Source organism: Pelomonas sp. Root1237 (assembly GCF_001425055.1).
Classification (GTDB): domain Bacteria; phylum Pseudomonadota; class Gammaproteobacteria; order Burkholderiales; family Burkholderiaceae_C; genus Pelomonas.
The window spans coordinates 1-115,343 of sequence record NZ_LMDK01000005.1 but is presented as its reverse complement, the minus strand read 5'-3'; the positions used below and the strand labels follow the sequence as shown (position 1 = coordinate 115,343).

Below are 115,343 nucleotides of genomic sequence, written 5' to 3'. Positions count from 1 at the left end.
AAATGCAATCGCGGCTTGATGTCGCGGACAACACTGGTGCGAAGTCCGTTCAGTGCATCAAGGTGCTGGGCGGCTCCAAGCGCCGCTATGCGCACATTGGCGACATCATCAAGGTCAGCATCAAAGAAGCTGCTCCGCGTGGTCGCGTGAAGAAGGGCGAGGTCTACAGCGCCGTGGTGGTTCGTACTGCCAAGGGCGTGCGCCGCCAGGACGGCTCGCTCGTCAAGTTCGACGGCAATGCCGCCGTGCTGCTCAATGCCAAGCTGGAGCCGATCGGCACCCGCATCTTCGGCCCGGTGACGCGTGAACTGCGTACCGAGCGCTTCATGAAGATCGTGTCGCTGGCGCCCGAGGTGCTTTGAGCCCCCACTGTCTGAGGTAAGCCATGAACAAGATTCGTACCGGCGACCAGGTCATTGTGCTGACCGGCCGCGACAAGGGTAAGCGCGGCACTGTGTCCGCCCGCACTGACGACGCCCATGTGGTCGTTGACGGCATCAATGTCGTCAAGAAGCACGTCAAGCCCAACCCCATGAAGGGCACCACCGGTGGCGTCGTCGACAAGACCATGCCTATCCATCAATCCAACGTGGCGATCTTCAACGCCGCTTCCGGCAAGGCCGATCGGGTGGGCGTCAAGCTCGTCGACGGCAAGCGGGTGCGCGTGTTCAAGTCGACCGGCGAAGAGATCAAGGCTTAAGAGGTCCCTCATGGCTCGTCTTCAAACGCATTACCGCGAAAAAATCGTGCCCGGCCTGGTCGAGAAGTTCGGCTACAAGTCGGTCATGGAGGTGCCTCGCATCACCAAGATCACGCTCAACATGGGCGTGAGCGAGGCTGTCGCCGACAAGAAGGTCATGGACCACGCCGTGGGCGACCTGACCAAGATCGCCGGCCAGAAGCCCGTCGTCACGAAGTCGAAGAAGGCAATCGCCGGCTTCAAGATCCGTGACGCGGTGCCCATCGGCGCGATGGTCACCCTGCGCGGCGTCCAGATGTATGAATTCCTGGACCGCTTCGTGACGATCGCCCTGCCGCGCGTTCGCGACTTCCGGGGTATCTCCGGTCGTTCGTTCGATGGCCGTGGCAACTACAACATCGGCGTCAAAGAACAGATCATCTTCCCCGAAATCGAATACGACAAGGTGGATGCTCTGCGTGGTCTGAACATCAGCATCACGACGACTGCCAAGACGGACGACGAAGCCAAGGCTCTCCTGGCTGCGTTCAAGTTCCCGTTCAAGAACTGAGGTGATCTGTGGCTAAAACTTCCATCAAGCAACGTGAACTGAAGCGCGAAGCACTCGTCGCCAAGTTCGCGAAGAAGTACGCAGAACTGAAGGCCATCATCGACGACAGCAAGAAGTCGGATGAAGAGCGCTACGCCGCTCGCCTCGAACTGCAGAAGCTGCCCCGTAACGCCTACCCGACTCGCCTGCGCAACCGCTGCGAGCTGACCGGTCGTCCGCGTGGCACCTTCCGCAAGTTCGGCCTGGCCCGTAACAAGATTCGTGAACTGGCCTTCAAGGGCGACATCCCCGGTGTCGTCAAGGCCAGCTGGTAATCGGCCGATAGGAGTATTCGCAAATGAGCATGAGTGATCCCATCGCCGATATGCTGACCCGCATCCGCAACGCGCAGATCGTCGAAAAGACGAGCGTTGCCATGCCGTCGTCCAAGCTGAAGGTGGCGATTGCCAAAGTCCTGAAGGACGAAGGCTATATCGATGACTTCGCCGTTCGCGGCGAAGCAGCCCGCCCCGAGCTGGAAATCGCGCTGAAGTACTACGCTGGCCGTCCGGTCATCGAGCGTATCGAGCGCGTCAGCCGCCCCGGCCTGCGCATCTACAAGGGCCGCCACGACATTCCTCAGGTCATGAATGGCCTGGGTGTGGCGATCGTCACCACCCCGCAAGGTGTGATGACGGACCGCAAGGCGCGCGCTGCCGGTATCGGCGGTGAAGTGCTCTGCTACGTCGCCTAAGCGAAGGAGAGACGAACAATGTCCCGCGTAGGAAAAATGCCGGTCGCCATTCCGCAAGGCGTGGATGTGACCGTGTCTGCTGACTCGATCAGCATCAAGGGCTCGCTCGGTACGCTGGTGCGTACCGCTAACAAGCTCGTCACCGTCAAGAACGAAGCCGGCAAGCTGAGCTTCGTTCCCGCCAACGATTCGGCTGAAGCCGATGCGATGAGCGGCACGATGCGTGCGCTGGTGGCCAATATGGTCAGTGGCGTCAGCAAAGGCTTCGAGCGCAAGCTGAACCTGGTCGGCGTGGGTTTCCGCGCCCAGGCCCAGGGCCAGAAGCTCAACCTTCAGATCGGCTTCTCGCACCCCGTGGTGAAGGACATGCCGGCTGGCATCAAGGTCGAGTGCCCGACCCAGACGGAAATCGTCATCAAGGGCGCTGACCGTCAGGTCGTCGGCCAGATCGCCGCCGAGGTGCGCGCCTTCCGTCCGCCTGAGCCCTACAAGGGCAAGGGCATCCGTTATTCGGATGAGAAGGTCTCCCTCAAAGAGACCAAGAAGAAGTAAGGAGCAGCGCCATGATGACCAAGAAAGAACAACGCCTGCGTCGTTCGCGCCAGACCCGCGCTCGCATTGCGATCCAGCGCGTGGCCCGTCTGACGGTGTTCCGCTCCAACCTGCATATCTACGCCCAAGTCGTCTCGGAAGACGGCGCCAAGGTGTTGGCTGCAGCCTCCACTGCCGAGAAGTCGGTCCGCGAACAGCTGAGCAGCAACGGCGGCAACGTCGCCGCTGCCACGCTGGTGGGCAAGCTGATCGCCGAGAAGGCCAAGGCCGCTGGCGTCGAGAAGGTTGCCTTCGACCGCTCCGGTTTTGCCTACCACGGCCGTGTCAAGGCCCTGGCCGAAGCAGCCCGCGAAGCCGGCCTGCAGTTCTGACGCATCAAGGAATAAGAAATGGCAAAGTTTCAACCCCGCGGCGCTCAGGCTGAAGGCAACGACGACGGCCTGAAGGAAAAGATGATCGCGGTCAACCGCGTGACCAAGGTTGTGAAGGGTGGCCGTACGCTGTCCTTCGCCGCTCTGACCGTGGTCGGTGATGGCGATGGCCGCATCGGCATGGGCAAGGGCAAGGCCAAGGAAGTGCCGGTCGCCGTGCAGAAGGCCATGGAGTCGGCTCGCCGCAACATGGTCAAGGTCAGCCTGAAGAACGGCACCATCCACCACAACGTGGTGGGCGAGCACGGTGCTGCACACGTCATCATGGCCCCGGCTCCTGCCGGTACCGGCGTCATCGCCGGCGGCCCGATGCGCGCCGTCTTCGAAGTGATGGGCGTGACCGACATCGTGACCAAGAGCCACGGTTCGACCAACCCTTACAACATGGTCCGCGCCACGCTGGACGCTCTGAAGCGTTCAACCACGCCGGCCTCTGTCGCAGCCAAGCGCGGCAAGACTGTTGAAGAAATCTTCAACTGATCGCCCAAGCGGAGCACAAGATGTCTGACAAGAAAACCGTGACGGTCAAGCTGGTGCGTAGCCCCATCGGCTGCCGCGCCTCGCACCGTGCCACCGTGGTCGGCCTGGGTCTGCGTCGGCTGAACAGCCAGAGCACCCTGGAAGACACGCCCGCAGTGCGCGGCATGATCAACAAGATCGCTTATCTGGTGCAAGTGCTCTAAGCGCGGCACACAAGAGGACAAGACGATGGAACTCAACACGATCAAGCCCGCTGAGGGCTCCAAGCATGCCAAGCGCCGTGTCGGCCGCGGCATCGGCTCGGGCCTGGGCAAGACCGCAGGTCGTGGCCACAAGGGCCAGAAGTCCCGCGCTGGTGGCTACCACAAGGTCGGCTTCGAAGGCGGCCAGATGCCGCTGCAACGTCGCCTGCCCAAGCGTGGCTTCAAGTCGCTGACGCTGAAGTACAGCGTCGAGATCAACCTGTCGGACCTGCAAGGTCTGGCCGGCGAAGAGATCGACGTGTCGACGCTGAAGGCGGTCGGCCTGGTGCCCCAACTGGCTAAGTCAGTCAAGGTCATCCTGTCCGGCGCCATCGAGCGCAAGGTCACGCTGAAGGGCGTGAACGCCACGAAGGGCGCCAAGGCGGCCATCGAGGCGGCCGGCGGCTCGGTCGCTTAATTCACAGCGCACAAGGAACTGATCCAGCGTGGCTACCAACGCGAATCAGCTGGCCAAGAGCGGCAAGTTCGGCGACCTGCGTCGTCGGCTTGTGTTCCTGCTGCTGGCTCTGGTCGTCTACCGCATCGGGGCGCATATCCCCGTGCCCGGTATCGACCCGAACCAGCTGGCCCAATTCTTCAAGGGCCAGGCCGGTGGCATCCTGAGCCTGTTCAACATGTTCTCGGGCGGCGCGCTGTCGCGCTTCACCGTGTTCGCGTTGGGCATTACGCCTTACATCTCGGCGTCCATCGTTTTACAGCTGATGACCTACGTCGTGCCGACGCTGGAACAGCTGAAGAAGGAAGGCGAAGCCGGGCGTCGCAAGATCACCCAGTACACGCGTTATGCGACGCTGGGTCTGGCTCTGTTCCAGAGCCTGTCGATCGCATTGGCGCTGGAAGGCTCTGCTGGCCTGGTGCTGAACCCTGGTTTCGGCTTCCGCCTGACCGCAGTGTCCAGCCTGGTGGCCGGCACGATGTTCCTGATGTGGCTGGGTGAGCAGATCACCGAGCGCGGTCTGGGCAATGGCATCTCGATCCTGATCTTCGGCGGTATCGCCGCGGGTCTGCCGGGTGCGATCGGTGGCCTGTTCGAGCTGGTGCGTACCGGTGCGATGGGTTACGGCTCGGCGCTGATCGTGATCTCGCTGGTCGTGCTGGTGACCTTCGCCGTGGTCTTCGTCGAACGTGGCCAACGCAAGATCCTCGTGAACTATGCGAAGCGCCAGGTCGGCAACAAGGTCTACGGCGGCCAGTCGTCGCACCTGCCGCTGAAGCTGAACATGTCCGGCGTGATCCCGCCGATCTTCGCCTCGTCGATCATCCTGCTGCCGACAACGGTGGTGAGCTGGTTCGCGACGGGTGATGGTCTGCGCTGGTTGAAGGACCTGGCCGGCATGGTCAGCCCGGGTCAGCCGATCTATGTGCTGCTGTATTCGGCTGCCATCGTGTTCTTCTGCTTCTTCTACACGGCGCTGGTGTTCAACAGTCGTGAGACCGCAGACAACCTGAAGAAGAGTGGCGCGTTCATTCCGGGCATTCGTCCGGGTGAGCAGACCGCCAAGCACATCGACAAGATCCTTTCGCGGCTCACGCTGGCTGGTGCGATCTACATCACGCTGGTCTGCCTGCTGCCCGAATTCCTGACGCTGAAGTACAACGTTCCGTTCTACTTCGGTGGCACTTCCCTGTTGATCATCGTCGTCGTGACGATGGACTTCTGGGCCCAGGTGCAGAGCTACATCATGAGTCAGCAGTACGAGTCACTGCTGAAGAAGGCCAGCTTCAAGCCCTGAGGGCGCGGAGCTGATCGTTAACCAAGATTGATTCCAACAACAATCCTGAACGTACGGCATGGCGAAAGACGACGTCATTCAAATGCAGGGCGAGATTCTTGAGAACCTCCCCAACGCCACGTTCAGAGTCAAGTTGGAGAACGGGCATGTCGTTCTCGGTCACATCTCCGGCAAGATGCGGATGCACTACATCCGCATCCTGCCTGGCGACAAAGTGACCGTAGAGCTGACACCCTACGATTTGAGTCGTGCTCGCATCGTGTTCCGGGCGAAGTGAGCTGTTTGAACCCCCGGACGCGTGTGAGCGCAAAGAAGTTAGGCCAAGGAGCAGACCATGAAAGTTTCGGCATCCGTTAAGCAGATGTGCCGCAATTGCAAGATCATCCGCCGCAAGGGCGTGGTGCGTGTGATCTGCACCGACCCGCGCCACAAGCAGCGCCAGGGCTGAGCCCCAGCTCGCACGACAGGACTAGAGGACAACCATGGCACGTATTGCTGGTATCAACATTCCGCCGCAAAAGCACACTGAGATCGGTCTGACCTCGATCTACGGCATTGGCCGTACGACCGCTCAGCAGATCTGCACGAACTGCGGCATTCCGTTCGACAAGAAGGTCAAGGACCTGAACGACGGCGATCTCGAAAAGATCCGTGACGAGGTCAACAAGTTGACCATCGAAGGTGACCTGCGCCGTGAGCAGTCCATCAACATCAAGCGTCTGATGGACCTCGGTTGCTACCGCGGCTTCCGTCACCGCCGTGGCCTGCCGATGCGTGGTCAACGCACCCGTACGAATGCCCGTACCCGCAAGGGTCCGCGCAAGTCGGCTGCGACCGGCAAGAAGTAAGCTGCCCGAACTGAAAGAAGCTCATCATGGCAAAAGCACCCAACAATTCGGCTGCCCAGCGGGTTCGCAAGAAGGTCCGCAAGAACGTTGCAGACGGCATCGCGCACGTCCACGCCTCGTTCAACAACACCATCATCACCATCACTGACCGTCAAGGCGGCGCCCTGTCGTGGGCTTCGTCGGGTGGCCAAGGCTTCAAGGGCTCGCGCAAGTCGACCCCCTTTGCAGCCCAGGTGGCAGCTGAAGTGGCTGGCCGCGCTGCACAAGAGCAGGGCATCAAGAACCTCGACGTCAAGATCAAGGGCCCCGGCCCGGGTCGTGAGTCGTCGGTTCGCGCCCTGGCAGCGCTGGGCATTCGCATCAACTCGATCTCTGACGTGACGCCCGTGCCGCACAACGGCTGCCGTCCGCAGAAGCGTCGCCGTATCTGATCCCATTCACCTCCAGGTGACAGGGACATTGCAGATTCGGATGGCGGTGCGATAATCGCGCGTTTTCCCGGAGCCGGCGGGCACTTTGTGCCGCGCCGGCTTCAGTCTTGAGTCGATCTCATTTTCGAGACGGCTCATAAGCCCACCGTCCAAGCCCATAAAAACACCGGCTGGACTCGCGTCAACAACCTCGGATTTGAGGCTTGGCGTCAGATTGAACAAGGACACGCAAAGTGGCACGTTACCTCGGCCCCAAGGGCAAACTTTCCCGCCGCGAAGGCACCGACCTCTACCTGAAGAGCGCCCGCCGCGCCATCAGCGACAAGGTCAAGTTCGACTCCAAGCCCGGCCAGCACGGCCGCACCTCCGGCCAACGCACGTCCGACTTCGGCCTGCAGCTGCGCGAGAAGCAGAAGGTCAAGCGCATGTACGGCGTGCTGGAGCGCCAGTTCCGCCGCTACTTCGCCGAAGCCGAGCGCCGCAAGGGCTCGACCGGCGTGAACCTGCTGCAGCTGCTGGAATCGCGTCTGGACAACGTCGTCTACCGCATGGGCTTCGGCTCCACCCGCGCAGAAGCCCGCCAGCTGGTTTCGCACAAGGGCGTCACGGTGAACGGCGAGGTCGTCAACATCGCTTCCTACCTGGTCAAGGCCGGTGACACCGTCGCCGTGCGCGACAAGGCCAAGAAGCAATTGCGCGTCACCGAGTCGTTCAAGCTCGCTGATTCCATCGGCCTGCCGGCCTGGGTCAGCGTCGACGGCACCAAGCTCGAAGGCGTGTTCAAGAAGGCTCCGGACCGCGATGAGTTCGGCGCCGAGATCAACGAATCGCTGATCGTCGAGTTGTACTCGCGTTAATGATTTCCCCCGCCGACCACGCCTGCTTTGGGCGCGGTCGGCGTTTCCTCGTCCGGGCTTTTGCCCTTCGTAGGCTCTGCCCGGCTGGTCCTCAGCCTTATCGGTGTAACGAACCGAGGGTATTGAAAGAAAGACCTCATGCAAACCAACTTGCTCAAACCCAAGTCCATCAACGTGGAGCCCCTGGGCGGTCATCGCGCCAAGGTCACCCTGGAGCCGTTCGAACGCGGCTACGGTCACACCCTGGGCAACGCCCTGCGCCGTGTGCTGCTCTCGTCGATGGTGGGGTATGCGCCGACGGAAGTGACGATTGCCGGCGTGCTCCACGAGTACTCGGCCATCGACGGCGTGCAAGAGGACGTGGTTCACATCATGCTGAACCTCAAGGGCGTCGTCTTCCGCCTGCACAACCGTGAAGAAGTGACCCTGGTCCTGCGCAAGGAAGGCGAAGGCCCCGTCACCGCGGCCGACATCCAGACCCCGCACGACGTCGAGATCATCAATCCCGAGCACGTCATTGCCCACCTGTCGCAGGGCGGCAAGCTCGACATGCAGATCAAGGTCGAGAAGGGCCGTGGCTATGTGCCCGGCACGATGCGCCGCTTCGGCGACGAGCCGACCAAGAGCATCGGCCGCATCGTCCTGGACGCCTCGTTCTCGCCCGTCAAGCGCGTCAGCTACGCCGTCGAAAACGCCCGCGTCGAGCAGCGTACCGACCTGGACAAGCTGGTCATGGAAATCGAAACCAACGGCGCCATCTCGCCCGAGGAAGCGATCCGTGCTTCGGCCAAGATCCTGGTTGAGCAACTGGCCGTCTTCGCCCAGCTGCAAGGCACCGACCTGGTCGACGCCTTCGACCAGCCGGCCCAGCGCTCCAGCAGCTTCGACCCGATCCTGCTGCGCCCGGTCGACGAACTCGAGCTCACCGTGCGTTCGGCCAACTGCCTGAAGGCCGAAAACATCTACTACATCGGCGATCTGATCCAGCGCACCGAGACCGAGCTGCTGAAGACCCCGAATCTGGGTCGCAAGTCGCTCAACGAAATCAAGGAAGTGCTGGCTTCGCGCGGCCTCACCCTCGGCGCCCGCCTGGAAAACTGGCCCCCGCAAGGCCTGGACAAGCGGTAATCCGCTTCGCTCGAACAGAAAAGACGGCCTGAAGGCCGTCATCGGATGACAAACGCACTTTGGTGCGTTTGATCGTGCAACCAGCAGTACCTGATCCGGCTGCTGGCATTAACAAAGTGAAAAAGGAATAGCACCATGCGTCACCGTAACGGCCTCCGTAAACTCAACCGCACCAGCGCCCACCGCGCTGCGATGCTGCGCAATATGTGCGTGTCTCTGCTCGAGCACGAAGCCATCAAGACCACGGTCCCCAAGGCCAAGGAACTGCGCCGCGTCGTTGAGCCCCTCATCACGCTCGCCAAGGAACCCACGCTGGCCAACCGCCGCCTGGCTTTCGACCGCCTGCGCGACCGCGACATCGTCAGCAAGCTGTTCAACGTACTGGGCCCGCGCTTCGCGGCTCGTCCGGGCGGCTACACCCGCATCCTGAAGATGGGCTTCCGCGTCGGCGACAACGCGCCCATGGCTTTCGTTGAGCTGGTGGATCGCGCCGAAGGCGAGACCGCTGGCGAAGCCGTCGAATAAGTTCAGCCCGCGCTGATCCATGAAGCCCGCCTCGTGCGGGCTTTTTCATGGGCGCTCGCGGCGTCGGCCCCCTCCTACGCGCAAGGCAAACCCAGCCTGACGACACCGCGGCCCCGGCGCGCGCACAGTGGAACGCCGCTTCCACTTCGCACGAACCCGCCATGAGCCTCCATCCCACCATCTCCTCGGCCAAGGTCGAGGGCACCGCGGTCTACGACCTCGCCGGCGACAAGCTCGGCGCCATCGACGACCTCGTCATCGACAAGCGCACCGGCCATGTGCGTTATGCCGCACTGGAATTCGGCGGCTTTCTCGGCCTGGGTACCGACCGCTACCCGTTGCCCTGGGACATGCTGAAGTACGACACCAGCAAGGATGGCTATGTCGTCAACCTGGATCGCGACCTGCTGACCGATGCGCCGCGGTACGCCAAGGACGCAGTGCCGGCCTACACCGAGGACTACGGCCGCAGCGTCTATACCCACTACGGCTTCAACTGGCAGTGAGGCGCACCATGAGCAAGTCCCATCTTGGCCACAGCCACAGCCACAACGCCCAGTCCGGCCCCGTGACGCACACCGCCAGCGAATTCGCCACAACCAAGGCCACCCAAGGGCAGACGCTGACCAAGCAGGCCAAGGCGCCGGCGCGCCAGAAAGACGGCACGGCGCGTGAAGCACCCCAGGGCCCGCCTCAGCACAAGATCTGACCAGCCGCGTTAACGGCGCAAAGGCAGCCAGTGCAGATCGCCGTCGCCAAGCACCGCCACTTGCGCGCTGTGCCGGGCAAGGTCCGCGCGCCGCAGCGTCAGCGCACCGGTGAGGCCGCCGAAGGCCGGCAGCACCAGGGCGTGCGGGTAGCGCACGAAGCAAGGCCGGCGCAGTCGGTCCCCCGCACGGCTGGCGATGACGACGGCGGGGTGCCAATGCCCTGCAAGCGTGAAGCCCGCTGCGCCGGGTGGCGGTGGCTCATGCGCGGCTGTCAAAGGGCCTAACGCCCATGCCGTGCTGACAACCTCCATCGGCAAGCCGGGCGGATGAATGCGCCGGTCGTGGTTGCCGAGTACCAGCACGGTCGGTACGCGTCGCGCAAAGCCGTCGACCGATTCGAGCAGGGCCGGCGTCAGCCCCTCGGCGCTGTGCCAGAAATCACCCAGCACGACGAGTCGAGTCGCGCGGTGCGTCGCTACCAGCGCTTCCAGCCGCGCCAGTGTGCGCGCGCTGCTGCCAGCCGGCACCGCCTGCCCCTGCGCACGAAAGGCAGCGCCCTTGCCCAGGTGCAGGTCGGCAGCGAACAGCGTGCGCGCGGTGGGCCACCAGACCGCGCCATCCGGTAGCAGCCACAAGGTCTCGCCGGCAGCTTCGATGCTGAGGCTCACCGCCGCCCCCGCCGCGCACCACTGCGTTTAGCGGTCTTGTCGCTCTCCTGCGCGAAGGCCAGCGGCGCGCCCACGTCCAGCGGCGCCGCGCCTCCGCCCGCCGCCGCCTCCAGCTCCGCCAGCATGCGTGTCAGCCGCTGCGCCAGCGACTCGGTCGTCACCCGTTCGCGCAGCATCTCCACCAGCAGCGGAAAGGCCAGCGGCGAGGTCTGCTTTGGCCGCTGCAAGTCCAGCGGCATTGCAGCCAGCCGGTCCAGCGTGCGCGCCAGCGAGTCCTCGTCCAGCTCGGCCGACAGCAGCTCCTCCTCGGCCTGGCGCAGCAGGCGGTTGCCCGGGTCGTGCTGGCGAAAGACATCGAAGTACAGCGAGCTCGATGCCTGTAGCTGGCGTTGGCTGCGCACCTCGCCGGGATGGCTCTGGAAGATCAGCCCCGAGATGCGCGCGATCTGCCGGAAGCGCCGCCGCGCCAGCTCGCTGGCGTTGATGCTGGCCAGCACCTCCTGGCGCAGCGTGTGGCGATCGACGGCCGCAAGCAGCTGCGGCAGGCGCGTGGCCCAGTCGACGTCGGTGGCGCTGAGCAGCTCCATGCCGTATTCGTTGATGGCGACGGTGAAGGTGGCCGGCGTGTCGCGCCCCACGCGCCAGGCCAGCAGCCAGGCCAGGCCCAGGTGCACCGTGCGGCCGGCAAAGGGGTAGAGGAAGAGGTGGTGGCCGTCCGACGAGGTCTGCACCTCGGCCAGCAGCCGCTGCGGCCCGGGCAGGGCCGACCACTCGGCCTGCAGCTTCAGCAGCGGTGCGACGAAGCGCATCTCCTTGTCCAGATAGCGACCCTGCGCCGCTTCATCGAAGCGCTCCAGCATCGCATCGGCCAGCGTGTCGGAGATCGGGAACTGCCCGCCGTTCCAGCGCGGCAGCAGCGCGCGGCCCGGCTTGCCGATGCGCACATAGGCGGTCAGCCCCTCGACGCGCACCAGCTCCAGCGCCCGGCCACCCAGCAGGAAGACATCGCCGGGCTTGAGCCGCGCGATGAAGCTCTCCTCCACCGTCGCGATGCGCCCCCCGCCCAGGAACTGCACGCTCATCATGGCATCCGACACGATGGTGCCGATGTTGCTGCGGTGGCGCCGCGCCAGCCGCACGTCCGGCACACGCCACACGCCCTCGTCGTCGGGCACGACACGCTGGAAGTCCGGGTAGGCGCGCAGGCTCTCGCCGCCATGGCGCACAAAGGCCAGGGCCCATTGCCAGGCCTCGTCGCTCAAGCCGCGATAGCTCGGCGCTGTACGCACCTCGGCCAGCAACTGCTCGGGCCGGAAGCCTCCGCCCAGTGCCACCGTCACGAGATGCTGCACAAGCACATCCAGCGGCGCCACCGGCGCGTGGCGCGGCTCGATGCGGCCGGCCTCCACGGCGGCGCGCAGGGCCGAGGCCTCGACGATCTCCAGGCTGTGCGTCGGCACCATGGTCACGCGCGAGCGGCGCCCCGGCGCATGGCCGCTGCGACCGGCGCGCTGCAGCAGGCGGGCCACGCCCTTGGCCGAGCCGATCTGCAGCACCTGGTCCACCGGCAGGAAGTCCACGCCCAGGTCCAGGCTGGCCGTGCAGACGACGGCCTTGAGCTGGCCGGCCTTCATCGCCGCCTCTACCCAACGCCGCAGCTCGGCATCGATGGAGCCGTGATGCAGCGCGATCGCGCCGGCCCAGTCGGGCCGTGAGTCCAGCAGCGCCTGGAACCAGCGCTCGCTCTGAGAGCGCGTGTTGGTGAACACCAAGGTGCTGGCCGCCTTGTCGATCAGCTCGGCGACGGCCGGCAGCATGGTCAGACCCATGTGGCCGCCCCAGGCGAAGCGCTCGATGCGAGCGGGCAGCAGCGTCGCGATGTCGATCTTCTTGTCCTGGGCGCCGCGCACCAGCACCGCCTCCGGCGCCAGCACGTCACGCGCCTCGTCGAGATTGGCCAGCGTGGCCGACAGGCCCCAGGTCATCAGCGCCGGGTTCCAGTGCCGCAGCCGCGCCAGCGCCAGCTGCAGTTGCACGCCGCGTTTGGTGCCCAGCAATTCATGCCATTCATCGACGACGACCAAGCGCACCCGCTTCAGGATGTCCGGGGCGTCAGCGCGGGAGAGCATCAGGCTCAGGGATTCGGGCGTCGTGACGAGGCCGGTGGGCCAGCGGCGCTGTTGCGAGGCGCGCTCGCTGGTGGATGTGTCGCCGGTGCGTGCGGCCAGCGTCCAGTCCGGCGCGAGCGCAGACGCCGCGTCCTGCAGGGCTAGCAGCGTGTCGTGGCTGAGCGCGCGCATCGGGGTCACCCAGAGCACGGTCAGCGAAGCTTCCTTGGCACCGAACGCCTGCAGCGCGCCGAGCCAGACGGCGAGAGTCTTGCCGGAGCCGGTGGTGGCATGCAGTAGGCCGGAGTGGCCGGCTTTCATTTCCTTCCAGACGTTCTTTTGGAAGGGGAAGGGCTTCCAGCCCTTGCTTTCAAGCCATGCTGTGGTCGGGTTAGGCATCAGATGTTTTTGCCTCGTCGCAAAAGCAACCAACATCACGCCACCGCATCCATCAAGGCCCTCAACGACGCCAACGTATCCGCCTCCCACAACGGCTTGTCCTCCCGAATCCTCAGCATCCGCGGAAACCTTACCGCGATCCCGCTCTTGTGCCGCGTACTCGCCTGAATGCCCTCGAAGCCCAGCTCGAACACCATCGTCGGCCGCACGCGCCGCACCGGCCCGAACTTCTCCACCGTAGTCTTGCGGATCTCGCGGTCCACGCCCTTGATCTCCTCGTCGGTCAGCCCCGAGTAGGCCTTCGCAAACGGCACCAGCATCAGCTCGCCGCCTGTCGAATCGAGCGCGGCCTCGGCCTCCGCCGCATCCCGCGGCGCGCGATTCCAGACGGCAAAGCTGTAGTCGGTATAGAGGTTGGCACGGCGGCCATGGCCGGCCTGGGCGTAGATCAACACGGCATCCACGCTCAGCGGTGCGACCTTCCACTTCCACCAAGCGCCGACGGTGCGGCCGATGCCATAGGCTGACTCACGGTGCTTCAGCATCAGGCCTTCGACACGACGCTCGCGCGAGCCTTCGCGGGCGGCGGCTAGGTCAGACCATTCGTCCGCTTCCACCAGCGGCGATGTCGCGATGCCCAACTGCTCCAGCCGCGCGCGACGGATGTGCATGGGCTCCTGCCGCCGATCAACCCCGTCGCTCTCCAGCAGGTCATAAGCCAGCAGCCGCACCGGCGCCTCGGCCAGGATGGCCTTGGACAGCTTGGTGCGGCCGATGCGCTTTTGCAGCAGCGCGAAGGGCGCCGGCTCCGCCTCGCCGTGCCGCCAAGCCAGCAGTTCGCCGTCGACGACGGTGCCGTCCGGCCAGGTGCTCGCTTCCAGCACCACCTCCGGAAAGCGTTCCGTCACCAGCTCCTCGCCGCGCGACCAGATCCACGCCTGGCCGTTGCGCTTGACCACCTGGGCGCGGATGCCGTCGTACTTCCATTCCGCCAGCCAGTCGCCGCGCTCGCCCAGCGCAGCGGGCTCGCCGGGCAGCGCATGCGCCAGGAAGAAGGGGTAGGGCTGGCCGCCACGAGAGCCGCTTGTGTCCTCGGCCAGCAGCGCCTGGAAGCGCGCGGCCGTCGGCGGCGTGTCGATCTGGGTGTAGCCCATCATGTGCTGCGCGATGCCGGCCGCGTCGGCCCCAGACCACTCGGCCAGCGCCCGCTGCACCAGCAGCTTGCTGACACCGACGCGAAAGCCCCCGCCCACCAGCTTGACGAACATGAAGCGCTCGTCCGCCGACAGGCCCTGCCACGCGCTCAACACGGCCTCGCGTCGCGCCGCTGCGTCGAGCGCACGCAGCGGCAGGATGCGCTGCTCCATCCAGTCGGCCAGCGGCTCGTCGAGCTTGTCCTGCGGGTCGGGAAGCACGTAAGCGATGGCCTCCGCCAGGTCGCCGGTGACGGCATAGCCGGCCTCGAACAGCCACTCCGGCAAACCCGCCGCCTCGCAGGCCAGTGCTCGCAGCTCGCTCGTGGGCACCGCTCGGCGCGGCGTGCCGCCGGCCAGCAGATAGACGGCCCAGGCCGCATCACGCGCGGGCGCGTCGGCCAGGTAGCGTTTCAATGCCGCCACCTTGGCCAGTGTGGACGTGCTGGCGTCGATGGCGAGGTAGAGGGCGACAAAGCGCTTCATTGCGCCGCCTCCACGCCATGCGTCTCGTCGCCGTACTCGGTCGCAAAGGCCTCGGCCTGCAGGCCCAGTTCGCTCAGGTAGCGCACCAGCGCGCCTTCGTCGCCATGCGTGACGATGACGCGCTGGGCGCCGGTCGATTGAATGGCCGACAGCAGCCCCGGCCAGTCCGCGTGGTCGCTGAAGACGAAGCCGCGGTCCACGCTGCGGCGCCGGCGGGCGCCGCGCAACCGCATCCAGCCGCTGGCAAAGGCGTCGCTGTGCGGCCCCAGCGCTTTGGCCCAGCGACTGTCCTGCACGGCCGGCGGTGCGATGACGAGCGCGCCGCGCAGCGCCTTGAAGTTCGTTTCCGGCGTCACGGTCTCCACCTCCGGCAGGGCCACGCCCGCCGCGCGATAGGCCTCGTTCAGCCGCGCAACCGCTGCATGCACCAGCACCGGCCCAGGTGCGTCCGCGGTTGCCAGCCCCGCCACCAGCCGCTGCGCCTTGCCCAGGCTGTAGCCCATCAGCAGCGCCTGCTTGCCCTGGGCCGCGCAATCGGCCCACCAGGTGCGCATCTCGGCCAGCACCTCGGTCTGCGGTGCCCAGCGGTAGATGGGCAGGGCAAAGGTGGCTTCGGTGATGAAGACATCGCAGCGCACCGGCTCGAAGGGCGCGCAGGTGGTGTTGGCCTCCCCCTCAGCATTCACCGCGCCGCTGACGAAGTAATCGCCCGACACGACCCAGACCTCGCCGCGGTGTTCCACCCGCACCTGGGCCGAGCCCAGCACATGGCCGGCAGGGTGCAGGCTGACGGTTACCTCGCCCAGTTGCAACGGCTCGCCATAGGCCAGGCCCTGGAAGGCCATGTCGGGACCCATGCGGGAGCGCATCAGCCCTTCGGCGTCGCTGTGGGCGAGGTAGGCGCCGTGGCCCTCGCGGCAATGGTCGGCATGGGCGTGGGTGATGACGGCACGCGCCACCGGCCGCCAGGGGTCGATATGAAAGCCGCCCGCCTCGCAATACAGGCCCTCGGGGCGGCGGGTGATCAAGTCAGCCATGGACCCAGTGTGCCCAGGTCGGCGCAGCACGCTTGTCGGACGGCATCCGCTCATTTACGGGACTCGCGCGGAACTCAAACGCCAGAGTCGTGACTCACCACGGGTGCGACCGCCAGGTCATGCCCGCCGCCCCTGCTACGGACCCGACCTTGCTGCTCGATCCCCGCCACTGCCGCTCGCCCTTGCGCCTCAGCCTGCTGGCCGCGCAGTGGCTCGCCTGTGCTTCGGCCTGGGCCGCCGGCACGCCGCCGGTGGTGCCGACACCGGCCGAGCTGGCCCGCCCGCCCGAGGCTCGCAACACCGAGCTGCCGCCCGAGCGTCCGCAGCAGGTCACGCGCGAGCTCGGCAAGCCCGACGACGAGCTCAAAATCGACGTCACCGCCTACAGCCTGTCGCCCGACGCCCCAGCCGCCCTGCGCGAGGCCCTGCCGCGATTGACTGCTGCCTTCGTCGGCAAGGACCGTGGCTTCGAGGATCTCGTCAACGCTGCCAACGAGGTGACCCGCTTCCTGCAGCGCGACCTGGGGCTCTACCTGGGTTACGCCTACATCCCGGAGCAGACCTTCGATGGCCAGACGGTGCGCATCGCCGTGCTGGAGGGGCGCCTGGACCGGGTCGTGCTGAACTGGAGCGACGGCCTGCCGGTGGACCGTGAGGTCGTCGAGGCCTATCTGGCACGCCTGAAGCCCGGCGACGTGCTGACGGTGGAAGCCGTCGAGCGCACGGTCTTCCTCATCAACGACCTGCGCGGCATCGTCACGCGGGCCGAGGTCAAGGCCGGCAGCGCGCCGGGCACCGCCATCCTCGAATTCACGCCGCGCGCCGAATCGCGCTACAGCGGCAGCGTCGACGGCGACCTCAACGGCTCCAAGGTCATCGGTGCCCAGCGCCTGGGGGCCCAGGTCGTCATGGCCAGCCCGCTGGGCCGCGGCGACGGTCTGTCGGCATCAGTGCTGGCCTCCACCGGCGGCGGCCTGCTGTTCGCGCTGCTGGGCTACACCAGCCCCATCGGTGCCGACGGCTTCAAGGCCGGCGCGTCGCTGTCGGCGGTGCGCTATCAGCTCGACAAGAAGGAATTCCCCCTCGGCCTGGACGGCACCGGCACGACGCTCAACCTCTTCGCTCTCTACCCCTGGGTGCGTTCGCGCAACCTCAACCTGTTCGCGCTGGGAGCCGTCGACGCCAAGCGCTATGTCGACAAGGTCGCGGCCCTGTCGACGAAGAAGCATGTGGAAGACGCCAGCGTCGGTGTCAGCGGCGATTTTCGCGACAGCCTGCTGACCGGCAGCGTCAACACCTTCGAGCTCAACCTGGCGCAGGGCCGGCTCAACTTCCCGGCCGGTGCGCCCAGCGGTGGCGACGATGCGGCGAGCTTTCGCAAGCTCAGCTTCGCGGCCTCGCGGCTGCAGAACGTGCTGAGCAATCGGCTGTTGGCCTATTTCACGATGCGCGGCCAGTGGGCCCTGTCCAACCTCGACTCGACCGAGCAGTTCCGCGCCGGTGGCCCGAACGGCGTGCGCGCCTATGCGCCGGGCGAAGGCACGGGCGACAGCGGCGCCGTCGCCAGCCTGGAGCTGCGCTGGCTGCCGCCGGCCAGCCTGTTCGGGCGCTGGGCCAGCGAGCTGGTGCTGGCGGCCTTCTACGACGGCGCCTTCATCCGGTACCGCCATGATCCCAACCTCGTGCTGCGCGAGCCCGGCTACGTGAACCGCGCCTGGCTGGGCGGCGCGGGGCTGTCCCTGGTATGGGCGCGCGGCAACGCGTATGCCTTCCGCATGAGCCTGGCCACGCCCACGCACGGCCATGCCAGCACCGAAAGCCAGTCGAGCAAGCTGCGCCTGTATGCCCAGGGATCGTGGAGCTTCTGATGTGGCGCCTGCAACCCCTCGCCCTCGCTCTGTGCCTTGCCGCAGCCTATCCGGCTGCCCATGCGCTGCCTCAAGGCGCCCAGGTCGTGCAGGGCCAGGTCGCAATTCGCCCGGGCCTGATCCAGCAGAGCAGCGACAAGGCCATCGTCAACTGGCAGAGCTTCTCCATCGCCGCGGGCGAGGGCCTGCGTATCCAACAGCCCAGCGTCAACTCGGTGCTGCTGAACCGCGTCGTCGGTGGTGACCCGTCGCTGATCCTGGGGCAGTTGCAGGCCAATGGCCGGGTCTTCCTGATCAACCCGCGCGGCATCGTCTTCGGGCGGGGATCGCAGGTGGATGTCGGCGGTCTCGTCGCGTCCACGCTGGACCTGTCCGACACCGCCTTCATCGCCGGCAACTACCGCTTCTCGGCGGGCGCGGGCGCCAGCGCGCTGCAGGCTGATGGCAGCATCAGCGCGCCGGGCGGCACGGTGGCGCTGGTCGCCCCCCAGCTCAGCGTTGGCGGCAGCATCGCGGCGCGGCGCGTCGGCCTGGGCGCAGCGACCACCGTGCAGGTCGACGTGGAGGGCGACGGCCTTGTCCTCTTCAATCTGCGCAACAACGACAACCGCGACGTCGCGCTGAAGTTCAACGGCCGCGTGCAGGCCGACGGCAGCGCCGAGCTGCGCGCCCAGGCTCGCGGCGGCGCGGCCGGCCAGGTGCTGAACATGGACGGCATCGTGCAGGCGCGGGGCTTGAGCCAGCAGGGCGGGCACATCGTCATCGACGGCGGCACGGCCGGCATCACCACAGTCAACGGCGGCCTGGACGCCAGCGGCGAACGAGGCGGCAGCATCACCGTGCTGGGCCAGAAGCTCGCGCTGCTGGACGGCGCCCGGCTGGACGCGTCCGGGCGCCTCGGCGGCGGCAGCCTGCAGGTCGGTGGCGGCTTCGAGGGCAGGGGCACCGAGCACAACGCCGAGCAGACCTGGATAGGTGCCGGCGCTGAGCTGCGCGCCAGTGCCACCGAACGGGGCGATGGCGGCCGCATCGCCGTCTGGGCTGACGGACGCACCGACATGCTCGGCAGCATCTGGGCCCGCGGCGGGCGTCTGGGGGGCAATGGCGGCATGGTCGAGACCTCGGGCCGCCAGCAGCTCAACCTGCTCGGCCGCGTTGACGCCGGCGCACCGCTGGGGCGGTCGGGCCAGTGGCTGCTCGACCCCAACGACGTGGTCATCAAGGCCAACAGCGGCACCAACACCAACGTTGGCGCGGCGCCGAATTTCGCCAGCACGGACGATGCCGCCGTGGTCGACGTTGGCGCCCTCAACAATGCGCTGTCCGGCGGCACGTCGGTGACGGTGCAGACCCTGGCCTTGGGCACCAACGGCCAACATGGCGACATCGACGTCCAGGCCGCCATCGTGCCTACCGGCGCGGCCACGCTGAACCTGATCGCCTTGCGCAACATCAGCTTCAGCGCCGGCAGCATCGGCGCGGGGGTAGGTGCCCTCAACGTCGTCCTGCAGGCCGGTGGCGACATCACCGGCAGCACCATCAATACAGGCGGCGGCAGTCTGGCCGCGACAAGTTCGGGCGCGGGCACCGTCGCACTGGGCAGCGTCACCAGCGCAGGCCTGACCCTCAGCAGCGTTGGCGGCGACGTCGTCCTGCCGACCGGCACGGTCACGGGCAATGTCGGCGTCACCACCAGCGGCAGCGGCGCGATCACGCAGGCCGGCGCGTTGGCGGTGACTGGCACGACGGGTGTCACCACGGGGTCCGGCAACATCACGCTGACGGCGGCCAGCAACAACCTGCAGGGCGCGGTCAGCCTGACGACCACCGGCATCACCCAGGTCAGCAATGGCAGCGGCCATGCGCTGACCCTGGGCACGCTGAACACCCATGCCCTCACCGCCAGCGCCACCGCCGCCAACCTGAACCTGGGCAGCGGCACCGTCACCGGCAACCTCAGCGCGACGACGACCGGTACCGGCACCATCACCCAAGGCGGTGCGCTGACGGTGACCGGCACCACGGGCTTGAGCAACGGCAGCGGCAACATCACGCTGGCCTCGGGCAACGACCTGCGGGGGCTGGTGAGCGTCACCACCACCGGCAATGCGCAACTCGTCAATGGCAGCGGCAAGGACTTGTCCCTGGGCGCGCTGAGCGCTGGCGGCCTGACCGTCAGCACCAGCAATGCCAATCTGGACCTCGGTAGCGGCTCGGTTGGCGGCAACCTCAGTGCAGCGACGACGGGCACCGGCACGCTGACGCAGAGCGGCGCACTGACGGTGACCGGCACGTCGGCCTTGAGCAATGGCAGCGGCAACATCACGCTGACCTCGGCCAACGACCTTCAGGGCGCGGTCAGCATCACCAGCACCGGCACGACCCAACTCGGCAATGGCAATGGCAAGGCGCTGACCCTGGGCACATTGAGCACCCATGCGCTCACCGTCAGCACCAGCGGCGCCAATCTGGACCTGGGCGGCGGCACCGTCACCGGCAACCTCAGCGCGACGACGACAGGCAGCGGCACGCTCACGCAGACCGGCGCACTGACGGTGACCGGCGCCACGACCCTGAGCAACGGCAGCGGCAATATCACGCTGGCCTCGGCCAACAATCTGCAAGGTGCGGTCGACATCACGACCACCGGCACGACGCAGATCGCCAATGGCAGCGGCAATGCGCTGACCTTGGGCACGCTGAGCACGCGCACGCTGACCGTCAGCACCAGCGGCGCCGCCCTGGCCCTGGGCAGCGGCACGGTCACCGGCGCCCTCAGCGCGACGACGACGGGCACCGGCACCCTCACGCAAGGCGGCGCGCTGACGGTGACGGGCGTGACGGCCCTCAGCAATGGCAGCGGCAATATCACGCTGACCACGGCCGGAAACGACTTCCAGGGCGCGGTCAGCATCACCAGCACCGGCGCCACCCAGCTCAGCAATGCCAATGGCAACACCCTGACCCTGGGCACGCTGAACACCGGCGCGCTGACCGTCAGCGCCAACCATGCCGACCTGGTGCTGGGCAGCGGCACCGTCGGCGGCAACCTCAGCGCGACGACGACGAACAACGGCACGCTCACGCAGAGCGGCGCGCTGACGGTGACGGGCACCAGCAGCCTCAGCAATGGCAGCGGCGACATCACGCTGACCTCGGCCAACGATCTGCAGGGGGCCGTCAGCGTCACGACGACCGGCACCACGCAGATCAGCAATGGCAGCGGCAAGGCCCTGACCCTGGGGACGCTGAGCGTGCGCGACCTGACGGTCAACACCAGCGGCGCCAACCTGGGCCTGGGCAGCGGCACCATCAGCGGCAACCTCGGCGCGACGACGACCGGCACCGGCGCCATCACGCAGAGCGGTGTGTTGACGGTGACCGGCACCAGCGGCCTCAGCAGCGGCAGCGGCGGCATCACGCTGGCGGCGGCCAACGACCTGCAGGGCGCGGTCAGCCTCACCAGCACGGGCAGCAGTCAGGTCGTCAACGGCAGCGGCAAGGCCCTCGCCCTGGGCACGCTGAACACCGGCGCGCTGACGGTCAGCACCAGCAATGCCGACATCGACCTGGGCAGCGGCACGGTGGCCGGCACCCTGAGCGCCACGACGACGGGCAGCGGCACCATCACCCAGAGCGGCGCGCTGACAGTGACCGGCAGCAGCGGCCTCAGCAACGGCAGCGGCAACGTCAACCTGACGTCGGGCAACAACCTGCAAGGTGCGGTCAGCGTCACGACGACGGGCACCACGCAGCTCAGCAATGCCAGCGGCAACGCGCTGACCCTCGGCACGCTCAGCACTCGCGCCCTGACGGTCAGCACCAGCAATGCCAATCTCGGCCTGGGCAGCGGCACCGTCACCGGCAACCTCAGCGCCACCACCACCGGCACCGGCGTCATCACGCAGGGCGGTGTGCTGACGGTGACCGGCACCACGGCCTTGGGCAACGGTAGCGGCAGCATCACGCTGACCTCGGCCAACAACCTGCAGGGCGCCGTCGGCATCACCACCACCGGCACGACGCAGATCGCCAATGGCAACGGCAACGCGCTGGTGCTGGGCACGTTGAACACCCACGCCCTGACCGTCTCCACCAGCAATGCCAATCTGGGCCTGGGCAGCGGCACGGTCACCGGCAACCTCAGCGCGACGACGACGGGCGCCGGTGCCATCACGCAGGGCGGCGCGCTCACGATCAGCGGCACCACAGCCTTGAGCAACGGCAGCGGCAACATCACGCTGACGTCGGCCAACAACCTGCAAGGCGCGGTCAGCCTCACCACCAGCGGTACCACGACGCTGGGCAACGGCGGCGGCAACCCGTTGACGCTGGGCACGCTGAACACCGGCGACCTGACCGTCAGCACCACGGCCGGCGGTGCGCTGAACTTGGGGCAAGGCAGCATCAACGGCACGCTGAGTGCCAGCAGCCACGGCGGCGCCATCAGCCAGACGGGCGCGTTGTCGGTCAGCGACATCGCCACGCTGGATGCCACCACGGCCGGCAACATCAGCCTGCCCAACACCAGCAACCAGTGGCATGGCCTGAACCTGGTCGGCAACTCGCTGGACCTGCGCTCCGGCGGCGATCTTGAAATCCTCAGCCTGACCCAGCCCGCCAATCGCGCGCTGACGCTGTCTGCCGGTGCCAACCTCATCCTTGGCCCGGTCGCCAACATCAACACTGGCACCGCCGACCTGGCGCTGATCAGCGGCGGCAGTTTCACCATGGGCGGCGTGCTGGCCGGCCACAACGTCGAGCTTCAGGCCCAGACCGGCCTCAGCCTGGGCCAGAACATCACGGCCAGCGGCACGCTGAAGCTGACGACGGCCAGCGGCGACGTCAACCAGACCGGCGGCAGCCTGCTCGTCACCGGCACGACGACGGTCTCGGCCGGCGGCTCGGTCATCAGCCTGAACCAGCCGACCAACCAATTCGGCGACGTTGTCAGCCTCAGCGGCGGCACCACCGGCGTGACGGACAGTGCCGCGCTGACACTGGGCACAGTGAACACCGGCGACCTGACGGTCACATCGACTGGCAACCTCGGTCTCGGCCAGGGCAGCGTCACCGGCACGCTGAGCGCGACGAGCAACGGCGGCGCGATCACGCAGACCGGTGGCCTGACGCTGACCGGTGCGACGACGCTGAACGCCGGCGCGGCGGACATCACGCTGAACCAGGCCAGCAACGATCTGCAGGGCGCCATCACCGCCACGGGCGGCGCGGTGTCATTGCGCAGCGCCAACAACCTCAACCTCTTCGCGCTGACCCAGCAGCCCAACAAGGGCCTGGAGCTGGAGGCGGGCGGCACCCTCATCCTGCCGGCCGGCACGAGCAATATCGACACCGGCACCGAAGCCTTGACCCTGTCCAGCGGTGGCGTGTTCAGCACCTTCGGCACGCTCAAGGGCGGCGCCGTCACGCTCAAGGGCCAGTCGGCCACGCTGGCGCATGACATCACGGCCACCGCTGCCCTCGCCGTGACCAGCACCAGCGGTGTCATCAACCAGACCGGCGGCCGCATCAGCGCCGCGGGCACGAGCAGCTTCGATGCCGGCGGCCAGGCCATCACGCTGGACGCGGCGACAAACCAGTTCACTGGCCTGGTCTCGCTGACCGGCGGTACCACCCAGATCAGGAGCCAGGGCGCGCTGGGGCTGGGCGGCCTGGCGACCGGCTCGCTGCAGATCCTGGCTGGCGGCGCACTGGGCTTTGGCACGGGCAGCATCGGCGGCGCCCTCAGCGCCACCAGCAGCGGTGCCGTCACGCAGGCTGCTGGCGGCTTGAGCGTCACCGGCACCGCAACCCTCAACGCCGGCGGCGCCGACATCACGCTGGGTGACCTGGCCAACAGCTGGACCGGCGCGGTCGCGCTGACCGGCAGGAATGCCGTGCTCACCGGCAGCAGTGCTGTCACGCTGGGCCATGTCAATGCCACCTCGCTGACGCTGACGACGGGCGGCGCCGTCAGCCAGGGCGCGGGCACGACCATAGCCCTGACCGGCGCCCTGGGCGTGGACGCGGGCGCTTCGGCCATCACCCTGGCGAACACCGGCAACCAGCTGGGTGGCATGGTCACGCTGAAGGGTGGCGCCACGCAGCTGCGCACCACCAACGCGCTGACGCTTGGCACGCTGGACACCGGCGCGCTCACAGCCAACAGCGCTGGCGCCATGAACCTGGGCCACGGCACTGTTGCCGGCAATCTGGCCGCCACCAGCGGCAATGGCGCGATCACCCAGGCCGCCGGCGGCTTGAGCGTCAGTGGCACTTCCAGCATCAACGCGGGCACGGCCGACATCACGCTGGACGACGCGGCCAACGGCTGGACCGGCGCCGTGGCGCTGACCGGCCGCGACGTGCGCCTCACCGACACCAGTGCCGTCGATCTCGGCGCGGTCAGCATCCACTCCCTCGTGCTGAAAGCCGGTGGCGATGTGACCCAGAGTGCGCCGCTCAGCCTGACCGGCGCCTTGAACGTGGATGCGGGCAGCGCCGCCATCACCCTCAACAACACCAGCAACCAGCTCGGCGGCCTGGTCACGCTCAAGGGCGGCGTTACCCAGGTGAAGACCGCGGCCGGGCTGACCTTGGGGCCGTTGACCACCGGCGACCTCACGGTGGGCGCTGCCGGCCCGCTGAACCTGGGCCAGGGCAATGTCACGGGCAACCTCGTGGCCAACAGCGGCAATGGCGCCATCAGCCAGTCCGGCTCGCTGCATGTGACCGGCTCCGCCGCCTTCACCTCCGGCAGCGGCAACATCACGCTGGCCAACGCCGGCAACCAGTTCCTCGGCGCGCTGAGCCTGACCGGCAATGCGGTGACCCTCTTCAACCAGCCCAGCCTGAGCTTCGGCACGCTGAGCTTCAACAGCCTGGACGCCACCAGCAACGGCAGCATCACGCTGGGTAGCGGCACGCTCAGCGGCGCGTTGACCGCGCGCGCCCTCGGCGGCGCCATCACACAGATCGCCGGCGGCCTTACCGTCGCCGGCAACGCGACGCTGCAGGCGACGACAGGCATCACGCTGACCGATGCGGCCAATCACCTCAACGGCGTCGTCAGCCTGAGTGGCAGTGCCAGCGCGGTCACGAACGCCGGCGGCCTGCGCCTGGGCACGCTGGCCACCGCCGGCCTGACGCTGAATGCGGCCGGCACGCTGGACCTTGGCAGCGGGGTCGTTGGCGGGACCCTCACGGCAGTCAGCAGCGGCGCCATCAGCCAGTCGGGTGCCCTGTCAGTGAGCGGCGGCACCAGCCTGAATGCGGGCAGCGCCGGCATCTCGCTCGGCCAGGCCGGCAATGCCTTCGCCGGCAGCGTCGACCTGCGTGGCGGCACCACCGTCATCACGGGTGCCGGCGCGCTGAGCCTGGGCAGCCTCAATGTCGGCGGGCTGACGGCGTCGGCCTCCGGCGCGCTGCGCCTGGGGACAGGCACGGTGGGGGGCAACCTCAATGCCGGCGGTGCGGCCATCACGCAGGCCTCCGGCGGCCTGGCGGTCAGCGGGGCGTCCACGCTGAGTACCGGCAGCGGCAACATCGATCTTGCCGAGGCGGGCAATGCCTTTGCCGGCGCGGTCAGCCTGGTGGGGGGCGATGTGACCCTGGCCAACAGCGGCGCCCTGCACCTGGGCAGCTTCGCGGTGCATGACCTCAAGGCCAGCGCCGGTGGCGACCTCGACCTCGGTGGCGGCACCGTGAATGGCGAGCTCACGGCCACCACGCGTGGCAGCAGGATCAGCCAGTCCGCGGCGCTGACGGTCAACGGCGTGGCCAACTTCGTCGCCGATGGCGGCCTGGCCACTCTGGTGCTGGACCAGCCGGGCAACCAGTTGCTGGGCGGCATCGCCATGCGCGGAGTAAATGGCGGCAGCTTCGCCAGCGCCGACATCAGCAGCGCGCTGGACCTGAGCTTCAGCGGCGATGTTCAGACGCTGAAGCTCAGCAGCGGCGGCCTGCTGACCCTTGGCGGTGGCCGGAGCACGACGCTGACGGCCGCGGCCCACAGCGGCATCGTGCAAACCGGCGCGCTGCAGGTCAGCGGCCTGACGACCCTGATCGCCCAGGGCGGCACGGTCATGCCAGTCGACATGGTCCATGCTGGCAACGACCTGAACCGCGTGCAGTTGCAGACCCAGGCCGGCGGTAGTCTCGGCCGTGTGCAGCTGCGCGATGGCGACGGCAGCCGGCACGACGGCCTGCAGTTGCTGGGCGACGCGGCCAGCCTGGAGATCACCTCAGCCGGTGCGCTGGACTTGGGCGGCGGCCGCTACGGCAGTCTGATGGCTGACACGAGCGCCACCGGCGCAGCCCTCACGCAGAGCGGCGCTCTGGCGGTCAGCGGCCCGGCGACGCTGAAGGCTGGCGGCGGCGCGATCACGTTGATCCGCCCCGACAACGACTGGGGCGGCCTGGTGCAGCTCGGCGGCGGCACAGTGCAAATCATCGCCGCCGGCGCGCTGACCCTGGGCGATATCGCCACAGACAGCCTGAGCGTGAATTCGGCCGGTGCCCTCAACCTGGGCCAGGGCGTGATCGGCGGTGCCCTGCTCGCAAGCAGCGGCGGCAACGCCATCACGCAATCTGGCGCACTGCAGTTCGGTGGCGTGGCCACGCTCAACGCCGGAGGCGCGGACATCGCGCTGCCCCACGCCGGCAATCAGTTCCTCGGCGTCATCAACCTCGCCGCCCGCGACGCGACGCTGTTCAGCCTGCCCGGCCTCAGCCTCGGCACATTGGCTCTGCGCAGCCTGGACGCGAGCAGCAACGGCGGCATCATCCTGGGCACCGGCAACCTGAGCGGCGCGCTGAGCGCACGAGGCGCCACGATCACTCAGATGGCGGGCGGCCTCGCCGTGGCGGGCGGCAGCACGCTGCAGGCAGCGGGCGACATTACGCTGACAGAAGCGGCCAACCAACTGGGCGGCCTCGTGAATCTGACTGGTGGCACGACGGCCCTGAGCAATGCCGGCGACCTAAGTCTGGGCAGCGTCGCGACCGGTCCCCTGACGCTGGAGGTGGCCGGCGCGCTGAACCTCGGCGGCGGCCAGATTGACGGCGAGCTGAAGGCGGTCAGCCGCGGGCTATTGACCCAGACCGGTTCGCTCGCGGTCAGCGGCGCAGTCACGCTGGACGCTGGCGCCGCGGCCATCAGCCTCGGCCAGGCCGGCAACGCCTTTGCCGGCACAGTCATCAACCTTACCGGCGGCAACACCCTGCTCATCAACAGTCGCCCGCTCAGCCTCGGCCTGCTGGACGTGGGCGACCTGACGGTCGCCTCGAATGGTGTGTTGCGGCTTGGCAGCGGCACGGTCCGCGGCGAACTGAAAGCGAGCAGCGGCGGGGGCGCGATCGGCCAGGTCGCTGGCGGCCTCAGCATCGCCGGCGCGTCGACACTGGACGCAGGCAGCGCCGCCATCCAGCTCAACGAGGCCGCCAATGCCTTCGGTGGCCCGATCCATCTGCTGGGCGGCGATGTGAGCCTCGTGGCCAGCGGCGCGTTGCGCCTGGGCAGCTTCACAACGCGCGATCTCAAGCTGAGCGCCGGCGGCGACATCTCGCTGGGCGGCGGCCGCGTCAGTGGCGATCTGACGGCACTGATCCGGGGAACGACCCTCACCCAGACCGGTGCGCTGTTTGTCGCAGGCTCGAGCGATTTCATCGCCGACGGCAGCCTCGTGAATCTCGTGCTGAACCAGCCCGGCAACCAGTTGCTCGGTACGGTCAGCATGCGCGGAGTGAACGGCGGCAGCTTCGCCAGCGCCGACATCAGCAGCGCGCTGGACCTGACGTTCAGCGGCGATGTGAAGATGCTTACGCTCAGCAGTGGCGGCCTGCTGACGCTGGGCGGCGGCCACAGCGACAGCCTCAGCGCCGCGGCGGCCAAGGGCATTCTGCTGACCGGGCCGCTGCAGGTGAGCGGCCTGACGACGCTGATCGCTACCGGCGCGGCCGTGCCCGTCGACCTGGCCACCCATGGCGCGGGCAACGACCTCAACCGTGTGGAGCTCAAGGCCCAGGCCGGCGCCAGCCTCGGACAGGTGCAACTGCGCGATGGTGATGCGGCACGCCATGACGGTCTCAAGGTCACGGGCGATGCCGCCCAGCTCGAGGTCACGTCGGCCGGCGCGCTGGATCTCGGTGGCGGCAGCTACGGCAGCTTGGGCGTGGACACCGCGGCGACCGGCGCTGCCGTCACGCAAAGCGGCGCGCTGACGGTCGCGGGCCTCACGACCATCAAGGCCGGCAGCGGCAATGTCACTCTGACCCGGCCCGACAACAGCCTGGCGCACTTCGCGATCGACAGCGCCGGCATCGCCAGCCTTGTCAGCGCGGCCGACTACAGCGTCAACGCGAGCAATGTCTCGACCCGGCTCGAACTCGGCGGGCCCGGTGCCATCAGTCTGGTGGGCCCGCTGTCGGGTAGCGGCGAGCTCGTCATGAGCGGCAGCGGCAGCCTGACGACGACGACGGCGCAGAGCTACAGCGGCGGCACGCGCATCAACTCGGGCACCGTGGTGCTGTCGGGGCCCTCGGCCCAGGCCGGCAGCGGTGCGGTGCAACTCGAAGGCACAGGCCAGCTCGATCTGCGCGACGGTGCCGTCATGAGCGCGGAGCTGGTGGCCAATGGCGGGCGCGTGATCAACATCTCGGGTGCTGGCACGCTGGCCGGTGCCGTGACGCTGAAGGCGGCCGTGACGGAGTTCCTGCCTGGCACCGGCGGGCTGACGATCAGCGGCTCAATAGTCGACGGCGGTGCCGGCTTCGGCCTGCGCCTGGCCAGCAGCGGCACACTGACGCTGGCCGGCAGCAATCACTACGGGGGCATGACCGACATCGCCTCCGGCACCCTGCGCGTCACCGGTGAGCTGCCCTCGGCAAGCGCGGTGCAGATCGCCAGCGGTGCGCTGTTGGCCCTGGGCAAGGACCAAGCCATCGGTTCGCTCGCCGGCGCGGGCCGCGTCGAGCTCGGCAGCTTCACACTGGGCACGGGCCTGGATGGCACGAACACGAGCTTTTCGGGCAGCCTCACCGGCAGCGGCGGCCTGACCAAGCTGGGCAGCGGCCGCTTCGTGCTGAGCGGCAGCGGCGCCCACACCGGCGCGACGCGCGTGGCGGCGGGTGAACTGGTGCTGGCGAGCAGCACCGCGCTGAACGACGTCACGGCCGTGAGCGTGGAGGCGAACGCCACGCTGACGGTGCAGCAAAGCCTGAACTTCGGCTCGCTCGCCGGCGCCGGCACGGTGGACGTGCAGGCGGCGCTGCTCGGCGTCGGCAGCAATGGCGGCAATACGCGTTGGGATGGCGCCATCATCGGCAGCGGCGGCCTGGCCAAGCTCGGCACCGGCGTCTTCACGCTGGCCGGTCACAACACGCTGGCGGGCGATCTGCAGGCCAATGCCGGCGCGCTGCAGCTCGAAGGCGCCGGCGCTGTCAAACCCTTGGCCGCCGGCGCAGCAACAGCGCCGGTCGTGCCGACCTCGGCTGGCGTCAACGTGGCCGACGGTGCGACGCTGGAGTTGCTGACCGACGTCGACCTTGGTGCGCTGAGCGGTGCCGGCCAGGTGCAGCTCAATGCCAACACGCTGGTCCTGGGCGCCAGCGGCCGCAGCAGCCGCTTCGACGGCGTCATCGGCGGCGATGGCGGCCTGAGCAAGGCGGGCAGCGGCACGCTGACGCTGGGCGGCGCCAACCTCTACACCGGTGCCACGCGGGTCGACGGCGGCAGCCTGGTGCTGGATGCGGAGCAAACCCTGGCGGTGGCCAGCGCTCTCGTCATCGAGGCGCCGGGGCAGGTGCAGGCCAATGCGCGCCAGACGGTGGCCTCTCTGAACGGTGGCGGCAACCTGGTGCTGAACGGCGCATCCCTGGCGGCCGGCGCCGATGGCGCCGACGGCCGCTTCGACGGTGTCGTCAGCGGCAGCGGTGGCCTGGTCAAGCAGGGCGCCGGTATGCTGACGCTGACGGCCGCGCACCGCAACAGCGGCGCCACCGTCATCGAGGCCGGCACGATCCAGCTGACCGGCAATGGCGCCCTGGGTTCGGGCGAGATCCAGAACCAGGGCGAGCTGCGGCTCTCGCGCAGCGACGCGCTGACGCTGGACCAGGCCATCAGCGGCCGCGGCAGTCTCGTCATCACCCAGGGCCAGGTGACGCTGGGCAGCGCCGCCAACAGCTACGGCGGCGCCACCCAGGTGCTGGGCGGCGGCCTCATCACGACGGCGGCCGAGCGCCTGTCCGACGCCAGCGCGGTGCAGGTGGCCGCCGGCGCCCAACTGCAACTGGGGGGCGCCGAGACCATCGCCTCCCTGCAGGCCGCCGGCAGCGTGCGCCTGGCCGGCGACCTGACGACGCGGGCCGAGCAGGTCTACACCGGCAGCCTGACCCTGGGCAATGCGGCCGGGCTGACGCTCACCGGCACGCTGATCGACGCCAGCCGCAGCACCAACCAGTTCGGCAGCGCGCCGCTGGGCCTGAGCGGCGGCCAGGCCCTGGTGGCCGCCAAGGACAGCCTGCAACTGGGCGACGTGACCCTGTCGAGCGGCGGCCGCGTCGAGGCGGGCCGCCTGGCCATCAACGGCAAGCTGCAACTCACGGGCGGCAGCCTTGCGTTGGTGGCCCAGGCCGCGCCTGACGACGCCAAGGCCACGCTGCAGGGCACGGCCCAGGTGCCGGTCGCCGGCCAGCCGCTGGCGGTGGCCGAGGCGACCGTGCAGCAGGGCAGCGCGAGCGCCATCACGGTCGCCGAGGGGGCCTCCCTGTCGGTGCAGGCCGCCGGTGGCGGCTCGGTGCTGCTGGCCCAGGATGCCAACAGCTTCAAGGGCCAGCTCTCGGCGCTCAGCGGCGCGAACTACAACTCCGCCTGGGCGCCGAATGCCAAGGGCGGCCAGGCCGTGCAGTCCGAGGTGCGCGTGTCCGGCCAGCAGGTGGGGGTGGGGGGCAGCGGCATCGAGGCCGACCTGATCTACATCCGCGCCGACCAGCTCGCCACGGCCGGCGACGCCAAGCTGGTGGCCCGCATGCCGTTCGACGAGATCGTGCTCGGCAGGGCCTTGTCGGCACCGGGCATGGTGCTGGAGCTGGCGCCCGGCGCCTTCGGCACGCCCGGCAGCTTTGGCGCCGTCAACGGCCAGCCCATCCGCATCGAGGTGGGTTCCACTGCAACGGGGGGGCGCACGACGGGACCGAACGCCGGCTATCTGACCGTGCTGCCCAAGGCCGGTGCGCAAGGCTCGACAGCGGTCGTGCTGATCGGCCCCGAGGTTGGCAGCCAGCCCACCACCGGCGGCACGGCCTATCGCTTCTTCCATGATGGGGCCAGTCAGGCAACGGAGATCCCGGTGGTCTATAACGGAGTCCTGCCGCTGACGCCGGCGGCCTCTGGAGCCCTGTCTTCCATCAATGGCGACGCCGAGGACGCCCGCCGTGCCCGCTTCCAGGAGACCGTGCGCACCGAGAACGTGACGGTGCGCTTGCGTTCCGGCGTCATCGCCGAGGTCGGCCCCGGCCGGCCATCAACCCAAGGCAGCGAGGGCGCCAAGCCGCCCGAACTGTGCGACCCTGCGGCCCAGCCTGCGCTGAGCTGCAAGCCAGCGAGTCCATGAGCGTGTTGCCCGAAACCCATTCTTGCCCCCGCCTCGCGCGCCGCCGCTTCCTGTGGGGCTCGTTGCTGGGCGCGGGACTGGCCGTGCGGCCCGTCGCGCGGGCCGCCGCGGACTCTCAGCTGCCGAGCACCGAGATCCGCCTGGCGCTGCTGCTGGGCAACCGCAACTATCCGCAGCCTTTCGACCTGCCGCCGATTCCGAAGAACCTGCGCGACCTGGAGGCGGTGCTGGAGCGACGCGGTTTCAAGGTCACGTCGGCGCTGGACCTGGACCTGCCGGCAGCGCGCCGTGCGCTGGAAGTCTTCATCGCCGAAGCCGCCGCCAGCCCGGCGGATGCAACCGTGTTCTTCTACTTCAGCGGCCACGGCGTGCAAGTGGACGCGTCCAACCTGCTGCTGCCCGCCGGGCTCAATCCCTCGGCCAAGGGCGAGCTGCTGCAAAACAGCAGCATGCAGCTGCTCAGTGACGTCGTGCGCCGCCTGCCCGCGCGCCGCGAGGGCATGATCATCGCGGTCGTCGATGCCTGCCGCACCGGCCTGCGTGCCGGCGAGCTGGTGGGCCTGAACCAGGTCGAGGCGCCGCCGGGCTGCCTCATCACCTTCTCCACCGGTGCCGGCAAGCCGGCCATCGCGCCGGCCGTCGAGACGCAGAACACCTTCTACACCGGGTCGCTGGTCAAGCTGATGGGCAGCGTGTCCGACCAGACGACCTTCCCCGAGCTGATGCAACTGGTGCGCAGCGACGTGCGCGAGACCATGCTCAACCACCCGGTGGCCGCCATCCGCCAGCTCGCGCAGGACCCCTTCATCGCCGACCACACCCGCGTGCGCCTGAACGTGGAGCCCAAGCGCGCAGGTGCTGTGGCGCCGGCGGCGCCCGACATCGACGAGGACGCGGTGCTGAAGAAGCTCGAGCAGCTGGCCTGGCCCGCCGAAGTGGTGCAGGTGGCCGAGGACTTCCTGAAGGCCCGGCCCGAGAGTCCCTTCGCACCTGGCGTGCAGGTGGCACGTGACGGCGCGCGCAGTGCGCTCAAGGCACTGCAGCGCAGCGACGTGCGCTTGTACCGCTCGGCCTTTTCATTCAACCCGGACATGCCCGCCGAGCAGCGGCAGGATCTGCTGCGCTGCGGCCGCGGCGACAAGGACGCCGCCGCGCGCATGGCCTGGCGCGTTCGTGGTCAGAACACTGGCGGCTATGGCTCCTCTGCCGCGCAATCGCGCTACGAAGGCTGGATGCAGTTCGCCGTGGCCCTGGGCAACGGCATTGCCAGCTACGAGCTGGCCCTGCATTTCCGCAACACCGGCCAGCCGCTGCTGGCGTCGCAGTTCGAGGCGCGTGCCCGCGACCTGGGCTACACGCCGCCGCCCGACCTGGACAACGTGCGCAAGTAGGGCCGGCGCAGCAGCCTTACTTCACGGCGCCCTTCAGGCCGGCCGCAGAGCCGCCGACCGAGCTGATCAGGTCAGCGCCATTGATCAGCGTGTCCATGTTGGCGTACTGCTTCACGGTCTCAAGGAGGGTGCGCGGGGCCAGGACCGGGATCTTCTCAAGGTCGCCGACGACGCCGCGGGCCTTGTCGATGAAGGCCTCGAACTCCTTGTCGCGCTGCTGGGCCTGTTCGATGGCGGTCTGCGCCTTGGTTTGCTCGTCGTGCAGCTTCTTCAGCACGGCAGCCTGCTTGGTGATGCCCTTGAAGTCGCCGGCCGCCTTGACCACCTCCATCTTGTCCTGGGCTTCCCGGGCCTTCACGGCGAGCTTGTCCAGCACGGCGCGGGTGGCCTGGATCATGCCGCGGCGCTCGGTGCACATGCGGGAAGCATCGTCCAGATGCTTGGGCAGGCCGGCCGTCTTGTTGGCGATGCTGCCCAGGTGGGTCTGGATGACCTTCAGATCGGCCTCCAGATTGGCCAGGGCGCGCTTTTCCAGGTCGTACTTGCCCTTGATGTCCCGGCCAACCTTGACCAGGGCGGTCAGCCCGCCGAGGCTGGCGAAGGCGACACCCAGCGCGGCGATGGCAGGCGCCGCGGCGCCAAAGGTGACGATGGTCAGTGCAATGGCGGCGGCGGCGGCGCCGAGGATCAGCACGCCCTTGATGACGGCGCCGGCCACGTGGCGGAACTTCTTCCAGCGGATGTCGCTCTTGATCTTTTTCTTGGCCTCGACCTCGGCATCTTTCTCGATCTTCTCGGCCCAGACCAGGATCTGCTGCTCGATGGTGTTCTTGACCGCGTCCTTGAGGTAGTCGTTGTATTCCTTGATCTTGGTGTCGAGCGACTTCTTGCTGCCGGACGCCGCCTTGATCTGCTCCACGAGCTTGAGCGGGTCGGTCTCCGTGGTCATGTCGTTGTAGGCCTTCTTCATCGCGTCGATTTCCTTTTGCATGGAACTCAACGGCAGCGCAAAGCCCTCGATCTGCTTCTTGAACTTCTTGCGCATCTCGGCTTCGAAATTCTTGGCGATGTAATCGAACTTGACTCGCTCATGGGCCTCGTCGCCGCCACTCTCGAATTCGTAGGTGGCCTCCAGCTTGGGTGGCTTGAGATCGTCCGTACCCGGGATGTCCTCGGTGATGGTGATCGTCTTCTTGACCATGGTGGTGTCTCAGTCGGAATGAAATGGCAGCGGCGATGCGCATGCAAGGCGCCGCCATGTGTGACTGCGCCGGTCCGGAAGTTCCCCGGCTGCTTACCGCGGGCGGCGCTGCACTTCGATGTTGGCCGCGATGACGATGCGCGGCCGGTCGCCCTGGTAGGGCTCCACCGAGTGCCGCAGCCAGCCGGGGAAGATGGCCAGCAAGCCGGTGCGAGGTGTGACGCTGAAGGTCGTCGGGATCAGCTCCGCGCCCGGCATGGAGCGGTGCGAGCCGATCGGATTGATCCAGCTGATGCGGCCCGAGGCGTCGTCGTCGCAGTCGCCCGCGTCGACGTAGTACACGGCCGACCAGTGCGCATCCACGTGATCGTGGACCTGCACATAGTGCCCGCGTTCGAGCACCGTCGCCCAAGCCTGCAGCATGAAGCGGGCTTCGTAGTCCACGCCGCTGCCGACGCGGGCATGGACGCCGCGCACCTGTTCGATGAGCGTGCCGAAGAAGGCGTCCAGGGGCTGCACGCGCCGTGCCGGCAGATCCGCCTGGGAATGCCAGCCGCCGACGACGCTGCGTTGCACGCCTTCGCCAAGCTCGCGCTCCAGCAGGATCCATTCCGCCAGCTCGGCGTTGGCGGCCTCGTCCAGCACGCCTTCCACCAACGCCAGCGGCACGGCGAACAGCTGCAGCAGCTGGGCTGCTGGCCCCTCATCCGGTGCAGGCGTCATCGTCGATGTCCCGCTGGGCGCGGCTTCAATCCTTGTAGACCAGCATGCCCTTTTCCTGCATCCAGGAATAGGCGGCGGGGTAGGCCGACTTGCCCTTCTTGCGAACGTCGGCATTGCCGTTGTTCACGGTGGCATAGAACTCCGCAAACCATTCGCCGGGGGCGCGGTACTGGTACATCGAGACCATCTTCTTGCGCGTGGGGGCGGCGAAGCTCACCCAGCCGTCGTCGCCCAGGCCGGAATCCAGATAGACGCGGCCGTTGTGCGCCACGGGATCGGGGCCGAGGCTGAAGAAGGCGTTGGGCTGGATGCCCTGGCGGACGACCTTGAAGAAGGCCTGGCCCAGGTCAAGCGCGTCCTTCAACACCGTCATCTTCTGCCCGCGGGCCGCAACCTTCTTCATCGCCTCGGATTTGGGGCCGAAGAATTCGAAGGTGGCGGTCGCGAAGTCCTGCTTCAGACCGACGTCATTGCCTTGCAGCTTGGTTGCCTGCACGGTGTTCAGCCAGCGCAGCAGCTCGGGCTTGGCGTCGTCGGTCATGTCGAGCCTGGACTTGAGTTCCGCAGCCAGGGACGTGACGAGGTCGTCCAGCTCCGTAACGACGGCGGCCAGCGTCTTGTGGCCACGCCACTGGCCGCCGTCCATGGAGTCGGTCAACGCCTTGCCGTTCTTGGTCGCGTGGACGGCGTGGCCGAGTTCATGGCGCACCATCACATCGAAGCACTTGGTCCCCTCCAGCGGATCGCCAGCCACCGCGTTGAGGTAGTCCTGATCGAAATTGGCATCGTCCTCGCCGAAGTCGAACTGGGCGAGCTGCGTCTCCGGGATGTAGGTACCGGACGTTCCCTTGCCCGGTACCGCGTTCAGCTTCCACTTCTCGGGCAGATGCTCGGCAGGGAAGGTCGCCAGGATGTCCACGGCCTTGTCGAGGACGTGCGGTGGCACGGGTGCCGGCGCTTCCCCGTTGTCGTCGGTCTTGACGCTGTCCAGCGAGCAGGCGAAGGCCTTCTCGAACACCTTCTGGCGCAGCGCCGTGTCCGTCTTCGGCGCTGACCGCAGCGCGTTCAGCAGCTCCTTCTTCACGCCCTCGGTCGGCTTGCCCTTGACGGTCTCGAGGTAGTCCATCACCTCGCCGCGGAACTTGGGTTCGGCCAGCTTGCCCGCCAGTTCGCCCTTTTCCATGGCTTCCTGGACATTCTTGAGTGCCGGCGGCAGCACCTCCGGCACGGGAGCGTCCTTGCCCTTGGGCTCGCTGCCTTTGACGGGCGCCTGCGCCTTGGGGCCTTTCGGCGCCTCCTTTGGCGCCTCCTTCTGCAGCCGCTCGATCAGCCGCTCCAGCGGCGCCAGCGCTTGCACCAGCGGCTCGGCGTGCGAGCGGGCCAACTGGCTGTCGGTGCGCACCTTGAAGGTGATGTCCAGGGCGCGCTTGGCGCCGTCGCGAACCTTGACGAGGTCTTCCAGAGCGTCGGTGTGCTGGCAGCCCTGCACTTCCTTCAGGTGCATGTCCAGCAGCGCGACAGCATCCTTCTCCTCGGTCATCCCGTCCTTGGTCGAGCCGATGGCTTCGAGCACTTCGCGGAGATTGGTCTTTCCCATGACTGAGTTCCTGTGATCCGTTGGATGGAGGCGTTCAGGCCGTGATGGCCGTACGCAGCTGGCTCAGGGCACCCAGCAGTGGCGTGCGGATGTCTTCGGCCAGTTCGCACACATCGGCGACGACGTCGTCGTCGGCCAGCCACCGCTGCAGCTCGTTGACCTGCTGCAGCGTGGCCGGCTCGGCCGTCAGGTTCTTGATCACCGCCTGCAGCTCGATGATGGCTTTGGCCGAGCTGGCGTGCTTGGCATTGGCCACCTTGGTCGCGACCGACTTGAGCGAGTTCACGGCGGCCGCGCGGCGGGTCTTCCATTCGTCCATGGCCTGGGCGGCACTTTTGCCAGAGCTTGAGCCGCTGTTGGCCGCAGCGCCGCCGCCCTTCTTCAGCAGCGCCTCGATCGCGTCGAGCACCTTCTCCGAGTCGGCGAATTTGCCGGCCTTGGACAGCTGGGTGATGCCGGCCACCAGCTCCTTGATGCGGGCGGCGTCCGCGCCGGCCAGCCCGGCCTTGATGCCCGCCTGCAGGCCAGCGAAGCGCTTCATGAAGCTGACCTGCGCGCCGCCAGACGCCTTCTCGGTCGACGCGTCCGCGTCCTGCTCGTCCTCCTGCTCGTCGGCCCCGTCATCCTCGCCACCGGCAAGCAGGGCCTCGATCTCGTCGAGCTCGGCGTCGGCATCGCCATACTTGTCGGCCTTGGTCAGCTTGGCGATCTCGGCCATCAGCTCCTTGATGCGCGCCGCCGAGGGGCCGCGCAGGCCGGCCTTGATGTCGGCATCCAGCGAGGCCATGCGTTCCATGAATTCCTCGCGGCCCAGGTCGTCCGCGGCATCGGCCGGATCGGCCTTGAGCAGGTGTTCGGGGATGTCCTCGCCTTCGGTCTCCTCGACCTCGCCGGTCGACTTGCGCACCCGCATCTTCAGGTTGAGCTTGAGCAGCTTCTTGAGCCAGAGCTGCACCTTCTTGAGGGTGGTGCTGGCCAGGCGGTCGCTGACGAAGGTGAGCGCGTTCTTCTCCCACACCACGACGGCCTTCATGTCCTTCAGGACCTTGAAGGGCGCTTCACCGGGCATCAGGCCCTTGAGAAGCTTCTCCTGCGCGGGGCCGACCGCATAGGCCAGGGCCAGGCTGGCGCTGGTCTTGCCCAGCACGATCATGAACCGCATCGGCCGTGCATTGGGCTGGGGCTTGCGCAGCAGGGCGATGGCCGTCAGCAGCTTGCTCTTCAGCAGCTTGGTCTGCTTGGCGATGACGGCGCTGCTCGGGCCGCTGGCGGACTTCTGCGCGGCCAGCTCCTGCGTCTTGGCGTCCAGCGCCTTGCGGGCCGCCGTGACGGCCGTGTCCACGTCGGCACGGTACTCCTTGGCCGCCTTGACGATGGCCGCTGCCGCCGTGAGCGGCTCCTTGGGGAAGGCCTTGTCCTTCTTTGCTTCGCTCTCGAAGCTGGTCGCCGCGGTCTCCACCGCCTGCGCCTGGCTCAGCAGCGCCTTGATCTTGCCCTTGACGGCCGCATCGAGCTCGGCGGCGCGGGCCTTGGCGTCATCGGCGGTCTTGAGCTTGTCGGTGCCGTAGGCATCCCAGTCGAGCGCGAGATGCTGCTTGGTGAGTTCCTTGAGCGCGTCCGGCAACTTGGTGGCCGGGGCTTTCGCGGCCTTGGCCAGCGCGGATTTCTGCTTGTCCCAGTAAGCGACGCCAAGCGTCTGCGGCAGATTGACCTGAGCCATCATTCCCCCTAGTAGGCGGTTGATTGAAAAGAGTGGCCGAGGCTCCCGGCATCGGCGTCATGCTGCGTCGGGAGCACTCGATGAGTGCGTTGCGGCGCGTGTCTGGCGTGCTGACTCCGAGCGTCGGGGTCATCACTGCCCTTGCGATCAACTCAGTGACTTCAACAGCGCTTCCAGTTCCGCATCCACATCGGATTCGCTGTCTGCGGCGGCAGATTCGATCGCCGGGCTGTCGTCGTTCAGACTCGCGAGCAGCGCATCGAGGTCGTCGCTGTCCGATGCCGCTGGTTCGGGTGCGGGCGCGGCGTCATCCGAATTCAAGCCGGCGAGCAGGGCGTCCAGGTCACTGCTGTCGGGCGAGCTGTCTGATGAGGTGGCGGTATTGGCCTCGGCGTCGGCTTCTGCAGCCGCGTCGTCCGATACCTCAGGCTCGGCATTGGCGGTGCCCTTGCGCGCTGGCCGCTGGACGGGCTCGGCCAACTTGCTGCGCACGGCCAGCTCCACGCCCATGCGCGCGCCCGGCTTGGCGGCGCCGGCGGCCGGCGGCGTGAAGACACCCGCCACGGTGTCCGGGCCGGTGAGCTGCACCAGCGGTTCGCCCTTGTGCGCCATCAGCGCCTTGATGCCGTAGCGGCCCAGTTCGGTCGCCACCATCGAGGAAATGAAGCGCTCGGTGCAGGGCAGGGCCGTGCTGTCGCCGTCGGCATCGACGAAGTGGTGGAAGGGCAGGTCGTTGACGTTGGGCGCGCCGTTCTGGCCGGCCAGCACCGTCAGTGCCAGCAGCGCCGGGTGACCCCACAGCAGCCCGCCCAGGCCGTCGGCCATCGTGAATTCCTCGAAGGCGAAGGATGAGATCGGATCGCTGCGCTTGCCGTAGGGGTGGCGCATCAGGAAGCGCGGGCCGAGCAGGGCCAGGCGCTTGGACTCCGGCAGGCCGCGCAGCGCGGCGAAGGCATCGACAACCAGCTGATGGGGCGGGTTGCGCGGGTTGCTGAGGTCATCCACCGCCATCGCGGTGAAGAAGGTCGCACCGGCGGCGGCGGCGACCTTGGCCATGCGGCCCAGCAGCTCGGTGTGCGGCGGCGTGGCCTCGAACTGGTAGAGGCCGGCGACGTAGGTGTAGCCGCCGTCCTTGGCCTCGGCGGGCTTGCTCACCAGCAGGCGGTACAGGCCGCTGTCGGTCAGGTCGTCGCTGGCGCTCAGGTCGGCGGCGAACTCCTCGGCGCTGATGTCGATCAGGTGGACCTGCAGCATCGGCCCGGTCTCCAGGCGGCGAAGCAGGAAGTCGACGCCGCGCCACAGCGACTCGGTGGCCTGGAAGTCGGCCTGGTGCAGCACGGCACGCATGCCGTCGGCAATCGCGGCGTCCAACGTGTTCAACAGACCCGCCTTCTCGGGCTTGGCCGCCGGCACGACGAAGGGGCCGATGACGTTGCGCAGCAGCGTGTCGATGCCGCCGCCGCTGTCAGGGGCGCTCGCGCGGCCGGTCAGTCGCGCGAAATCGTCCAGTCGGGCGCCGGCCGACGGGCTGGCGCCGCGAGCGCGCGCGCCGCGGCCCGCGCGCGAGGCCTTCTGGGTGCTGCCGGCGAACTTGGCGACCTCGGCGGCGGCCTTGTCGAAGCTGGCGGTGTTGTTCAGGCGCTTGCGCAGGTCATTGAGCTTCTTGAACAGATCCAGCTCGCGGAACAGCGTGTCGGGGTGGAAGGAGTCCAGGTCGGCGAGCGGGATCTCGACCGGCGCGCCGTCGGTGCCCACCGGAAGGTTCAGCGTGATGTTCTGCTGGCCCAACCAGTCTTCGAGCGAATCGAATTCGACGGCGCGCGGCTTGCGGCGGGTGAGCTCATCGCCGGTGTCCAGGCGGCCGGCCGCGGCGCCCGCGCCGAAGTCGCCCAGCAGCGCGATGCGGATCGGCCGCTTGGCGGCCCAGGCAGGAGCGGGGGCCGAGAGTTGGCCGTAATTGGGGGTCCAGTCGCTCATGGCGTCCTCAGTCGGGTCTGAAAAGGGCGGCGAAGGCCGCGCCTTGGGGGAGGGCGGGCTGCACGCTCGGGCCGCCACCGGCATGCAGCCACAGGCTGCAGCCTTGCAGGCCGTCCCAGGCGGCCTGACTCAGCAGAGCGGCCAGGGCCGGCGGCAGGCCGTTGTCGGGCGGGGAGGTCGGAGACGGAACGTCGGCCAAGGCGGCGTCCAGCGTCTCGGCACTCCAGTCGTCATGAAGCGCGTTGACGGCGATCTCCTCGAGTTGGCCAGCCCAGTGCCACAGCGCGGCCACCTGAGCACCATCGCTCGGCCGCTGCAATGGCGGGCTGATGACGACGAGGGGGAAGTAGCGCCCGACGCGGTCTACCGAAGGGATCATCACGCCGACACGCAGACCTTCACCCGAGCCATCAGGCAAGGCACCAGGCAGCAGCGCGAATCGCCAGGCCGGGCTGGCGAGGTAGTCGTTCAGCCAGGTATCGGGCGCGTCCACGCGCAACTGGTGCAGGCCGGCGGCCAGCCAGCAATCCCATTGAGCGATCCATTCCGGAGTCAGCCGGCGCGACGCGAAATCGCCGAGCGCCGGCAACTTGCCATACCAACCGGCAACGCCGCTCACAACGCCCCCGGGCAGCGGAACTGCTGCAGCTCGCGCAGCCGGAACGGATTGAAGACGCTGCTGGCCGTGACCTCCAGCCGGGCGCGGTGGCCATCGAGGTTGATGACGACGACGAAGCGCTCGGGCTGTTGCGGCGAGCCCTGCACCTCGAAGCGGTCGAAGAGGCGGAACAGCGCCCAGGGGCCGTCGAAGGTGACCGGCGTGCCGCCCGGCTGGCCGCTGAGCTTGATCTGCGAACTCAGGCGCGCGCCCGGCCATTGCAGGCTGACCGCCTGGTTGCTGCCGGCGGTGAATTTGCTGACCTGACCGTCGATATCCAGCGTCAGCTCCTTCAGGCCGTCATTGAGCTCCAGCACGCGCACGTCGACGCGGAAGGCCGGCGACTTGCCGCCGCCTCGGAAGAAGACCTCGCGCACGCGGGTGGCGCGCTGGAAGTCGGCCAGGGCGGCCGGCGAGACCGGCTTCGCTCCATCACCCGTGGGCCGGAAGCTCCAGGGGTTGGTGCCGACGTCGACGAGGGGGCTGAGCTTGCGCGTGAAGAAGTCATCCATCATGCCGCCGGGGGCAAAGAACTGGCCGAAGTCTTCCGGCAGCACGTCGACCTTGGAACCTTGCGCGACGGGGTAGCGGCCGGCGATGGCGCGCGAGCAGAACTCGCTGACCGGTTGCAGTTCGCCGGTCAGGCTCTGGCGCTCCACCAGGCGGCTCTGGTTGTCGGCGGCTTCGGCCAGCGTCTCCAGCGCACCGCGCAGCGGCTCGGGCTGTTGGCCGGCAGCGGCCTTGAGCTTGCCGCCACCACCCCCCGCGGGCGGCGGCGATTTGCTCTTCAAGGCTTCCTGCACGGCGCTGAGCTGCACATAGACCTCGTTGAACATCTTCATCACATCGTCCAGCGGCGGCGGCGTGCCGGTCACCAGGCGGCGCAGCGCGGCGAAATGATCATCGACGATCTTCTCCAGCGGGCCGTCGCGCGATATGGACGTCGGCGCCTTGGCCTGGTTTCCGGCCAGGCGGGCCAGTTCGCCGCCCTTGGCGAAGACGGCGTCGTCGGCGCGCTTGTTCAGCTCCTTGTTGATGGTGTTGTCGTTGCTGACCGGGTCGATCAGCGTCGTCTCCCTGGACGCGGCGCGCAGGAAGGCGGCCAGCGGCGAATCCACCGCCGACACCAGGCGCGACACGGCAATGCCGCGGTCCAGGCCGTTGAGCTTCACGAGGCGCACGTCGGCCAGGTAGGCGTCCCAGACCTTGACGTACTCCTCCAGGTAGAGGCGGCGCACGCGCTCCACCAGCGTTTTGTCGGCCGCCTGCCGCTTGGCCGTGGCGGCGTTGGTGCCCAGCACCCAGGCCTCCTCGTCGGCGAGCTGCTTGGCCGTCTTGTCCACCGAGGTCTGGAAGGCCTTCTTGTAGCCGTCCTTGGTGAACATGCCCGGGATGCCCTGGGTCAGCGGCTGGCCGCTGGCACGCACGAAGACGTTAGGGCTCTGCGGGCCGGCCGCGGCCGCCACCGTGAAGGGCGGCAGGTCGCCGTCGATCTGGGCGCGGCGCAGGCGGCTGAAGATGCGGTACTCCAGCGGGTAGGCGCCCAGCATCTCGCGCACGCTGGATACCAGCGTCTTGTCCATGGGCTGGGCCACTTCGAAGGCGCCGCGCGACAGCAGGGCGTCGAGGTGGTTCTTCAAGAGCGCCACCTTCTCGGCGCCGAGGCTGCCTTCGAGGTTGGCGTCCCAGTCCAGGCCCACCCAGGCCTGCAGGCCCGGTGCGTCCAGATGCTCGGGCGTGTAGAGCATCAGATAGGCCTTCAGCGACTCGTAGGCGAACTCGAGGTTGTCGCGGTTGGCTGTGCGCAACCTTTCCTCCAACCGGGCCGCGACGCGCGGTGCCAGGCCGCGCTGCAGCAGGCGGTGGTAGGAGACCTGGGCACCGGCGTCGAGCTTGTCGCCCTGGAAGAGGCCGAAGCCCAGGCGAAGCGGCGGGTCATTCAGCGCGAAGCCGGGCGGCTGGGCCGCGTCGCGGATGGCGGCCAGGGCCTCGGGCAGGGCCGAGGGGTCGCTGCCGCTGGTGGGCGGCAGGGCCTTGATGGTGTCCTGCAGGGCCGGCAGCTTGGCCTCGATGTCGGTGATGTAGCGCTGGTTGCCGAAGTAGCTGAAGCCCCAGCCCACCAGCAACGTCAGCGTGACGAGGCCCAGGGTCGCCAGGCCGGCCAGTCGCAGGCGCGCACTGCGGCGCTCGACCTGGGCGTTCTGGCCCACCAGGCCTTGCTCGACGAACACCACCTTGCGCAGCAGGTGGTTCAGGAAATAGCTGCGGCCCTTGGCTGCGGCGGGTGGCGTCAGGCGGCGCTCGACGCCGAAGGTGCGGGCCAGCGCGCCGAGCACGCGGTCGATGGGCGTGCCTTCCTGAGTGCCGCTGGTGAAGTAGACGCCGCGCAGGCGCGGGGCTTCGTCGAGCGCACCGCTGCCGCCGAAGACGGTCTCCAGGTAGCCGCCCAGCAAGCCCTTGAGCCCGCCGAACTGCTGCGGGAAGGCGAACAGCGTGGCGCGCTTGAGGGTGTCGCTCTCGGCTTCCATGCGTTCGATGAGGCGCTCGCGCAGGCGCTTCTCCAGCGACGCGAACTCGCTGCCAAAGTTGGCCAGCGTCTCCTCGCCAGGGGCCATCGAGACGGGAAAGCTGAAGCCGAAGACCTGGTCTCGCTCCTCCTTGCCCATGGGGCCGAAGGTCTCGTTGAAGCCGGCCAGCAGGTCGCACTTGGTGACCATCACGTAGACCGGTGCGCGCACGCCCAGGCGCTGCTGCAGCTCCTGCATGCGGCCGCGCACGCGCGAGGCCTGCTCCTTGCGCTGGTCGGGCGGCAAGGCCAATAAGTCCTGCACGCTGATGGTCAGCAACACGCCATTGATGGGTCGGCGGGGCCGTGCCTTGCGCAGCAGGTCGAGGAATGTGTTCCAGGCCGCGGCATCGGTCTCCTTGTCGGAGTCCTGCGTCGCGTAGCGGCCGGCCGTGTCGATGAGAACGGCCTCGTCGCTGAACCACCACTCGCAGTTGCGGGTGCCACCCACGCCGCGCACGCTGGCCTGGCCTAGCTTCTCGGTCAGCGGGAAGTTCAGGCCTGCATTCAGCAGCGCCGTCGTCTTGCCCGAGCCCGGTGCGCCGACAAAGATGTACCAGGGCAGGTCATACAGCGAGCTGCCGCCGAACAGGCCCTTCTTGGCGCCCGGCGCCTTCTTCAGCAGGCCCAGCGCCTGCGTGAAGCGCTCCTGCAGCACCACCTCTTCCTTGGCTGCAGCCGAAGGCCCGGAGCCCATGCCCTTGACGAGGGCGGCGTTGATGCGGCGGCGGCGCATCTGCGTCCACACCAGGCGCAGGCCGCCCAGCAGCCAGACGATGGCCAGGGCAATCCAGCGCGAGAAGCTGGTGTCCAGCGGCCGGTGCTCGCCGAAAGCGATCAGTGGGCCGACCCACCAGACCAGGGCCGAGATGACAAGCAGGCCGAACACGCCGAGCGTGACGGGGTGGAACAGGAAGGACAGGACTTTTTTCATGATCAGCGGTCCTGCACCATCAGCGTGACTTCGACGCGGCGGTTCTTGGCTCGACCGGCGGGGGTGGCGTTGTCGGCCACGGCCTCAGCATCGGCTCGCCCTTCGGCACGCAGCCGGCCGATCTCGACGCGCTCGGCCAGCAGGTTGCGGAAGGCCTCGGCGCGGGCCTGCGACAGATGCCAGTTGGACGGGAAGCGCAGCGAGCGGATGGGCTGGTTGTCGGTATGGCCGGTGATCTGCACCTGGCCCTTCATGCGCTGCAGCGCCTCGCCGATGCGCAGCACCAGCGGCCGCAGCTCCGACGACACCTCGGCGCTGCCGGGGTTGAACAGGCCGTCGCCCTTGATGATGACGATGGAGCGGTCGGCCAGGTCATTGACCTGCACCAGGCCGGCCTTGACGTCGAGGTCCAGCAGGCCGGCCAGGCGCGGCGCTGCGGGTGGCGGCGTGGGCGCGGCGACCGCGGCGGTCTTGACGTCGAAGCCGCGCAGCGTGGCGAAGACGGCGTCCGAGTTGCCGTTGATGCTGAAGCGCAAGCCCACGTAGACGAGCAGCAGCACCAGGGCCGTGGCGGCCCAGATCACCCAGAGCGGCAGCTTCTGGCGCAGGCCGCCCTCGCCAGGCTCGGCACCCTGCCAGCGTGGCGACAGCGCCGGGTCGGGATTGAGGCCTTGGCGCAGCATCTGCGCCAGCCGGGCGCGCACGCCATCGAGCTGGGCGCGGCCGTTGTCGACGACGCGGTAGCGGCCCTCGAAACCGAAGGCCAGGCAGACGTAGAGCAGCTCCAGCAGGTTGCGGTTGGCCGGCACGTTCTCGGCCAGCTTGGCCATCAGCGCGAAGACCTTCTCACCCCCCCAGGACTCGTTGTGGAATTGCACCAAGAGGCTCTGCGCGGCCCAGGCGCCCGAGCCGCCCCAGGGTGTGCTCGCGGCGGACTCATCGAGCAGCGTGCACAGGATGTAGCGGCCGGCGATGACCTGCTCATTGGGCAGGCCTTCCGCGCGCGCCTTGGCCTCGAAGGCGCGGATGCCTTCGGCCAGGGCCTCCTTCAGCCCGGCGGGGTTGGGATGCTGGGCGCTGTGGCGCACGCGCGGCGCTGCTGACAGCAGCGGCATGGCGGCGGCCACCAGCGGGTTGAGGCTGGCGGTGGTGAGTGCCTCCAGCGCCATCGGCGCTTCTTTGCCCATCGGGCCAGCGGGCATGCCGGCAGGCGCGCCGCCCATGGGCCCGGCCGGCCGGACCGGTGGCTGGGGCGCCGTCGTCGCCGCCCGGCCCGCGCTGGGCTTGATGACGGTGCGGTCCTGCCCGAAGGCGGCGAAGGGGTCGTCGTTGTTGGGATCGCTCATGGGGCGGACCGATCAGGGATCAGGGTGAGAGGGGGTCAGGCACGGATGGCCCAGAACTCCAGCTCAAGGCCGGGGAACTCGCCGGCGATGTGCATGGCCAGGCCGCCCGAGCTTTCGAGCTGCTTCCACAGCTCGTTGCCGCGGGTCTCCAGCTCGAAGTAGTTGTGGCCCGCGTGATAGGGGATCTGGCGCGGCGCCACCGGCAGCGGGCGCAGCGTGACGCCGGGCAGCTGCAGGTTGACGAGGTCGCGGATGCGCTCGACCGGGCCGATCTTGACCTGGGTGGGGAAGCGGGCCCGCAGTGCGTCGCCGGGCAGCTGGGCCGACACGGCCAGCACGAAGGTGGCGCTGCGCTGCAGCTGCACGTCGGGGATGAGGGCGACGCGCACGCCGTAGGCGCGGTCCTGCAGCTCGATGGGGATGGCGGTCTGCTCCATCACCATCGACAGCGACTGGCGCAGGTCGTCGATGACCGGGCGGAAGGTGGCGGCGAGGTCGTCGTGCACATACTCGGCGTATTGGGCCGGGCGGCGGCTGTCGCGGAAGGTGGCGAGGTCGCCGGCCAGCGTCAGGCAGTCGCTGTAAAGCCGCTCCGGGTGCAGCAGCGAGACTGAGCGCAGGTGGTTGAACAGGGCCTGGTTGCGGTTGACGGCTTCCAGCAGCAGGAAGTCCGAGATCTCGCCGACACCGCCGCGGCCGGGAGCGGCCAGGCGGGCGGCAAGCGCTTCACCGCGCTGGTTCAGCAGGCCGCAGAGTTCGCGCACATAACCGTCCAGCACCGGGTGGGCCGGCGCATGCAGCAGCGGCGGCACGAAGCTGGGGTCCAGCACGACGCGGTTGTCGGCACGGCGCTCGACGACGCGGGCCACGCCCAACGTGGCGTAGCCCTCACCAGCATCGCGTTGCAGCATCAGGCGCAGGTTGAGCCGGCCGATCTGCAAGGCGGCGTCGCGGTCGAGCTGGGAATTGCTGTCGCCGACATTGACCTCGGCGGCCATGAAGCGCGGGCCCATGGCGCCGGCGGCCTGTTCGGCATCGGTCTCGACGACGCCCGGGCGCTGCAGGGTGACGGCCAGCACGACGATCTCATTGCGGGCGTCGGCCGGGATGTCCAGGGCCGCGGGTGCGGCATCGCCGCCCGGGGCGGAGAAGGCCGTGCCGTCGGGCAGCAGGCCCTGTGCCGAAGCCAGGCCCACCTTCCCCAGTGTCAACGAGGCCTCGTCCAGGCTCAGGGCCCCGAAGCCCCAGGCATAGGCCACGGCCTGCTGCAGGCGTTGGCGCCACTGGTGCTCCCAGTGGCGGTCGTGCTGCTGGAAGTGCTGCGGCTGGAGGAACATGCCCTCCGTCCAGATCACTCGGTCACGCCAGGTCATGGATGGGATCGCCTCAATGGAGCAGAAAAACAGACGGTAAGCAGCCACGGCGGCCTGCGATCAGGCACTGAGTGACTGTGGGGCGCGCTTGGTTCCCCGCTCCATCGGGAACCAATCGGCAGCGACGGTCACTCAGACAGCGGTTCATTCCGCCACACGAGTACCCGTCATGAAGAAGTTTCGCCCCCTCCTGATCCTTTCCTTGTGCGGTCTCACCCTGAGTGCGGCAGCCCAGACGCCGGAGATTCCCCCTCCAGCGGCGTCCGCTGCCGACGCGGTCGACCTGGGCAAGACCGTGCCCACGGCAGAGTCCATCGCCGAAGGCCTGTTCCCTGACGACAAGTGCAAGGAACTGGAGGCTTCGGGCTTCAAGTGCATGGGCTTCAAGCCGGCCATCAAGTACTCGCTGCCGGCCACGGCCTTCAAGGTGGGCTCGGCCGAACTGCCGCCTGTGCTGAAGAAACAGCTCGACGTCTTCGCCGACGTGCTCAAGACCAAGAAGAACAGCGACCGCAAGGTGCGCGTCATCGGCCACGCCGACGCCTCGGGCACGCCGCAGGCCAATCAGGCCCTGTCCATCAAGCGAGCCGAGTCGGTGCGCGACTATCTCGTCAGCAAGGGCACCGATCCGGCCTTGCTGGTCATCGAAGGCGTGGGCTCCAAGGACCTGAAGAATCCCGCCAAGCCCAACGCCGACGAGAACCGCCGGGTGGAGATCGGGCGGAAATAAGAAGCCCCTCGTCCGGTCTCGCCGCGCTGAACGCGGGCGTGCCCAACCGGTCCCCCGAGGGGACGGCGATGCTTGCGGCATTGAGCCGCAAGCACATTGCCCAGCGGGCCGGCTTGGGAGCGGCCCGGCGCTCGGCCCGAAAAGAGAAAGCCGCCCGTGGAGGGCGGCTTTCACTTTAGGATTTCCCGTTCAGGGCACCATCTCGGTCATCTGACCGGGTGACACGATGCTGACGACGCCGGCATAGGCGCACATCAGCTTGGAGGTGTTGTTCAGCACCGGCATATTGGCCAGCATGACGGTCGGGGCGCCTGGCACCCAGGGCGCGGGAAAGACCGGCACGCAGGGCATGGGCGTCAGCGTGAACACGCCCTGCGCCGCCGCCGTGGCGGCCGCGGTGGCTGCGGCGACCGTCGGGTTGGCCATGCTCTTGCACGGGCCGAAGGGCTGGATGTTCACCATGGGCTTGTTGTCCATGATGTTGGCCGCAAACTGGTTGCTGGTCTTCATCTTGTTCAGCGGCAGCACTTCCAGCGCGCTGGGCTTGGAGCCGAAGGTGCATATCAGCTGAGCACCCTTGCAGACATGTTGAGGCATGGCGCTTCTCCTTAGGCGATAGGGCCTGAGTATTGCGGGCCGAGCGACGGGCCGCTCCCTAGCCGGCCCGCGTTGGCGACTAGCTTGCGGCTCAATGCTGCAAGCGTCGCCGTCCCCGCGGGGGACCGACCGGACGCGCCCGCGTTCAGCGCGGCGAGACTGGGCGAGGGGCTAATCATTCTTGAGCCAGAGGGCCAGGCCGGTGAAGTTGTCGTGGTTGGGCTTGTCGGCCGCGGCCAGCCGCACGCGCTGGCCGAGGTCGTTCAGCCAGGCTTGCGGCTCTGCCGCAAAGGACAGCGCGATGGCGATCTCGTCGTCGGTCAGCCATTCCCACAGGCCGTCGGTGCACAGCATCAGGGCCTCGCGACCCTCCAACGGCCAGGGTTGGGGCGCGACGCTGATGTGCAGATCCTCGCCCTGGGTGCCCAGGGCCGAGTAGAGCTCGCTGCGCTTGGGATGTACCCGAGCACCGGCCTCGTCAAGCAGGCCGCCGTCGATGAGGGACTGCACCAGGCTGTGGTCGCGCGTGCGCTGGGCGAGAACGCCATCGCGGAAGGCATAGAAGCGCGAGTCGCCGCAGTGGCCCCACAGCGCGGTGCGCTCCTGCAGGTCGATGGACAGCACGACCACCGTGGAATGCATATTGCGCAGCTGCGGGTTGGCGGCGCGCTGGGCGAGCAGCTCGCGGTTGGTGTCCGCCAGCAGGGCTTCCAGCGCCTGCGGGTGGTGGGCGGGCAGGCTGGCATAGCCCTGCAGCACATGGCTGACGGCGAGCTTGGACGCGATGTCGCCGCCGCCATGGCCGCCAGCGCCATCGGCCAGCACACAGCACAGGTAGCGCTCGGAATGCCAGTGGCCGCAGGCGTCCTCGTTGTAGTCGCGGCCGCCCTGTTCCGACATCAATGCGAGCTCGATTTGCACGGGGCTCCTTCTATCGTTGTTCTTGCTCAAGCGCGTCGAGCTGCGCTTCATAGGCGCGCAGGAACTCGCGCCCGAAGACCTGGTGGAAGTCGTCCGACAGTTCACCGGCGATCTGCTGGTATTCGTTCTGGAACACCGACCAGAGCTGGGCCTTGCGCGCCGCGGGCAGCAGGCTGGACAGCACCGACTTCTGCGTCAGCCGCGATTCCAGCTGAGCGGGGTCGAAGCGCTGCAGCAGGCCTTCGAGCGCGGCGCGCATGCCGGCCAGGAAGGCGAGTTGGTGGGCGCGCAGGTCGTCGAAGGCGTCGCGCAGGGCGCGATGGGGTTCGATGAAGCCGCGCACCGACGGCCCGAGCAGGTGGCCGAGCGCCACCTCGGCCGTGGGTGAGAACTTCAGCGGGTTGTTTTCCTTGGCGACGATCATGGTCGCCTCGGCGCGTACTTCGCGCTTCAGGGCCGCACGAGCGACCAGCAGGTCCACCGTGCCGCGCGCCGACTCGTGGACGAGCTGGCCCAGCAAGCGCATGAACTCGGGCGTGAGACCACCGGCCGGCAGGTTGGGAATCCCCAGGCCTTCACGGAAGGCGGCCAACAGGGCGGCTTGATCGGCAGGCATGCCTGGAGCCATGGGTGTGGGCTGGGCGACCGGTGCTGCCATGGCCGGCGGCGGGGGCGGCGGCATCAGCGGTGCGGCGGGCGCTGCCACGGGCGCGGCGGCTTCGGGCTTCTTGCCCGCCCGGATGATGGTGCGGCCCTCGCCGGCGCTGTCGTTCCAGGACACGACGGCGCCCGACAGCGTGCCGGATGGATCCAGGGCATTCAGCGCAGCCATGGAGGCGGCCGGCGGCCGGGGCCGCTGGCCCGTCGATGTCGACGATGCCGGCGCGTTGGGCGCAATGAAGGGCCGGTTCAGCTCCGAGGTCGTGTCTGGCAGCGCCTGCCCGGCCGCGGCGGGCAGCATGCCCAGGGCCTGCATCGGGTCGGCATGGCCCGCCATATTGGGCTGGGCGACGGCCTCGCCGAGCAGGGATTGGGCCAGCGGGTTGTTGCTGGCGGGCGTGGGCGCGCCCAGGCCGAACAGCATGTCCAGCGAATCGCCGCCGGCACCGCGGCCACTGCTGGCGCCGGGCAGGTCGGGGATCAACGGTGCGGGTGCGCCGGCGCCCAGGTCCAGGCCAAGGGCACGTGCGCCGGCCGAAGGCGCCGGGGTGGCTGCCTGCCTGGGTGCGGCCACCGGCGCGAAGGGGTCCCAATCTGCCGGGATGCCGCCCATCGCCGCGGGCGGTGGCGGTGCGGTGAAAGACGGCGCCGGTGCGGGCGGAGCGGGAGGATTGGGGCCGCCGAAAAGGCCGAGCGGGTCGGCGGCCGCCACGTCACGCCGAATGCCCGGCTGGGTCAAAGCCGTGGCCGGTGCCATGCCGAAGAAGTCGGCAAAGGGGTCGGCCGCAGCGCCGCTGGGGCTGCCGGCTTCGACGACGAGGACATAGCCGCCGATCTGGATCTGGTCGCCCGGCTTGATGGCTGCCTCGCGGCCCTTGCCGAGCTGGATGCCGTTCACGCTGATGGCATTGCTGCCCTGGTCGACGATGCCGAAACCGCTGCTGGCGCGGAACAGCACGCGGGCGTGCACGCGCGAGATCGTGCGCTCGGGGTCGGGCAGCACCAGCTGGTTGGTGTCCGCGCGGCCGATGTCGCCGCCGAGTTCGTCGAACTGGGCGGACAGCGGCTGGCTCACGGGCAGCCCGTTGAAGGTGGTGACGTTGAGGCGAATCATGGTGAGCGATTCTCAGCGCGGCATGGGTCTGCGACGACCCCTGCAAAGCGGGTATGGATGCTCATCTGAGCACATAAACCTTGCCTTCGATCAGGGTCAGCCGCAGCGGCCATGCGATGTTGCCGAGCGTTGCATCGTCGTTCTGGCTGCTGAGCACCGGGGCGCCCAGGGGATTGAGGCATTCCAGCAGGCGCCCGCCGGCCACCACGCGCAGCAGCAGGTTCTCCGTCGTGGGCGGCTGCAGCGTCGCCAGAGCTCCAGCCTGCCAAAGCTGCTGCACCTGCTCGCGCAAGGCGGTGACGCCTTGGCCGGCAGGGCGCTGGTAGGCCTGGTCGACCTCCTCCAGCTTGAGGCGGCAGGCGGCGAGAAAGCTGTCGGGGTTGCCGCGTGAAAGGTCGAAAGCGAGGCGCTGCACGGCGGCGAGCACGGTCTGGCGGTCCTGCGGGCCGGGGTTGAGCACGGGGGCGTCCAGCCAGCGCCAGCGCGGGAAGCCAACCGGCAGCTCCAGGTCCTGGTGCACGACGGTGGGCGCCTCGAAGCCCTGACCCTCCTCGATGCCCCAGGCCACCTCGGCCAGCACGCGCACGGCCTCGTCGGCCAGGCTCTTGCCCTGGCGCAACAGCACGAGGCGGGCACGCGCCTGGGCGGCGCGCGCGGCCATGCGGGGTTGGGCGGGTGCGTTCGGCGCGGCCACGGCCTGCGCGATGGGCGGCGGCGCGACGACCAGCGTGATGCGGTTGCTGCCGTTCTGCAGGTATTCGTGCACCGTCACCGACTGACTGCCCGCGCCGGCCGGCAGGCTGAGCACGGGCACGCCGTTGACCTGCACCTCGACGGGCTCGCCGCTGGTCTGGACGTGGAGGCACATCAGGCGGTCCATCAGCCGGCGCTCCAGTCGATGAGCGTGATAGCGGGCAGCAGCTCGCGCTGCTGGCGCTGAGTGCCGCCGAGCGGATCCTGGCGCAGCAGGCAGACATTCACCGGCTCGATCGCCAGGCGGTAGAACCATTGCTGGCCGCGGCCGTCCGGGCGCGGGCGCAGGCCGCATTCGCCGACGACGGCGCCGCGCAGCGGCTCGGCCAGCGGGCCGGCCGACAGCAGGGCCGGCTGGCCGTTGGCAATCGCGTCGAGGCTCAGCGTGAAGGGGTGGCGCCAGGACGCCTTGGCTTGCTCCAACGCGGCGCCGTCAGCGAGGCTCATGCGCCACTCGCTGCGGCCCTGGGCGCGCAGGCTGACACGGGCTCGGCTGCCGAGCCAGTCGAGTTCGCCGCTCAGGCGCAGGTCCAGCACCAGGGCGGCAAAGTCGATGGCGCCCTGCACGCGCAGCGCGACGGCGCCGCCTTTTTCGTGTTGCCAACCCCAGGTGATGCCGGCCTGGCCGACGAGGGGCGCCAATTCGGCCTCCATGCGGCCGCTGCTGCCGGCCATGTGGCGAGACCAGGCGATGAAGAGTTTTTCGAGCCCGGCGCGGCTCAACGGCTGGAGCGTCTGCCAGGCCTTCAGCCAGGCCGGTGCGGGTTCGGTATGGCCATCGGCTTCGAGATGGCAGGCGGTACCGGCCGCGTTCAGCAGCGGGGCTTCGCCTTCGACGGGCCAGGCCTGGGCGGGCAGTGCGCCATGCCTGACTTCGACAAGGCGCTGCGTGGCGGCATGCACCTGCAGGCCGAGCTCGATGCGGCCCAGTGGCGCGCCCGCGTTGCGGATGCCGCAGCTGCTGATGCTGACGCTCTGCACATCGGGCGGCTCGCCGTGGGCGATGCCGGCGGGGCCGAGCTTGGGGTCGGGCGGCGGGCTGGGCGGCGCATGCAGCGTCAAGCTCAGGCGAGCAGTGTCGGCGCCGCGCCAGGTCAGGCGGCCGGCGCCGGTTGCATGCAGCACGTCGGGATGATGGGTGTCACAGGTGGCTTCGGTGCTGACCGCGAGCTGCAGCCGCGCGCTCGCGCCTGCGCCCACGGCGCGGCTGAGCACCGGCAGCAGGCGGGGTTCTTCCAGCGGTGTGGACAAGGTTTCTGGCTGCGGCGCCCAGGGCGCCAGGTCGACGCGCCGCCAGCTGCCGTCCTGGCCCTGGTAGGCCTGCAGCGGTTTGGGCTCGGCGACGGCGAAGGTGATGGCGGCGAGATCGCAGGCCTTGGGCCGGGGCGGCGGCGGCTGGTCGAGAAAGATGGCTCGGCCGCGCGCTGCACGGCCGAGCCCCGCTTCAACGGCGGCCAGGGCCTTGTCGTAGCCGGCGGGTGTCATCGCGTCGCCGGTTGGGGCGGCCTTGGCGGCGCGGCGCACCAGTTCCTCGCGGGAGCGATGGGTGAGCTGGTGAAGGCGCAGCGTCGGGCTCAGCGTGGCGTCGGCAGCAATGGCCGCTGCCCATTCGAAGCGCGGCTTGGCCTCGAAGCCCGCGCCCCACAGGCAGCACAGCGAGGCATAACGGGCCAGCTCAGCGACATGGCGCAAGCCGATTTGCTGTCCGTGCTCCAGCGCCACGTCGATGAAGGCTGGCCAGCGGGCCTGGAGCTGTTCGGCGACCTCGGGCCAGGCGCTGCCCAGCAGTTGCAGCAGCTCGCGCGAGTCGCGCTTGAGCTGCAGGGCCTCGACTTTTTCCAGCTGATCCGCGTTGAGTTGGAGCATCAGTTCACCCGCTCCCGGGCTTGGCTGTCCAGCACGCCGTTCAGGCGCTGCCACCAGGTCCAGCGCTTCGCGGCCGGGCAGACAAGCTGCTGCCCGGCCGCGAAGAAGGCGTCGAGCTGCGACGGCGCGAGGCCGGGCAGCAGCAGGGCCAGCAGCTCGGGGTCCCACCAGCGCCAGGGCCGGCGGCGGCCCTCGGGCGTGCGCACCTCCGCGAGGTCACGGCTGTGCTCGCGCATGGCGAGCAGCGGCCGGTTGGACGTCATCAGCACACCCCATCCCTCGAAGGCGGTGCAGGCTTCACCGAGCAACCAACGGGTGAGATCGGCCTCGGGTTGCAGCTCGACGATGTAGGCCGCCTGCGCGGCGGCCTCGGGCTTGAGGGCGCCGCGCTGCAGGCAGTCCCAGCCGACGGACTGCCCGGCCTGCAGCCGTTCCAGCAGGCCGGGGATGACACCACCGTCGACGACGGCATGCACGCGCCCGTCCGGCCGGTCCCACAGTGCTGATCGGATCTGGGCCGTGGCCAGAGCGGCAGCGTTCAAGCCGGCCCTCCGCCGCCCTCGGGACCTGCGGCGTCGTCGGGAGGTGGCGCGGCTGCGTCGGCGTTTTTCGCGTCGTCCTCGTTGTCCTCCGCCCCGCCTCCGCCGCCGGCCGCGGCCGCGGCCAAGGCAGCCGCTGCGGCGCCTCCTGCGGCGAGGGCGGCGGCAGCGCCGGCGAGGGCGGCAGCGCGGATCTTGGCCGCACGGGCCGCAGCGGCGGCGGCGGCCGCGGCGGCTTCAGCGGCGGCCTTGGCCGCTGCTGCGGCGTCCGCGCTCGCATTGGCCGCGGCGGCGGTGTTTGGCGCCTCTTGGCCGACGGTCAAGGGGTCTTCAAAAAGCTTGTCGTAGTCCGTGGCCTTGGCGGACGTCAGCAGTTCCTGGTTCATGGCGTCTTCCGGCGCCTTGGGCTCGGCCGCGGCCGCGCTCTCGGCTGCGCCGGCGGAGCCGCCGCCACCGCCACAGTTGACCTTGACGAGGGGGCCGTCGATGGTGACGCCCGCCGGGCCCAGCGTGATGACCGAGCCGCCGCAGACGATCTTGATGCCGGCCGTGGCCTCCAGCACGATCTCGGCGCTGCCCTTGGCCTTGATGTTGACGGCTTGCATCAACAGGTCGGCTGTGGCCTTCAGCGACAGCTTGGCACCGGCCTCGCCGACCAGGTTGCCGGTCGTCTTGAAGTTGCCCGCGCCGCCGCTTTGCAGGTTGATGTCGCCGCCGGCCTTGACGGCCGTCTTGCCGGTGACGTCAAGCCCGTAGTCGGCACCGACCTTGGCGTTGAAGTCTTTCTCAAGCTTGAGCTGGTAGGTGGCCGCACCCGTGGTGAAGATGTCACCGGCGACCTTGGTGTGCAAGTCCTTGCCGAGGTCGTGCATGACGTCCTTGCCGACGTTGACATACCAGTTCTCGCCGACGACCTCCTTGCGCGTGAGCTTGACCTTCTTGGTCTCGTTCATCTCGATCCAGTCGAAGGCGTCTTCCTTCACGTGGCGATGGAAGTTCTTCTGCGACTGCAGCCAGACGTATTCCTTGCCCGTCTTGTCGTCGAAACGCAGTTCGTGGCGGGCGTCGGCCGCGCCGTTCTTGGTCGAGTGGGTGCGCCAGCCGCTGATGTCGGAATTGGCGGGCAGGGGATAGATGGGCGTGTTGATGTCGTTGTGCACCGAGCCCGTGATGAGGGGTCGGTCGGGGTCGCCGCCGATGAAGCTGACGACCACCTCGTGGCCGACGCGCGGGATCATCCACAGCCCCATGCCCTTGCCCGCCCAGGGCTGGGACAGGCGCACGAAGCAGGAGCTGTTTTCGTTGTTCTCGCCCAGGCGGTCCCAGTGGAACTGCACCTTGATGCGGCCGTGCTTGTCGGTCTCCACCTCGTTGCCCGAGGCGCCGACGACGATGGCCGTCTGCGGCCCGTACATGATGGGCCGCGGCGTGCGGCGCTGCGGGCGGAAGGCATTGCCGCCCGTGCTGATGCACATGAGATTGGCGATCACGCCGTCGCGGCGGCGCGGCAGGGACCTGAGATCGTCGATGGCCTCGTGGTCGGCGAACTCGGCGTGGAAATTCATGCCGACGATCAGGTAGCTGTCGTCGTCGGCCGCATTGAGGGCGTCTTCGAGATCGAAGGTGGCGCCCACCGTGATGTCGTTGCAGTTGGTGGTGCCGGTGTAGATCTGCTGCAGCGACTGCAGCTCTTCCAGCCGCATCTTGGCGACGCGAATGGCGGCCGCTGCGGTCGGCTGCGCGTCGGGCTTGACCTGGTTTTGCACCGCACGCGCCGGGAACTCATAGACCTCGGCGTCACCGAGCTTGGCGGTCGCCGCCGTGGGCAGCGCGCTGTGCTCCTGCTGGATGGCAGACGCCGTCGCGAGGTAGTCGTAGTCGCGCACAACGGCCTTGACCGAATGCACCTCCTCGACCATCTTCCAGTCGACGAGGGTGGGCTTGGTGGCATCGAGCTTGTGGGACCATTTGACGGTCTTGTCGCCCGTCTTGGCCTTGTGCTTGCCCATCGAGTCGATCAGCACCAGGGTGTGGGTGGTGCTGGTGTGCTCGAAGAAATAGTAGATGCCGAACTCTTCCAGCAAACGGCTGACGAAGTCGAAGTCCGATTCCTGGTACTGCACGCAGTACTCGAGCGGCTTGTAGACCGCGGCGTCCTGCAGCCGCCAGGCGAAGTCGGCGCTGTAGGGCGTGAGGACGGCGGTGACGATGTCCTTCACGCTCTTGTTCTGGAACACCTTGGAGTTGCGCGTGCGCGTGGCGAACCAGGTCCAGGGCCGCATGGTGATGCGGAAGGAGTCAAAGCGGCCATGGCGTTCACCGCGCTGGACTTCGGTGATGAAACCATTGAAGTGACGCTTGGCGCCATGCTCGATGCTGACATTGGCACGCGAGCCCAGCAGGGCGTGCAGGTCGATGGACTCGCGCACGCCCAGCAGGCTGACATTGCCGACCAGGTCGACCTGCCACTCGGGCAGCGCTCCCAGTTGCTCCCGGCCCTCCATGCGCAGCACCAGCAACTTGTCACCACCGAGCTTGGTGGTGATGGACATCACACTAGACATGTGTCGGCCCCTCGTCCGATGAGTACATCGACCGGTCCCCCGAGGGGACGGCGATGCTTGCGGCATTGAGCCACAAGCACATCGCCTGGCGGGCCGGCTTGGGAGCGGCCCGGCGCTCGGCCCGGGAAGTCACTACGGCCACCATCTGCTCGTCTCAATCAAAGGCGTAGGAGAAGTCGCCATCGGCCACGCCGAGGCTGACCTTCTGCAGCGGCTGGCCCGACGCCGTGCGCGACAGGTATTCAATCGACACCTTGGGCAGCACCGTGTTGGTCAGGATGGCGTCGATGATGCGGCCGCCCGACTCCGCGTTGTTGCAGCGCTTGACGATGAGCTCCACCGCTGCGTCGCTGTACTCGAACGGGATGCGGTGGTTCTCGGCGACGCGCTTGACGATGCGGCCGAGCTGCAGACGCACGATGCGGGCCAGCATCTCATCGCTCAGCGGGTAGTAGGGAATCGTGACGATGCGGCCCAGCAGCGCCGGCGGGAAGACCTTCTGCAGCGGCTCGGTCAGCGCTGTGGCCAGCGACTCGGGGTCGGGCAGCAGCTCGGGGTCGCGGCACATGTTCATGATGAGCTCGGAACCCACGTTGCTGGTCAGCAGGATGATGGTGTTCTTGAAGTCGATCATGCGGCCTTCGCCGTCCTCCATCCAGCCCTTGTCGAAGACCTGGAAGAACAGCTCGTGCACGTCGGGGTGGGCCTTCTCGACCTCGTCCAGCAGCACGACGCTGTAGGGCCGGCGGCGCACGGCCTCGGTCAGCACGCCGCCCTCGCCGTAGCCCACATAGCCCGGAGGCGCGCCCTTGAGCGTGGAGACGGTGTGCGACTCCTGGTACTCGCTCATGTTGATGGTGATGACGTTCTGCTCGCCGCCGTACAGCGACTCGGCCAGCGCCAGGGCCGTCTCGGTCTTGCCCACGCCCGAGGTGCCGCACAGCATGAACACGCCGATGGGCTTGTTGGGGTTGTCGAGCTTGGCGCGCGAGGTCTGGATGCGCCGGGCGATCATGTCCAGGCCGTGCTGCTGGCCGATGACGCGCTGGCCCAGCGTGGCGCCCAGGCGCAGCACGGCTTCCAGCTCGTTCTTGACCATGCGGCCGACGGGGATGCCGGTCCAGTCAGCGACGACGCTGGCCACGGCCTGCGCGTCGACCGAGGGCAGGATCAGCGGGTGGTCGCCTTGCAGCTCGGCTAGCTGGGCCTGGGCGGCGTGCATCTCGACGAGCAGCGCGTCGCGGTCGGGTGCCGCAGAGGCGGCTTCATCGACCGGCTGGCCATCACCGCGCAACTTGGCGCGCAGCTCCAGTATCTTGGCGACGACATCCTTCTCCTGCTGCCAGCGCACTTCCAGCGTCGCGAGGCGCGCGCGCTCGTTGGCCAGCTTCTCTTCCACCGACACGCCGCGGTCGCCGATATGCACGCCCACCTGGGCCTCGCGACCGATGATGCCCTGCTCGATCTCCAGCGACTCGATGCGGCGTTTGCAGTCCTCGACCTCGGCCGGCATCGCGTGCTGGCTGACGGCGACGCGGGCGCAGGCGGTGTCGAGCAGGCTGACGGCCTTGTCGGGCAGTTGGCGGGCCGGGATGTAGCGGTGCGACAGCTTGACCGCCGCCTCGATGGCCTCGTCGAGCAACTGGACCTTGTGGTGCTTCTCCAGCACCGTGGCCACGCCGCGCAGCATCAGGATGGCCTTCTTCTCGTCGGGCTCCTCGACCTGCACGGTTTGGAAGCGGCGGGTCAGGGCCGGGTCCTTCTCGATGTACTTCTTGTACTCGGCCCAGGTGGTGGCGCCGACCGTGCGCAGGTTGCCGCGCGCGAGCGCCGGCTTGAGCAGGTTGGCGGCGTCGCCGGTGCCGGCGGCGCCGCCCGCGCCCACCAGCGTGTGGATCTCGTCGATGAACAGGATGATGGGCGTGGGGCTGCCCTGCACCTCGTCGATGACCTGGCGCAGGCGCTGCTCGAACTCGCCCTTCATCGACGCGCCGGCCTGCAGCAGGCCGATGTCCAGCGTCAGCAGTGTCACGCCCTGCATGGGCGGCGGCACGTCGCCGCGCGCCAGGCGCAGCGCAAAGCCTTCCACCACGGCCGTCTTGCCGACGCCGGCCTCGCCGGTCAGCAGCGGGTTGTTCTGGCGGCGGCGCATCAGGATGTCGACGATCTGGCGGATCTCGTCGTCGCGACCGGTCACCGGATCGATCTCGCCCTTGCGCGCCTTCTCGGTCAGGTCGACGGTGAACTTCTTCAGTGCCTCCTGGCGGCCCATGGCGGCGGGCGCCATCGCGCCCTCGGCTTGGCCGGGTTGCGCGCTGTTCAACGCGCTGCCGTCGGTGGCGCCCAGGCCCGCTTCGCCGGTCTTGCCGATCAGGCTTTGCAGCTTGTCGGCCAGGTCATCGGCCTTGATCTTCTCGAACTGGCGCGAGATGCCGAACAGCGCTTCACGCAGCGTGCGCGTGGAGAGCAGCGCCAGCAGCAGGTGGCCGCTGCGCACCTGGGCATCGCCGTACATCAGCGTGGCATAGACCCAGCCCTGCTGGATGGCGTGGGTGATGTGCTCGGAGAAGTCGCTGATGGCCGTCGACCCGCGCGGCAGGCGGTCCAGCGCCGTCGTCACGTCACGCGCAAGCGCGGCGGCGTCCAGACCGTAGTGGCGCACGATGGCGCTGACGTCGGACTCGTTGTTCTCCAGCAGCTGGGTGATCCAGTGCACCAGCTCGACATAAGGGTTGCCCCTGAGCTTGCAGAAGACGGTGGCGCCTTCGATGGATTTGTAGGCCAGCGGGTTGAGCTTGCCGAACAGGGCTTGGCGGCTGATGTCAGTCATTTCCAGTTCTCCTCGGTGCTAAGTGACCAAGGGCGCCGTTCGGTTCCGCTCTGAGCGCGCTACATCTGATGCTTGGGGGCAAGCGAGGGTTTCAGCGCCCCCCGGCAGATGCTCTCGACGTTCATCAGCAGCTGGTCGGCCCGCTTGCGCGGGCGCTGGCTGTTGAGCCAGGCGCTGCGCCCCAGCATGCCGACGCCGGGTTTTTTGCCCAGCGACCAGGCCGGCACCTCGGCGGGTTTGAGGCGCAGGCGCACATCCCAAGCGAACTCCTGGCCGACGTATTGCCTCACCATGGCCTGCAGGGCCGGCAGATGCGGGCCCGACGGCAGGAAGGCCTGGAATGCCTCCCAGCCCAGGGGGCCGATCTCGATGCGGAACTTGTGCTGCACATCCCAGACCTGGCGGCCCAGCACGGCACCGCGACCCAGGGCCACGCCGTCGTGCTTGACGAGACGGGTGCGCTCCTCGAGCCCCAGCGGCATCCAGTGGCCGCTGAACTGCTGCACCAGGGCCGGCACGCGAAAGCGCAGCGCGATCCAGCTCTGCAGGCCATCGGCGTCGCGCGCCGAGCGAGCCAGGCGGCCGGCGAAATAGAGCTTGGGGAAGTCGCCCAGGGCGTCGCGCTCGCGCAGCGACGGCTCGGCCAGGCCGACGAGGGCGCCCACATGGCGCACGATGGGCGCGTCGCGGCTGCGATCCATGCCCACCACCGGGTTGGCGCGCGCCCAGGCCCGGTAGAAGAGCAGGCCGAAGCGATGCAGCAGCATGTCGGCAAAGGCCGCGAAGGTGCGGTCGCCGTGGTGCATGGCCCGCTCGCGGGCGTATTCGGTCAGGTGCGTGGGCAGGGCACCATTGGGGCCGAACAGGCTCAGCACCCGCTGCACCAGGCGTGGCGGGCCGTGGTCGTTGGGTGCCAGCTTGGTGATGGCCGTCGGCGCGAAGTTCAGCGCCGGTTCGCTGGCGAAGCGGACCGGCTCGTCGCCCGGGCGCAGCGCGTCGCCCAGGCGCGGTTTGTCGGTGTGGGCGGCCTCGATGCGGCGCAGCGCCTGGAAGAGGTCGAAGCGGCCCGGGCGCGCGGCCAGCGCGTCGAAGATCGATGGCTCAGGCTTTGCGCTCACAACACTGCCCTGGCGCCCGGCAGCGGTTGCCAGCGCTTCAACTCGCCGCGGGTGCGCGAGACCAGCAGCGTCTGGACAAAGCTGTTCATCGACACGTGGCGGCTGAAGTAGTGGTGCAGCACGGCGCCCAGCAGCGTCGCGCTGCCACCTTCGAAGGAGAGTTCGTCCACCGTCAGCTGCACCTCCAACCCGCGGCCGAAGGCGATGGGGCCTGGCGCCGGATGGCGGCGCACGATGGGCAGCGTGGTGACGGAGCGCACGCCTTCGATCTGCCGCAGCAGGCCGGCGCCGGAGCTTTGGCCGAACAGGCCGAGCAGTTCGCGCAGGGCCAGCGCACCGCGTTCGGGGTCCTCGTCGACAAGGGACAGGTAGTTCAGCGATAGCAGGGACAGCAGCCGCCAGGCCAGTGCGCCTTCGCGCGCCGCGCTGCCGGGCCGCGACGGGCCGGCCACGACGGCGACATGGTCGACGGGCGCACGGGTCTCCAGCGTCAGGCCACCATGATCGCGGCCGGCGGGCATGAAGAGCGGCAGGTCGCGGTTGGTGCAGCGGATCTTGGCGGCAAGCTGGCGCAGGTCGGCCCGGTAGGGCGCGCGCTGCAGGTCGACCAGGGACAAAAAGACCTCGCTGCCGACATAGGCCGAGCGCGGCCCCTCGCGCTTGGCGCGGTCGCTGGCCAGACGCGGCTCGCGCAGCAGGCTGAAATAGCCGGAGGCGCCGGCCGGGTCGGCGTGGGGCACGTCGAACAGCGGCAGGAACTGCAGCTCGTCGGTGTCGCTGGAGAAGCCGGTGACCGAGGCGACGTCGAACACCTCGAAGTCGGCGCCGGCCAGCCGGTCGGGGATGACCTGGAAGGCGGTGGCGCTGTCGTCGACCGTGATGCGCTCGGCGCGGCGCTCGAAGAGGTTGATGGCCGGCACGCAATTCAGGCTGAAGTTGGCCGGTTCGCCGCCACCCTCCAGGCTGGCTTCGTAGCGGTCGAACAGCAGCACCAGCTCGAAGCTGTTGCCCGTGCAGGCGGCGAAGCTGGGCTTGAGGCCGGCCACGTCGATGAACAGGAAGCGCTGCGGGAAGGCGAAGTACTCCTGCATCAGCCGCGTGCCGGACAGGCCGCGCAGCGTCACCGGCAGCATGGCCTCGTCATCGGCCAGGCCGACGTGGTGCACGCGGCTGGCCGGGATGAACTGGCGCTTGGCCGCAGCCTCCTTGCCACCAGGCCCGGCCAGCACGCCCACGCAGCGGCAGGTGGCGAGCTCGTGCAGCTTCAGCGCCACGTCCTGCAGCCCGCCCATGAAGAAGCGCAGGCTGTCCAGCGGCAGCCGCGAGAAGCTCATGCCGCTGGGCAGCTCCATGCGCACACGCACGCCGCTCTTGGGTCGCTCGCGCAGCGGCAGGCCGCTGAAATTGATGTCGGTGGCGCTGAGGAAGTACTCGACCTGGCTGACCCGGATGGGCGTCAGCGTGACCGGCTGGGCGGTGCGGAACTCGCAGCGCGTTGGCCCCAGCGGCGTGCGCGCGCCCATCAGCGCGCTGCCGCGCGGCAGCGTGAAGCCGGCAATCAGGTTGGGGTCCTGAGCCGGCTCGAGCTGGGCCACCAGCATGGACGGGATCGGCGCGCCGAGGTTGGGGCAGACCATGTCCAGCAGCGCCTGGGCAAGCTGGGGGAATTCGGCGTCCTGCTTGAGCTGCACGCGGGCTGCGAGGAAGGCCGTGCCTTCGAGCAGGCGCTCGACATAGGGGTCGGCGACTTCCAGGCCTTCCATGCCCAGGCGGCCAGCGATCTTGGGGAACTCGCGCGCGAACTCGCCGCCCATCTCGCGGAGATAGCGCAGTTCCTGGTTGTAGTAGCGAAGGAGGCGGGGGTCCATCAGGGGTTCCGACGCAGCCGGGAAACACAGCCACAGAGGCACAGAGGCACGGAGGAATACGAGACTCTTCCTTCAGTTTCTCTGTGCCTCTGTGTCTCTGTGGCCATGTTCATTGTTTCAGCCGCGCATATCACGCACGGCGGCTTGACCAGTATCCACGTCTACGTCAGCGCTGAGCAGCAACTCCAGCGGCACTGGCTGGTTCCACATCTGGCCCTTGATGGTCAGGCGCAGGCTGGTGGGGCGCAGGCCGGTGCTCATGTCGTTGGCGATGCGCACCTCCACCGTGTCCGGGTCCAGTCGCGGCTCGAAGCGGATGATGGCCTGGCGCACCTGGGCCTCGATGAGGGGGAACTGGTGGATGGTCATGGTCTGCCCGGTCAGGGGCAGGATGCCGAAATTCAGCACCGAGTCGCGGGCATGCGGCAGGCTCTTCCATAGCGCCGTGCGTTCGGGGTCGTTGCGGTTGCCGATGTCCGGCTCTTCACACACCGCGTTGAACAGCCAGGAGAGGTCGCGCAGCACGGCCTCACGCAGCTGCTTGCGGCTCAGTACGCGGGCCTCGAGGGCCTCGACCTTGGAGCTGGCATCGTTGTCGGTGAGCCGGTCCAGCAGCGAGGGTTGGAGGCGGTCCTGGGCACCGAAGCTGGCCATCAGTTGCCTTCGGTCTGCGTGGCCTCGCTGGCGTCGAAGAGAATTTCTCTGACGGCCATCAGGTCGTGGTCGCCGATGTCGCTGGTCAGCACGCGCTGGCCCAGGCCGGCATAGCGGTCCTCGCCTGGCAGTGCTTGCCATTCGGTCTTGCGCGCCAGGTTGATGAGGCCATCCTCGCTCTTCTCGGAGCCCGGGTAGCGCGTGGGCACCAGGGCGACGCTGTTGCCGCCGTTGGTGAAGCTCAGCTGCGCCGGCATCCAGACGCAGTCGCGCAGGTCCTCGGGCGCGTCGAAATGAATCTTGGCCAGGTGCTGGAAGGGCACCCAGGTGTAGTGGCCGTTGAGGCAGACCTCGAGCACCGGGCCCAGGCGCGAATCGGCGTCGGCCAGCCACTCGAAGCGCTGGCCGTCGATGCTGCCCGCACTCGTTGGCGCGGCCTCGAAGGCCTTGGTGGCGAGGTCGGCCGCAAGCTGGTGGTTGCCCTCGGCCTGCTGCTTGAGAGATTCGATCAACTGGGCCACCCAGGCCTCGGGCTGGCCGAAGACAACCGGCGTGCGCTTGCCGGAAAACACCTGGGCGCGCAGCAGCTCGCAGCGGATGGCGTGGCCGACGGTCTCGCGCATCGGGATGGCCAGCTTGTCCATGTCGGCGACGACATTGAGCTGGGTGTGGGCGCGTTCCCACTGGCCGAGCACGCTGAGCAGCTGGGACATGAAGGTGCGCAGCTTGGGATCGGCCGGCTTGGCGCGCACGGCCTCGGTCAGCTTGGCGAGTGCGGCGCGCGGGTCGCCGGCGCGGAGTAGCTCTTCGGCGGCTTGTTGGGGAGAGAGATCAGAAGCCATGGCCGCAGTCCGTGCAGAAGCGGGCTTGCCGCGAGAGGGTGATGCCGCAGGCCGGGCAGCTCTTGTGCGTGCTGGCCATGTCGAAGCCGCATTCATGGCAGAAGCGCCCGCCCTGGCTGGGCGTCTGGCAGTTGGGGCAGGCCGAGCCACCCCCGCTGGCGGCGCCCTGGCTGGCCGAACCCGCATCCAGCGCGGAACGGGCGGCGCAGTCGCGGCAGCTGTTGCTGCTGCTGTTCCAGCATTCGCGGCCTACCCATTTGCGGCAGCCGGTGCATTTCTCGTACAGCGGTGCCGCGGCGGCCATGGCTTCGGCCAGGGCCTCGGCCTTGGCGCTGCCGCCACCGGCTTCGGCAAACGCGCCGGTGGCCCGGCTGGCCTTGTTCAGGTCGTAGAACATGAAGGCGAAACGGCTCAGCCAGCCCGTGATCTGGCCCTTGCGATAGGGCCTGAAGGCCGAGCGCGAGCTCTCGCCACATTTCTCGCAGAAGAACTCGAACTGGAAGCCGGCCGACACGTCGCTCATCGAGGTGCTGACGTCCCGGTAGTTGGTCAGGGCCATGGGAAGCTAGATGGGTGAGCCGATGTTCTTCATCGTGAAGGCGCGCGTCGTGTTCTGCGACGCCGTCTTGGCGACGGCCTGGCCGGTGTTGCTGTGCGAGTAGTGCGACGGCGGGTTCTTGTAGATGTAGGCGAGCGAGCCGAACTCGCAGGTCCACTTCTCCATCATCTCCGTCATGGTCTCGTTCACGACCACGTCCAGCTCGTATTCCAGCAGGCGGATCTTCTGGATGGTGAAGATCAGCGAAGTGCCGTCCAGAAACGTCGCCGAGCGCCTGTGGATGGTGAGCGTGCCCGAGGGGAAGATGTTGCCCGCCTTCATCGAGTTCAGCATCTGGGTGCTGGCGATGTCGACCCGCTTGGTGAACGTGAACTCGAAATTGCGGTTGCGTTCGAGGTCCGCGTACTGCTTCTCCCGTTCGCCTTGCAGCGTGGCCGCCTTTTCGGCTTTTTGCGGGTCGGCAGGCGCGAAGGCGTTCGGATCCCTGGCGATGCTTTCGAGCTTCTTGTTGAAGGCCGCGCCGAGGGCATCGCGCTGGTCCTGGTGGGCTTTCCAGTCTGCCTCGGAAAAATTGCCGCCACGCTGGGCTTTCGCGAAAGACTCCTGCAGCCTCTTGTCCCGCTTCTGGTAATCGTCGCTGGCCGCATGCATCGCACGCAACTCGTTGCTGCCTTGCTTGTCTGCTCTGCCGCTCGCGAGGGTGAAGGCCGCTGCCGCCTTGCTGGCGTTCTTGCGCTCGTCCTCGTTGTGCAGCTTCCAGTTGAGCGTCTCCACCAGGATCTGCCCCTGGAAGCCTTCGGACGCTGCTTCGCCCACGACCGGCACGCGGGTGGGGCGCAGCAGAACCAGGAAGATGTCGGCGCCGTTGTTGGACATCAGAGGGCCAATGGGTGGAAGAAGGGGGCCGTGGGCAGGTTGTCCTTGCCGAGGGTCTTCAGATACATCATCTTGATGTTCTTGAAGTTGAGGGTCCAGCTTTCCCTCACCTCCTTGGACAGGCCATCGTCTGACACCTCCAGGGTGCAGTCGGCAAAGTAGCCCTGGGTACAGACGACGGTGAAGCCAGGTTGATGGATGGCCCGGCCTTGCTGCTTGATGTGCAGCACCGTGATGGACGCGCTGAGCACGGGCAGGTGGTTGTCCAGGCAGAAATGCATCTGCGAGGAGCCGACGTCAAACCGCTTCTTGAAGGTCAGCGGCTGCATCTTGATGCTGACGGGCGTACCCAGCCCTGCCATCGAGGCTGCAGCGGAGGCAGCCGCTGCGGCCAGGCCGCTGGCTTTGCTCTTGGGGTCCTTGAGGGCCTGCATGCCCCAGCCGAACTCCAGCAGCTCGATCGAGCCTTCCCAACCTTCGAGCAGGCCCTCGCCCACCACCGGCCCGGCGCCGGTGATGAGTTGCATGAAGATGTTCGAACGACTCATGTGGACCCCTCGTCCGCCGAGTACGCCGGCCGGTCCCCCGAGGGGACGGCGATGCCTGCGGGCTCGACCCGCAGGCACATCGCCTGCGCGGGCCGGCTTGGGGCGGCCCGGCGTTCGGCCCGGAATGCGAACACGAACAAGACGTCCACCAAGCGCGTTATGCCGACGGCGAAGCCGTACCAGCCGGAATGTCCCAGTTGTACGTCTTGGGCGCGCCCAGCTTGCCGGTCTTGTTGTCCTGCGGCTTGTATTCGATCTTGACGGTCTTGAAGACCATTTCGACCTTCTGCGTGACGTTGCCTTCCTCGGTGCCGCTCTGGTTGACCTTGGTGATGAAGCAACCTTCCATCGTCATCGTGAAGTAGGTCTCGGGCGTGGCACTGCCCGTGGTCTTCATCATCTGCAGCTCGACCTTGGGGAAGGCCTTGCCGGTGCAGATATAGCCCAGGATCACGGTCGACGAGGTGTCGAAGTAGTGCTCCCAGTTCATCTTGCCGGGGTTGGGCTTGCCGACGGAAGCGCCGCCGCCCTTGGTCCAGCTGGTCTCGGCTTCGACTTCCCAGTCCCAGCCCTGGATCTCGATCCACTTTTCCTTGCCCTTCTGGATGGACTCGCCATCGGCCTTGTCGAAGAAGGTGAGGAATGCATTGACTGCCATGTTGATATCTCCTTAGGGGTTCAAAGCGCGGGTGTTGTGGTGGTGGTGAGAGATGACCCGTCCTGCTCCCGCGCCGGCGAGTTCTCCCAACTGTCTTAGGCGGACTTCTCGGACGGCAGCTTGGACACCAGCCGCAGCGACACGGTCAGGCCTTCGAGCTGGTAGTGCGGCTTCAGGTAGAACTTGGACTGGTAGTAGCCCGGTGCGCCTTCCACTTCCGAGACCTCGACCTGGGCGGCCGCGAGCGGGCGGCTGGCCTTGGTCTCTTCCGACGAGTTCATCGGGTCACCGTCGACGTAGTTCAGGATCCAGCTGTTGAGCCAGTCTTCCATCGCGTCGCGCGACTTGAAGGAGCCGACCTTGTCGCGCACGATGCACTTCAGGTAGTGGGCGAAGCGATTGCAGGCGAACAGATAGGGCAGGCGGGCCGCGAGTGCGGCGTTGGCGGTCGCGTCGGCGTCGTCGTACTCGGCGGGCTTTTGCAGCGACTGGCCGCTGATGAAGGCCGCGAAGTCACTGTTCTTGCGGTGCACCATCGACAGGAAGCCGTTCTTGCTCAGCTCGGCCTCGCGGCGGTCGGAGATGGCGATCTCGGTCGGGCACTTCATGTCCACGCCGCCGTCGTCGGTCGGGAAGGTGTGCGTGGGCAGGCCGGTCACCGCGCCGCCGGATTCGATGCCGCGGATGCGCGAGCACCAGCCGTACTGCTTGAACGAACTGTTGATGTTCACCGCCATCGCATAGGCGGCGTTGGACCAGGTGTACTTGCTGTGGTCGGCGCCCTCGGTGTCTTCCTCGAAGGCAAACTCGTCGACGGGGCTGGTCTTGGCGCCATAGGGCACGCGCGACAGGAAGCGCGGCATGCACAGGGCCAGGTAGCGGGCGTCGTCGGACTCGCGCAGGGACCGCCAGGCGGCGTACTCCGGCGTCGTGAAGATCTTGGTCAGATCGCGCGGGTTGGCGAGTTCCTGCCAGCTTTCCATCTGCATGACGCTCGGCGCGGCACCGGTCACCAGCGGCGCGTGGGCGGCGGCGGCGATCTTGGACAGTTCGCCGAGCAGCTCGACGTCGGGGGGCGTGTGGTCGAAGTGGTAGTCGCCCACCAGGCAGCCATAGGGCTCGCCGCCGAACTGGCCGTATTCCTCTTCGTACAGGCGCTTGAACAGCGGCGACTGGTCCCAGGCCGTGCCCTTGAAGCGCTTGAGCGTCTTGCCAAGGTCGGTCTTGGAGACATTCATCACGCGGATCTTGAGCTGCTCGTCGGTCTCGGTGTTGTTGACGAGGTAGTGCAGGCCGCGCCAGGCGGATTCCAGCTTCTGGAAGTCCTCGTGGTGCATGATCTTGTTGATCTGCTCGGTGAGCTTGCTATCGATGGCCGCGATCATGGCCTCGATGGTCTTGACGGCGTCGTCGCTGAGCAGCGTGGTGTTGCTCAGCGCCTGCTGGGCCAGCGTCTGCACGGCCTGCGCCACGGCGCCGCGCGCCTCCTCGGTCTTGGGCTTGAATTCCTTGTTCAGCAGTGCCGCGAAGTCATTGCCTTCGAAGGTCACGCCCGCCAGGGCCGATGCTGACTGTTCCGCTTGGGTCATGTTTGAAACTCCGGTCGTTTCAGTGTCTTGGGATGAACTGCGGCTTATTCCGACTTGGGCGCGTCGGTCAGCGTCTTGAGCAGCGTCGGGTCGGCCAGCACCTTGGCGATCAGGTCGCCGGCGCCGCTCTTGCCGTCCATGTAGGTGATCAGGTTGGACAGTTGCTGGCGGGCCTCGAGCAGCTTGTTCAGGCCTTCGACCTTGCGCGCCACGGCGGCGGGCGAGAAGTCGTCCATGCTCTCGAAGGTGATGTCCACCGGCAGGTTGCCCTCGCCGGTCAGCGTGTTCTCGACCTGGAAGGCGACGCGCGGCTTCATGGACTTCATGCGCGAGTCGAAGTTGTCGACATCGATCTCGAGGAACTTGCGGTCGGCCACCGGCGGCAGCGGGTCCTCGGGCTTGCCGGACAGGTCGGCCATCACGCCCATCACGAAGGGCAGCTGCACCTTCTTCTCGGCGCCGTAGAGCTCGACGTCATACTCGATCTGCACCCGCGGGGCCCGGTTGCGGGCGATGAATTTCTGGCTGCTCTTGCTCATGTCATTGCTCCTTGCGGATGGGATTCAGGGATTCAAAAGGCGGTGCGCCACGACGGACTGCAGGAGGGGCTTTGATGAAGACGACATCGCGGCGTTCCTTGCGACTACTGCAGGCTTTCAGGGTCCACGCCCAGCATACGGGCCACCTCGCCGACGGCCTCGGGGGCAAACTCTCGTACCAGCTGCAGGAAGTTGCGGTCGATGAGACGTTGCGCACGGCGCAGCAGGTCGGCCGCGGGGTTGGTGGGCTCGTTCTTCTCGAGGTAGGCGCAGACCAGGTCAATGGCACGCACGGCATCGGCGCGGCTCTCGATCGCGCCCAGGCCGCCACCACCGCCGCCGCTGCGGCCGCGGCGGGCGGGCGCGGGCGAGTCGCCACCGCCGTCCTGGCCCTGGGCGATGCCCAGGTCGTTGAGCATGCCGGCGAGGTCGTCCGCCGAAGCGTCGATGCTGACCGGGCGCGGCGAGACGGCGATGACGGCGTCCAGCATCGCGCGCAGCGCCGAGAAGTCGGGCACGTCGCCATAGTTGAGGCGCACGGACAGGCAGGCCACCAGTGAATCCAGCGCCGCAACGGCGGCGGGCGCCTGGGTGGCGAGCAGCGGATAGCCGGCCACGGCGTCTGCCAGCATGTTCTCGATCTGGCCGCGCGAGGGTGTCGATTCATCGTCGCGCGCCGCCAGGTCACCCATGGCGATCTCGATGTCGCGCACGCTGATCTGGCCGATGCCGCGGTCGTTCAGCACCAGGCTGGCACGGACGTCGCCCAGCGTGGTGTCCAGGCTGGCCAGCTCGTTGAGGACATTGACCCGCGCAAACGCGTCGCCATCCTCGGGGCGGGGATGGAGTTCGTCCCACCAGCGCGTCAGCAGCTCTTCGAACAGGCGCAGGCCCGGGGCCAGCACCGCGAAGCCTTCCAGGCGCAGCCGGGCGCGCAGCAGCAGGTTGGCCACGCGCAGGTCGCGGGTGCGGGCGTTGATGTCGTCGGCCAGGCTGCGCACGGTGCGCCAGTCGGGCGGCTCGGCGGACGCGAACTGGGTTTCGGGTTTGCCCGCAGCCGCCTGGGTCAGTGCCAGGAAGTCGTTGTCGTATTCCAGGTCGGGGCCGCAGACCTCATCCTCGGACACGGGCTGCAGCCACGGCGCCAGCGCGGGGTCGCTGCTGAGCGACGGTGCGGTGTCGGGCGACGGGTCGAAGGGATTGCTGTCCATGGTGGTCCGGGTGAGCTTGCCGATCAGGGCAGGCAGGAGTTCGGGCGGTAAGTAACTGGGGCCGCCGCTTAGTTCCCTGCGGCAGCTCTGTCTGCCGGCAAGGGGAACGGAATGGCGTGTGGCGTCACTCAGCAGGTTGGACGTCCCGCCTGAACGATGAACTCCTCCAGCGACCCGGAAGACAACGACGCGACCATCATCCGGCCCAGTGCCGCCACCGGCCCCGTCGCCGCGGCGCCTGCTCCTGACGAAGCCGTGCCCGCCGTGATGGCAAGCGGCCCGGCTACGCCCGGGGCACCACCTGCGAGCCTCGACCGGCTGGACGGCGGCAACGCCTTGCCCGTCGGCAGCCGCCAGGGCGAGTTCGAGGTCATCCGCGTGCTCGGCGAGGGCGGCTTCGGCATCGTCTACCTGGCCCGCGACCACGCGCTGGAGCGCACGGTGGCGCTCAAGGAATACATGCCCGCCGCCCTGGCCCTGCGCGGCGACAGCTCCCAGGTGCGGGTGCGCTCGGAACGCCACCGCGACACCTTCGAGGCCGGCCTGAAGAGCTTCATCAACGAGGCGAAGCTGCTGGCGCAGTTCGACCATCCGTCCCTCGTCAAGGTTTACCGTTTCTGGGAGGCCAACGGCACCGCCTTCATGGTCATGCCCTTCATCGAAGGCAAGACACTGAAGGAGACGCTGAAGGAAATGCCCGAGCCACCCGGCGAAGCCTGGCTGATGGACATGCTGGCCTCGCTGACAGAGGCCCTGCTGGTGCTGCACGGCGAGCATTGCTACCACCGCGACATCGCACCCGACAACATCATCCTGGTGGCCGGCAGCGGCCGCCCCCTGTTGCTGGACTTCGGTGCCGCGCGCCGCGTCATCGGCGACATGACGCAGGCGCTGACCGTCATCCTCAAGCCCGGCTATGCGCCCATCGAGCAGTATGCCGAGGTGCCCAGCATGAAGCAGGGGCCGTGGACCGACGTCTACGCCCTGGCCGCCGTCGTCTACTGCGCCATCACCGGCCGCACGCCGCCGCCCAGCGTCGGCCGCATCGTCAAGGACGACTACGTGCCGCTGGCCCGGCAGGGTGAACTCACGAAGGGCCGCTACAGCGAGCGCCTCGTCAAGGCCGTGGACCGCGCCTTGCAGGTGTTGCCCGACCAGCGCACCCAGTCCATGGCCGAGTTCCGTGAGGACCTGGGCCTGGCAGGCCACTACGCGCCCAAGCCGGGCCAGATGGCGACGCTGATCCAGGCGCCCGCTGCAGCGGCGCCGGCTCCAGCCGCCGTCAAGCGGGCCGCGAGCCGCGGGCCGCTGTGGCTTGGCCTGGGCTTGGCCGGCCTGGCGGCTGCCGGTGCAGCGGCCTGGTTCGCGACGCGGCCTGCAGGGCCGGCCGAACCGGTTGCCGCGGCGCCGGTGTCGGTCCCGGCAGTCGCTCCGGCTCCCGCGCCTGCGCAGGCCGAACCCGTTGCGCGAGATCTGCCCAGCCAGTTCCGGTCCCTCGTGGCGCGGCACAGCGACGGCTTCGACGTGCAGGCGCAGGCCGAGCGCGCCAGCCTGCGCATCGACCGCGACGAGCTGCGCTTCAGCGTCAGTGCCTCGCGCGAGGGCTATGTCTATGTGCTGCTTGCCGGCCCCGACGGCAGCCTCGTCCAGCTCTACCCGAATGACAAGGCCAAGAACAACCACATCGGTGCTGGCGAGACGCTGCGCCTGCCCGGTGCCAGTTGGCCGCTCAAGGCCAGCGACCCGCCGGGCCCGGAGCACTTCTTCGTCCTCGTTGCCGCCGAGCCGCGCAGCTTCGCGCCCTGGTCCACCGAGAAGGAGCCGAGCTACGGCTTCCTGACATTGCCGGCCCAGGGTCCGGCCGGTGGCACGGCGCCGGGCACGTCGAGCTGGCTGCTGGGCCAGCCGGATTGCGGCCACCCGAATTGCGCAGCTGAGTACGGCGCCGCGGTGTTCAGCGTGGAAGCCGTCAAGTAGCCGATGTTGCGGAACCCGGCCGCGCTCGCGGTTACCTATAGCATGCCGGCCGCTTCTGCTGCCGACGCCCTTCGTCGACCTCCGGACCGTGTTCTGAACCCCACCCAAGCCCAGGTCGCCCAGCTGCTGGCGACGCCTCAAGCCCCCCAGTTGGGCGCGTTCGTGAGCGCTGCGGCTGCCGGGCAACTGCTTTGGGCCAGCCCGGTGGAAGGCCGGCTCGAAGTCTGCAGTGGCGCCACGCCGGCGGGCGCGGTTTGCGCTGACATCGGCCGCCTCTTCGTCGCCGCGCTGCGCGAGCATTTCGGCGACGCGGCCAGCGCCATCGCTGAGCGCGAATGGCGCCTCAGCCAGCGATCACGCCGCCTGCTGCCGGCGCGCACCGTCAAACGGGCCGTGGCTTGCGCGGAGTCAGCCCTGGGCCTGCTGATGGCCCAGTCCTATCTTTTGCAGATCGAGTTCTCGGCCGTCATGCTGGGCTGGCGCTTTCGTCGCGTCGCCGACGGCCTGGGCCTGGATCCGGCCAGTCTCGCCATCGAGCGCCGGCGAGCTTTGGACCAGGCCCTGGCCCCCGACTTCAGCCTGCCGCCACCCGCCGATGCCGAGGCGCTCGCCGCGCGGCTGCGAACGCTGCTCAACCAGCTTTCGCATTGACTTCGTGATGTAGTTCACGGCCTCGGGGGTTAACCCATGCCCATAAATGTGGGGTGGGGCGGGTCTGCCTTGTCGCAAGCTTTGCCGCGACGGCGTCTGATCAGACAGGGCGGCCACTTCGGCCGCTTCATCCGCTCGGAGCCCGTCATGCAGCCCCAGTGTCAACCGATTCGCCACCCCGCAGCAGCCGACCCCAACGTCATCTTCTCGGAGCTGTTCGGCGAACACCGTGACCGCCTCTACCGCTTCGTGCTGCGCCATATCGGTGACAGCACCGAAGCCGAGGAACTGGCCCAGCAGGCGTTTGTCGAGGCGGCGCGCACCTACGAGCACTTCCGCGGCGAGTCGCAGTTGTCGACCTGGCTCTACGGCATTGCGATGAACCTGGTGCGCAACCACCTGTCTCGTGCGCCGTCGCGGCTCTACCGCTTTGAGGACGAGTCAGCGTTGGAGGCCACGGCCTGCCTGCACGCCAACCCGGAGCAGCAATGCCATCTGAACCAGTTGATGGCCTTGCTGCAGATCGAACTAGACGGCCTCATGCCCGAGATGCGCGAGGTATTGCTGCTCGTCGCCATGGACGACATGAGCTACGAAGACGCCGCCGCGCTGCTGTCCGTGCCCATCGGCACCGTGCGCAGCCGCGTGTCGCGCGCCCGCTCGCACCTGCGCACCCGGCTGCAGGCCCGCGGCGCCCAGCTGCCCTTCTGATTGCGGGTCATTTCATCGATCGCGGGTGACGTGCCGCTGCGGTTCGCTGGAAGCACCGCCACGAGATTTGCCTCAACGGCCGAATCTCGTATATACTGCTAGCTTCAGTCGCGGGGTGGAGCAGTCTGGTAGCTCGTTGGGCTCATAACCCAAAGGTCGTAGGTTCAAATCCTGCCCCCGCAACCAAGAAATTAAGAGTCCTGTGAAGGACTTAGCAAAGCCCGCCAAGTGCGGGCTTTGTCGTTTCTGGCTGGCTTTTGACGGGTCTTGTGGCGTCCCCAAATGGGGGATTCGGTCGAACTGACCGTTGGTCTCGTCGGCATCGCAGGTGCAGCGGGACGCCCCTCTCGGCCGCGCTGGCGGGCGCGGTTCACGTGCCGCAAAAAGTGCGGAATCGCGCAGTCACCTCGGTGGGCGCCGGCACCGCATAGCGCGTCAGCAGCGCGGCCTCTTGCCAGGGATCGAGCAGCGCATCCAGCAGCGCATTGAAGGGCTGCAGATCGCCCTCGGTCGCGGCGGCCAGAGCTTCTTCGACGAGGTGGTTGCGCGGAATGACCGCAGGGCTGGCGCGGCGCATGCGCGCGACGCGCGCCGTGCCGTCGACCGCGCCATCACGGGCGCAACGCTCGCGCCAGCGGGACAGCCACACGTCCAGCGCCGCGCGGTCGGCGAAGAGGTCGCGCAGCGGCTCGGGGCGGCCTTCGGCTGCCGAGGCCAGATGGCGCCAGGCGAGCGTGAAGTCGACCGCTTGCATGTGCAGCAACTTCAGCCAGTCGTCCACCAGCGCGGCATCGGCCTCGTCGTCCGCCGGTGTGGCTGCGAGCAAGCCCAGCTTTTGCCGCTGGCCCCCAAGCAGTTCGCCGGCTAGCACCGCGGGAAAGGCGTCGATGACGGCCGTCGCTTCGGCCACAGCGGCCTCGATGGCCGGCTCGTCGTCGGCGTCCGCCATCAGCGGCAGCAAGGTTTCCGCGAAGCGCGCCAAGTTCCAGCGGGCAATGCCGGGCTGGTTGCCATAGGCGTAGCGGCCGGCGTGGTCAATGCTGCTGAAGACGGCTTGCGGGTCATAGGCCTCCATGAAGGCGCAAGGGCCGTAGTCGATGGTCTCGCCGGACAGTGCCATGTTGTCGGTATTCATCACGCCGTGGATGAAGCCCACGTTCAGCCATTTCGCCACCAGCTTCGCCTGGCGCTCGGCGACAGCGCGCAGCAGCCCGAGGTGGCGGTCGGGCGCTCCGGCGAGCGCGGGGTCATGGCGGGCAATGGTGTAGTCGGCCAGACGGCGCAAGGTGTCCAGATCGCCACGCGACGCGAAGAACTGGAAGGTGCCGACGCGCAGATGGCTGGCGGCCACGCGGGTCAGCACCGCGCCGGGCAACGGCGTCTCGCGGTACACCGGCTCGCCGGTCGCCACCACGGCAAGGGCGCGCGTGGTGGGGATGCCCAACGCATGCATGGCCTCGCCGATCAGTACCTCGCGCAGCATCGGGCCGACGGCCGCCTTGCCGTCGCCGCCGCGCGAAAATGGTGTGCGGCCCGAGCCTTTGAAGGCGATGTCGCGGCGCCGGCCCGACGTGTCGACCACCTCGCCGAGCAGCAGCGCGCGGCCGTCGCCGAGTTGCGGTGAGAACCCGCCGAACTGATGACCCGCATAGGCTTGCGCGATGGGCTCGGCATCGTCTGGCAGCAGATTGCCGGCGAAGAGTGCTGCAGCGTCCGGGCCGCTCAACACTTCGGCCGGCAGGCCCAACTCCTCGGCCAATTCAGCATTGGCGAACAGCAGGCGCGGCTCTGGCACCACGGCTGGCTTCCAGGCCACGGCGGCGCCGGGCAGTTCGCGGGCGTAGGTATGGGTGAAACCGAAGCGATGCATCTGGATCCTGATATGTCGGACGCCAGTGTGCCGGCAAACGGTGGGCCTTTGCGGCGTAGGCTTGAGCAGGGTCGCACCACCCGGCTACCCCCGCATTCGATAAAGGCTTTGTCCTCCGGGAAATTCAGGACCGCCGCGGCCGTCCCTGGTCGCAGAGTCGGGCCGGATCTGCGCGCGTGAACTCGGCGGTCCAGTTGGTCTCCCAGGTCTTGTCGTCGTAGGAGAAAGCCTGCGCCCAGCGGGCATGGTCGCGGTCCAGGCTCTCCCAGATGAAGCGCACCTTGACCGGTTTGTCGCCGTCCTTGTCTTCGCCATAGAACTCACCGCGGCCGCCCTGAAAGCCGCCGACGACGGGGATGGGATCGAGCCGACCCGACGGGCTGCTGACCCAGTAGATGGACCACTGGCGCTTTTGCGTGTCGAAGGCCCGCAGCGTCAGGCCACGGCGGCCCAGCGTGGGCATGTGGAGTTCGTCGACGTTGGCGATGCCGTCCAGGTATTGGGTCAGGCACAGAATGGCCGGGAACTCCTCCCAATCGCGGCTGCCGGTGTTGCGCGCCTTCAGGCGGCGCTGCACCGTGGTCCAGGCGCCGCCGAGGAAGTCGAAGTCGTGCATGTCGCCCTGGCGCGCCAGCGTGTAGCCGGGCGGTTCGGCGGCGGCAGCGGGAGTGCATGCCAGCGCGGTGAGCATCGCAAAGGCGGCGAGGTTTTGAGTCGATGATGTGGGCATGTGGCGGTCTCTTGCTGGTTGGAAACCCAGTCTAGGAATCTCTCCCGTGCCGCTCAAAACGATGATTGCTGCGCTTGATGTGAAGCCGCTCTTCAAATGGCCATGAACTCGCCCGCGCTGCCGCTTGAGTCGCTGCGCGTGCTTGCGGCCTGCGTGCGACACGGCAATTTCTCGCGCGCGGCCGACGAGCTGGCGATCACGCCGACTGCGGTCAGCCAGCGCATGCGCGCGCTCGAAGTTCAGCTGGGTGTCAAGCTCTTCGGCCGCCACGGCCCCAGGCTCATCGTGACGGCGCGCGCCGCGGCGCTGGCGGCCGGTGTCGAGCAGGCGCTGGCGCTGATGCGCACGGCTGTCGACGCCTGCCGCCGCGCGCGGCCGCCGCTGCGCGTGACTTGCGCGCCCACCTTCGCTGCCTGCTGGCTGGTGCCGCGCCTGGCCAGCTACCAGGCGCTGGCCGGAGCGGACGCGATCGAGCTGGACGCCGGCCAGGGCCTGTCACCGGCCGGCAGCTTTGACGTCGCCATCCGCAGCGGCAGCGGACCCTGGCCCGGTTACCGTGCGACCCAGCTGCTGCCCGAGCAGGGCACGCCCATGCTCAGCCCGCGGCTGGCAGGGCAGAACAAGAGCTGGACGGTGGACGACCTGCTCGGCCTGCCACTGATCCCCGACCCGCGCTGGCCGGCCTGGTTCCAGGCGGCAGGCAGGCCAGGCGCCCGGCCGACCTTTGTCGCAACGCGCTTTCCGAACTATGAGCTGGAGGCGCGGGCCGCCGTACAGGGCCTGGGCGTGGCCCTGCTGTCGCCCGTGCTGTTCGGCGATCTGTGTGAGCGCGGCGAGCTGCTCGCGCCCTTTGCCACGGTGGTTCAGGGCCCCGACAGCTATTGGCTGCTGGCGCCCGCCGAGGCGCCGCCGTCGCATTTCGAGCAGTGGCTGGCGACCCAGCTCGCCGCCGCCGCGCCGCCGCCGGGCGCAAGCAAAACTATCGTTTGAAGATGCCGGACAGCAGGTTTGGTTGGGGGTCTGTTAGCCCACACTGCCGGCCATGTTCAGCCCGCCTCCCGCCGCTACCCTGCGCGGCTTTCGCAGCAAGCTCTTCGTGCCCGGTGCGCGCCCGGAGCTGTTCGACAAGGCCTTGGCCGGCGCGGCCGATGCCCTCTCCTTCGACCTGGAAGATGCCGTGCTGCCTGAAGCCAAGCAGCGTGCGCGCTCCGACGTCGCTGCGGCCCTGGCGCGCGCCGCGGCCCTGCGGCAACGGCCTCTCGTCATCGTGCGCGTCAACGCGCCGGGCACGCCCTGGTTCGAGGACGACCTGCGTGCGCTGATGCAGCCGGGCCTGGACTGGATCAACCTGCCCAAGGCCGGGTCGGCCGCCGACGTGCTGCATGCCGCCAAGCTGCTCGGCGACCTGGAGGCTGCCGCGAACCGCGCCACGCCGGTCGGCCTGCTCGTCAACATCGAAAGCGCCGCCGCGCTGACGCGTGCCGGCGACATCGGCGCCGCCCATCCCCGCGTCACCGGCCTGCAACTCGGCCTGGCCGACCTCTACGAACCCCTGGGCATCGCCCGTCACGATGGCGCCAATGTGCATGCCACGCTGCATGCGCTGCGCATGGCGGCGGCCGCTGCCGGCGTGCCGGCCTATGACGGCGCCTATCCGGACATCGCCGACCTCGACGGCTTTCGCGCCGAGGCACAGATGGCGCGGCGCCTGGGCTTTGCCGGCAAGAGCTGCGTCCATCCGCGCCAGGTCGCGCTGGCCAACGAGGTCTTCGGTGCCAGCGCCGATGAGCTGGCCTGGGCCGAGCGCGTCGTCGCCGCGGCCGGCCAGGCCGCGGCCGAGGGTCGTGGCGTCGTCGTGCTGGATGGCCGCATGATCGATGCTCCTTTTGTCCAGCGTGCGCGCCATCTGCTGCAAGCTTCCCGCGGAGTGACCCCTTGACCGACCGATTCCTGGCCTGGGGCCGGCCGTTCTTCGTGTTGCTGCTGCTCGCCCTGCTGGCCGGCGCGGCGCGCGCCGACAGCCTCGTCAATCTGCGCCGCTCGGCGCTGCCAGCCTTGCCTGCGACCGCCCAGGTGCTGGCCGCCGTCGATGGCCGCGCCGTCGCCTTCAGCGGTGATGCCGCCTGGCTGCTGGACGTGGACGCGGCACGCTGGCGGCCGCAGGCCTGGACGCAACCGGTACTGGGCGCGGCGACGGCGGCAGGCCAGTCCGTGCTGCTGCTGGGCACAGAAGGCCAGACCACCGGCGTGGCCCGGCTGACGCTGCAGCAGCAGCGCCTGGTGCCGCAAGCCTTGCCGGCGCTGCCAACTCCCCTGCGCGCAGCCCGCACGGCGCTGACGGCCGACGAGCTCTGGCTGACCGGCCTGGACGGCAAGGGTCGCCCGGTGCTGCTGCAACTGCCCCTGCAAGCCGCCGATGCGCGCTGGCAGATCCATGCCGCCCGGCCTGGCGCCAGCCCAGCGCACGCCATGTTCGCGCAGACGCGCGCCGTCTTCGTCGTGGAGGAGGGCGCCACACCCGCGGCGCCCGACAGCCTGTGGCGCTGGACGCCTGAGGCCGGCTGGGAGGCGCGCGGGGTGCTGCCCGGCCGCCTGGCTGGCCCCTGGGTGCGCGCAACCGGCCAGGCACACAGTCTGTTCGTCATCCAGCCGCTGGCTGGCGGCGCGCCGCGGCTGATGAGCTGGCAGACCATCACCCAGTCCTGGGCCGAGCTGCCGGACAGCGCCTTGAGCGGCGTGGCCCAGGCGTTGCCCTGGCAAGACGGCTGGCTGTGGCTGGACGGCACCGGCAAGGCAGCGACGCTGGAGGTCGAGTCCGGCAAGCTGCTGCTCAAGCCGCTGGACTGGGCCGTCATCGTCGTCTACCTCGCCGCCATGCTCGGCATGGGCCTGTACTTCTATCTGCGCGAGAAACGCCAGTCGACGACCGAGTTCTTCGTCGGTGGCCGCAAGATCCCGTTCTGGGCCGCGGGCGTCAGCCTCTACGCGGCCAACACGAGTTCGATCAGCTACATCGCCATCCCCGCCAAGGCCTTCGAGACCAACTGGCAGTACATGACGAACAACCTCATCGCCGTGCTCGGCCTGATGTTCGTCGCGGTGTGGATCGTGCCGCTGCTGCGCCGGCTGGACCTGATGAGCGTGTTCTCCTACCTGGAGACGCGCTTCCACCCCGCCATCCGCATGCTGGCCAGCGGCCTGTTCATGCTGACCCAGCTCGGCAGCCGCATGAGCGTCATCCTCTACCTGCCGTCGCTGGCCATCGCCACCATCACCGGCGTCCCGGTGACGTGGAGCATCCTGATGATGGGCCTGTTCACCATCTGCTACACGGCGCTGGGCGGCATGAAGGCGGTGGTGTGGACCGACGTCGTGCAGCTCGTCGTCAAGATGGGCGGCGCCCTGTTCGCCATCGCCTTCATCGTCTGGTCGCTGGACGGCGGCATGGCCGAGTTCATGCGCACGGCAGCGGCCGAGAACAAGACCCGCGTCTTCGACTTCAGCTTCGACCTCAGCAAGGCCACCGTCTGGGGCTTCCTCTTCCTGGTGCTGTTCGACGTCGTGCTGACCTTCCCCAAGGACCAGGTGCTGATGCAGCGCACGCTGTCCACCGCCAACGCCAAGGAGGCCGGCCGCTCGATCTGGGCCTTCGCGGCCATCATGATCCCCGGCGGCATCGTCTTCTACACCATCGGCACGGCGCTGTTCGTCTTCTACAAGGCCCACCCCGAGCGCATGAACCCGCTGCTCAGCATCGACGCGACCTTCCCCCTGTTCATTGCCGCTGAGCTGCCCACGGGCCTGACCGGCCTCATCATTGCCGGCATCTTTGCCGCGGCGATGGCGACGCTGTCCAGCATCATCAACAGCGTGTCGACGCTGGCCTCGGTGGACTTCTACGAGAAGCTCGTGAAGAACCCCGACCCGGCCCGCAGCGTGCGCTTCGCGGAGTGGATGACGGTGGCCGCGGGCCTGTTGGGCATCGCCTTCGCGCTGGCCCTGTCGCGCTACGACATCCACTCGCTGTTCGACGTTTCCATCGAGCTGGCCGGCCTGCTCGGTGGTGGCTTCGCGGGCGCCTACACGCTGGGCATGTTCACGCGCCGCGCCAACTCGCCCGGCGTAGCCATCGGCGTCGCGGCGGCCATCGTGCTGACGACGGTGGCCTGGTATTTCAAGCTGCTGCACCCCTACCTGTATCTCGGCATGTCCATCATGCTGTGCATCGTCGTGGGCTATCTGGCCAGCCTGTTCTTCCCGGTGCCGACGCGTTCGCTGCGCGGGCTGACGATCTACCGGCAGGACGCCGTGGAGTAACCTCCCAGCCACAGGCAGCCGCCCAGAGCTGCATCAGGACACGCACGTTGGAGACCCAGTTCCTGCACACCTTCGTGGCTGTCGTCGACCACGGCTCGATGGCCGCCGCCGCGCGCGTGCTCAACATCACGCCAGCGGCGGTGGCCCAGCAGATCCGCACGCTGGAGCGCGAGATCGGCGCGCCGCTGATCGCCCGCGCCGGCCGCTCGGTGCACGTCACCGAGCCGGGTTCGCGCATCCTCGAGCGCACGCGCGAACTGCTGCGCGGCGTGGCCGACCTGAGCACCATCGCCACCGATGAGACGCCGGCCGGCGAGTTGCGCCTGGGTGCCGGCACCAATGCGCTGACCGGCCTGGTGCCCGACATCCTGGCCCGTCTGGTCGAACTGCATCCCAGGCTGAAGGTCTTCATCCGGCCAGGCTATTCGCCCGAGCTCTACCGCGCCGTCGAGGCGGGCGACCTGGACGCCGCTGTCGTGCTGGAGGCGCCCTTCCCGCTGCCCAAGACCTGCGGCTGGGAGCTGCTGCGCGAGGAGGAGCTCGTCGTGCTCGCGCCCCGCAAATGGGCCGGCCGCGACCCGCACGAGCTGCTGGCGAGCGAGCCGCTGGTGCGCTACGACCGCACGCAATGGGGCGGCCGCGTCGCCGACCAATACCTGCAGCGCGCCGGCATCGTGCCGCAGGAGCGCTTCGAGCTGAATGCGCTCAACGCCATCGCCGTCATGGTGGACCGGGGCCTGGGTGTGTCGCTGGTGCCGGACTGGTTGCGCCCCTGGCCGGAAGGGCTGGATGTCGTCTGCCTGCCGCTGCCCCTGCCCAGCGAGCCACGCCGCATCGGCGTCGTGTGGTCGCGCGCGACGGTGCGCCACCGCCTGGTCACGGCCTTTCTGCGCGAAGCGCGTGCGGTGTCCGGCCTGGCCTGAGCCGGCCGCATCGGCACACAACAAATTCTTGGGCTTGAACATAGGTGGCGAGGGTGTGAGCTTGTCACGCACTGGCTGAGACTGCGGCCACAGCGCCCGCCACGCCACGCCCACCGGCGTCAGTGCAGAAGGCGCGCCCACAGATCGATGGAAAGCACAAAGATGACGAGACAAGCACCGGCCGGCCAGGGCCACACCACCCGTTTCCCCCGCCGCGCCATCGCGTTGGCCGCTGTTGCCGCGCTGGCTGCGGCTGGCGCCCAGGCCCAGCAGGCCGCGACCGATGCCGACACCAACGCGGACGGCAGCGAGCTCCAGCGCGTCATCGTCACCGGCACGCGCGTGCCCAAGGCCGTCGACAAGATCCCGGGTGCCGTCACGCTGATCACCAAGGAAGAGATCGCCCACACGCTGAACATGACCGACGACATGACGGCCGTGCTGTCGCGCACGGTGCCGGGCTATGCGGAGTCATCTCAGGCCATGAGCAACACCGGCGAGAACCTGCGCGGCCGCATCGCGCTGCGCCTGTTCGACGGCGTGCCCCAGGGCTCGCCGCTGCGCGAGGGCACGCGCAACGCCAGCTTCACCGACATGGGCCTGGTCGGCCGCATCGAGGTCATCAACGGCCCCTCGGCGTCCGAAGGCATCGGCGCGGCGGGCGGCATCATCAACTACCTGTCCAAGACGCCCACCAAGATGGGCAGCGAGGTCACGCTGACGGCGCGCTACTCGACGGGCTTCGAGGACGACAGCGCCGCTTGGAAGCTTGGCGCCAACTACGCCTTCAAGGCGGACGACTGGGACTTCATGGGTGCCGTTTCGCGCATCGACCGCGGCATGACCTACGACGGCCACGGCCGGCGCATCGGCTTGAACACCAGCGGCTCGGTCGCCGACTCGACGGCAAACAATGTCTACGCCAAGGCCGGCTACAACTTCGGCGCCAACCGCGAACAACGCATCCAGGCATCGTTCTCCAAGTTCAAGATCGAGGGCAAGGGCAACTACCACCTCGTCGACGGCGATCGCACGGCCGGCTCCACCAACACCTCCGAGCGGCCCGGCCTGTTCGGCACCCTCAGCGAGATCAACGACTTCTCGCAGAGCACGCTTTCCTACAAGCACAACGACCTGTGGGGCGGCTCGCTGTCGCTGGACGCCTACTACGCCGACCAGAAGATGCGCTACCCGGCCGAGAACGGTGCCGACCGCCAGGACCCGCTGATCGCGCCGCTGGGCACGCTGGTGGACCAGTCCGAGGTGCGCACACGCAAATACGGCCTGCGCAATGCCTACAGCCATGGCGATGTCTTCGGCGTCGAAGGGCTGGAGGTGCGCGGGGGCGTCGACCTGACGCACGATACCGCCAGGCAGTGGCTGGCGCTGACCGATCGCCTGTGGGTGCCGCCGATGAACTACAGCAGCGTCGCGCCGTGGTTCCAGGCCTCCTACGACATCGGGCCAGTGACGATCTCTGGCGGTTTCCGCCGCGAGGATGGCGAGCTGGAGGTGGCCGACTACAAGACCACCTATTTCCGCAACCGCGTGGACGTCAAGGGCGGCACGCTGAACTACAAGGCCAACCTGCCCAATATCGGCGCGGTCTGGAAGATCGGCAACGGCTGGTCGGCCTTCGTCTCCAGCGGCAAGGGCTTCACGCTGCCCAATGTCGGCATCCCGCTGCGCAACATCAGCTACCCCGGCCAGTCCGTCGCGGGCATCCTGGACCTGCAGGCCGTCATCGTGAAGAACAACGAGATCGGCTTCAACTGGCGTGGCGCCATGGGCTCCTTCGGCGGCTCCTACTACAAGAGCAAGTCTGACTTCGGCCAGTCGCTGTCCATCGACCCGGTCACCAACGACTTCCTGCTGTCGCGCCAGCCCGTCAACATCAGCGGCTACGAGCTGACCGGCGAGCTGCGCGCCACGCGCGACCTCAAGTTCACGGCGCTGTATTCGCACACGTCAGGCAAGACCTGGTTCACCAGCGGCGGCCCGCTGACCAAGCAGATGGGCGTGCTCGACATCAACCCCGACAAGCTCGGCGCTTCGGCCACCTGGCGCTTCCTGCCCCAGGCCGATGTGACGCTGGGCGCGACCAAGCTGAGCTCGCGTGATCTCAATGTCGGCACCAGCGCCGAGGAGCACACCAAGGGCTACACGCTGTTCGACTTCAGCGCCAACTGGGACTGGGGCCATGGCGGCAAGAGTTCGCTGGGCATCGAGAACCTGACCAACAAGTTCTACGTGCTGAGCTGGTCGCAGGTGGTGGGCTTCCGCAACTACACCTCGGGCCGCGGCCGCGTCGTGTCGTTGACGCATACGGTGACCTTCTGACCCCTGTCTCCCGACCCGAACCGACACGGCGCCTGCTGCTGGCCGCTGCCGCCGCGATCGCCTGGCCGGTGCGGGCCGAGCCGGCGCTGCCGGCCTGCACGCCGGCCTCGGCCGGCTTCTCGGTCGAGCGCCTGCGGCGCTTGAACGCTTTCCTCGAAGGCGACACGCGTGCCAGCGCACGCGGCCCCGGCCATCTCGGCGCCGTCGTGCTGCTGGCGCGCGATGGTTGCGTGCTGCATCACCAGGCCCACGGCCACCGCGACCTCGCACGCCGCGAGGCCATGCCGCTGGACGCGATCTTCCGCATCTACTCGATGACCAAGCCGATCGCGTCGGTGGCCGTGCTGATGCTGATGGAGGAGGGCGGGCTGACGCTGGACGACCTCGTCGAGCGCCACCTGCCCGAGTTCGCGGGCCAGCGCCTGCGCGAAGGCAGCAGGCCGCGCAAGCCGGTCACCCTGCGTCATCTGCTGACGCACACCTCGGGTTTTGACACCGACGGCGCGGCGGCCGACCCGCAGGCCGCGCCCGACCTGGCGACCTTCGCACGCCGCGTCGCCGCCGTGCCGCTGGCCGTCGAGCCGGGCAGCCGCTTTCGCTACGACGGCACCAACACCGACGTGCTCTGCCGCGTTGTCGAAGTCGTGTCGGGTCGGCCCTTTGCGCAATTCCTGCGTGAACGCCTGTTCGAACCCCTGGGCATGGGCGATACCGGCTTCACGGTGCCCGCCGCGCAGCGCCACCGCATCGCCGACATCACGAGCGTCGCCGACGACGGCCGCCTCGTGCTCGCCAACGCCCGCTCGGCCGACGCGCCGGGCGTGGCGCTGCGCGACTACGACAGCGGTGCCGGCGGCCTCTATTCAACGGCGAATGACTATCTGCGCTTCGCCCAGATGCTGCTCGACGAGGGCTGGTGGCGCGGCCGCCAGCTGCTGTCGCCCAAGACCGTGGCGCTGATGCGCATGAACCAGGTCGGCCACCTGGACGTCGGCAACGACCTCGGCCCGGGCGAGGGTTTTGGCCTGGGCGTGTCCATGGTGCTGGACGTCGCCCGCCGCGGCCGGCTGGGGTCCGAGGGCGCCTTCGGCTGGCCGGGTGCGGCCACCACCTATTTCACTGTCGACCCGCGCGAGCGCCTCGTCGCCATCCTGCTGATGCAGCATGTGCCGCGCGGCGTCGCCACTGACCCGCCGCGGCCGACGGCCGCCTTCCACAACCTCGTCTACCAGGCCCTCGAGCGATGAAGTCTCCCGCCATCCTGGTCGCCGGCTCGGCCAATCTTGATTTCGTCGTGCGCGCGCCGCGCATCCCGGTGCCCGGCGAGACCGTGCTGGGCCGCGGCTTCCAGACCTTCCCCGGCGGCAAGGGCGCCAACCAGGCCGTGGCCTGCGCGCGCGCCGGTGGCGTGGCGACGGACATGCTCGTCGCCCTCGGCCAGGACGCCTACGCCGCAGAGCTCGAAGCTTCGCTGCGCGCCGCTGGCGTGACGCCCCACATCGTCCGCCCCGAGGGCCTGGCCACGGGCACCGCCTTCATCTGCGTGTCCGACGACGCCGAGAACGCCATCACCGTCGCGCCCGGCGCCAATGCCGGCCTGGCCCCCGAACACCTGCCGCCGCTGAGCCACTACAGCCACCTGCTGCTGCAACTGGAGACGCCACTGGCCACCGTCACGGCCTGCGCGCGCGTCGCCCATGCCGCCGGGCTCAACGTGACGCTGAACGGCGCGCCTGCCCAACCCCTGCCGCGCGCGCTGCTGGGTGCGCTGGACCTGCTCGTCGTCAATGAGGGCGAGCTGGCCGCCATCAGCGGCATCCAGCATGACATCGACGCGGCCATTGCCTCGCTGGACGTGCCCTGCGTCGTCGTCACGCTGGGCGCACGCGGCGTGCGGGCACGCTGCGGCGCGGCCTGGTTCGAGCAGCCCGGCTTTACGGTCGAGGTTGTCGACACGACCGCGGCCGGTGACACTTTCTGCGGTGCCCTGGTGGCCGAGCTGGCGAATGGCGCCCGCTGGCCCGAGGCGCTGCGCTTGGCCTGCGCCGCTGCGGCCCTGGCCTGCACGCGGCCAGGCGCGCAGAGCAGCATCCCCGCGCGTGCCGAGGTCGAGTCCTTTCTGCAGTCCCGATAAATCCATGGCCGAGTACAAGTTCTCCCACGTCACGACACAGCGCTACCTGCCCACGCCGGGCAAGGCACCGGGCTGGCCGTTCGCCGAGATCGGCCACTGGCAGATGGACGTCAACGGCACCGCCGACGACTGGCTGCGCGACCTGCGCGACTGGCGGCGCGAGCACCTGGTGCGCATCGGCTATGACGACGCCAACTACCGCCGCCCCGAGCTGCAATGGGCGCAGCGCAATTTCGTGCACGCGCAGATGATGGTCGAGGACCGCTTCTTCTTCGACGCGGCCACCGGCGAGTACACGGTGGACCGCTACCTCGACGACCTCGAGCAGCGCTTTGGTGGCCTGGACAGCGTGCTGATCTGGTACGTCTATCCCAACATCGGCATCGACGACCGCAACCAGACCGACCTGGCCCACGACCTGCCCGGTGGTCTGGAAGGCCTGAAGCGCGCAGTGGACGCCTTCCACCGCCGCGGCGTGCGCGTCTTCCTGCCCACCAAGCCCTGGGATCACGGCACCCGCGAGCACGCCGAGAGCGACTGGGAGGCCATCGCCGGCATCGTGCAGGCCGTCGGTGCCGACGGCATCAACGGCGACACCTACAACGGCGTGCCGCGGGCCTTCTTCGACGCCTGCGAGCGGCGCGGGCGCTACGTCGTGCTGCAGCCCGAGTCGACGATCTCCTGCGAGGAGCAGCTGATCTGGAATGTGCAGAGCTGGGGCAAGAAGGTGCCGCAGGACGTCGTGCCCGTCGTCGCCAAGTTCAAGTGGCTGGAACCGCGCCACATGATCAACCTCGAGAACCGCTGGAGCCGCGACCGCAACAACGACTTCCAGTACTGCTTCTTCAACGGTGTGGGCTACAACGCCTGGGAGAACGTGTGGGGCATCTGGAATGGCTTCACCGGCCGGGATGCCGCCACGCTCAAGCGCATCGCGACGCTCTACCGCGGGCTGGCACCGCTGCTGGTCAGCCGCGACTGGCGGCCCTATGCGCCGACGCTGCAGGCCGGCGTCTTTGCCAGCGCCTTTCCCCTTGACGCGCGGCGGCTGTGGACGATCGTGAACCGCAACGAGTACGCGGTCGATGGCGAGCAGCTCGCCGTCGAGCATGCCGAGGGCACGCGCTACTTCGACATGTGGAACGGCGTGGAGGTGCAGCCGCGCGTGGACGGTGCTCAGGCGGTCTTCTCGGTGGCGCTGGAGGCGCGGGGCTTTGGCGCGCTGCTGGCCGTTGCGGCTGGTGAGTCGGTGGACGGGTCTTTGCTGGCTCGCATGGCCGAGCTGGCGCGCACGCCGCTGCAGTCGCTGGACAAGACCTGGCGGCCGCTGACGCAGCAGCTCGTCGCCATTGCACCCACACCGTGCGTCGAAAAGGCACCTGAGGGCATGGTCGAGATCCCTGCCGGTGAGTTCGACTTCGCCGTCGGCGGCGTCGAGGTCGAGGGCCAGACCTGGGCGGGCCTGGACGTGCAATACCCATGGGAAAACAGCCCGCGCCGCCAGCATCGCCGTCGCATGGACATGCCGCGCTTCTTCATGGACCGCACGCCGGTGACCAACGCGCAGTTCCATGCCTTCGTGCTGGCCGCGCGCTATCAACCGGCGGACGCGCACAACTTCCTGCGCCATTGGGTGAACGGTGAGCCGCCCGCAGGCTGGGCCAACAAGCCGGTGACCTGGGTCGGCATCGAGGATGCCCGCGCCTATGCCGCCTGGGCGGGCAAGCGCCTGCCGCATGAATGGGAGTGGCAATACGCCGCCCAAGGCGGCGACGGCCGCGCCTATCCCTGGGGCGAGGCCTGGGACGCGAGCGCCGTGCCGCCGCCTAATACCGGCCGCACACTGGCTGCACCGGCCGACGTCGACGCCCACCTGCGCGGCGCCAGCCCGTTTGGCGTGCTGGACCTGGTCGGCAATGTCTGGCAGTGGACCGATGAATACGCCGACAACCACACCCGCGCGGCCGTGCTGCGCGGCGGCAGCAGCTACCAGCCGCAGACTTCGCACTGGTACTTCCCGCAGGCCTACCGGCTCGACCAGCACGGCAAATACCTGCTGATGGCGCCGTGCAAGGACCGTTCCGGCATGCTGGGTTTCCGCTGTGTCGTCGATGCGCGCTGAGGTCCAGCTCGGCGGCGTGCTCGGCGAGGCCGTCGAAGCCAGCCGCCGCGGCCGGCTGCACCGCTTCATCGCCGGGCCCGAGAGCCCGGCCATTGCGCTGTTCCTGCGCGCCGTGGCGGACAAGAACCTGGAGGGCGACTGGTACGGCGAGCACGCCGGCAAATGGCTGGTCGCTGCCTCGCGCGCCGCGGCCCGCAGCGGCGACGCGGAGCTCGCAGAGAACGTGCGCGTCGTCGCCGACTTCCTCTGCGCCCAGCAGGAAGCCGACGGCTATCTCGGCACCTATGCCGCGTCGCGCCGCTTCATGGTCAAGCAGGCACCCAAGCCGCTGACCTGGGACGGCGCGCCGAGCCTGCGCACCTGGGACATCTGGACGCACAGCTATCTGATCCTGGGGCTGCTCGAAGCGCACCGCCATTTCGGGGAGCCGGCCTGGTTGGCAGCGGCGCGCCGCATCGGCGACCTCTGCGCGAGCACGCTGGCGGAGATCGACATCACCGACCTCGGCAATCACCACGGCATGTCGGCCACGGTGCTGATGGACCCAGCCTGCGAGCTTTACTTCGCAACCGGCGAGCGCCGCTACCTGGACCTGGCCGAGCGCATCCTGGCGCAGGCCGACCGCCACGCGCCGCTGGCCCTGCTGAGCCGCGCGCTGGCCGGCGCCGACGCGGCCGACATCGCCACCGGCAAGGCCTATCAGTTGCTGTGGAACCTCGTCGGCCTGGCCAAGCTGCACCGTGCGACCGGTCGGCCCGAGCTGCTGGCTGCCGTGCATGCGCTGTGGGCCGGTATCCGCGACAAGCACCTGAGCCTGGGTGGCGGCCCATGGGGTGGCGTGGCCCACCGCTCGCGCGAGGTCTTCAATGCGCCGGGCAGCTTTGTGCCCGAGGCCTATGTCGAGACCTGCTCGACGCTGGCCTGGCTGCAGCTCAACCGCGAGCTGCTGCAGCTTAGCGGTGATGCGCGCTATGCCGAGGAGATCGAGCGCGCGGCCTACAACGATCTCTTGGGCGCCATCGCGCCCAATGGCGAGGACTGGTGCTACTACAGCTTCCCCAACGGCCGGCGTGTGCACACGACGTATTGGCGCTGCTGCAAGAGCAGCGGCGCGATGGCGCTGGAGGAACTGCCGGCGCTGGCGATCAGCGGCGGTGACAGCGAGGTGGCCGTGCATCTCTATGGCCCGCTGACGGCGCGCGTCGGCGGCGTGGGCCTGCGCATCGAGACGGGCTACCCCTACGACGGCGATGTGGCGCTGGCCCTCGACCTTGATGCACCGAGCCGCTTCACGCTGAAGCTGCGTTGCCCATCCTGGGCCGAGGGCGCCCATGCGGAGGTCGGCGGCGAGCGGTTTTCCGGCACGCCGGGGAGCTATCTCGCCATTGACCGCATCTGGCAGCCCGGCGATACCGTCAGGCTATGCCTGCCGATGAAGGCTGAACTGCACGAGCGCCGCAACCGCAATGTGCAGGAGTCGCGCGCGCCCGACGGCAGCGCCGTTCACCAGACGGTGCTCGATCTGGGCTATGTGGCGTTGACGCGAGGCCCGCTGGTCTTCTCGACGCCGCTGATCGACGGCTTCAAGACGGCGGAGACCGTGAAGCTGCCCGAGGTGCCGCTCGAACACTGGGTCAGCGAGGTGGCCGGCGCCGAAGTGCCGACGCTGCGCATGAGCCTGGGCTACCGCGCGCCGCTGGACTTCCAGCCCTATTTCCTCGCCGGTGGCCGCGAGGACGGCGCCTGGCGGCTGACCTGGCTGTCGACTGCGCCGGTGACCACGACAACCACGACAACCAAGATTCCGTAATGCCTGAGCGAACGTCGGCGCCCTTGGTTGCGCCGGGCTTCTGGCCCAGACTGGCTGCCATCCTGACGAGCCCCCCGCCGTGAACGCCGCTGCCTTCCCTCCCTCCACCCGACCCGGCCCACCGGGGCCACTGAGCGGCGTGCGCGTGCTCGACCTGAGTGCCTACATCGCCGGGCCCTATGGCTGCACGCTGCTGGCCGACCAGGGCGCCGACGTGCTCAAGGTCGAGCCGCCGGCCGGCGACAACCTGCGCAACTACCCGTCCACGCTGGCTGCCGAGAGCCGTGCCTTCATCGGCGTGAACCGCAGCAAGCGCGGCGTCGTGCTGGACCTGAAGCAGCCCGCCGACCTCGCCGCCCTGCTGCGCCTGGTGCGCGAGGCCGACGTGCTGGTGCACAACTTCCGCCCCGGCGTTCCCAGGCGCCTGGGCATTGCGCACGAGCAGCTGGAGCTGCTGAACCCGCGCCTCATCTACTGCGCCGTGACCGGCTACGGCGAGACCGGGCCGCTGAAGGACAAGGCCGGCTACGACCAGGTGCTGCAGACGCTGACCGGCATGTGCGCGCTGCAGGGCAAGCGCGGCGGGCCACCGGAGATCCTCTACGGCTCGGTGGTCGACTACTACGCGGCGGCCCTGGTCGCTTCAGGTGTCGCGTCGGCGCTGTTCGAGCGCGAGCGCAGCGGGCGCGGCCAGTACGTCGGTGTGTCGCTGCTGCGCAGCGCGTTGACGATGCAGTCGGCTCGCCTGGTCTGGGCCGGCGATGAGCCGCTGGACATCGGCCGCGACATGCGCTCGGGCGGCGTCACCGGCATCCACCCGGCGCGTGAGGGGCATATCTACATCTCGGCCAACACAGCGCATTTCTGGGCGGCGCTGTGCCGCATCACGGGCCTGGACGATCTCGCGGCCGACGAGCGCTTCGACACCGTCAAGAAGCGCGCCGCCAACGCCGCCGGGCTGCTGACGAGGCTGCATGCGGCCCTGGCTACGCGCACGGCGCTGGAGTGGGAGGCCTTGTTCGGCGACGAGGTGCCTTGCGCGGCGGCCCGCCAGGTCGAGGACATGTTCCAGCACCCGCAGGTGCTGGCCGAGGGCATCGTCGGTGACCTGGCGCATGCGACCGTTGGCAGCTACCGCGGCGTCACGCGATCCATCGTCTTTGGCAGGACCCCCGGGCCGGAACCTTTCGCCGCGCCGACCCTCGGCCAGCACGACGACGAGCTCAAGCCTTAGGTCGCGTTCGTCAGCACCTCGATGCGATGGCCGTCGAGGTCATGGAACATCGCGCCGAAGTAGGTCTCGCTGATGTCGGGCCGGGGGCGTGGCGTGAAGATGTCGCGAGCCGCCGAGGCCAGCGCCACCTCATGTATGGCTGCAACGACGATGCGGTCCGGAGCGCCGAGAGCGATGTGGGCACCGCGCGCCGTTACCGGCTCGTCTTCGGGCACCGGGTAGAGGAAGAAGCACCAGCGCTCGGGCGTGCCGAAGGCGGCTTCGCTGCCGGTGTCGCGCAGCAGCGCCAGGCCCAGCGGCGCCAGCACGCGGCTGTAGAAGGCCACCGACTCGGCGTAGCGGCGGGTGCCCAGGGACACGTGATCGATCATCGAGAAGAACTCCTGTGGGGACGCCTGTCATCCTAGAAAGGGTGTCGCGGCGAAATCCGGCAAGATGCGCGGCTCCCTTGCCGTTTGGCCGCAATTTCAGAACATGCCCGAGCTGGACCTGGACCGCTTTGACCGCCAGTTGCTGACCCTGGTGCAGCAGGACGCCGCGCTGACCGCCGAGCAGCTGGCCGAGCATGTCAGCCTGTCGGCCTCGGCCATCCAGCGGCGGCTGAAGCGGCTGCGCGAGCAGGGCGTCATCCAGCGCCAGGTCGCCGTGCTGGACGCCGCCCAGATCGGCCGGCCGACGACCTTCATCACCGCCCTGCAGGTCGACAGCGAGCGCCCCGAGCCGATGGCGCGGTTGCGCGCCTGGCTGGATGCCGAGGCCGCCGTGCAGCAGGCCTTCTATGTGACCGGCGAGAACGACTTCGTGCTTGTCGTCACCGCCCCCGACACGACCGCCTATGAAGCGCTGATGGCGCGGCTGCTGGCCGACAACCCGCCCGTGCGCCGCTACACGACCCAGGTTGCCATGGGCGTGCTCAAGCGCGGCCTCAGCTTGCCGGTGCCCGAATGACCCGGCCCGCGGTTTTCGAGCGCTGACGTCGGCACGTCGTAAAACACGCCACGCATTGACAGGTATAGCGGCGCAGACTGCACGGACCTTGAACTCCGTGGACTCTGAACCATGCCTCTGCCTCTCGAAACCACACCGCCCGTCGCGCCGGACTGTCAGGTCGTCGAACTGCGCCAGTACACCCTGCACCCGGGCAAACGCGACACGCTGATCGAGCTCTTCGACCGCGAGTTCGTCGCCGCGCAGGAGGCCGTCGGCATCCGCGTGCTGGGCCAGTTCCGCGACCTGGACGGGCCCGACCGCTTTGTCTGGCTGCGCGGCTTCGCCGACATGGCCGCGCGCGGCGACAGCCTGCCTGCCTTCTATGGCGGGCCGGTCTGGACACAGCACCGCAACACGGCCAACGCGACCATGATCGATTCCGACAACGTGTTGCTGCTGCGCCCGGCCTGGAATGGCGCCGCGCTGCCTGAGCCGGCGCTGCCCCGCGCCGAACGCGGCGCGACGGCGCTGCCGCCCGGGCTTGTGCTGGCGACGGCCTTCCACCTGAAAGCGCCGGCCGGCCCTGAACTGCTGGGCCTTGCCCGCGGCCCGCTCAGCGATGCGCTGCGCGCCGCCGGTGCCCGACAGCTGGCCTGGTATGTCACCGAGGCCACGCCCAACAACTTCCCGCGCCTGCCGGTGCGCGAAGGCGAACACGTGCTGGTCTCTCTGGCTTTGTTCGATGACGCCAGGGCAGCCCTGTCGCGGGACTTCGCCGCATCACTTCAGCCCTGGCTGGCCAAGCCCACTCAGACCCTGCGCCTGGCGCCCACGGCCCGTTCCGCCCTTCACACCTGAACATCATGATCACGACTTCGACCCCGCAGGACTTCGACTTCTTCATCGGCCACTGGAAGGTCAGCCACCGCCGCCTCAAGGAACGCCTGCTCGGCTGCGAGGACTGGGAAAACTTCGAGGGAAGCTGCCGCATGTGGACGCTGCTTGAAGGCAGCGGCAACATCGACGACAACGTGCTGGAGCTGCCCACCGGCCCCTACCGCGCCCTGTCCATGCGCACCTTTGACCCGGCCACGAGCCAATGGGCCATCTGGTGGGTGGACGGCCGCAATCCGCATCGCCTGGATCCGCCGGTGGTGGGCGGCTTTGCCGACGGTGTCGGCGAGTTCCAGTGCGACGACGAGCTGCGTGGCCAGCCTATCCGCGTGCGCTATCGCTGGACGAACACCACCACGGGCCGGCCGCACTGGCAGCAGGCCTTCTCGGCTGATGGAGGCCAGACCTGGGAGGTCAACTGGGAGATGGACTTCGAGCGCGTGCCCGATCCCTCCTAACCTTGCTGCGCGCGGGCCGGCGGCGCCACCCAGGCCAGCAGCGTGCGCACCAGCTGGCGCGGATCGATGGGCTTGCTGACGTGGGCGTTCATGCCGGCGGCCAGGCAGTCCTGCACGTCGTGCTCCATGGCGCCGGCCGTCATCGCGATGATGGGCAGGCGGGCGTGCTGTGGCATGGCGCGGATCAGCCGCGTCGCCGTCGCGCCATCCATCTCGGGCATCTGCATGTCCATCAGCACGGCGTCGAAGGTCTCGTGCTTGAGGCGTTCCACCGCCTCCTGGCCGTTCTCGGCCACCTCGACGTCGAGCTTGACCATGGACAGGAAGGCGCAGGCCACCTGCTGGTTGACCGGGTTGTCCTCGACGAGCAGCATGCGCGCGCCGTGCAGGGGGCGCATGGTCTCGGCCAGGTCGGCCATGCTGCCGCCTGTCGGTGCCTCTGCGGCCGGCGGCTCGCCGCGCTGCAGTTGCATGAGGGCGTCGAACAGGCGCGATGGTGTGACGGGCTTGACGAGGATCTGGGTGCCAGCGCGGCCTTGCAGCTCTTCGGCGACGCGCTCGCTCGCATGCAGGCTGCCCAGCGCGATGACGGCCGGTGGCGGTGCGCCGCGCTCGGCCGCGATGCGGCGGGCCGTGTCGACGAAGTCCGCGCCGGCCGTCTTCCAGTCCAGCAGCAGCAATTCGTAGGGGTGCTGCGGGTCGGCCTGACGCAGGCGATACAGCGCCTCGTCGCCGAACGAGGCCACGCCGACCTGGAAGCGCCAGCTCTGCAGCATCTGCTGCAGGATAAGGCGCTCGGTGGGCTGGGCGTCGACGACCAGGGTGCGCATGCCGCGGATGCGGTGCAGGTCGATGCGCTCGGCGCCCGGCCTGGCCTTGCCGAAGTCGCAGGTGAAGGAAAAGGTGCTGCCCTGGTCGGGCAGGCTGCTGACCTCGAAGCTACCGTCCATCAGCTCGACGAGGCGCTTGCAGATGGCCAGGCCCAGGCCGGTGCCGCCGTAGCGGCGCGCGATGGAGGCATCGGTCTGGCCGAAGACCTGGAAGAGGCGATCCACCTGCTCGGGCGTCATGCCGATGCCGGTGTCGCGCACGCTGATGCGCAGCCGCATGCGGCCCTCGTGCTCGCCCACCAGGTCCGCCCGCACGACGATCTCGCCGCGTGGCGTGAACTTGATGGCATTGCCGACGAGGTTGTTCAGCACCTGGGTCAATCTCAGGCTGTCGCCCACCAGGCGATGCGGCAGGCGCTCGTCGAACTCGAACAGCAGGTCCAGCCCGGCCTCTTCCAGCCGCGCCGAGAACAGATGGCCGACGTTCTCGATCAGCTCCTCGGGGCCGAACTCCTCGGCCTCCAGCGTGATCTTGCCGGCCTCGATCTTGGAGTAGTCGAGGATGTCGTTGAGCAGGGTCAGCAGGGCCTTGGAGGAGGTCTGCACCTTGCCGAGGTAGTCGCGCTGGCGCGGGTCCAGCCGCGTCTCCAGCACCAGGTTGGTCAGGCCGATGATGGCGTTCATCGGCGTGCGGATCTCGTGGCTCATGCTGGCCAGGAAGAGGCTCTTGGCGGCGTTGGCGGCCTCGGCCTGGTCGCGTGCGGCAGCCAGCGCCTCGCCTTGGGCGTGGTCGGCCTCGTAGGCCTTGAACAGGCGCGCGTACAGCGCGCTGTTTTCCAGCAGCAATTCCATCAGCACGACCGAGCTGGCCAGCAGGCCGTAGATGCGGCCGGCATAGAAGCCGAGGTCGAAGCGCGCCGCGTTGAGCATGGCCGACAGTGCGATGTCGAACAGCCAGGCCAGGCTGACCACCATCAGCCACAGGTCCAGCACGGTCCGCGGCTGCTGGCGCCACAGCGCGGCCAGGGCGACGAGGCTGAAGGCCCAGACGCAGCCGACGGTGACCTGGAAGGCCAGCGAGTAGCGGCCGCCCACCAGCAGCTCGGGCAACCAGTCATGGCCCAGCGTGGTCATCGCGATGCAGCCGGCGCCGGCCAGCAGCGTGAGTGCGGGCCAGGTCAACGTCGGCACGGTGAACTGCGGCCTGCTCTTCAGCGCGACATAGCCGAGCACGAAGAGCGGAAAGCAACCATGCCACAGCATGTAGAGCCAGACGGTGGTTTGCGTCGTCGCACCGAGCAGGCCGTTGGCGCTGAACAGGCCCGGGAAGCTCAGCGCATGGGCCGTCGCCATCGCGGCGGTGAACAGATAGCCGCAGCCCAGCACCAGCAGGGCCTGGGAGCGCAGGATGCGGTGCTGGCCGAACAGCAGCACGGCCGTGATGAGGTCGGTCAGCACCAGGGCCGACTCGTAGATGGGGATGAAGGCCGGCACCGCCGCCAGCTTGAGCTTGGCAAAGGGCAGCAGGGCCGCGAACACGGCCACCGACAGCAGCGCGACGATCAGCGCATGACGGCGCTCGCGCGGGCCGGCCGGCTGGTCCAGCAGAAAGGCCGGCCGAGCGTGCGCCGGCGCGGTTTCAGTGGGAACACCGCCCTCCCGGGGCAGGCTGCTTGATTCCAAGTCGGCTCCCTGAGGCGCCCGAGGCTGCCGGGCTTGCTAACAGGATAGTCGAACTGCGTGGCGGCTCGCGCGACGGGTGACGCCCGTTTACACCTTGAGCTGAAGCGCCGCCCTCACGGGATGGCGGCGCCGGCGTCCCGTGACGGGCAGGGTCATGGGGTCACCCCGTCAACGCGTCCAGCACCTTGGCGTCCAGCACGACGTTGCGGCTGCGATCCAGCAGCGAGCCCGTGTCCCAGTAGAACGGCACCAGGCCGAAGGCGCGGGACCTCTGCGCCACGGTCTTGCAAAAGTAGGCGCGGCTGGCCTCGTGCAGCCGCAGCGCCTCGCCGGTCAGCGTGGTGCGGTGCTGGGCGCCGAACTCGCCGACGATGACGGGAATGCCCTTGTCGACGAAGCGCGTCTTCATCGAGCCGAGCAGGCTGTCCACCGCGTCCTCCTCGCCCCAGGTGGGGTTGTGGGCGGTATCGGTGGTGGAGTGGTTGCCCTGGCCCCAGTAGAAGAACTGGTTGCCCCAGGTTTCGTCCTTGGTCATGCCGGCGAAGTTCCACGGTGTGTAGTAGTGGATCTCCGCCATCAGCCGGCCGCTGGTCGTGTCCATCGGCCAGCCCGTCATCAGCTGTTTGGTGAGCTCCACATCGGTCGACGGCCCTTGCACGACCAGGTTGCGCCGGGCATTGCGGCCGCCGGTGGCGCGCACGGTGTCGATGAAGGTCTGGTGGTAGCTCATCAGCACGGCCATCTGTTCGGCCGTCTTGACGTTGGGCTCGTTGGCGCTGGCAAACAGCAGCCGCCCGTCGAAGTCGCGCAGTTGGGTCGCGATCTGCTGCCAGAAGGCCCGCTGCTTGTGGTTGTTGGCGACCTGCCTGTCGGGCGTGCAGTGCTCCTCCAGCCAGCCGCCGTCCCAGTGGATGTTGACGATGACGTGGAGGTCGGCGTCGATGCAGTACTGGACGACCTCCTTGACGCGGGCCAGCCAGGCAGGGTCGATCCTGGCGGTCGTCGCATCGGCGTACTGATCCCAGGATGTCGGCAGCCGGACGGCGTTGAAGCCGCTGGTCTTGATGAACTGCACGAAGTCGCGCGTGATCTTTGGGTTGCCCCAGTAGGTCTCGCTCTTGCCGCCCATCGCTTCCAGCGTGTTGCCGATGTTCAGGCCGGTGCGCATCTTCTGCGCGGCCTGCACGGCCGAGTCGGCCATGCCGGTGGTGTCGGCCGCCGCGGGCGCGATGTTGTAGTCGGGATAGGGCGAGCCGGCCGGGGCGGGGGCCGGCGCGGGCGCGGGTGCGGGTGACGGTGCGGGTGACGGTGCCGCGCTCACCGCTGCGCCGCCACCTCCGCCGCAGCCCGCCAGGCCGGCCGCAAGGCCCAGTACGGCCTCGCGCCGCTTCATGGCGCCATCTTGCTCAGGCTCAGCAGCACGACGTCGTGGCTGCGGAGTTTCAGCGTCACCGTGGCCGAGCCATTGGCGCCGACCTGGAGTTCGCGCTGCACTTCCGGCTTGTCGGTCGTCAGCCCCTGCAGCGTGGCGAGCTGCTTGGCGTCGAGGTTCTTCGGCGAGCCCATTTTCAGGTAGGCGGTGTGGGCGTCGTTGACCTCGAAACCGGTACGGCGCTGCGTGAGCTGGTAGCGGCCGGGTGCCAGATGGCGCAGCTCGACGGTCGCGCTGCCCGCGTCCCGGGCCGGCTGCGGCTTGCCGAAGAAGCTGCGGTTGCTGGCCGTCTGGTCGGGCTGGCGCCAGTCCCAGACGATGGCTTGCAGCTGGTCGCCGTCGGTCGCGGCCCAGGTGGAGGGGTCACTGGTCGGCACTTCCTTGCCCTGCAGTGCCGACAGGGCCGCCAGGTAGCGGTAGGCGAACCACACCGGCTTGCGGATGCCCTCGCGCGTCATCAGGCCGAAGCCGCCGTGGAAGGGCGCGTCCGGCGGGCCGGGTTCCTCGAACAGGTCGCTGTAGACCCAGTAGCTCATGTGCTGGGCGAGTCCTTGCGAAGCTTTCAGCTTGGTCAGCACATAGGGCGCGCTCATGTACGAGTCGTGCACCAGGTCGCGCGGGTTGTAGCTGGTGCTCCACTCGGTGAAGAACAGCGGCAGGCCCGGCAGGTGCGAGGCTTCGATCTCCTTGCGCACGCGCCGCACGTCACCGACGATGGCGTCGGGCGACTTTGACAGTTTCCGGTCTTCCTTGCCGAACTCGTCGAGGAAGCCTTCATCGACGCCATAGGTGTGCGTCGTGATGAAGTCCACCGGCGTGTTGGTGACCTTGGCGTGGGCCAGGAACTCGGGCACCCAGGCCGCGCCGGCCGTGGACGGGCCGCCCACGCGCAGCAGCGGGCTGACGGCCTTGATCGCCTTGGCGGTGCGGGTGTAGAGGTCGAAGTAGGCCTTCTGATCAGCCTTCTCCCAGAAGCCGTCGAGGTTGGGTTCGTTCCAGACCTCGAAGTACCAGTCGTGCACCTCAGCCGCGCCGTAGCGCTCCAGCAGGTGGCGGATGAAGGCGTCGATGAGCGCCACCCAACCGGCGGGCTCGGGGTGGGAGGTGTTGCCCTGCCAGTAGAAGATCTTGTTGTCCGAGGTCTTCAGCGCCAGCGGCGTGAAGCCCAGCTCGACGAAGGGCTTGATGCGCCGGGCCAGCATCGCGTCGTAGAGCTTGTCGATGCCGGTGAAATCGAACACCAGCTTGCCCGCGGCGTCGCGCGTCACCGTCTTGAACACGTCGTGGAAGATGGCGTGGAAGCGCAGGTAGCGGAATCCCAGTTCGTCGACCGCGGTCTTCAGCTGCGCGAGCGCATCAGGGCGGTAGGTCGTGCCGGGGTAGTCGGCGCCGACGCAGTGGTCGAAGAAGCGGTCCAGCGGCTCCTTGGCCTGGGCCACGTCGAGCACGATGCGGCGCTGTTGCGGGGCGGCAAGCGTCATGGGGGCAACCAGGGGCAGGGCGGTGGCGGCCAGCAACTGGCGGCGGCGCAGGGAGCGGAGTGAAGTCATGTCGGGAGTCCTCTGTAGACGAAGTTGCGGGCGCGCACCTCACCGGCGCCGGCGCTGAACAGCGCAGGCCGCAGGCTGACGAAGCCGCCGAACACGTTGTGATGCAGGCCGGAGACCTCCATCTGCCAGGAATGCTGTTTCCAGCTCTTGCCAGCGTCGTGCGAGGTGTGCCAAGTGATGACGTTCTCGCGGTTGACGAGGCGGATGTGCACACGGCGGGTGGCCATGTTCTCTCGCATCCACGAGTGCTCCTGGCCATAGCCATAGGTCAGCATCTGCGTGGTGCTGAAGCCGAGGCCGACGTGGCCGCGCTCCTCGTAGAACAGCGCCAGGCCACCATGGCCGTCGCCGATGATCTCCAGCTCAACACTGACCTCGTAGCTGCGGTCGCCGCAGGCACAGGTCAACGGCGAGGAGTCGGGTAGGGCCTTGCCTTTGCCGCGGATGACGAGGGCCTTATCCGCACCGCTCTCGAAGCGCAGGCGCTTGCCTTCATCGGGCCCCGGCGCATGGAAGGCCCATTGCAGGCCCAGCTTGCCGCTGGAGAAATCGTCGGACAGCGCGAAGCCCGCGGGGCCGCGTTTGCCACCGCGCGGCTTGGGCAGGGGCTTGTCCAGCGTGCCGCCCTTGGCGCGCGGCCAGCCGTCCTGGGTCCACTCGACGGGCTCCAGCAGCGCCTGGCGGCCCAGCGTGCGCATGCCGTTCTCGTAGCCGTGATAGACCATCCACCAGTCTCCCGCCGGCCCTTCAACGAGGCTGGCGTGGCCGCGCGACCACCAGGGCTCGCCGGCGCTCTTCGTGCGCACGATAGGGTTTTGCGGGCAGTCCTCCCAGGGCCCGTGGACCGAGCGCGAGCGCGCCACGGTGACCATGTGGCTGGTCGGCGGCCCCGCCGTGCCGCCGACGGCGGAGATCAGATAGAACCACTCGCCACGCCTGAGCAGCTTGGGCCCCTCGGGCGCGAACATCTCGACGACCCAGTCCTTGGGGTATTGCCAAGGTGTCCAGGCGTTGTTCTCCAACGCGCCGTCGGTGGCGAGGCCATCGTCCTTGAGCCGCACGCGGCGGCCGCCGTTGACGAAGAGGTATCGCCGTCCGTCCTCACCCACGACATGGCCGGGGTCGATGCAGCCGGGGATCTTCAGATCGATGGGCGCGCTCCATGGCCCGCGGATGTCGTCGGCGTGGATGACATAGACGCCCGTGCCGGCGTCTTGCAGCACCGGGATGTAGATGAAGTAGCGGCCCGCGTGTTTGATCAGGTCCATCGCCCAGACGGTGCCGATGGGCTGATGCAGGGCCGCGGTGACGGGCGTCCAGTTCACCAGGTCCTGCGAGTGCCAGATGACGGCGCCCGGATAGGACTGGAAGGACGAGAACGTCATGTAGTAATCGGCACCGTCCTTCAGGATCGTCGGGTCGGCGTGGTCGCCTGGCACGATGGGATTCAGATAGGTCCCATTGCCCAGGTCGGCCTTGCGCTGACCTTCGATGCCAAAGGCGAAACTACGAGATCCGGGCGTGGCATCCGTCGTCGACGCGCGGGCAAGCGTGCTTGCGCCGGCCGCAGTGCCGGCCAGGATGGCGGGAAACGCACGGCGAGTCCACATCGATGTCTCCAGGAATGTTGTTCGAATCAGGCGCTTGCGGTGGGCGCGGCAACGCGGTCGTTCACTTCGAGCACATTGCGCTGATGGCATTCGGGGCCGTGGCGGTGATCAGCCCCAGCCGATAGGGCAGTTCGATGTATTCGTACTTCTTGCCCTTTTCCATGTCCAGGCCCTGGAAGAGGAACTGCAGCGGCTTGCAGGGGTCGATGGTCAGCGTCTGGTCGGCCCCATCGCGGATCATTTCTCCATGGGATACGCCTTCGGACCAGATCCGGCCGTTGAACTTGACGTTGTCTGCGCCGGCGAACCTGTTCATCTCGGCGCCGGGAATGGGCTGCCACTTACCGTCCAGGCGATCAGCGGTCCAGGCCCGGAAATACCGGCCGCCTGGCCGCATGGCCTCGATCAGCGTCAGGTACTGGTTGGTGCCGGCGATCTTGTAGGTGTTGCTCGCCTCGAACATGTCGTCGCGCTTTTCCTTCATGACGACGACCGGCTCGGAGAAGCCCTGAGGGAAGCGCTCGATCGTCGTTTCGCCGCGGTAGAAGCTGCCGTTGTCGCCGGTGAAGAAGAGGTGGCACTTCTTGTCGTCGCAGATGTTCCAGAAGTCCAGCCAGGTCGCCTGGCCCTTGTCGTCCTTCACGCTCTCCGGAATGGTCTTGTAGAAGGGCTGCGGTGCCGTCCATGAGCGGGGATCGTTGATGTCCTTGGTCGTGGAATACAGCGGGTCGCCGCCCTGGTAGATCAGATACCAGAGCTTCTGCGGCGCGAAGTAGAAGACCTGGGGTGCGGCGCGGTAGCCGGGCCCGATGGGGGACTTGTCGAGCATGAACAGAGGCGCATTGGGTGCGTCCTCCCAGCGGGCAAAGCTCGCGTAGGCCATGCCCCAGCCATTCGTCCCCGCCGTGGTCATGAAGACGTGGTAGCGGCCGTCGTGATAGACGATGGAGGGGTCCTTGACGCCAAAGATGTGCTTTGCGTCGGCCGGCGGCCTGACCAGCGGCTCGCTGGATTTCCATTCGAAATCCTGAGCCCGATTCGCGGGCTCCGCCGCGTGAGCGAAGGTGCTCAATGCCAGACAGGAGGCGAACCAGAGTGCGTTGAAACCGTTCAAGGGAGATTTGTAATTGCGCATGACTTCAGCGATGGATGTTTTCGGGCTTGATGTTTTCAGTGAATCGGTGCGTGCCGGCGTCATACGCGGCCCCGCGTGGCTTCCAGCTGCACGCGGATCTCGGCCATGCGCTGCTCGGTCAGCTCGAAGCGCAGCAGCGACACCAGGGCCAGCACCAGGCCGATGACCGGGATGCTGGACAGCAGGATGCGGATCATGAAGATGGCATTCGGGTCTTGTGCGCCCTCCAGCATGGCGTCAAAGCCCGTGAACTGCAGGATCCAGCCCGACGCGCCCCAGCCGATGGCCATGCCGACCTTGGAGATCCACGACTGGCAGGCCGAGAACGAACCTTCGCGGCGTTGGCCGGTCTGGAGCTCGTCATAGTCGACCACGTCGCCGAGCGTGGCGTTGTAGAGCGTCCAGAAGCCCGCGCCCGTGAAGGCGACGAAGCCGCAGGCCAGCAGCTGCAGGTAAGGCAGCGCGGGGTTGTACAGCCACCAGTCGCCGATGAAGGCGCACATGGCCAGCAGCAGCACCGTCGCCAGGCCGGCACGCTTGCCGTGGCGGCGCGCGATCCACGCGAAGAAGGGGATGCCCGCAAAGCCGAAGGCCATGCCCGCCAGGCCCATGGCGGTGTTCCACTTGGCGCCCTGCACGATGTCGCCCTGGCAGACGTAGTAGATGGTGGCGTAGTAGCCCAGGGTGCCGACCATGGCCGTGCCCATGCCATAGGCCAGCATCATGCCCAGGATGCGTCGGAAGGGCTTGCAGCGCAGTGTGCGCCACAGCGTGTCGGCGAAGGGGATGTGGGTCTGCGTGCGCGCCACCAGCTTCTCGTAGTAGCGCTCGCGCACCAGCAGGAAGATGGCGATGGACACCGCCACCATGATGGCGCCGAGGATGGCGCAATAGGTCTGGGCGCCGCGCAGGAGGTCGGGCTTGCCGGTGCTCGCGTCATTGAAGATGGCCAGCGTCGTGAACTGGGCGGCGAAGAACATCGCCAGCTCCGGCCCCTTCTGAATGGCATTGCGGATGGCCATGACGGTGGTGCGCTCGTGGTAGTCCGGCGTCATCTCCGCACCCAGGCTGCTCCAGGGCATGTTGAAGCAGCTCATCACCGGCACGTAGATCACCATGCTGACCAGCATGAAGATGAAGTACTGCGTGTCGGTCCAGCCCTTGCCGACGGCGAACATCAGCGGCAGGCCGATGCCGGCCAGGATGCCGCCGACGAGGATGAAGGGCCGCCGCCTACCGTAGCGGGTGCGCGTGTTGTCCGAGATCCAGCCGAATACCGCGTCCGAGCCGGCGTCGATGAAGATCTTGATCATCTGCACCGTCGAGATCAGGCCAGGGGCCACGCCGAGGAATATGTTGAAGACTTGGTAGGCCAGCGACGGGTAGAGCCAGTGGCCCCACATGTCGAGGATGGAGCCCAGGCCGAAGCCGATCTTCTGCCGCATGGGCAGGCGGTCGGCAGGCGGTACGGCTTGCGCCACGTTCAGAGTCAGGGTTTGCGGATTCATTTCAGTGTCCAGAATTTGCGGACCGAGCGCCGGGCCGCTCCCAAGCCGGCCCGCGTTTGGCGATGTGCTCGCGGCTCAACGCCGCGAGCATCGCCGTCCCCGCGGGGGCTGAGGCCGGACACATCGCGCCCGGTGGGCGGGATGTGCCTGCCGAAGGGCTGCGGCGCAAGGCGCAGCGCGGTCTGCAAGACCGGCCAAGGTACGCCTTGGACGAGGGGCTCCATCTCACAGGATTTTTCTTGTCTTGATGACGTCGGCGTAATAGCGCGCCGACAGCTTGGGCGTGCGGACCTGCGTCTTGAAGTCGCAATGCACGATGCCGAAACGGCGCTGGTAGCCGTCTTCCCACTCGTAGTTGTCGATGAAGGACCACAGGAAGTAGCCCTTCAGCGGCACGCCGGCGGCGATGACGCGGTGGGCCTCGCGCAGGTGGCTGCGCAGGTAGTCGCGGCGGTGCAGGTCCAGCACCTCGCCGTTGACGACCGGCTCCTCGTCGTAGCCGCAGCCGTTCTCGGTGATGTAGAGCGCCTGGTGGCCGTACACCTCATGGCTGAAGCGCGTGCCCCAGTAGATGGACTGCGGCACCAGGCGCAGCCAGGTGCTGTCGGCGCGCGGGTAGTTGACGGGGTGGGGCAGCGCCTCGTAGGCGGCGCCGTTCTTGCCGGCGCGCACATAGGTGCCGCTGTAGATGTTCAGGCCCAGGAAGTCGGTCGGCAGGCTGATGAGGTCGAAGTCGCCGGGCCGCACGTCGGGCGCATCCGCACCGACGTGCGCCAGGAAGTTCGCGGTGTACTTGCCGGCATGGATGGCGCCCAGCACCTGGGCGTTCCGGTCGACGAACCAGGCCTTGGCGGCGGCGATGTCGGCCGGCGTTTCCGTCACGGGCACGGACACGCCGCAGTTGTCGGTCAGGCCGACGACGGCGCCCGCGCCGCCGAACTTGCGCACGGCACGCACGCCATGACCGTGGCAGAGCAGCGCGTGGTGGTAGGTCTGGTTGACGACCTTGGCGCTTTCCTTGCGGCCTGGCGCCTTGCCGCCGGTGCCGTAGCCAAACAAGGTGAAGCAGACGATCTCGTTCAACGTGATCCAGTGCTTCACCTCCCCGGCGAAGGCCTTGACGACGGTGTCGGCATATTTGGCAAAGGCGTCGACGGTGACGCGGGAGGTCCAGCCGCCGCGGTCTTCCAGCGCTTGCGGCAGGTCCCAGTGGAAGAGCGTCACCCACGGCTCGATGCCGTGCTTCTTCATGCTGGCAAAGAGGCGGTGATAGAAGTCCAGCCCCTTCTGGTTGAGCGCGCCATCGCCGTTCGGGTAGATGCGTGGCCAGGCGATGGACAGGCGGTAGGTCTTGAACCCCAGCGAGGCCATCAGCGCGAAGTCCTCGTCGAAGCGGTGGTAGTGGTCGCAGGCGACGTCGGGCGTGTCGCCGTTGTGGACCTTGCCGGGGATGCGGCTGAAGCGGTCCCATACCGACTCGCCCTTGCCGTCCTCGAAGGCCGCACCCTCGAGCTGGGCGGAGGCCGCGGCGACGCCGAAGACGAAGTCAGCGGGGAAGGGGCTTTCGTAAGTCAGTACGCCTGGTGCGCTGCGGCGCTGTGGCGTGGCGGCCAGCGAAGCTGTGGCCAGCGCGGGCAACGCGGCGGCGGCGAAGAGTTGGCGGCGGCGCAGGGGGCGAAAGGAAGTCATCTGGATGGTCCTCGGTAGACCGCACGTGGGGCGAAGGCCCGCCGCGGTGCGAGGGAATATAGGACCCGCTTCATTTCAGAGGATGCGACGTTCGCGGATCACATCGGCGTAATAGAGCGCCGACAGCTTCGGGGTGCGCACCTGCGTCTCGTAGTCGCAATGCACGATGCCAAAGCGCCGCTGGTAGCCGTCCTCCCACTCGTAGTTGTCGATGAAGCTCCACAGGAAGTAGCCCTTCAGCGGCACGCCGTCGCCGATGGCGCGGTGGGCTTCGCGCAGGTGGCTGCGCAGGAAGTCGCGGCGGTGCAGGTCCAGCACCTCGCCGTTCACGACCGGCTCGTCGTTGTAGCCGCAGCCGTTCTCGGTGATGTAGAGCGAGGTGTGGCCGTAGCACTCGGCGGCCAGGCGCGTCGCCCAGTAGATGGACTGCGGCACCAGTCGCAGCCAGGGGCTGTCGGCGCGCGGGTAGTTGACCGGGTTGGGCAGGGCCTCGAAAGCGGCGCCGTCCTTGCCGGCGCGCACATAGGTGCCGGTGTAGATGTTCAGGCCCAGGTGGTCGGTCGGCAGGCTGATGAGGTCGAAGTCACCGGGCTGGACCTGTGGGGCGTCGGCGCCGACGCGGTCGAGGTAGTCGGCCGGGTAATGGCCGGCATGCATGGCGCCCAGCACATGGGCGTTCTTCTCCAGGAACCAAGCCTTGGCCGCGGCGATGTCGGCCGGCGTCTCGGTGACGGGAATGCAGACGTCCAGGTTGTCCGTCAGGCCGACGACCGCACCCGCGCCGCCGAACTCGCGCACCGCGCGCACGCCATGGCCGTGGCACAGCAGCGCGTGGTGGAAGGTCTGGTTGACGACAGCGGCACTCTCGGTGCGGCCCGGCGCCTTGGTGCCCCAGCGATAGGCCAGTTCGGTGAAGCAGCGGATCTCGTTCATCGTGATCCAGTGCTTGACGACGCCGCCGAAGGCCTTGACGACCGTGTCGGCATAGCGACCGAAGGCGTCCACCGTCACGCGCGACGTCCAGCCGCCGCGGTCTTCCAGCGCCTGCGGCAGGTCCCAGTGGAAGAGGGTCACCCACGGCTCGATGCCGTGTTTCTTCATGCTGGCGAAGAGGCGGTGATAGAAGTCCAGGCCGGCCTGGTTCAGCTCACCGTCGCCGTTCGGGTAGATGCGCGGCCAGGCCAGGGACAGGCGGTAGTGCTTGAGCCCCAGCGACGCCATCAGCGCGAAGTCCGCGTCGAAGCGGTGGTAGTGGTCGCAGGCGACGTCCAGGGTGTCGCCGTCATGCACCTTGCCGGGCTGGCGGCAGAAGCGGTCCCAGATGGATTCGCCCTTGCCGTCCTCGAAGGCCGCGCCCTCGATCTGCGGCGCGGCGGCGGCAACGCCGAAGAGGAAGTCGGCAGGGAAGGGGCTGGAGTAGGTCAAGGTGAGGTTGTCTGTCAAGGAGCCATCCTGCGGCAATGGGGCGGTTGCGACGATGCCGCGGATGAAATCGGAGGAGCTAGAGGCAGTCATAGCGATCCAGGAGAGGGAGAGTGCTCGGCCGTCAGGGCGTCAGCCACGGGGTCAGGGTCGCTGTCAGGCTGCGAGCCCATATTTCATAGCCTTGCGGGCTGAGGTGCAGCCAGTCGGGCAGGATGTCTTTGGAGAGTGTGCCGTCCGGATTCGCGAGCGCGCGGCCGATGTCCAGGAAGACGATCCGGCGGCCATCGGCCAACGCGGGCAGCAGCGCATTGATCCTGTCGTTGTGCCTGCGGGTCAGGTCGTCGGGCTTCTCGCCGCGTGGGAACAGGGCCAGCAGCAGCACCTTGGCCTGGGGCTGGCGCTTGCGGATCTCGTCGAGGTTCTTCTGGATACCAGCCACCGTGAAGGCCGGGTCTTCCAGCCGGTCGCCGGTGTTGTTGGTGCCGATCATCATGACGATGGCCTTGGGCGCCATGCCGTCCAGCTCGCCATGCTGCAGTCGCCACAGCAGGTTTTCGGTGCGGTCGCCGCCAAAGCCTAGGGCGACGGCGTTGTGCTTCGCAAAATGCGTTGCCCACGCAGTCTTGCCTTCGTTCTCCCAACCCTGTGTGATGGAGTCGCCAAGGAAGACGAGGTCCACGCGCCGGCCCGCTTCGCGATGAGCCTTGATCTCGGCGAGCTTCTGTTCATGGCGCGGCAGCCACCAGTCCGCGGCCCAGGATTCCTGCAGCCGTTCGGGCGTGACGGACTGGGTGCGGTAGTCGGGGCAGGCGGTGGTCGCCTTGCCATTTTTGTTGATGCGCAGGTGGGCAATCTGCAGCTCGCCGCTGCCCGTGCCTTCCAGCGCGAAGGGCACGCTGACGGCGCTGAAATCGTCGCCCTCGCGCCAGAAGCACTTCAACGCAAAGGACAGGTGGTGGCGGCCTTTGCCGACCAGCTCGCGGCCGGCGAACAGGAAGGGAACCTTGCGTTCGCAGCCCTCACCGCAACCCAGCTTGAACTTCATGCCGCCGTGGGCAAGGTCGAGGACATTCAAGTCGAACTCGACGGTGCCTTCGGCCAGGTAGGGCCGCAGGTCCAGCGGCGGGCCGTCCTGCCAGCGGGCCTGGGCGATCCAGGAGTTGCTGAACTGCAGCGTCAGCGCACCGTCAGCGCTACGGCGGGCCGCGACGTGGCTGTCCGGCACGCGTGGGTTGGCGGGCTTTGGCACGGTGACGCGGTCGCCGACGAGCTTGGCCTCGCCCTCGAAATCGGTGACGGCGATCTGCCAACCCTTGGCGGGGCGGCCGACGTCCAGATCCAATGACTGCGCTGTCATTGGGAGCAGGGCAGCGAAAGCGAGCAGGAAGCGATTCATCATCAGAGCAAGTCTTGGGACGACAGCGTGCGCGACTGGCCGGGCTTGAGCTTCAGTGCGACGACGCGCTCGCCGATGCGAACGCGGCCGCCGCCCGCGCCGGCCACCGAGCGTACGGTGGCGCTCTTGATGCGACCGTTTGCCCAGGCGATGTCGACCTCGAAGCCGCCGCGGGCGCGCAGGCCCTTGACCGAGCCTTGCGGCCAGGTCGCAGGCAACGCGGGCAGCAGGTCGATGACGCCGTCCTGCGATTGCACCAGCATCTCGGCGATCGCGGCGGTCGCGCCGAAATTGCCGTCGATCTGGAAGGGCGGGTGGGTGTCGAAGAGGTTGGGGTAGGTGCCGCCCTGGTTCACCTCACCACCGGCGCGGGCGGCCCGGGCACCCGGCGTGGCCAGCAGGCCGCGCAGCAGCGTGTGCGCATGGTCGCCGTCGCGCAACCGCGCCCAATAGGCCATCTTCCAGGCCATGGACCAGCCGGTGCTGACGTCGCCGCGGGCCTCCAGCGTCTTGCGCGCCGCTGCGGCCAGCTCGGGCGTGCGCGCCGGAGAAATCTGCCGGCCGGGGAAGAGCGCGAACAGGTGCGAGACGTGGCGGTGCGTGTCCTTGGGCGTGTCCAGCACAGCGTCCTTGAGCTCGGCCTGCCATTCCAGCAACTGGCCCCAGCTGCCCACACGCGGGCCGGCGAGGCCGTCGCGCAGCGAGGCGGCATGGTCGCGCGCGGCACGGTCGCCGAGCGCGTCGGCGGCCTGCACCATGTTGTCGAAGTGGTCCCACAGGATCTGCTGGTCGTAGGCGACGCCGTCCTGGATGGGGCCGTGCTCGGGCGACCAGCCGTTGGGTGCCACCAGCTTGCCGTCAGCCGTTGCCTTCAGCCGGTCTTCCCAGAACTCGCCGACTTCCTTCAGCACCGGCCAGGCCACGTCGCGCAGGAAGGCCTTGTCCTGCGTGAAGGCGTAGTGCTCCCAGAAGTGGCGGGCGTACCAGGCGTTGCCCGTCATGTTCCAGAGGTAGGTCTGGGCGCCGAAGGGGTTGGTCGCGGTGCGCAGCGCCCAGCCGCGCATGGGCTTGCCCGCGGCCGTCAGGAAGGTCTCGATCGGCGGCTGCACCGAGTTGTCCCACGGGGGCGTCTCGGCCGGCAGGGCCTTCGGGTCTTTCAGTGCCAGCGCGGCGCGTTCGGCGACGGGCCGGCGCCATGCGGGAATCAGGTTCTGCACGAAACGGTGCAACGGCCGCGCCGTCTCTGCCAGGTTGGTCGGCTCGGCCGGCCAGTAGTTCATCTGCAGGTTGATGTTGCTGTGATAGTCCGCATTCCACGGCGGCGTCAGGCTGTCGTTCCACAGGCCTTGCAGGTTGGCGGGCAGGGAGTCCCGCGAGCTGGAGACCAGCAGATAGCGGCCGAACTGGAAGTACAGCGCCTCCAGCTCGGGGTCGCCGCCGTCCCGGGTGTAGGCGGCCAGGCGGGCGTCGGTCGTCAACGCCCGGCGCTCGGGCGGACTGGTGCCGAGGTCCAACTGCACGCGGCCGAGCAGGCCCTTGACGTCGGCCTCGTGCTCCGCCTGCAGCGCCGGCCAGGATCTGGCGGCGGCCGCGGCGACCTGGGCCTGCACGCGTGGCAGCGGTGCCGGGCCGTCAACCCGGCCGTCTGCATGGCTGGTGCCGGCGCCGAGGATGAAGGTCAGCGCATCGCAGCCGCGGAACACCAGGGCGTTGCCGTCCACCGTCACCGAGCCGCCTTCCGGCACGACGCGCAGCTGGCTCGCGTAGGCCAGGCCGTTGGGCAGGCGGCCGGTGGCGGTGAGGGCGGTGCCCACCGCGGTGAGCGCCGCGCCGTGCCGGTCGGCCAGCGTGACGCGGCCGTTGTAGCGGCCCGGCTGGTCGGCGCTGAGGCGCCAGGCGATGACCTGGGCCGGCTGGCTGGCCAGGGTTTCGCGCGTGAAGCCGGCGCCGGCCTGGCGGTAGCTCAGGCGGTGCCGGGCGTGCTGCAGGTCGAGCTGGCGGCGGTAGTCAGACACGGGCGCGTCAGCGCCGTCGAGTTCGAGCAGCACGTCGCCGAACGCCTGATAGGCGCCCAGCGCCTGGGCATCGCCCGTCCACAGCGTGATGTCGTTGAACTGCAGCCGGTCGCGCGCGACCTGGCCGAACAGCATGGCGCCGATGCGGCCATTGCCGATCGGCAGGGCCTGCTGCTCCCAGCCCTGGGCCGTGTCGGCTGCGGGGCGGTCGTAGCGCAGCACCAGCTCGCCCGCCTGCAGCGGCAGGGCGAGGCAGCAGGCGAGCAGCGTTGCAGCGGCCCGCAGTGATCGGAGGCTCTGCTTCATGGACTCAGCGCGGGCGGCCCATCTTGACCTTGAGCATGACGGGCTCGGCGGGCAGGTTCAGGCCGTAGTCGACCTGGTCGCCGTTCCAGACGCGCTCCATGACCCAGCGCCCCTGGTCGTCGAAGCGGCCCTGCTCGGTGCGCAGCATGAAGCCGTTCTGGCCCGGCGCCGCCTCCATCCGCACGCGGGTGCGTTGGCCGATGACGAGGAATTCGTCGTCGCCGATCTGCGCGATGGCGACGCCGCCGCCGGGTTGCTCGGTGCCAGCGGGGAACTTGTCGGTCATCTTCCAGCTGGTCTCGCCGAACTGCCATTCGCGATAGCTCAGCTTCGCGACCCAGCCGGGGAACTCCAGCAGCTGCGGCTTGCGGTCATCGCTCTCGGCGGCGCCACGCGTGCGGCCATCAAAGGCCCATTGCGCCCATTGCCGCTGGATCGGGGCGAACATCTTGAAGACGCGAGCGAAGGGCTCGACCATCTCGCGGTCGGTCGATGTGGAGCCGAGCGGGAAGTTGCTGTAGTTGAAGTAGTCGATGCCGAACGGCGCCACGCCGAGGGCGCCGTGCCCGAGGACGGGGTAGAGGTAGCGTCCGTAAGCGGCCGCGTTGCCGATCTCGGGCACCCACAACGCGTTGTCGACGCGCTGGAACAGGCGCAGGTTGGCGTTCACCTGCTCGGACTCGGGCCGATAGATGTCGGGCGCGACGATGTCGAGCGCGGGTGCCGCGGCCTTGTAGATGTCGATGACGTCCCAGGTCGGGCCGCCACTGGCGAAGTCCTTGTTCCAGGGCTTGGGCGGCTGGTCCAGCGGGTTGCGCAGCGCGTTGTTGACGTACATCGGCAGGTCGTAGACGGCTTTGCCGGCCGCGGCGATGTCGCCGATGTAGCGGGCGATGGCCCAGGCGTGGAAATATTCGTCGGCGTAGTCGCCGTAGACGGCGCGCCAGTTGCCGCTTGCAGCACCCGGCACGACGGCCTTCTTGCGTGCCAGCACGGCGGCGGGCACCGGCTGCGCAAAGGCCGCCTCGGCCGCCTTGCCGAAGTCGCGCACCAGGCCATAGGTGCCGACTTCATTCTCGACCTGCACCATCAGCACGGTGCGCTCGGCCGAGTCGATCTTCTTGAGATGCGCCATCAGCGCGACGAAGGCGCGCTTGTCGGCCTTGAGCGTCTCGGTGCCGAAGGGGCTGAGGCTGTAGTTGGACTTGCCTTCGCGGTCGACGTTGAAGGGGAAGCGCTTGGGGTCGAGCTTGACCCAGGCGGGCGTGTACTGGGCGCTGGTGTTCTTCCAGGTGGCGAACCACAGGATCACCAGGCGCTGCTTCTGCTGGCGCGCCTCCTTGACGAGGGTGTCGACGAAGCTGAAGTCGAATTTTCCTTCCTCGGGCTCGACCTGCTCCCAGGCCACCGGCATCAGCACGGTGTTGGCCTTGACGTCCTTGGCCGCGTCCCAGACGGGCTTGAGCGCGCCGGGGTAGTTGCTGGAGTTGTGCGCCTGCGCGCCCAGCATCAGGAAGGGCTTGCCGTCCACCAGCAGTGCGTGGCGGCCGTCGCGCTCGACGAGGCGGGGCGCCTCGGCGGCACCGGCGGCTTGCAGGGAGAGCAAGCCGGCCAGCACCGCCGAGAGAAGTGCGTTTCTTTTCATCGGGATTCCAGGCGCCCGGTGATCCTGCGGACCGCCGGGCGCAAACCAAGGTCAGAACGTGTAGCGCGCCGTGACCACGTAGCGAGGGCCGGTGTAGAACAGCCCACGGGTCATGTAGCCGACATGCTGCTGCATCAGCTGGCGCTGGCGGGCGGAGTTGAGGTTCTGCGCCTCCAGGCCAAGTGACAGCTTGTCGTCGAGCAGCTTGTACGACACGCTGCCGTCCAACTGGCCATAGCTTTCAGCCCAGACCGGCAGGCCCCAGGCCACGTTCCTCTGGCCGAGGTTGGGGCTGCTCGGGTCGGTCACCAGGCCGTCCGTGCCCTGCGTGCCGTTCACGTTGACGGCCTGCAGGTAGCGCGAGCGCCAGCTGTAGGCCAGGCGTGCGGACAGCGGGCCTTGGTCATACATCAGCTGGAGGTTGAAAGCCTTGCGCGACAGGCCTTGCAACGGCAGGTTGCCGAACTGGCGGCCGTCGGTGTCGCAGCCGTTCAGGTTCAGGACGAAGTTGTCCGCCGAGTTGCCACCGCTGCAATACATCGAGCTGACCGGGGTGTTCAACCGGCTCTTGCTGTCGACGTAGGTCACGTTGCCCTGCACGCCAAAGCCCGAGAGCCAGCCCGGCAGCTTGTCGAAGTAGGTCTGGAAGGCCAGCTCGATGCCGTTGATCTTGCCGTTGGCGCCGTTGACCGGGCTCGTGACCTGGAAGTCCTGCAGGTTGCCGCTGACATCGGGCAGGCGGAAGGTCGACGTCTTGTTGATGACGATGTCCTTCAGGTCCTTGTGGAAGACCGCCGCCGTCAGCGAGCCCACGCGGCTGAAGTACCACTCGCCCGTCAGGTCGGCCTGCGTCGAGCGGGTCGGCAGCAACATCGGATTGCCCTTGGCCGAGCCGGTCTGCGTGACGCTGGTGACCGTGGTGCCGGTGGTGTTGATCGTCTGGCCCAGCGTGGTGCTCGCCTGCAGCCTGTCGAAGTCGGGGCGCGAAATGGCCTTGGCGAGGGCGAAACGGAACTGCAGATCCTGCGCGGCCTGCAACTTCAGGTTCAGGCTGGGCAGAACGTCCGTGTAGCTGTTCTTGAAGGTCTCAAACTTCTGGTATGCCGGGATGTTGGACACCGGCACGCCGCCAAGGCCGAGCTTGGCCTGCTCGGTACCGGCAAAGGAGGTGTAGCCGAGGGCGCTGTTCTGCGTCCGCACGACCCGTACGCCCACGTTGCCGTCGACCGGCACATTCCATTCCTCGAAACCGAAGCGCAGCTGGCCGTAGGCAGCCTGGGTCTTCTCGCCCTGCTGGTTGCCGCTGCCGTTCTTGATGTCCTGGTTGAGGTCACTGCCCAGTCCTTCCGGTGTGAAGGCGAACGGCCACTGGCTGCAGGCGTCGGTGCTGAGGCCGGCCGCAGTCTGCTTGGCCACGCAATTGTCGGCGCCGTACTTGTGCAGCACGGAGTAGGAAGCCGGGAAGCCGGCGGCCTGGGCAACCGACGGGAAGACGACCGACGGCGGATTTGGTACTTTGCCGCCGAAGAAGTTGTTGAAGGTGTTGGTGGTGGTGCCGCCGGGGTAGTCGCTCAGGTACGCCGGGCCACCGGTCGTCCAGGGCGCGGAGATGGCCTGCCAGTGGTAGCCGGACGGGTTCGTCGAGCTCTTGGCCACGCGGTCCGTTAAGCGAAGGCCGAAGCGCAGGTCCTGTAGCACCGGGTGTTCGAAGCGGTACTTGGCATCGCCCTTCCAGCTCTTCTGCGTCCCGATGCCGCGGTCCAGGTGCTCCATCGTGAAGCTCCAGTAGTAGTTCTTCGGGTCCGCGAGGTAGGCACGGTCGGCCGCGTCGAAGCTCAGGCTGGGCGTGCTGCCGCTCAGGTCCAGGACTTCCTTCTGCATGCCGACGCCGGTCGCGACGGTGGAGTCCAGGCTGCGGGTGGAAGCCTTCACGTACTGCAGGTCGGACGTGAAGCTCCAGCGGTCATTCGCCTTCCAGTTCACGCGCCAGCCGAAGTCTTCCGTCTTGGAGTTGCGGGTGGCCGTGCGGGTGTCGTCGTTGAAGTTCAGCAGCGACCCGTCCCTGTTGGTCAGCGTGCCCGAGACCAGGGCGCCCTGGTCATTGAACTTGCCGTTGTTGACGACGATCAGGTAGGGGTCGGTGCCTGCAAAGATGGCCTGCTCGTCCCACTGCATGCGGTACTTGGACTGGAAGTACGTGAACGAGCTGTCGATGTCGCCCTTCTTCCACTGCAAGGCGCCGTACAGGCCGTCGCGCTTGCGTTCGAACTCCAGCGTGCGCCATTGCGCGCCCTTGGGCACCCACAGATAGGTGCCGGGTGGCTGGCCGGCCACGGCATCGGTGCGGGGGTAATAAGGTTCGATCTGGAAGAAGTCGGAGCGTGTCGCGCTCTTGGAGCTGGCGACGTTCAGCAATGCACCGAAACGGCCGAAGTCGGTGTCCCAGCTGTTGGCCAGCAGGCCGCTGGCGGACGGCTTCTTCTTGCGGTTGAGGCTGGTGTAGGCCTCCTGCACGGTGACCGAGCCCTTGAAGCCCTGGTAGTCGAAAGGCAGCGCCGTGCGCAGGTTGACGAGGCCGCCGACAGCGCCCTCGATCTGTTCGGCCGACGGGTTTTTGTAGACGTCGATGCCGGCCATCAGCTCGGGCGGCACGTCTTCGAAATTAAGTGCGCGGCCGCCGTTGGCGGAGAAGGTGTCCCGGCCGTTCATTTCGGAACGCACGTAGGACAGGCCGCGGATGTTGACGCCGGAACCTTCCACCGAGTAGTGCTCGGGGTCGTTGCGAGCCATGGTGCGCTCGATCGTCACGCCGACGATGCGCTGCAGCACTTCGGTGACGGAACGGTCGGGCAGCTTGCCGATGTCGTCGGCCACGATCGAATCGACGATCTCGTCGGAATTCTGTTTGATCTTCTGTGCCGATTCGAGCGCCGCTCGGCGGCCGCTGACGACGACGGTTTCCAGGTTGGTGGTGGGTGCGGATGCGGCGGCGGCGGGGGCCGGCGCGGTCTGCGCCATCGCCATGCCGCTGCAGAGCAGGGCGGCCTGGGCGGCGGCAAGGGATACAGCGGTTCGGCGGGGATGGTGATGTGTCACTTTGTCTCCTCTCGTTGTCGTAGGGCTCTAGGCCCGTGTCGTACTGCTGGTTCGGGGAAGCAAGGAAATCAACATCGCCCAGGTCGACAGGCGCAAGGCTTTTGAGCGAGGGTGTTCGTCATGGGCAGCGTGTCGGCTCGGGTGTGTTGGGCGGGGGTGAATCGGTGATCGGCGGTCAGCCGCAGAAGCGGTTGACCAGGTTCTCGAAGACTTCCTGGCGGCCGGACACGGGCGCCACGTCGGTGTTGGCGGCGAGCACCTGGTCGGCGANTGGGTCATGGCAGGGCGTCGGCCTGTTGTTTTAACGAGGCCGGTCAGCCGCAGAAGCGGTTGACCAGGTTCTCGAAGACTTCCTGGCGGCCGGACACGGGCGCCACGTCGGTGTTGGCGGCGAGCACCTGGTCGGCGAGYTCGGTCAGCGAACGCCGGCCGTTGAGGATGTCCTGCCCGGCRGGCGCGTCCCAGCCGGCGTAGCGGCTGTCCACGGCGGTCTTCAGGCGCCCGTCGTTGACCATCTTCTCGGCGATCAGCAGCGCCTGCGCGCACACGTCCATGCCGCCGATGTGGCCGTGGAACAGGTCCTCGGCGTCGATGGACTGGCGGCGCACCTTGGCGTCGAAGTTCAGCCCGCCCGAGCCCAGGCCACCGGCCTGGATGACGTGGTACAGCGCGATCGCCGTCTCCGGCACGTTGTTGGGGAACTGGTCGGTGTCCCAGCCCAGCTGCGGATCACCCCGGTTCATGTCCAGGCTGCCCAGGATGCCCAAGGCGCCTGCCGTGGCGATCTCATGCTCGAAGCTGTGGCCCGACAGCGTGGCGTGGTTGGCCTCGATGTTGACCTTGANCGGTTCATGTCCAGGCTGCCCAGGATGCCCAAGGCGCCTGCCGTGGCGATCTCATGCTCGAAGCTGTGGCCCGACAGCGTGGCGTGGTTGGCCTCGATGTTGACCTTSACTTCCTTCTCCAGGCCGTAGCGGACCAGGAAGCCGTAGACGGTGGCGGTATCGAAGTCGTACTGGTGCTTGGACGGCTCGCGCGGCTTGGGCTCGATGAGGATGGCGCCCTTGAAGCCGATCTTGTGCTTGTACTC

General features: G+C 68.2%; 87 protein-coding genes, 1 tRNA gene and 1 pseudogene (1 of these 89 running past the window's edge). 41 read left to right on the top strand and 48 right to left on the bottom strand.

What is annotated here, in order from left to right; translation table 11 throughout:
* The 20 genes from rplN to ASC91_RS06755 form a co-directional block, all read left to right on the top strand.
* Positions 1–362, top strand: the 3' portion of a protein-coding gene (rplN, locus tag ASC91_RS06850; RefSeq protein WP_056194233.1) for a 50S ribosomal protein L14. 7 nt of this gene lie to the left of the window's left edge; the window shows 362 of its 369 coding nt (coding positions 8–369); its start codon lies beyond the left edge, outside the window; its stop codon occupies positions 360–362.
* A gap of 23 nt (positions 363–385) precedes the next feature.
* Positions 386–700, top strand: coding sequence for a 50S ribosomal protein L24 (gene rplX, locus ASC91_RS06845; RefSeq protein ID WP_056194230.1), 315 nt, complete (start codon positions 386–388; stop codon positions 698–700).
* A gap of 10 nt (positions 701–710) precedes the next feature.
* Positions 711–1,250: a 50S ribosomal protein L5 gene (gene rplE / locus ASC91_RS06840; protein ID WP_056194227.1), complete on the top strand. Its 540-nt coding sequence runs from the start codon at positions 711–713 to the stop codon at positions 1,248–1,250.
* An 8-nt stretch (positions 1,251–1,258) separates the two neighbouring features.
* The gene (gene rpsN / locus ASC91_RS06835; protein WP_056194224.1) at positions 1,259–1,564 is read left to right on the top strand and encodes a 30S ribosomal protein S14; all 306 of its coding nucleotides are present in this window, start codon (positions 1,259–1,261) and stop codon (positions 1,562–1,564) included.
* Positions 1,565–1,587: 23 nt separating this feature from the next.
* On the top strand, positions 1,588–1,983 hold the full coding sequence (gene rpsH / locus ASC91_RS06830; protein ID WP_056194221.1) for a 30S ribosomal protein S8: 396 nt from the start codon (positions 1,588–1,590) through the stop codon (positions 1,981–1,983).
* A gap of 18 nt (positions 1,984–2,001) precedes the next feature.
* On the top strand, positions 2,002–2,535 hold the full coding sequence (gene rplF / locus ASC91_RS06825) for a 50S ribosomal protein L6 (RefSeq protein WP_056194218.1): 534 nt from the start codon (positions 2,002–2,004) through the stop codon (positions 2,533–2,535).
* A gap of 11 nt (positions 2,536–2,546) precedes the next feature.
* On the top strand, positions 2,547–2,906 hold the full coding sequence (rplR, locus tag ASC91_RS06820; RefSeq protein WP_056194215.1) for a 50S ribosomal protein L18: 360 nt from the start codon (positions 2,547–2,549) through the stop codon (positions 2,904–2,906).
* 18 nt (positions 2,907–2,924) lie between these two features.
* Positions 2,925–3,446 (top strand): 30S ribosomal protein S5, encoded by a 522-nt coding sequence (rpsE, locus tag ASC91_RS06815; protein ID WP_056194212.1) that lies wholly within the window; start codon positions 2,925–2,927, stop codon positions 3,444–3,446.
* Between the two features lie 20 nt (positions 3,447–3,466).
* Positions 3,467–3,649 carry a 50S ribosomal protein L30 gene (rpmD, locus tag ASC91_RS06810; protein ID WP_056194210.1) on the top strand — a complete coding sequence of 61 codons (183 nt, stop codon included), beginning with the start codon at positions 3,467–3,469 and terminating at the stop codon, positions 3,647–3,649.
* Between the two features lie 25 nt (positions 3,650–3,674).
* Positions 3,675–4,106, top strand: a complete 432-nt coding sequence (rplO, locus tag ASC91_RS06805) for a 50S ribosomal protein L15 (RefSeq protein ID WP_056194207.1) — start codon at positions 3,675–3,677, stop codon at positions 4,104–4,106.
* 28 nt (positions 4,107–4,134) lie between these two features.
* Positions 4,135–5,442 carry a preprotein translocase subunit SecY gene (secY, locus tag ASC91_RS06800; protein WP_056194205.1) on the top strand — a complete coding sequence of 436 codons (1,308 nt, stop codon included), beginning with the start codon at positions 4,135–4,137 and terminating at the stop codon, positions 5,440–5,442.
* 58 nt (positions 5,443–5,500) lie between these two features.
* On the top strand, positions 5,501–5,719 hold the full coding sequence (gene infA / locus ASC91_RS06795) for a translation initiation factor IF-1 (RefSeq protein ID WP_009855680.1): 219 nt from the start codon (positions 5,501–5,503) through the stop codon (positions 5,717–5,719).
* Between the two features lie 57 nt (positions 5,720–5,776).
* Positions 5,777–5,890 (top strand): 50S ribosomal protein L36, encoded by a 114-nt coding sequence (gene rpmJ / locus ASC91_RS06790; RefSeq protein WP_056194202.1) that lies wholly within the window; start codon positions 5,777–5,779, stop codon positions 5,888–5,890.
* A 34-nt stretch (positions 5,891–5,924) separates the two neighbouring features.
* Positions 5,925–6,290 (top strand): 30S ribosomal protein S13, encoded by a 366-nt coding sequence (rpsM, locus tag ASC91_RS06785; protein WP_056194199.1) that lies wholly within the window; start codon positions 5,925–5,927, stop codon positions 6,288–6,290.
* Between the two features lie 26 nt (positions 6,291–6,316).
* Complete coding sequence (rpsK, locus tag ASC91_RS06780; protein WP_056194196.1) at positions 6,317–6,721, top strand: 30S ribosomal protein S11; 405 nt, start codon at positions 6,317–6,319, stop codon at positions 6,719–6,721.
* A 233-nt stretch (positions 6,722–6,954) separates the two neighbouring features.
* Positions 6,955–7,578 carry a 30S ribosomal protein S4 gene (rpsD, locus tag ASC91_RS06775; RefSeq protein ID WP_056194191.1) on the top strand — a complete coding sequence of 208 codons (624 nt, stop codon included), beginning with the start codon at positions 6,955–6,957 and terminating at the stop codon, positions 7,576–7,578.
* Positions 7,579–7,716: 138 nt separating this feature from the next.
* Positions 7,717–8,706, top strand: a complete 990-nt coding sequence (locus ASC91_RS06770) for a DNA-directed RNA polymerase subunit alpha (RefSeq protein ID WP_056194188.1) — start codon at positions 7,717–7,719, stop codon at positions 8,704–8,706.
* Positions 8,707–8,841: 135 nt separating this feature from the next.
* Positions 8,842–9,231 carry a 50S ribosomal protein L17 gene (rplQ, locus tag ASC91_RS06765; RefSeq protein ID WP_056194184.1) on the top strand — a complete coding sequence of 130 codons (390 nt, stop codon included), beginning with the start codon at positions 8,842–8,844 and terminating at the stop codon, positions 9,229–9,231.
* 161 nt (positions 9,232–9,392) lie between these two features.
* Entirely contained in the window at positions 9,393–9,737 is a 345-nt protein-coding gene (locus ASC91_RS06760; protein WP_056194183.1) for a PRC-barrel domain-containing protein, read from the top strand.
* A gap of 8 nt (positions 9,738–9,745) precedes the next feature.
* Positions 9,746–9,940, top strand: coding sequence for a hypothetical protein (locus ASC91_RS06755; RefSeq protein ID WP_056194180.1), 195 nt, complete (start codon positions 9,746–9,748; stop codon positions 9,938–9,940).
* A gap of 9 nt (positions 9,941–9,949) precedes the next feature.
* Here ASC91_RS06755 and pdeM read toward each other — a convergent pair whose 3' ends face one another.
* Genes pdeM through ASC91_RS06735 form a run of 4 tightly spaced genes read right to left on the bottom strand, consistent with a single transcriptional unit; the run spans position 9,950 to position 15,832 of the window.
* Positions 9,950–10,609, bottom strand: a complete 660-nt coding sequence (pdeM, locus tag ASC91_RS06750; protein ID WP_056194177.1) for a ligase-associated DNA damage response endonuclease PdeM — start codon at positions 10,607–10,609, stop codon at positions 9,950–9,952.
* Entirely contained in the window at positions 10,606–13,116 is a 2,511-nt protein-coding gene (locus ASC91_RS06745; RefSeq protein WP_235531871.1) for a ligase-associated DNA damage response DEXH box helicase, read from the bottom strand. The genes pdeM and ASC91_RS06745 overlap by 4 nt, the downstream gene beginning before the upstream one ends.
* A 35-nt stretch (positions 13,117–13,151) precedes the next feature.
* Positions 13,152–14,795 carry an ATP-dependent DNA ligase gene (locus ASC91_RS06740; protein WP_056194170.1) on the bottom strand — a complete coding sequence of 548 codons (1,644 nt, stop codon included), beginning with the start codon at positions 14,793–14,795 and terminating at the stop codon, positions 13,152–13,154.
* Positions 14,792–15,832, bottom strand: a complete 1,041-nt coding sequence (locus ASC91_RS06735) for a ligase-associated DNA damage response exonuclease (protein WP_056194167.1) — start codon at positions 15,830–15,832, stop codon at positions 14,792–14,794. The genes ASC91_RS06740 and ASC91_RS06735 overlap by 4 nt, the downstream gene beginning before the upstream one ends.
* Before the next feature lie 149 nt (positions 15,833–15,981).
* Between ASC91_RS06735 and ASC91_RS06730 the strand changes: the two genes are divergently transcribed.
* From ASC91_RS06730 to ASC91_RS06720, 3 genes are read left to right on the top strand one after another with little or no spacing between them, the layout of a single operon-like run.
* The gene (locus ASC91_RS06730; RefSeq protein ID WP_056194165.1) at positions 15,982–17,700 is read left to right on the top strand and encodes a ShlB/FhaC/HecB family hemolysin secretion/activation protein; all 1,719 of its coding nucleotides are present in this window, start codon (positions 15,982–15,984) and stop codon (positions 17,698–17,700) included.
* Positions 17,700–31,310 carry a filamentous hemagglutinin N-terminal domain-containing protein gene (locus tag ASC91_RS06725; protein ID WP_056194162.1) on the top strand — a complete coding sequence of 4,537 codons (13,611 nt, stop codon included), beginning with the start codon at positions 17,700–17,702 and terminating at the stop codon, positions 31,308–31,310. Before ASC91_RS06730 ends, ASC91_RS06725 begins: the two co-directional genes overlap by 1 nt.
* The gene (locus ASC91_RS06720; protein WP_157281239.1) at positions 31,307–32,701 is read left to right on the top strand and encodes a caspase family protein; all 1,395 of its coding nucleotides are present in this window, start codon (positions 31,307–31,309) and stop codon (positions 32,699–32,701) included. Before ASC91_RS06725 ends, ASC91_RS06720 begins: the two co-directional genes overlap by 4 nt.
* Positions 32,702–32,717: 16 nt before the next feature.
* Here ASC91_RS06720 and ASC91_RS06715 read toward each other — a convergent pair whose 3' ends face one another.
* From ASC91_RS06715 to tssK, 9 genes are all read right to left on the bottom strand, one after another.
* Positions 32,718–33,902 (bottom strand): hypothetical protein, encoded by a 1,185-nt coding sequence (locus tag ASC91_RS06715; protein ID WP_056194157.1) that lies wholly within the window; start codon positions 33,900–33,902, stop codon positions 32,718–32,720.
* Between the two features lie 93 nt (positions 33,903–33,995).
* Positions 33,996–34,625, bottom strand: a complete 630-nt coding sequence (locus ASC91_RS06710) for a putative 2OG-Fe(II) oxygenase (protein WP_056194154.1) — start codon at positions 34,623–34,625, stop codon at positions 33,996–33,998.
* Positions 34,626–34,650: 25 nt separating this feature from the next.
* On the bottom strand, positions 34,651–36,222 hold the full coding sequence (locus ASC91_RS06705; protein ID WP_056194151.1) for a hypothetical protein: 1,572 nt from the start codon (positions 36,220–36,222) through the stop codon (positions 34,651–34,653).
* A 34-nt stretch (positions 36,223–36,256) separates the two neighbouring features.
* Complete coding sequence (locus tag ASC91_RS06700; protein ID WP_235531868.1) at positions 36,257–37,942, bottom strand: hypothetical protein; 1,686 nt, start codon at positions 37,940–37,942, stop codon at positions 36,257–36,259.
* A gap of 147 nt (positions 37,943–38,089) precedes the next feature.
* Positions 38,090–39,919, bottom strand: a complete 1,830-nt coding sequence (locus ASC91_RS06695) for a type VI secretion system contractile sheath domain-containing protein (protein ID WP_056194146.1) — start codon at positions 39,917–39,919, stop codon at positions 38,090–38,092.
* A gap of 7 nt (positions 39,920–39,926) precedes the next feature.
* Positions 39,927–40,538 (bottom strand): type VI secretion system-associated protein TagF, encoded by a 612-nt coding sequence (gene tagF, locus ASC91_RS06690; protein WP_056194143.1) that lies wholly within the window; start codon positions 40,536–40,538, stop codon positions 39,927–39,929.
* On the bottom strand, positions 40,535–44,077 hold the full coding sequence (tssM, locus tag ASC91_RS06685; RefSeq protein ID WP_056194140.1) for a type VI secretion system membrane subunit TssM: 3,543 nt from the start codon (positions 44,075–44,077) through the stop codon (positions 40,535–40,537). The genes tagF and tssM overlap by 4 nt, the downstream gene beginning before the upstream one ends.
* 2 nt (positions 44,078–44,079) lie before the next feature.
* Entirely contained in the window at positions 44,080–45,423 is a 1,344-nt protein-coding gene (locus ASC91_RS06680) for a DotU family type VI secretion system protein (protein WP_056194137.1), read from the bottom strand.
* A gap of 35 nt (positions 45,424–45,458) precedes the next feature.
* Entirely contained in the window at positions 45,459–46,796 is a 1,338-nt protein-coding gene (gene tssK / locus ASC91_RS06675) for a type VI secretion system baseplate subunit TssK (RefSeq protein ID WP_056194134.1), read from the bottom strand.
* 169 nt (positions 46,797–46,965) lie between these two features.
* Here tssK and ASC91_RS06670 point away from each other — a divergent pair, with 169 nt between their 5' ends.
* A complete protein-coding gene (locus ASC91_RS06670; RefSeq protein WP_056194131.1) occupies positions 46,966–47,526 on the top strand; it encodes an OmpA family protein in 561 nt (186 codons plus the stop codon).
* A gap of 189 nt (positions 47,527–47,715) precedes the next feature.
* Here the strand turns inward: ASC91_RS06670 and ASC91_RS06665 are convergent, their stop codons facing one another.
* The 19 genes from ASC91_RS06665 to tssA all read right to left on the bottom strand — a co-directional run bounded on the left by ASC91_RS06665 (position 47,716) and on the right by tssA (position 69,832).
* Positions 47,716–48,123, bottom strand: coding sequence for a DUF4280 domain-containing protein (locus ASC91_RS06665; RefSeq protein WP_056194129.1), 408 nt, complete (start codon positions 48,121–48,123; stop codon positions 47,716–47,718).
* A gap of 171 nt (positions 48,124–48,294) precedes the next feature.
* Complete coding sequence (locus tag ASC91_RS06660; protein WP_056194126.1) at positions 48,295–49,044, bottom strand: PP2C family serine/threonine-protein phosphatase; 750 nt, start codon at positions 49,042–49,044, stop codon at positions 48,295–48,297.
* Between the two features lie 10 nt (positions 49,045–49,054).
* The gene (tagH, locus tag ASC91_RS06655; protein ID WP_056194123.1) at positions 49,055–50,818 is read right to left on the bottom strand and encodes a type VI secretion system-associated FHA domain protein TagH; all 1,764 of its coding nucleotides are present in this window, start codon (positions 50,816–50,818) and stop codon (positions 49,055–49,057) included.
* Between the two features lie 61 nt (positions 50,819–50,879).
* Positions 50,880–51,686, bottom strand: a complete 807-nt coding sequence (locus tag ASC91_RS06650) for a hypothetical protein (protein ID WP_157281236.1) — start codon at positions 51,684–51,686, stop codon at positions 50,880–50,882.
* An 11-nt stretch (positions 51,687–51,697) separates the two neighbouring features.
* Positions 51,698–53,437 (bottom strand): hypothetical protein, encoded by a 1,740-nt coding sequence (locus ASC91_RS06645; RefSeq protein ID WP_056194119.1) that lies wholly within the window; start codon positions 53,435–53,437, stop codon positions 51,698–51,700.
* Positions 53,437–53,979 carry a DUF4123 domain-containing protein gene (locus tag ASC91_RS06640; RefSeq protein ID WP_082532484.1) on the bottom strand — a complete coding sequence of 181 codons (543 nt, stop codon included), beginning with the start codon at positions 53,977–53,979 and terminating at the stop codon, positions 53,437–53,439. Before ASC91_RS06640 ends, ASC91_RS06645 begins: the two co-directional genes overlap by 1 nt.
* Positions 53,976–56,528, bottom strand: coding sequence for a type VI secretion system Vgr family protein (locus ASC91_RS06635; RefSeq protein ID WP_056194113.1), 2,553 nt, complete (start codon positions 56,526–56,528; stop codon positions 53,976–53,978). Before ASC91_RS06635 ends, ASC91_RS06640 begins: the two co-directional genes overlap by 4 nt.
* A gap of 166 nt (positions 56,529–56,694) precedes the next feature.
* Positions 56,695–59,370: a type VI secretion system ATPase TssH gene (tssH, locus tag ASC91_RS06630; protein ID WP_056194110.1), complete on the bottom strand. Its 2,676-nt coding sequence runs from the start codon at positions 59,368–59,370 to the stop codon at positions 56,695–56,697.
* A 59-nt stretch (positions 59,371–59,429) separates the two neighbouring features.
* Positions 59,430–60,488, bottom strand: a complete 1,059-nt coding sequence (gene tssG, locus ASC91_RS06625; RefSeq protein ID WP_082532482.1) for a type VI secretion system baseplate subunit TssG — start codon at positions 60,486–60,488, stop codon at positions 59,430–59,432.
* Complete coding sequence (gene tssF, locus ASC91_RS06620) at positions 60,485–62,356, bottom strand: type VI secretion system baseplate subunit TssF (protein WP_056194107.1); 1,872 nt, start codon at positions 62,354–62,356, stop codon at positions 60,485–60,487. Before tssF ends, tssG begins: the two co-directional genes overlap by 4 nt.
* A gap of 117 nt (positions 62,357–62,473) precedes the next feature.
* Positions 62,474–63,010, bottom strand: a complete 537-nt coding sequence (gene tssE / locus ASC91_RS06615) for a type VI secretion system baseplate subunit TssE (protein WP_056194104.1) — start codon at positions 63,008–63,010, stop codon at positions 62,474–62,476.
* Positions 63,010–63,852 carry a type VI secretion system accessory protein TagJ gene (locus ASC91_RS06610; RefSeq protein ID WP_056194103.1) on the bottom strand — a complete coding sequence of 281 codons (843 nt, stop codon included), beginning with the start codon at positions 63,850–63,852 and terminating at the stop codon, positions 63,010–63,012. Before ASC91_RS06610 ends, tssE begins: the two co-directional genes overlap by 1 nt.
* Complete coding sequence (locus ASC91_RS06605; RefSeq protein ID WP_056194100.1) at positions 63,842–64,411, bottom strand: zinc ribbon domain-containing protein; 570 nt, start codon at positions 64,409–64,411, stop codon at positions 63,842–63,844. Before ASC91_RS06605 ends, ASC91_RS06610 begins: the two co-directional genes overlap by 11 nt.
* A gap of 6 nt (positions 64,412–64,417) precedes the next feature.
* Positions 64,418–65,287: a hypothetical protein gene (locus tag ASC91_RS06600; protein WP_056194097.1), complete on the bottom strand. Its 870-nt coding sequence runs from the start codon at positions 65,285–65,287 to the stop codon at positions 64,418–64,420.
* Complete coding sequence (locus tag ASC91_RS06595) at positions 65,287–65,835, bottom strand: type VI secretion system tube protein Hcp (protein ID WP_056194093.1); 549 nt, start codon at positions 65,833–65,835, stop codon at positions 65,287–65,289. Before ASC91_RS06595 ends, ASC91_RS06600 begins: the two co-directional genes overlap by 1 nt.
* Before the next feature lie 157 nt (positions 65,836–65,992).
* Complete coding sequence (locus ASC91_RS06590) at positions 65,993–66,493, bottom strand: type VI secretion system tube protein Hcp (RefSeq protein ID WP_056194090.1); 501 nt, start codon at positions 66,491–66,493, stop codon at positions 65,993–65,995.
* Positions 66,494–66,588: 95 nt separating this feature from the next.
* Entirely contained in the window at positions 66,589–68,082 is a 1,494-nt protein-coding gene (gene tssC, locus ASC91_RS06585; protein ID WP_056194087.1) for a type VI secretion system contractile sheath large subunit, read from the bottom strand.
* Positions 68,083–68,126: 44 nt separating this feature from the next.
* On the bottom strand, positions 68,127–68,621 hold the full coding sequence (tssB, locus tag ASC91_RS06580; RefSeq protein WP_056194084.1) for a type VI secretion system contractile sheath small subunit: 495 nt from the start codon (positions 68,619–68,621) through the stop codon (positions 68,127–68,129).
* A 104-nt stretch (positions 68,622–68,725) separates the two neighbouring features.
* Entirely contained in the window at positions 68,726–69,832 is a 1,107-nt protein-coding gene (gene tssA / locus ASC91_RS06575) for a type VI secretion system protein TssA (protein ID WP_056194081.1), read from the bottom strand.
* A gap of 156 nt (positions 69,833–69,988) precedes the next feature.
* Here tssA and ASC91_RS06570 point away from each other — a divergent pair, with 156 nt between their 5' ends.
* The 4 genes from ASC91_RS06570 to ASC91_RS06555 all read left to right on the top strand — a co-directional run bounded on the left by ASC91_RS06570 (position 69,989) and on the right by ASC91_RS06555 (position 73,357).
* Positions 69,989–71,809: a serine/threonine-protein kinase gene (locus tag ASC91_RS06570; protein WP_056194078.1), complete on the top strand. Its 1,821-nt coding sequence runs from the start codon at positions 69,989–69,991 to the stop codon at positions 71,807–71,809.
* 162 nt (positions 71,810–71,971) lie between these two features.
* Positions 71,972–72,460, top strand: coding sequence for a hypothetical protein (locus ASC91_RS06565; protein ID WP_157281230.1), 489 nt, complete (start codon positions 71,972–71,974; stop codon positions 72,458–72,460).
* Between the two features lie 147 nt (positions 72,461–72,607).
* Positions 72,608–73,171: an RNA polymerase sigma factor gene (locus ASC91_RS06560; RefSeq protein WP_056194288.1), complete on the top strand. Its 564-nt coding sequence runs from the start codon at positions 72,608–72,610 to the stop codon at positions 73,169–73,171.
* 109 nt (positions 73,172–73,280) lie between these two features.
* Positions 73,281–73,357: transfer RNA gene (locus tag ASC91_RS06555), tRNA-Met, on the top strand.
* 184 nt (positions 73,358–73,541) lie between these two features.
* Here the strand turns inward: ASC91_RS06555 and ASC91_RS06550 are convergent.
* Both ASC91_RS06550 and ASC91_RS06545 read right to left on the bottom strand, forming a co-directional pair.
* Positions 73,542–75,041: a YdiU family protein gene (locus ASC91_RS06550; protein ID WP_056194072.1), complete on the bottom strand. Its 1,500-nt coding sequence runs from the start codon at positions 75,039–75,041 to the stop codon at positions 73,542–73,544.
* Positions 75,042–75,165: 124 nt separating this feature from the next.
* A complete protein-coding gene (locus tag ASC91_RS06545; RefSeq protein WP_200955237.1) occupies positions 75,166–75,771 on the bottom strand; it encodes a hypothetical protein in 606 nt (201 codons plus the stop codon).
* A 102-nt stretch (positions 75,772–75,873) separates the two neighbouring features.
* Between ASC91_RS06545 and ASC91_RS06540 the strand changes: the two genes are divergently transcribed.
* From ASC91_RS06540 to ASC91_RS06495, 10 genes are all read left to right on the top strand, one after another.
* Positions 75,874–76,761 carry a LysR substrate-binding domain-containing protein gene (locus tag ASC91_RS06540; RefSeq protein WP_162247745.1) on the top strand — a complete coding sequence of 296 codons (888 nt, stop codon included), beginning with the start codon at positions 75,874–75,876 and terminating at the stop codon, positions 76,759–76,761.
* Positions 76,762–76,813: 52 nt separating this feature from the next.
* Positions 76,814–77,710 carry a CoA ester lyase gene (locus tag ASC91_RS06535; RefSeq protein ID WP_056194066.1) on the top strand — a complete coding sequence of 299 codons (897 nt, stop codon included), beginning with the start codon at positions 76,814–76,816 and terminating at the stop codon, positions 77,708–77,710.
* Entirely contained in the window at positions 77,707–80,088 is a 2,382-nt protein-coding gene (locus ASC91_RS06530; RefSeq protein ID WP_056194063.1) for a sodium:solute symporter, read from the top strand. Before ASC91_RS06535 ends, ASC91_RS06530 begins: the two co-directional genes overlap by 4 nt.
* A 47-nt stretch (positions 80,089–80,135) precedes the next feature.
* The gene (locus ASC91_RS06525) at positions 80,136–81,011 is read left to right on the top strand and encodes a LysR family transcriptional regulator (protein WP_056194060.1); all 876 of its coding nucleotides are present in this window, start codon (positions 80,136–80,138) and stop codon (positions 81,009–81,011) included.
* Between the two features lie 162 nt (positions 81,012–81,173).
* A complete protein-coding gene (locus tag ASC91_RS06520; protein WP_056194057.1) occupies positions 81,174–83,351 on the top strand; it encodes a TonB-dependent receptor in 2,178 nt (725 codons plus the stop codon).
* Between the two features lie 68 nt (positions 83,352–83,419).
* Positions 83,420–84,598 (top strand): serine hydrolase, encoded by a 1,179-nt coding sequence (locus tag ASC91_RS06515; RefSeq protein ID WP_056194054.1) that lies wholly within the window; start codon positions 83,420–83,422, stop codon positions 84,596–84,598.
* Positions 84,595–85,485, top strand: coding sequence for a ribokinase (locus ASC91_RS06510; protein ID WP_056194049.1), 891 nt, complete (start codon positions 84,595–84,597; stop codon positions 85,483–85,485). Before ASC91_RS06515 ends, ASC91_RS06510 begins: the two co-directional genes overlap by 4 nt.
* Before the next feature lie 4 nt (positions 85,486–85,489).
* The gene (locus ASC91_RS06505) at positions 85,490–87,607 is read left to right on the top strand and encodes an SUMF1/EgtB/PvdO family nonheme iron enzyme (protein ID WP_056194047.1); all 2,118 of its coding nucleotides are present in this window, start codon (positions 85,490–85,492) and stop codon (positions 87,605–87,607) included.
* The gene (locus ASC91_RS06500; protein ID WP_056194044.1) at positions 87,597–89,417 is read left to right on the top strand and encodes a glycoside hydrolase family 127 protein; all 1,821 of its coding nucleotides are present in this window, start codon (positions 87,597–87,599) and stop codon (positions 89,415–89,417) included. Before ASC91_RS06505 ends, ASC91_RS06500 begins: the two co-directional genes overlap by 11 nt.
* A gap of 79 nt (positions 89,418–89,496) precedes the next feature.
* A complete protein-coding gene (locus ASC91_RS06495; protein ID WP_056194041.1) occupies positions 89,497–90,651 on the top strand; it encodes a CaiB/BaiF CoA-transferase family protein in 1,155 nt (384 codons plus the stop codon).
* On the opposite strand, the gene ASC91_RS06490 is transcribed toward ASC91_RS06495, so the two are convergent.
* Complete coding sequence (locus tag ASC91_RS06490; RefSeq protein WP_056194037.1) at positions 90,648–91,022, bottom strand: VOC family protein; 375 nt, start codon at positions 91,020–91,022, stop codon at positions 90,648–90,650. The genes ASC91_RS06495 and ASC91_RS06490 overlap by 4 nt on opposite strands.
* A gap of 103 nt (positions 91,023–91,125) precedes the next feature.
* Here ASC91_RS06490 and ASC91_RS06485 point away from each other — a divergent pair, with 103 nt between their 5' ends.
* The 3 genes from ASC91_RS06485 (at position 91,126) to ASC91_RS06475 (ending at position 92,933) form a co-directional block, all read left to right on the top strand.
* Positions 91,126–91,599, top strand: a complete 474-nt coding sequence (locus ASC91_RS06485) for an Lrp/AsnC family transcriptional regulator (RefSeq protein WP_056194282.1) — start codon at positions 91,126–91,128, stop codon at positions 91,597–91,599.
* Between the two features lie 111 nt (positions 91,600–91,710).
* Positions 91,711–92,439 (top strand): NIPSNAP family protein, encoded by a 729-nt coding sequence (locus ASC91_RS06480; RefSeq protein WP_056194034.1) that lies wholly within the window; start codon positions 91,711–91,713, stop codon positions 92,437–92,439.
* Positions 92,440–92,444: 5 nt separating this feature from the next.
* Positions 92,445–92,933, top strand: a complete 489-nt coding sequence (locus tag ASC91_RS06475) for a hypothetical protein (RefSeq protein ID WP_056194033.1) — start codon at positions 92,445–92,447, stop codon at positions 92,931–92,933.
* Here ASC91_RS06475 and ASC91_RS06470 read toward each other — a convergent pair.
* The 13 genes and pseudogenes from ASC91_RS06470 to ASC91_RS30870 form a co-directional block, all read right to left on the bottom strand.
* Positions 92,930–95,446 carry a response regulator gene (locus ASC91_RS06470; protein WP_056194030.1) on the bottom strand — a complete coding sequence of 839 codons (2,517 nt, stop codon included), beginning with the start codon at positions 95,444–95,446 and terminating at the stop codon, positions 92,930–92,932. The genes ASC91_RS06475 and ASC91_RS06470 overlap by 4 nt on opposite strands.
* 160 nt (positions 95,447–95,606) lie before the next feature.
* Positions 95,607–96,839 carry a glycoside hydrolase family 5 protein gene (locus tag ASC91_RS06465; protein ID WP_200955236.1) on the bottom strand — a complete coding sequence of 411 codons (1,233 nt, stop codon included), beginning with the start codon at positions 96,837–96,839 and terminating at the stop codon, positions 95,607–95,609.
* Positions 96,836–98,428: a cellulase family glycosylhydrolase gene (locus tag ASC91_RS06460; protein WP_056194027.1), complete on the bottom strand. Its 1,593-nt coding sequence runs from the start codon at positions 98,426–98,428 to the stop codon at positions 96,836–96,838. The genes ASC91_RS06465 and ASC91_RS06460 overlap by 4 nt, the downstream gene beginning before the upstream one ends.
* Positions 98,425–100,038 (bottom strand): family 43 glycosylhydrolase, encoded by a 1,614-nt coding sequence (locus ASC91_RS06455; protein ID WP_056194025.1) that lies wholly within the window; start codon positions 100,036–100,038, stop codon positions 98,425–98,427. Before ASC91_RS06455 ends, ASC91_RS06460 begins: the two co-directional genes overlap by 4 nt.
* A 61-nt stretch (positions 100,039–100,099) precedes the next feature.
* Complete coding sequence (locus tag ASC91_RS06450) at positions 100,100–101,110, bottom strand: non-reducing end alpha-L-arabinofuranosidase family hydrolase (protein ID WP_200955235.1); 1,011 nt, start codon at positions 101,108–101,110, stop codon at positions 100,100–100,102.
* A gap of 122 nt (positions 101,111–101,232) precedes the next feature.
* A complete protein-coding gene (locus tag ASC91_RS06445; RefSeq protein WP_056194019.1) occupies positions 101,233–102,681 on the bottom strand; it encodes an MFS transporter in 1,449 nt (482 codons plus the stop codon).
* A 225-nt stretch (positions 102,682–102,906) separates the two neighbouring features.
* Complete coding sequence (locus ASC91_RS06440) at positions 102,907–104,370, bottom strand: GH1 family beta-glucosidase (RefSeq protein ID WP_082532480.1); 1,464 nt, start codon at positions 104,368–104,370, stop codon at positions 102,907–102,909.
* 75 nt (positions 104,371–104,445) lie between these two features.
* Positions 104,446–105,813: a GH1 family beta-glucosidase gene (locus ASC91_RS06435; RefSeq protein WP_200955234.1), complete on the bottom strand. Its 1,368-nt coding sequence runs from the start codon at positions 105,811–105,813 to the stop codon at positions 104,446–104,448.
* Between the two features lie 103 nt (positions 105,814–105,916).
* Complete coding sequence (locus ASC91_RS06430; protein WP_056194015.1) at positions 105,917–107,194, bottom strand: GDSL-type esterase/lipase family protein; 1,278 nt, start codon at positions 107,192–107,194, stop codon at positions 105,917–105,919.
* Positions 107,194–109,512, bottom strand: coding sequence for a glycoside hydrolase N-terminal domain-containing protein (locus ASC91_RS06425; RefSeq protein ID WP_056194011.1), 2,319 nt, complete (start codon positions 109,510–109,512; stop codon positions 107,194–107,196). Before ASC91_RS06425 ends, ASC91_RS06430 begins: the two co-directional genes overlap by 1 nt.
* Before the next feature lie 4 nt (positions 109,513–109,516).
* Positions 109,517–111,157 carry a DUF5597 domain-containing protein gene (locus ASC91_RS06420; protein ID WP_056194008.1) on the bottom strand — a complete coding sequence of 547 codons (1,641 nt, stop codon included), beginning with the start codon at positions 111,155–111,157 and terminating at the stop codon, positions 109,517–109,519.
* Between the two features lie 51 nt (positions 111,158–111,208).
* The gene (locus tag ASC91_RS06415; protein ID WP_056194005.1) at positions 111,209–114,253 is read right to left on the bottom strand and encodes a TonB-dependent receptor; all 3,045 of its coding nucleotides are present in this window, start codon (positions 114,251–114,253) and stop codon (positions 111,209–111,211) included.
* An 845-nt stretch (positions 114,254–115,098) separates the two neighbouring features.
* A pseudogene (locus ASC91_RS30870) lies at positions 115,099–115,343 on the bottom strand (xylose isomerase); the annotation flags it as partial.

Excerpts from the sequence above, each read along its gene's own strand:
- tssA (WP_056194081.1), bottom strand. The coding sequence starts at position 69,832 with ATGGACAGCAATCCCTTCGACCCGTCGCCCGACACCGCACCGTCGCTC.
- ASC91_RS06445 (WP_056194019.1), bottom strand. The coding sequence starts at position 102,681 with ATGAATCCGCAAACCCTGACTCTGAACGTGGCGCAAGCCGTACCGCCT.
- tssE (WP_056194104.1), bottom strand. The coding sequence starts at position 63,010 with ATGGCCAGCTTCGGTGCCCAGGACCGCCTCCAACCCTCGCTGCTGGAC.
- ASC91_RS06545 (WP_200955237.1), bottom strand. The coding sequence starts at position 75,771 with ATGCCCACATCATCGACTCAAAACCTCGCCGCCTTTGCGATGCTCACC.
- ASC91_RS06500 (WP_056194044.1), top strand. The coding sequence starts at position 87,597 with ATGCGCGCTGAGGTCCAGCTCGGCGGCGTGCTCGGCGAGGCCGTCGAA.
- ASC91_RS06425 (WP_056194011.1), bottom strand. The coding sequence starts at position 109,512 with ATGAAGCAGAGCCTCCGATCACTGCGGGCCGCTGCAACGCTGCTCGCC.
- ASC91_RS06680 (WP_056194137.1), bottom strand. The coding sequence starts at position 45,423 with ATGAGCGATCCCAACAACGACGACCCCTTCGCCGCCTTCGGGCAGGAC.
- ASC91_RS06440 (WP_082532480.1), bottom strand. The coding sequence starts at position 104,370 with ATGACTTCCTTTCGCCCCCTGCGCCGCCGCCAACTCTTCGCCGCCGCC.
- ASC91_RS06715 (WP_056194157.1), bottom strand. The coding sequence starts at position 33,902 with ATGGTCAAGAAGACGATCACCATCACCGAGGACATCCCGGGTACGGAC.
- tssK (WP_056194134.1), bottom strand. The coding sequence starts at position 46,796 with ATGACCTGGCGTGACCGAGTGATCTGGACGGAGGGCATGTTCCTCCAG.
- ASC91_RS06695 (WP_056194146.1), bottom strand. The coding sequence starts at position 39,919 with ATGAGCGACTGGACCCCCAATTACGGCCAACTCTCGGCCCCCGCTCCT.
- ASC91_RS06510 (WP_056194049.1), top strand. The coding sequence starts at position 84,595 with ATGAAGTCTCCCGCCATCCTGGTCGCCGGCTCGGCCAATCTTGATTTC.
- ASC91_RS06735 (WP_056194167.1), bottom strand. The coding sequence starts at position 15,832 with ATGGCTGACTTGATCACCCGCCGCCCCGAGGGCCTGTATTGCGAGGCG.
- ASC91_RS06770 (WP_056194188.1), top strand. The coding sequence starts at position 7,717 with ATGCAAACCAACTTGCTCAAACCCAAGTCCATCAACGTGGAGCCCCTG.
- ASC91_RS06595 (WP_056194093.1), bottom strand. The coding sequence starts at position 65,835 with ATGAGTCGTTCGAACATCTTCATGCAACTCATCACCGGCGCCGGGCCG.
- rplO (WP_056194207.1), top strand. The coding sequence starts at position 3,675 with ATGGAACTCAACACGATCAAGCCCGCTGAGGGCTCCAAGCATGCCAAG.
- ASC91_RS06670 (WP_056194131.1), top strand. The coding sequence starts at position 46,966 with ATGAAGAAGTTTCGCCCCCTCCTGATCCTTTCCTTGTGCGGTCTCACC.
- ASC91_RS06460 (WP_056194027.1), bottom strand. The coding sequence starts at position 98,428 with ATGACTTCACTCCGCTCCCTGCGCCGCCGCCAGTTGCTGGCCGCCACC.
- rpmJ (WP_056194202.1), top strand. The coding sequence starts at position 5,777 with ATGAAAGTTTCGGCATCCGTTAAGCAGATGTGCCGCAATTGCAAGATC.
- ASC91_RS06665 (WP_056194129.1), bottom strand. The coding sequence starts at position 48,123 with ATGCCTCAACATGTCTGCAAGGGTGCTCAGCTGATATGCACCTTCGGC.
- tssB (WP_056194084.1), bottom strand. The coding sequence starts at position 68,621 with ATGAGCAAGAGCAGCCAGAAATTCATCGCCCGCAACCGGGCCCCGCGG.
- rpsK (WP_056194196.1), top strand. The coding sequence starts at position 6,317 with ATGGCAAAAGCACCCAACAATTCGGCTGCCCAGCGGGTTCGCAAGAAG.
- tssF (WP_056194107.1), bottom strand. The coding sequence starts at position 62,356 with ATGGACCCCCGCCTCCTTCGCTACTACAACCAGGAACTGCGCTATCTC.
- ASC91_RS06430 (WP_056194015.1), bottom strand. The coding sequence starts at position 107,194 with ATGATGAATCGCTTCCTGCTCGCTTTCGCTGCCCTGCTCCCAATGACA.
- tssM (WP_056194140.1), bottom strand. The coding sequence starts at position 44,077 with ATGAAAAAAGTCCTGTCCTTCCTGTTCCACCCCGTCACGCTCGGCGTG.
- ASC91_RS06650 (WP_157281236.1), bottom strand. The coding sequence starts at position 51,686 with ATGTGCCTCCACGTCCAGACCAGCGGCGAGCCCGTCGAGGTGCAGGTC.
- ASC91_RS06420 (WP_056194008.1), bottom strand. The coding sequence starts at position 111,157 with ATGAAAAGAAACGCACTTCTCTCGGCGGTGCTGGCCGGCTTGCTCTCC.
- tagH (WP_056194123.1), bottom strand. The coding sequence starts at position 50,818 with ATGATTCGCCTCAACGTCACCACCTTCAACGGGCTGCCCGTGAGCCAG.
- ASC91_RS06535 (WP_056194066.1), top strand. The coding sequence starts at position 76,814 with ATGTTCAGCCCGCCTCCCGCCGCTACCCTGCGCGGCTTTCGCAGCAAG.
- ASC91_RS06745 (WP_235531871.1), bottom strand. The coding sequence starts at position 13,116 with ATGCCTAACCCGACCACAGCATGGCTTGAAAGCAAGGGCTGGAAGCCC.
- rplR (WP_056194215.1), top strand. The coding sequence starts at position 2,547 with ATGATGACCAAGAAAGAACAACGCCTGCGTCGTTCGCGCCAGACCCGC.
- ASC91_RS06600 (WP_056194097.1), bottom strand. The coding sequence starts at position 65,287 with ATGTCCAACAACGGCGCCGACATCTTCCTGGTTCTGCTGCGCCCCACC.
- ASC91_RS06645 (WP_056194119.1), bottom strand. The coding sequence starts at position 53,437 with ATGCTCCAACTCAACGCGGATCAGCTGGAAAAAGTCGAGGCCCTGCAG.
- ASC91_RS06760 (WP_056194183.1), top strand. The coding sequence starts at position 9,393 with ATGAGCCTCCATCCCACCATCTCCTCGGCCAAGGTCGAGGGCACCGCG.
- ASC91_RS06605 (WP_056194100.1), bottom strand. The coding sequence starts at position 64,411 with ATGGCCCTGACCAACTACCGGGACGTCAGCACCTCGATGAGCGACGTG.
- rplF (WP_056194218.1), top strand. The coding sequence starts at position 2,002 with ATGTCCCGCGTAGGAAAAATGCCGGTCGCCATTCCGCAAGGCGTGGAT.
- rplQ (WP_056194184.1), top strand. The coding sequence starts at position 8,842 with ATGCGTCACCGTAACGGCCTCCGTAAACTCAACCGCACCAGCGCCCAC.
- ASC91_RS06700 (WP_235531868.1), bottom strand. The coding sequence starts at position 37,942 with ATGGCTCAGGTCAATCTGCCGCAGACGCTTGGCGTCGCTTACTGGGAC.
- ASC91_RS06485 (WP_056194282.1), top strand. The coding sequence starts at position 91,126 with ATGCCCGAGCTGGACCTGGACCGCTTTGACCGCCAGTTGCTGACCCTG.
- ASC91_RS06480 (WP_056194034.1), top strand. The coding sequence starts at position 91,711 with ATGCCTCTGCCTCTCGAAACCACACCGCCCGTCGCGCCGGACTGTCAG.
- ASC91_RS06490 (WP_056194037.1), bottom strand. The coding sequence starts at position 91,022 with ATGATCGATCACGTGTCCCTGGGCACCCGCCGCTACGCCGAGTCGGTG.
- ASC91_RS06720 (WP_157281239.1), top strand. The coding sequence starts at position 31,307 with ATGAGCGTGTTGCCCGAAACCCATTCTTGCCCCCGCCTCGCGCGCCGC.
- ASC91_RS06725 (WP_056194162.1), top strand. The coding sequence starts at position 17,700 with ATGTGGCGCCTGCAACCCCTCGCCCTCGCTCTGTGCCTTGCCGCAGCC.
- tssH (WP_056194110.1), bottom strand. The coding sequence starts at position 59,370 with ATGACTGACATCAGCCGCCAAGCCCTGTTCGGCAAGCTCAACCCGCTG.
- ASC91_RS06560 (WP_056194288.1), top strand. The coding sequence starts at position 72,608 with ATGCAGCCCCAGTGTCAACCGATTCGCCACCCCGCAGCAGCCGACCCC.
- tssC (WP_056194087.1), bottom strand. The coding sequence starts at position 68,082 with ATGACCCAAGCGGAACAGTCAGCATCGGCCCTGGCGGGCGTGACCTTC.
- ASC91_RS06550 (WP_056194072.1), bottom strand. The coding sequence starts at position 75,041 with ATGCATCGCTTCGGTTTCACCCATACCTACGCCCGCGAACTGCCCGGC.
- ASC91_RS06710 (WP_056194154.1), bottom strand. The coding sequence starts at position 34,625 with ATGACGCCTGCACCGGATGAGGGGCCAGCAGCCCAGCTGCTGCAGCTG.
- rplE (WP_056194227.1), top strand. The coding sequence starts at position 711 with ATGGCTCGTCTTCAAACGCATTACCGCGAAAAAATCGTGCCCGGCCTG.
- rplX (WP_056194230.1), top strand. The coding sequence starts at position 386 with ATGAACAAGATTCGTACCGGCGACCAGGTCATTGTGCTGACCGGCCGC.
- ASC91_RS06465 (WP_200955236.1), bottom strand. The coding sequence starts at position 96,839 with ATGAAGCGGCGCGAGGCCGTACTGGGCCTTGCGGCCGGCCTGGCGGGC.
- rpsE (WP_056194212.1), top strand. The coding sequence starts at position 2,925 with ATGGCAAAGTTTCAACCCCGCGGCGCTCAGGCTGAAGGCAACGACGAC.
- ASC91_RS06740 (WP_056194170.1), bottom strand. The coding sequence starts at position 14,795 with ATGAAGCGCTTTGTCGCCCTCTACCTCGCCATCGACGCCAGCACGTCC.
- ASC91_RS06755 (WP_056194180.1), top strand. The coding sequence starts at position 9,746 with ATGAGCAAGTCCCATCTTGGCCACAGCCACAGCCACAACGCCCAGTCC.
- rpsH (WP_056194221.1), top strand. The coding sequence starts at position 1,588 with ATGAGCATGAGTGATCCCATCGCCGATATGCTGACCCGCATCCGCAAC.
- ASC91_RS06540 (WP_162247745.1), top strand. The coding sequence starts at position 75,874 with ATGAACTCGCCCGCGCTGCCGCTTGAGTCGCTGCGCGTGCTTGCGGCC.
- rpsM (WP_056194199.1), top strand. The coding sequence starts at position 5,925 with ATGGCACGTATTGCTGGTATCAACATTCCGCCGCAAAAGCACACTGAG.
- ASC91_RS06455 (WP_056194025.1), bottom strand. The coding sequence starts at position 100,038 with ATGTGGACTCGCCGTGCGTTTCCCGCCATCCTGGCCGGCACTGCGGCC.
- ASC91_RS06475 (WP_056194033.1), top strand. The coding sequence starts at position 92,445 with ATGATCACGACTTCGACCCCGCAGGACTTCGACTTCTTCATCGGCCAC.
- ASC91_RS06520 (WP_056194057.1), top strand. The coding sequence starts at position 81,174 with ATGACGAGACAAGCACCGGCCGGCCAGGGCCACACCACCCGTTTCCCC.
- ASC91_RS06505 (WP_056194047.1), top strand. The coding sequence starts at position 85,490 with ATGGCCGAGTACAAGTTCTCCCACGTCACGACACAGCGCTACCTGCCC.
- ASC91_RS06570 (WP_056194078.1), top strand. The coding sequence starts at position 69,989 with ATGAACTCCTCCAGCGACCCGGAAGACAACGACGCGACCATCATCCGG.
- infA (WP_009855680.1), top strand. The coding sequence starts at position 5,501 with ATGGCGAAAGACGACGTCATTCAAATGCAGGGCGAGATTCTTGAGAAC.
- ASC91_RS06610 (WP_056194103.1), bottom strand. The coding sequence starts at position 63,852 with ATGGCTTCTGATCTCTCTCCCCAACAAGCCGCCGAAGAGCTACTCCGC.
- ASC91_RS06635 (WP_056194113.1), bottom strand. The coding sequence starts at position 56,528 with ATGTCCATCACCACCAAGCTCGGTGGTGACAAGTTGCTGGTGCTGCGC.
- ASC91_RS06705 (WP_056194151.1), bottom strand. The coding sequence starts at position 36,222 with ATGGGAAAGACCAATCTCCGCGAAGTGCTCGAAGCCATCGGCTCGACC.
- ASC91_RS06590 (WP_056194090.1), bottom strand. The coding sequence starts at position 66,493 with ATGGCAGTCAATGCATTCCTCACCTTCTTCGACAAGGCCGATGGCGAG.
- rpmD (WP_056194210.1), top strand. The coding sequence starts at position 3,467 with ATGTCTGACAAGAAAACCGTGACGGTCAAGCTGGTGCGTAGCCCCATC.